Source organism: Candidatus Oscillochloris fontis, from assembly GCF_004138135.1.
In the GTDB taxonomy this organism is placed as follows: domain Bacteria; phylum Chloroflexota; class Chloroflexia; order Chloroflexales; family Chloroflexaceae; genus Oscillochloris; species Oscillochloris fontis.
In genome coordinates this window covers 1-115343 of sequence record NZ_RYFD01000002.1, presented here as the reverse complement: position 1 = coordinate 115343, position 115343 = coordinate 1, and the positions used below count along the sequence as shown (strand labels likewise).

Genomic DNA, 115343 nt, shown 5'->3' with positions numbered 1-115343 from the left:
CGCGTTACTGGTGGCAGGAATGGCAGCCCAGGCGATGGCGATGGTGACGATGAAGGCGATAGTGATGAGTGACCGTTTGGACATAGATTACCTCAGATGGTTGCGGTAGAGATTTCGTATTATACATCAGACTGAATATCCTACAACGCCCGCCAACCCGTTTATCGCCGGGGTTTCCCGCATCATCGCCGGGGTTTCCCCGGACATCCCGTTTATCGCCGGGGTTCCCGCATCATCGTCGGGTTCCCGAACATCGCGTAGGGGCGAAGCATCGCCTCCCAACATGGTTGGGGTTCCCCCGGTCATCTGGTGGGCGATGCTTCGCCCCTACAATTTATTGAATATCCTTCAACATCATGGTGCCACGCGGCGTGCCATCGCTGATCCACACTTCACCCCCGTTGACACCATCATCGGCGGCGAAGATGAGGCGTGTACCCAGGGTGGCGGCGGGTCGTTCCGCTTGCAGGCCGTCGGTCTGCCCGAAGAGGCGACCTTGGAGTGCCAGTACGGGTTGGGTGCCTGCCTCGGTGCCGTTGCTGACCCAGAGTTCGGCGCGTCCTTGGGTGCCGTTGACGGCGATGAAGAGCCGTCCGGCGGCGCTGACGGGCATGGCGTTGGCTTGGTAGAGGGTCGGGGCGATGGTGCTAACCACCGTCTCTTCCAGCATCCGGCTGATCGGGACGAGATCGAAGCCATACGGGCGACTCAGCGAGAGCAGGTAGGCGCGCCCGTCAATCGCGGCTACTGGCCCCGGCAAAAACTGGGAGATCTGGATCGTCCCCGCCGCTGTCCCGTCGCTCTGCTTGAGGGCCAGACCCTCAATGAAGTAGACCCGCCCTCCTATCGCCCGTAGCCCACTTACGGGTGGGTAGAGCCGCATGGCACCGCTATCGGTGGTGTAGCTGAGATCGCGGATCAGATAGGTTCCTTCTGCCGTACCATCCGAGCGGTAGAGGCCATAGTTGAGGCGTCCGGTACGCGCAATGAAGAGCAGCGTTGTTTCATTCAGGGCGGTCAGATCCCAGTATTCGGGCGAGGTGGTGGCGGTAGTGAGGCGCGAGACAAAGCGGGTGCCTGCGGCTGTGCCATCACTCACCCACAGGCTATAGCCGTGGCCAGGGGCTTCGGCGTGGAAGAAGAGGCGGTTGCCGACTCGCGTCAGCCCGAAGGGGAAGAAGCCCATCGGCATGTTCTGTTCGGGGTAGATGCCCTGTTCGCCGGGGTAGATCTCCGTGACCATGCGCGTACCAGTGCTGGTGCCATCGCTCATCCAGAGTTCTTGGCCGTGGATACCATCATCGGCGACGAAGAAGACCCGATTGCCGACAACCGTGAGTTGCACCGGGTCGGCCACCTGATTGACCGGGAGCAGTGGATAGGTACCCTCGGTGGTGCCGTCCGAGCGCCAGAGCGCGTCACGTTCAAACGCACTCGTTTGGGCGGAAAAGAGGAGTAGCCCATTCAGATCAACCATCCAGTGGGGGCTACCGCCATCTGGGCCGGGGATCAGATCCTTGACGAGCCGCGTTCCAGCGGGCGTCCCGTCGGTGATCCAAAGCTCGCGTCCGTGGGGGGTATCGTGGGCACTAAAGAAGACCGCGTTACCGACGCTGGTCATCTGATCAACCTCGGAGCCAGCAGATTGTGGTGCGGTAGGGGCATTGGCGCGGATCTCGTTACCGAGCAGACCGAGTAGAACATGGTAGGGCGGGGCATGTTCGGGGTGCAGTTCAAAGCGGGCGCGCTCGAACCACTGCACGGTATAGACCTGGCCCTCCAGCACCTCTAGCGTGGGCGAACTGAGCGGCACACCAAAGAGCGCCAGACTCTCGGCATAACTCGGCCCAGGGCGGCCATCAAACTCCAAGCCGTGGGCCTGCCACGCGCCCAGGATGGCCCCACACACAGCATGGCCAGTCTCGAAGCGCAGACAATCGCCACGCTGGGCATCCTGGGGGAAGTGCTGCCAATCGGGGCGACCCTGTTGGGCGAGGCGGTCGGCACCGATACGACCGAGGAGGACATCGTAGGGCGGCGCATTTTCAGGATGCAGTTCGAGGCGCGTGCGCTCGAACCACTGGGTCTGGAAGGGGCGACCTTCGACCATCGCCTCTTGTTGGGAACCAACCGGGTAGCCAAAGACGGGCAAGCCGCCATTCTGTTCCCAGAAGGTACGGATGCGCCCGTGGATACAGAAGCCGGTTTCCGGGAAACAGCGGCGATCATCCTGGGCCGCAGCGGGAAAGGCGGGAAGGAGGGTGACAAGGATGAGTAAGGGAAGAATCACGCGACGCATCGGAAAGCTCCTTTCAGATCACATGCTATGGTGAGGATAGCATGGCGCTGCGGTGCATGGCGATGACATGGATGTTGTGGGGGGCTGAGAGGTGGCTGTTAAGGAGCATGATGAGTCTTTGGATCAATTGCTAAGATAATGTCGCAAGCGGTTTTTCCAATATCCTGCTACTAACTAGGTGTCAGATGAGTGCCGAAGATTTCTGACTAGTTGCTGGACATAAAGGGACTGATGAACGAGTAACTAGACATAAAGTTTACCCTTGTTACTAAGGAGATGGATTGGTATGAGCAATGATAGTGATGCACGCTCGGTGGTTATCATCGAGGAGACATACACCTATGATATCGAGGTTGGCGATGTTACTATCATTACCTTCACCTCTGCAACTGGTCAGGTGACGGTCACGGTTCCGTATGATGGACGAATTCTTGCAAACGAAACCCCTGGTAATCCTGTTCCTCTCGGTGAAATTCGATTGAGCATTCCTCCTCATGATACTCATCAGAGTACGCAACGTATCGATCTACCTGTAGGTACTGATCTTACGAAGCGGCTTCGAAATAGTAGTGAGACGGTTTGGGAGTGGAACTATACGCCGCCCACCCCTCGCGATACATTACTTGCAACGGATGGTACGGTATTTGATGGTGCAGCTATTGACCCATCAGTTAATAGTGAATACCTCACTCACCTGCTCTTTGATAACAATGATGCTTTCATAAATGATCTGCGATTAAAACTCAGCCTATGGGTGCCACAATTAAATGAATCTCTGTTTATGTCTGCTCCCGGCGAAGAACTGCGACGCATGTTGCTTGAGCAGGAGAGTGATATACAAATATTTATAGATTCTGATCAGCACGAATCGCTCCTTGCAGAGAGTATGACTGCTCTTGCGAATGGAACTGGTGGGCGGATTCTTATTGGGGTGAACTCATCGGGTAGCGTCATAGGCTTGAAAGATGAAGATGAGCATAAAAGACTAGAACAGCTTCAATACCGACTGCTTCAAGCGGCACTTCGTTGTAATCCTCCGGTGGTATTTGCGCAACCTGATCTGCTAAAAAATGAGCAGGGAATCATTGTCGCTCGGGTTACCATACTTCCCTCGCAGGTCGGATCACATACAGTAGATGGTAAGTTTTTTGTTCGCCGGCGATCTACGACAGTCAATGAACCTTTACCAAAAAAGACGCCTTCTGCATTACCACTTCAGCCTATTGGAGATATTCGTGGTCTGATTACTATGGGCTCAACATCCGACGTCATCATATTAGGGAGTGAGAAGGGTGAGGTTACGAAAGATGATCTTGGCCGAGCTCTTGTGTCACTTGTAAATGCTGAGGTAGGTCAGGGTTTGATAGTTGTTCGTCATCTTGATTCACCTCAAAGTGGGTTATCGAAATTTGCTAATCAACATACAAATCAGAGCTTTGATGAACGACTTCGCCAAGCACTTACTGATGTTGTACCTCAAATCTTCAATCCCCAGCCGGAGTTTGCAACGGTTGATGGTGAGCGTATCGTTATCCTGCGCATAAAAGGCCATCCCTTGACGGTGGCAACCTATAAAAAAGTTGCGTATAAGTGGAATGGTACGCTGATGATCACGATGGATCAGTCTGAACTTTACCGACGGTACATGCTGAGATCTGGGCAATATGTGCATGACGGTATAAGTAGAGATCTGGTTGTATTGCTTTATGGTGATCTTCAGTGGGGTCGCCATCCTCTCAGTATGCCTAATAAACACTCCTTCCCTCTCTTTGATCATCAGACACGCGCTATGGTCTGGCGCAATGTACCTTTTATAAAACGTGAAGGTTCTGATGCTGATATCTGCGAACTAATAACACCCTTACGCCAAGCATTTGCTGAGGTTCATGATCCTAATACGAAAAACGATAATATACTCAGCGGGGTATTTCAGATTAAAATTAATAACATGTTGGCTTCTGGTCTACAATGTGAAGTAAAGCCTCAGCACCCGATCTTAGATAGAGTGCCAATCTATAAATCTACACGCATTATTGCTCGTATGAAGGTTCTTGCAGGTGAACTCTTTACTCGTCGTCGTCGGGCGTCACTGCTCCATTTTCAAGTCCCTGATGTTAGTCTTGGTTTTGAATTTCGTGAACGTATAGCAGATATTCAACAAGCGTGTGCTGATCTTGGTTTTCAGAAGATTAAGGTCATATCCTCGCTCTCGGAAATGGATGTATCACACTTGACAATAAATAAACCTGTATTTTTTCAGGGTATACGTAGCAACGATCATCAGGATATTTACCTCATTCTTGGCTTTCAGTACTTTACTCATAGTATTTCCCGTGAGTTGCAGTTTGAACGGCACACTGACACAAAGCAAATCAATGCAGGACATTTGGATGTACGCATTGTTATGTCGGGTATGAACCATGGGACAGGTAGTGAGATGGCACGTCTCCAGGTTGAACTTAGTCAGTTGATCCAGGAGCGACTACATTTTCTACGCACGGAGTAATAGCATATGACGATACAGTTTCCTGGTGATGAAATTCAGCCAAACATTCGGTTGCGACGCAATAATACGACTGCTGTTCGTAGCCATGAGAGTTATGTTGCTCCTGCTCATCGTATTTGCCATCATTCGGGTCAATACTTGACAATCGAGGAGACAAACCCGGATCGGATCGCCTTGTTGCGGGAGCAGCATGATTTTCCGGGCTTCAAAACCTTGGATGATCGTTTCAAGTCTGCGGCGCATGTGCGCGAGTTTCAGCACTTTATTTGGAGTAAGCCGTTGGTTCAAGCCATAGGTTTGCTTGGTGCTGTGTTTCTCCTCTGCGGTGGCATTTTCTTGATCTGGCCACGTATGAACCAGTGGAGTGGGTATATCGAGGGTGGGATTGTCTACCTGTCGCTTGCTACGGCGATCTTTGGGGCTGTTTTTATGCTCAGCGTCGCCTTTTGGAAGATTATCGAGCGGAATACCATTTACCACCGTGAAGCTAAGGGTCAGCGCCCAGCAATCAATGATTTCCCACTTTTTGGGGCTTACCAGATTGACATTGAGGAGCACTACAAGCTTGATTTGGCCAATAGTACCCCCACACCCACTCCAGGTACATTTGCTGGCACTGTAACCGTTCAAGTACTACCTGAGGAAGATGCGCTAAGTACCTACCGCACGTATTGTGATACGTATGCATCTTATCGTGGAGCCGGAGTCGGTGACTATCTTTTTGCAGGGGTTGTTGCACTTGAGGGGCGTAAATACCTTACGTTTAACCCTCCTATTGACTATGATTATAGGATTCTTCTGCGCCAACCGATTGATACTTCTTTTGTTGTTCAGGGCAAACCAACACGTACAATGCTTCGTTTTGATGCTCCGTATCAGATCAATCCGACAGTTCTTCAAACAGATACTGATCTGCGATGTATGCGTAATAAACTAGAGTGTACACCTCAAATTTCAAATTTTGACAGTTACACACTACATCTTACCTTTAAGCTAGAGGATGTGCAAGTACCATGCCTCCTTAACGAGTGTAGGCTGCTCATTCCAGTCGAACTCGGAAAGGTTCTCCATGTTGAGTTTGGTCGTTATTCACAGAATGGCAGTAACATTGAGGTTATGTGGCATAACCTCATGTTGAAAAATGGTTCAATAAGGTTGAGTGTGCGTTTTAGCGAACCCCTTCTTGGGAAGAATGCGCCTCCCTTCCTTCAAGGCTCATATCAAATCACCGTTGCAGCGGCCTTGTCTGGGATTCAAGTACCGCTTGATCATGTATGGGATCCTATGGGTCTTATGGCACTACCACGAACGCGGCCAAGTGTGAAAGCAAAGAGTGTGATTCAAGGCACACTAACGGCGAATATCGCGGTATTAGCTCAAGAGCATGAGCATGTCTCTGCTAAACGTATTGATACGGCTGCTGCACCTACAGGAGATCTTTTGGAGAAACTTATCCAGGTACTCACCGAGATAGGAGTCGATATCCAACGTATTGAGGAAGCAATGCCGCGCCGTGAGCCTCTCAGTAGTACACTGAATCACCAATTGCGCTATTGGGATGTTGTCGGACGTAAATACGAACATGTCTCATTGGAGGCAGTGGATATTCATATTGTAATCAGCGGTAGTACATACAACTTAAATCAACCGCAAATATCTACGAATATTGATATTCGTGCTCGCTGTTTGTATGATCCTCGAAGTCCTCAGATTGTAAACGACACAAATAATACCTGTGAATTGATTGTAGATAGGTTGAATAATATGTTGCCTCCGGCAAATTAAGATGATTTCCGTTGCTATTTCAGGTGAAGATAATCTATGAATGCAAAACAGACACTCAATCTAACCCTTGAATTTGCCTACAGTGGGTCGGATGCGCTTATTCGCTGGTTCAGTGAGCTAAATGATGGTATTAATACCGTATTTGTCTCGCCATACCCTGCTGATGATCTCCCCGTAGTGATCAAAGCTCTGGATTCGCTTCAAGCACCGCATTCTTTTAGTGCTGCGGAGATAGCGATCCTAAAGTACCACAGTCTTTGGAGTGAACAGTTTAATAATGTTGCTCCTCAGTCGGCACATATTATTGGTGCTGCACTCTATGAATCGCTGGGTGCTCAGGGGAAGGCACTTATTGAGCAAGCAATTGGATCTGCTCGCAACTCTGAGCGTGCGCTCAATTACCTCTTACGTTTTCCTCCTCAGTGTGTGGGATTTGCGGCCTTGCCATGGGAATTATTACGAAGTCAACATCATTTTTTGCTAATGACTCCTGGTGTTGAGATTTCATGTGAACGTAATATTGTATTTGGTCAGGCAATACCAAAAGAACTTGCAGTGAATGAAGTTCCTCATATATTAGTACTTTTGCCACATTTTGCAATGAAAGATTCGAATCGTTTATTGCAAATAAATCTATTTGAAAGATTAAAAAAACAGGGTGTATTGACTTATGATATCTTAAGTCCAGTTACACCAAATGGGCTTGATGCATATATGCGTTCTGCTGTCCGTAGACCACACATTGTCCACTATACAGGCCATGGAGTCTATCGTGATCAGGAGGGTTGGTTACTTCTCGATGGTGATCAGCAGGGAAAACAGCGACGAATCAGTGCTGAACAGTTTAGTCTATTGATTGGAACGGTTCATCTCGCAGTGATACAAGCATGTCAATCTGCAATGATAGTTGAAGGTGATCTACTCACGGGTGTTGCACCGGCCTTGAGCTATGCTGCTGGTGCTGTTGTAGCGATGCAATTACAAATTCGTTCGGAAATATCACATCAGTTTGTTGATATTTTTTATGATGAACTACTTTCCAAAGGTACATCAATACAATCCTCTCTTACTAAAGCGCGTCGCAGCCTCTTTGGTGTTGAGGCAGATCGGATGAGTTGGTTTGTACCGACTCTCTATTTGCGTGTGCCACCACAGTTTGGACGTAGTCCTCGTAATGATGGGGATATTGCGCCTGGACGTCATCTCGTGATTAAATCATTACCGGAGGTGATAGTACATTTGGCACGGGCAGGTGTTCTTGAATTGGAGTTTAACCAAGATACCCAGACTCGAAAATGGTCACTGGTTGCTTTCAATACGTCGTCATATGATGTTGAGTCAATTAATATGACGGCAAGACAGATGCCTCGAGGTGTACAACTAACGCCACATCAAATACGTATTCCTCGTGTTCATGCAGGTCAATATTCACTGCCAATCGAGGTATACCTAGTCTTTGGTAGTATTACATCTGGGACGACTTTCTCAGTTGATATACGATACTTGGTACGCCAGACAAATGTATGGGAACGCCATATCGCCACGTTTACGCTTCAGTGTGCCGATGAAGGATGAGATTATGCAATCCCCACAGAATGGTAAGAGCAACACACATCTCTGGGCTGGAACGTCGAACCTTTCGGCAAAGGATGATCCGTTTCCGTGGCGTGATTTTTTCTATTGGTTTCGCATTGGATTCATTGGCTTGGTGGTACTCTTTCTGATTTTCACTTGGTTGGAATGGCGAGCATCGAAACAGATTATCTATCTGACGGATGGTTCGCTAGGGGTTATCCGTGCCGACGGCACGGAACCACGACCATTACGCATATCAGGATTAAATGGAAGCTTTGGGCCACCACAATGGTCACCGCGTGGTGGGCGCTTTGCGACTATTGTTGAAAAGCCATCAGGTACAACGCTGCTGATCGCTAAGAGTAACGGTCAATCTGAATTCCAGGTTATGCTGCCACCTACATCCATCCTGCCAGATAGGGCATGGGCTCCAAGTGGAAATTATGTTGCTGTGATGAGTTCTAATAGTGGGGATTCTGAACTTCACATCGTTGATATTGCTCAGAATCGTGTCAATACGATCTCACTTGCCTTAGCCATTCCTCAGGTTATATGGCATCCGAAGCGCGATGAGGTGTTAGTAACGGAACGTTCCCCAGAAGATATTTGGTCACTCCAAATAGTCACTCCAGATGCGAAGATACGTGAGTTTGCACCAAATGATCAGTTTACCCACCGCAGCGAAGGAGTATGGTCGCCTGATGGGCAACGGATTGCCTACATTGGAACTTCGACTATTGATGACACAGTTCGAGTTTTGATGACTGCAAATATTGATGGAAGTACACTGATAAAGGTTCTTGTAACTGGGAATAACTTCTTCCCAATCTGGTCACCGCGTGGCGATTTGTTGCTGTTTACACAAGTTGATCCTAATACAAACGTGTCTACTCTCTATCGAGTGAAACCCAATGGTGAACAGTTGCAGATAATCGGACGAGGATTACCACGAGACATCATAGCTACGGATGTGAGTCATGCCGTCTCTTGGTCGCCTGATCGATCACGTATGTTCTTCCAGAGCTTTTCTTCTTCTACAGGCGAAGTGGCTCTCTCGATTGCCAACTATGATGGTAGTAATTCAAAGGTTCTGTTCTCTGATCGTGGTCGCTACGTTCCACTGACAGCGCTCTGGTCTCCGACGAGTCGCGGCATCCTGATAGTAGACGAGGGAACCATGCGTATGCGGTGGTTCAGTAACGAAACAGCACAAAAATTCACATGGGGCGAGTATCCCAGTTGGGAGCCATAGCTACTAGGAGAGATGCATGCGTCGTCCAATGATCATCACCTTGGTCGGTATTGGAATCTTCGCGCTGATTGTAACTATTGGAATGCTGATCCATGCACAAAGTGTTGTTGTAGTTGAAACCAATAATCAATCTCTTTTTGATATTGTAGATAATCCTACACATATAGCACTATCAACAAGTATAGTGGCAACAGTCACTACCCCAACGCCGTCTCCGTTTGTCTCATCAGTTGATTATGCTATCACGCCTACTGCTACTAATTCACCAGTTGCACCAGTCGTTGCTGCTCATACACCAGTCTACTATGATGATTTCTCATCACCTCAAAGTGGTTGGACGCCGCTCTATCTGGATCAGAATGGCAATGCAAATGGATATAGTGCTGAGGGCTATTTGTTCGATGTGTCATTACCTCAGCAAATTATCTATGATATTCATTCCGAAATAAATATTATACCGACACGTTTAATGGTTGATATTCGTTCGGTTCAAGGGAGTGGGCGTTTCGGTGTGATGTTTGATGTTCAAGGCGATCCAAATGATTATCGAAATCTTGCCTACTATGCAGTGACGGTGAACTTGGATGGCGAAGTAGCACTCTTACAGAAGGTTATGGGTGAGATGCAGCCATATGTCATACAGGCTGATTCTCGTTCATTTGATGTGCCACGTCCTGATCGTCCAATTACGTTAGCGATTGATCGATTAATAGATTCCCTTGTTGTATTGGTTGATGGCGACGTAATTCTTCGCGGGACAGTATTTCCTGAACGATATGGGCAGATTGGATTATTTGTCCAAGCAGAGAGTCAGATGCGTGTCAATTTTGATAACCTACTGCTGAGTTCAGCAACGGTTCAATCTGACTTAGCCTGTGCAGATCTACGTACACTTTTTCTGAATACACAAAATACTGATCGTCTGAGCGGTGATGATGTGCAGATTGTACAAACAAGGCTCACTCACCTTGGCTATCATCCTGGATTTGTTGATGGAATTTTTGGTCCGCAGACCAAAGCAGCAGTTAAAGAATTTCAGTTACAGAACGAACTTGAGATTGATGGAGTAGTTGGATCAAAAACATGGTGTAGTCTCCTCTCCAGTCAGGCGTTGCGCATGGATCGAATCAGTGAATATGCTGAGAACTCCGCACGTTTTCGCCCGATCAATTTCTCTTCCACCGAGTTTCTTCCCACACCACTCTTGATATCTGTGCGTGGAATCAACAAACAATGGCAACTCGCCATCGTTCTGCCTGGAATCCGTGAATTGCGCTATCTTGATACGGGCGGTGATGCGTTCGATCCGGCATGGCATCCAGGAACACAGAGACTCGCATTTACCTCAACTCGATCTGATAATGAGCTTGGTTCGATATGGGTTTTCGATACTCTCAATGGTGATATATATCAAGCTTCTTTACCGCAACTTGATAGTCAATTCCCTGCTTGGTCTCCTGATGGTAATTCATTGCTCTATACTGCTGAAACGAGCGAAGGTGGTTCGGCATCGGCAAGGAATTACCTCTATCATCTCTCAACTGGTCGGAACATGCAGTGGCGCACCGAACATGCTGGTTGGTCAGATTGGTCATCTACTGGAAAGGTTGCATTTACCCACTGGACAGGAAAAAATTTCGAGATTTTCGTGGCCAATGCGGATGGTAGTGGTGCAATCAATCTCACCAATACAGATGACTTTTACGAGGATATTCCCGCTTGGTCGCCAGATGGTCGTTTTATTGCGTTCGTTCGTAATTCTAAATCAAACACTGCTGATCGCCAGATTTGTATTATGCGCTCTGATGGGTCTGATCTACGCCAATTGACGTATCTTCCTGGACCAAATAGTAACCCTATCTGGTTGAATGAAACGACCCTTGTCTTCGCAAATCAGCCCAGCCAGGATGTGTGGCAACCATATCTTCTTAATATTTCAGGTGAGATGTTGCGACTCAGTGCGAATGAGGATCGCATCTGGTTTATGGGTCGCTTCGATTTTGAATAGAGATGTTATGTATAACTTCGCTTGAGCTACCGAGCAATGTAGGTTACCACCGCATACCTGTCAGCACCGCATCTACCACACGAGTAGCCCAATCAGGAGGGAAGGGGTAGCCTGCAGGTAATGGGCGTAGTAATTGCCCACCAGCATATTCTCGGCTAGTGCGACGTGGTGTGACGAGGTACTCGCGGAAATGAGCGAGCAGTTCGGGTGTCTCGTGCTCTTCGGCGAGGGCGGTGCCGAGCATTGCCATGGGGGCGGTCGAGGCCGTGGCGGAAGTTCTCCATTTGAGCAATCAGGTCATTGCGGGTGTCACCGTTATAGTTAGGGGGAGCCTGATCACAGTAGGAGGCGATGGCGGCTAGGGCGATCTGGATCTTACTGGGGTAGCGACGGTAGATGGTGGGCTTGGTGACTTGGGCCAGGGTTGCCACCTGATCCATCGTCATGCGTATATAGCCACTCTGAACCATGAGGTGGAGGGCAGCATCAAGGATGCGACGGTTCACCACAGGCTCCCGTGGGCGTCCGGGGACACGCTCGGTGTCCATCGCATCAGAATCGGTTGTGGTTCCCATCCGCGCTTACCTCTCGTGATCTGTCCACACCTGCGCCCGATATTGTACGCATGCAATCGTCGCAATCGCATTCATGACCGGATGACCAAACTGATTGGTGGTATCAATCACGAAGGTACCGTTGAGGGCAGCGGCGTGTTCCTGGGCAAAGGCAGCTACGGTATCACCGGGTAGCGAGAGGAGGACGACCTCAGTGCCAACGAGTGCTTCGGCAATGCTGGTGACAGTGGCATGGGGGCGAGCGGCGCTCAGGGCAGCGCGAGTCTTCGCGCTTTGGGGATCGCGTACCCCAAAGGAGATGGTGTGGCCTGCGTTGGCTCATTTGGCACCCAGAGTCGCGCCGATGTTGCCCGCACCGATGATCGCAATACGCATGGGATTGCTCCTTTATGATAGGCCGATCATGGTAATTAGAATACCATACGGTTTAGTATTATCAAGGCGGACGTAGGGGGGCGTCATGGTTATTCCCTCCCAGGCGCTTGTGTTGCGCTTCCGGCACGATTGGCGTTTTTTGGGGCTGGGAGTTGGTCTGGGCTTATGTCGCCCCGGCCCTTGGCCCTGGAATACTGACGGGCCTCTTGTATTAAGGCATTGCATTCAGAGGGTGAATATGGAGCGGGCTGCAAAGTAAGGGGCGGGTGGCACGTAGCCACCCGCCCGCGTTGGTTATACGCTGAGGAATAGGGCTAGGGATTGATATTATTCTCCTTCCCCCCGGCGATGGTGTAGTACTTGTCGGGGATGTTGGCAAAGTCGAAGAGGTAGTTCCCCGGCAAGAGTTGCATGTTGTTGTTGAAGGTACGCCACGTACCCGTATAGTAGCGCGTCGGAGTCGGAGTGATGGTTGTGTTGAAATTCACCTGCCCGGTCTGGAAGGTAACTGTTGCGTTGCTGCCCACGTGCTGCCACTTCTCCTGGCGCGCCCCGGCATAGCTCATGCGGAAGCTATAGTTGAGCGGCAGCAACTCCATCATCACTTGCCCATCATCCTCCAGCGTGTCGCCGGTTCCGAAGTCGTGCCACGTACCGGTGTAGTACTGCACCGTCTCGGTCGTGCCGGTGATCAGCTTGTTGCTACTATCACGCAGTTCCATCGTCACCAGAACCGTATTGAAGGTGACGACTGAACTCGTAGGTGTAACCGTGTGCCACTTCTCCTGGCGCGCCCCGGCATAGCTCATGCGGAAGCTGTACTGGAGCGGGAGCAACTCCATTGTCACCTGCCCATTCTCCATCGTGTCGTTGGCGGCCCCGAAGTCGTGCCACGTACCGGTGTAGTACTGCACCGGCCCGGTCGTGCCGATGATCAGCTTGTTGCTACTATCACGCAGTTCCATCGTCACGCTGACCGTCTGGAAGGTAACAACTGGACTCGTAGCCACGTTCTGCCACTTCTCCTGGCGCGCTCCGGCATAGCTCATGCGGAAGCTGTAGTTGAGCGGCAGCAACTCCATCTTCACCTGCCCATCCTCCAGCGTGTCGCCGGTTCCGAAGTCGCGCCACGTACCGGTGTAGTACTGTACCGTCTCGTTCGTGCCGGTGATCAGGTTCTTCTCCAGGCTACTATCACGCAGTTCCATCGTCACACGAACCGTATTGAAGGTGACGACTGAACTCGTAGGTGTAACCGTGTGCCACTTCTCCTGGCGCGCTCCGGCATAGCTCATGCGGAAGCTGTAGTTGAGCGGCAGCAACTCCATCGTCACCTGCCCATCCTCTAGCGTGTCGTTGTCCCCGAAGTCGAGCCACGTGCCAGTGTAATACTGTACCGGCCCGGCCGTGCCTTTGATCAGGCTCGTGCTACTATCGCGCAGTTCCATCGTCACATTGACGGTCTGGAAGATGACGATGGGATCTTTCGCCAGATTCTGCCACTTCTCCTGGCGCGCTCCGGCATAGTTCATGCGGAAGCTGTAGTTTGCGGGTGCGCCGGGGAGAGCAACGCTCAATACCCCATTCGTGGTTGTTCCCAGGGGCTTCCATGTACCACCGTAGTAATCCACAGGTGTAGCGGTCGCGATGAGTGTACCTTTGGAGTTGAGCAGTTTGACGATGGTGAGGGTATAGACCGACGTATCCTTGTTGAGGTCAACGGCATCGAGGACGTAGCTTTCGTTGCCGATCCTGACCAGCACATCGTAGGTACCCTTGAGCGCCGTAAAGGTAGCTTTATCCTTCTGGTAGGTACGTTCATCCACGGCGGCCCCGTAGGTGCCAGGGTTGCCATCGTTGAGCTTCAGGTAGACATGGACGCTGCTTTTACCGGGGAAGTGCAGGGTGAAGGTGGAGACGATCCCATTGATGGTGCAGATCCCTGTGCTACAGTCAACATCATACGTATTCTGCTGCGCCCCCTTGACAACCACGACCTTGTAGAGGCTCTTTTCGGGAGCTTGGGCCTTCAACACGGGGATCGTGGTCGAGCCAGTGTTCTGGTAGGTGCGCTCGTCTACCGCAGCACCGTTGGTTGTCTTGACGTAGGTATGCACCCCGGTGATGCCAGGGAACTCCACCTTCAGTTGGGCGACGATGTTCTCGACGACACAGGTGTCGCCAGAGCAGTCCACAGGCTTAATGATCTGCTGTGCCCCCTTGACGACCACGACATTGTAGGTTCCCTTGAGAACCGTGATGGGAACCTCGTCATTCTTCCAGGTACGCTCATCCACCGCAGCGCCATCGGTGGTTCTCACGTAGGTATGCACGCTGCTGATGCCAGGGAACTTCACTGTCAGGGTGGTCACGATATCATTCAGGACGGGATTTGTCCCCAAGACGATCACATTGTCAATGATCTTCGTCTGGGAACCCTTCACCAGCTTGACATCATAGAGACCGCTGGGGAGGTTGCCGAAAGAGGCCGTGTTATCCTTCCACGTTTGCTGCGCAACCTGTGGCCCGGTAATCAGATTGGGTTTGTTGTCGCTCTTGTAGATGTAGGCATGGACACTGTTGATGCCCGTGAAGTCAACAGTGAGCGTGCTATTACCGAGAACACACACCTCACCGAGACAATTTACGTCCTCCCAGCGATAATCTTTACCCGCTGCGGTGACAACCACATCGTAGGTTGCCTTGAGGACATTGTAGTGGCGCTCGGCCCCGTGTTGGTTGCCCACACTCCAGATGGAGATACCAGTACTATCGTAGAGGCTCGTAGTGACACTGCCGCCAAGGTTGAGGCGCAGGTCAAGGGGCAGATCGGCGACAACATCACCAGCACTACACGGCACGGCAGGTGTGCATTGAATGCTACTGACAGAGTGGGTCTGCGTCCCCTGGGTAAGTACAACATCGTATTTACCCTCAAGGACGTTGTACTCGCGGTTGGCCCCGTGCTGGTTGCCCACCGTCCAGAGCGTCTCACCGCCATCTCTATTCAACTGAACGCTAATATCCTTGTACCACGTGCCACTCAGATCCACATTCAGAATCGTGTGCGGCACATCCGCACTACAATTGGCGTTCTGGCAATCAATGCCGCCAATGGTGTTGTTCTGTACCCCCTGGGTCAGCACAACATCGTAGGTACCATCAAGAACGTTGTAGGTGCGAGTGGCTCCGTGCTGGTTGCCCACCGCCCAGAGTTTCTCACCACCAGCCATATTCAGTTGGACGCTAATATCCTTGTACCACGTGCCACTCAGATCCACCGTCAGGATCTTACGCGGCACTGTAGCGACACACGGATCAGCGCCGGGCGCCTCCGTCGTACAGACAACGTTCGGGATGGTATTGCTCTGCGATCCTTGGGTCAGCACAACATCGTAGGTACCATCAAGAACGTTGTAGGTGCGGGTAGCCCCGTGCTGGTTGCCGACAGTCCAGATCTCCCCACTACCAGTTATTTTCAGTTGGACACTAATGTCCTTGTACCATGTGCCACTCAGATCCACCGTCAGGATCGCGCTGGGAACCTTGGCGACACAGGTATCAGCGCCGGGTGCCTCCGTCGTACAGACGACGTTCGGGATGGTATTGCTCTGCAACCCCTGGATCAGCACAACATCGTAGGTACCCTCAAGGACGTTGTAGGTGCGAGTGGCTCCGTGCTGGTTGCCCACCGTCCAAAGCAACGTCTCGGCACTCGGATCGCTATTGTTGTCTTTGTACAAGGCAACGCTAATATCCTTGTACCACGTACCACTCAGATCCACCGTCAGGGTCTTACGCGGCACAGGTGGACTACAACTGGTGGCTTGGCAATCAATGCCAACGATGGTCTTGCTCTGCGGCCCTTGAGTAAGCACAACATCGTATTTACCCGCAAGGACGTTGTAGGTGCGAGTGGCCCCGTGCTGGTTGCCGACAGTCCAGATATTCGCACCACCAGCCATATTTAGTTGGACGCTAATGTCCTTGTACCACGTGCCACTCAGATCCAGCGTTAAGGTCTGTTTGAAGCCCGTGACTTCGCAGATACCAGGACCACACACGAGATCATCTTGAATCCAGGACTGACCGCCCTGAACCAAGCGCACATCATACGTACCCGGGTTGATACTGTAGGTGCGCGAAGCACCGTGCTGATTGCCTTTGGTCCACAGTTGATTACTAACGGTACCGTTTACTCCATCCGAGACATACAGCTCAACCGTAATATCCTTGTACCACGTACCATTCAGATCCACCTTCAGCGTACTCGTTCCCTCTTGGGCCTGGGCGGTTGGAGTGAGTGCGAGAACGGCGAGCAGCCCTACAACGACCGCCACCATGGTTGTGAAACGCCAATTCCTGTGATTAGACATCATCGTCTCCTCGTTTCTTCCGTGTCCCAACCTTGGGATGTACCAACGTAGCGCCAATATCACGCTATGCAGAAGACACATCAAGCCTAATTCCAGAGATAGGAATTAGGCACGATACAGTTTTGGCAATATGGTGTAATAAAAGAGTGAAGGATGTTGCTACGAGGAGGCAAGGATGCTACTGCGAGGAGGGAAGCATTGCTTAAAGCGGATTATATCTTGCTATAGATGTTAATGTCAAGTAAATATATGGTTACAAAATTCGTTAAAAAATACTTTTTTTGTGATATTTGATACAATGAAATAAGGATAATAAACAACACGAGATGATCACTACATCTCGCGCCGTTTGGGCTATTTCCGTATGTAAGGGAATTGATTACTGGGACGCCGCCATTAGCAACGAGGCGATCCTGACGCGGTTACTGGCGCTGAATATGGAGTGGGCTGAAAGGTAAGATGCCTGACCAACTGCTTGCGTATTGAGAAGAATCCCCTAGATAGGGTAGTGATCCCGTTGCCAGAAAGGCGTATGCAATAGCAACGATGTTGATCAAGACCGCTCCAATCACCACGACCGCTATGCGCCTGCGGGTCGCCTGTACATGTGATGGGTCGGCTTGACGGGCCGTGGCTTGTTCGATCTGCATGGCGAGGGTTTCGCCATCCCAGAGGTCTATCGGCTGATTACGGGCCTCGGCATAGCCCTGGGCAGTAAAACCGCTCGTTGTTACCAATAGTGCGCGATCCGCCTTCTGGATGTAGAGTGTGCCGATTAGATCACGGATGTGGGATGGTGGTATCTTCTTTCGATAGCGCTTACATTGAATGACATAGCGTTTTCCTTGGTAAGAACCAGTCAGATCAGTTCCACGATCTCCACTTCCTCCGTGATGTTGTAACTTTGTCCAGCCTAAGTCGGCGAGAAGTTGCTGGACCCGTAGCTCAAATTCGGTAGGCGTGAGTTGACTGAGGGCGATGCGGTTGAGTCGTCGGCGCTGTGCGTGGCGGATAAGATTGACGATTGCCCAGGCAACCAAGCAGAACGTTGAGAGTGCGAGGATAACCACCGCAACTCTCCACTCGTTCGATAGACCTTCAATCCAGCGGTAGGTGCTGAAGAGAGCGACACAGATCACCACCCCCAGTCCTGCGATGCTTGCATCAGAGCGAGTACGGCCTGATCTTCGACGTGCCATAGAGATGTTCTTGTCTCCTAATGTATGTAAGGTGGTGCGTTCATGCGATGCGATGGGTGGTGATGCTGCCACTCAGGCTCACCTCGCCAAGCGTAGCGAAGATCTGGCCCTCGGTGATGGAGAGACTCAATGCGCAGCGTCGTTCGAGGTGTGTGGCCAAGCCATCTATCAGGTGGCGATCCAGCGCGTAGACCGGGATACTCTCGGCGTGGTAGATCTTCTGCCCGGCAAGCTGGGTGCAGAGTTGAGTCGCATCGCGGTGAGTATAGATCACGGCCCGCCCACTCAACTTACTGCCCCGATGTAGCCGGGTGGCATCGGGCAAGCCTACCTCGATCCATGCCGTCACCTGACCAGTAGCGTCACGCACCCAGATCGCTGGCTCGTCACCGGCGGAAATGCCCTGGCTGAACGCGATGCCCTCGGTATACTCGCGGCAATAGGCCAGCACGCGGGTAACGAGGTAGGCGGTACTCTCGGAGGGATGGCGGGCCACGCGGAGATCCAGCGTCTCATAGACGCCGCGATCCATATCGGCGAGGTCAATGGCTAGGTTATAAATGGTGGCTCCTTGGGCCATCGGGGGGGTACTCCTTGCATCCATATTGTAGCATCGGCACCGCGTCTTACCACTAAAATCATCTACACATCATAAAGCCTAGTGCCGAAACGACACTAGGCTTCTGAGTTTGGTGAGCCGGGTGGGGGTCGAACCCACGACCCTCTGATTAAAAGTCAGGTGCTCTACCACTGAGCTACCGGCCCTTCCGCGCCCCATTATAGCCGAGGTGCTAGGCAGCGTCAAAAAAGCTGTGCTATGTAACTGTTCACACTTGGGGTAAAGGAAGCTTCTGATTGACGCAAAGGCGCAAAGACGCAAAGGTTTTGTTGCAGGCTTTGCGCCTCTGCGTCTTTGCGTCAAAAACTGGAAGCTAGGAGAAGTGTGAACAGTTACTGTGCTATACTGAAATTCGCAAACCCGCGATCTCTGTTCAATGAGGGGGCTCTATGCCGTCCGTTCCCATTCCAACGATTATCGAGCGTACCGCCCGTGGTGAGCGTAGTTGGGATATCTTCTCGCGCTTGCTTCAGGAGCGGGTGATTATGATCGGCACGCCGATTGATGATGATATGGCTGCGGTGGTCGTGGCGCAGTTGTTGGTGCTCCAGCATCAAGATCCTGAGCGCGATATTTGGCTCTATATCAATAGCCCCGGTGGGGTCGTGCGGGCTGGTTTGGCTATCTACGATACGATGCAACTGATCTCGCCTGATGTCTGTACGGTTTGTGTCGGGCGCGCTGCCAGTATGGCGACGGTCTTGCTGTGTGGTGGGGCCAAGGGTAAGCGCTTCGCGTTGCCTAATGCGACGATCCATTCCCACCCGGCGGGTGGTGGGGCTGAGGGTTATGCGCCTGATGTTGAGATTGCGGTGAATGAGATGCTGCGCCTGCAACGGATGTTGCGGGAGATTATGGCTGAACATTCTGGTCAGCCAGTTGAGCGGATTGAGCACGATTTTAGTCGTGATGCCTATCTCACTGCTCCGCAGGCGATTGAGTATGGTTTGATCGATTCGATTCTGGAGCCGAATGGCTCGCGTTAAAAGACCATGTATGTTTAGGGCTGTTGCCCTAAAACCCACGCTCTAGACCCGCTTTTTTCTCGTATGGTGGCGGCATTGCCGCCACCATACGAGAGAGTAGCATCTTCCCCAGCCATGCCCGACTTATCCCGATTGTCTGTGGCTCAAGTGGTAAGGTCAGGTGGCTGGCACGTGGCACCAGGTGGAATTCGCCCCATCCCGCACTCGCTCGTGCGACTTCTTGCTCGCTCCCTGGGTGTAGGACTGCGTCACGTCCGGCATAGACCAGCAGTAGTGGCGGGCGTTGTGGGTTGGCTTTGATGCGCTCTAAGCTCCCCACCAGATCCAGCGCGTCGAAGAGATCCCAGGTGCCGATTTGCGCCCGGATGCCGCTGGTCTGCCACGCCTTGAGGATGTGGTAGAACGTGCCGTCGCGGAAGAGGTGGATGAGTGGCGGGCGCGCTACTCGCAGCATCTCCGTGATCTGCATGCGCCGGTAGCCCGCTTTGTCCACTCGTAACCGGGGTGGACTCTCCCACACTACCAGGGCGTCGCAGGGTGCGCCGTTGGCAACCGCGCATGCGGTGACGGCTCCGCCCAGGCTCATGCCGAGCAGTCCTACCCACGCATAGCGCTCGCGTAACCAGCGCGCCGCCGCGCCCACGCTTTCGATGATCGCTGGGTAGCTCTGTGGTCGCGGACTCTCGCCATGGCCGTCGAGGTCAATCAGCAGGATGGCGAATCCTTCGGCTACCAATGCTTCACACAGCCGCCATGCGTAGAAGGTCTTGTCGGCCCCGGAGCCGTGGGCAACACAGATCGCTGCGCGTGCTTCCTTGGCGGGAATGATGTGCAGTGCTGGGATCGCGCCGTATTCGCCGGGGATGTCGAGGCGTTCGATTCTTCGATTGACATAATGTCCAGGAGTGAGTTGGTGTTTGGGGTTGAGGTGAGGGTTGGCGAGGCATGCCATGCCGATCTGGATCGGGAGTGCCAGGGGTAGGCTGGTGAGCAGATCGCGTAGCCTGGGACGCCCGGCCATGCCGAGCAGACTCAGTATGACTCCGCCAACCCCGCGCCCCCAGGATAACCCGTGTAGCCCGGTGTGGTGTGCGAGGCTGTCGAGTAGGCCGAGCCAGGTGATGAGTCCGCGTAGGATTGTGGGCGCTTGCTTCATATGTACTATAATCTACCACATGCATGACGACACTATTGCTGCGATTGCCACCCCGCCCGGTGAGGGCGGGCTAGGGGTTGTCCGCCTGAGTGGCCCCCATGCCCACGCGATTGCGCTGGCGGTCTTTCGGCCCCTCCATCCCGGCCCGCTGCGGCCCTACCGCTTACGTTATGGGGCGGTGGTTGATACTACCGGTGCGCCGATTGATGAGGCGCTGTGTGCCTATATGCGCGCACCGCGTAGCTTCACCCGCGAGGATGTGGTTGAGATCTCGTGTCACGGTGGCCCGCTGCCGGTGCAGATGACCCTCGCTCGCGTCTTGGCGGCGGGGGCACGTTTGGCGCGTCCGGGTGAGTTTACGTTGCGCGCGTTCCTCAATGGGCGGATCGATCTGACTCAGGCTGAGGCGTCGCTTGATGTGATCCGTGCGCAGACGAGTGCTGGCTTGGCACTTGCCCAGGCTCAGTTGGGGGGCTGGTTGGCTCAGGAGGTGCGCAGTTTGCGTCGCCAGTTGTTGGAGCCACTTGCCTACCTCACCGCGCTGATTGATTTTCCTGAGGATGAAGTGCCGCATCAAGAGTATCTCCCGGCGCTTCATGCCGGGTTGGCCGGGGTTGAACGGCTCTTGGTCGGGGCTTCACAGGGGATCGTCTACCGCCAGGGTGCCCGCGCTGCGCTGGTCGGGCGTCCCAATGTCGGCAAGTCCTCGCTGCTGAATGCGTTGCTGCGGGTTCAGCGGGCGATTGTTACGCCTATTCCTGGTACGACACGCGATACGCTTGAAGAGACGGCGAATCTGGACGGGATTCCGGTGGTGCTGATTGATACCGCTGGTATTCGCGAGAGCCACGATCCAGTCGAGCAGTTGGGGGTGGAACGTTCGCGCCGGGCGCTCGCCGGGGCCGATCTGGCGCTCTTGGTGCTTGATGCGACCGTGCCGCCCGGCCCGGCAGATCGCGTGATTGCTGAACTGACCTACGAAAAACCAACCATCCTGATCTGGAATAAGCAGGATGTCGTGCATAACCCCGATCTCGTCCCGCCCAGCCCCTTTGCGCATCCCCATCTGCTGGGGGTGGTGGCGACCACTGCCACGACCGGGGCGGGTATTGATCTGCTTAGCCGCACGGTTAGTCGCGCACTGTTGGGTGGAGCGCCGCTTGCCTCTGGGGCCGCGCACTTGGTGAGTAGCCCGCGCCACCGCGATGCTCTTCAACGTGCTGCGGATCACTTGCGGGTGGTGCTGGAGAGTTGTGAACAGGGGCTTCCCGCTGATTTGCTGGCCGGAGATCTCACCGTGGCGCTCAATGCGCTGGGCGAGATGACGGGGGAGACGGTGGGTGAGGATCTGCTCGATACGATCTTTGCCCGTTTTTGTATTGGGAAATAGAACTTATGGTCGCGATGACCTATACCCATGTCCCGTTTGGTACGATTGTGGCCGATCTCCGTCAGCATGCAGCCAGTTTGCCCTCGCCATTCGATTCGTTTCTTGAAGAGCATATTCTTGAGTCCAACTACTATCGGATTGAGGTAGATGGGGCGAAGGCGGGGTTTTGTGCTATTCATGCCGAAACCCTGATCACCCAGTTCGGGTTGGATCGCCCCTATCGGCGCTATGGCCAAGCGATCTTTTATGGTGTGCGCCGCCTGGAGAATGTGCATGCCGCCTTCGTGCCGACTTGCGATGAACTCTTTTTGGCCCATGCGCTCGATGAGAGTCGGCAGATTGATCGCCAAGCCTACTTCTTCCAGACCCTCGACGACTCGCCGCCGCTGCCGCCGGATACCCACCTGCGCATGGCGACCATGGCGGATGCCGAGGTTATCCGTGCTGGGGCGGGGGGCTTCTTTGATCGGCTGGAGGATAATTTGGCCCAGGGGAAGCTCTACCTCACCGAGCAGCAGGGCGAGTGTGTCGGTTTTGGGGTGATTGAACGCAGTATGCTGATGCCCCAGGTGGCGAGTGTGGGGATGTTCACCCTGCCTGCCTACCGGCGGCGCGGGATTGGTACCGCGACGATCTGTGGCTTGATCGCCGAGTGTCGTCGCATTGGTCGCCAGCCGATTGCGGGCTGTTGGTACCATAACCACCGCTCCAAGCAGACCTTGGAGGCGGCGGGGATGTATAGCCATACGCGGTTATTGCGGGTCAGCTACTGATGGGTAGTTATATTCTGCTGCTCCACCTGCTGGCTGGCCTGCCCGATCTTCAGGTGGGGCGTTTGGGGCGCTATGCCTTTGCTCCCGGCTATTATCTCTATGTGGGCAGCGCCTTTGGCCCCGGCGGGTTGCAGGCGCGGCTGCGCCACCATGAGCGCCGCGATAAGCCGCGTCTGCACTGGCATATTGACTACTTGCGCGTCCATACCGATCTGTTGGCGATCTGGGCGGTGACGAGCTCGCAGCGGCTTGAGTGCCACTGGTGCGCGGCATGCCGCCAGCACCCGCGCTTGAGCATTCCCGTGCTTGGCTTTGGGGCCAGCGACACCAGTTGCCGCTCGCATCTCTTCTACCTGCCCGATCCGCCCCCACCCGATCTGCTGGCCGAGATCATCTTGGCTCCGGTGATTGCATTGGGGGCGGGGGAAATCCGGTTGGATGTGTATACGTAGCGTCGCAATATGTTGCGTAGCGCCGCAATATGTTGCGTAGCGCCGCAATATGTTGCGTAGCGTCGCAATATGTTGCGTAGCGCCGCAATATGTTGCGGCGCTACAGAAACCGTTCGGCATCCGACCAGAGCAACTCTTGGTTCCCGATCACCACCGTATCGCCCTCTTGCAAACCGGCCTTCAGGAGCGCATCACTGATCTTCGTCGCATCAAGAACGCGCTGGACGCGATCTACCGATTCGGGCTGATCAAAGTTGGTCATGGCCACCAGCCGCTCGATCTTGCCTCCACGCACCCGCCAGCGCCCGCCCTCGCGCTCCACTGTAAACAGGTTCGGGTCAATTTCGGGCACGCCCCAATCCAGAACGGGGAGTTCGCTATCGCGTAGGGGTGCGGGTTCGACGGGGAGGCTGCGCAGCACTTCGGCTACGCGGCGGAGTAACGCATCTACCCCCTCGCGGGTGGCGGCGGCAATCGGTACGAGGTTCTCCGGCTCAACCGGCAACTCGCCTTGCAGCCGTGCGAGGTTCTCCGCCGCCTCCGGCAGATCCTGCTTGTTCAGCGCCACCACTTGGGGGCGCTCGGCCAACTCCGGGCGATATTGGCGCAACTCGGCATTGATCTGATGGTAGTCATCCAGCGGATCGCGCCCATCCACCCCGGCACAATCAACCACATGGATGATCACACGGGTGCGCTCGATGTGGCGCAGGAAGTCGTGGCCCAGACCCACCCCGGTATGTGCGCCCTCGATTAGGCCGGGGATGTCGGCGACCACAAAGCGGTCATAGTCGCCCACCGTGACCATGCCCAGGTTGGGTTGGAGGGTGGTGAAGGGGTAGTTGGCAATCTTGGGCTGGGCGGCACTGATCATCGAGAGCAGCGTACTTTTGCCCGCGTTGGGGAAGCCGACCAGACCCACATCGGCGATTAGTTTGAGTTCCAGATCGATCTGCAACTCCTGACCTGGTTCGCCATACTCAGCGATGCGCGGCGCTTGGCGGGTCGAGGTCGTGAAGTGGACATTGCCCAGGCCGCCCTTGCCGCCACGCGCCGCCAGGAGGCGTTGGCCGGGGAGCGCCAGATCTATCTCATACGGCACCCCATCAATCACCGTGCGCACTACCGTTCCGGGTGGCACACGCACCTCAAGATCGGTGCCCTGTGCCCCAAACATGCGGTTCTTATGCCCGTGGCCACCCTGTTCGGCGGCAAACTTACGCTGAAAACTGAAGTGGAGTAGCGTATTCAACTCCGGGTCTGCCACCAGATAGACATGGCCACCCCGACCACCATCGCCACCATTCGGGCCGCCACGCGGAACAAACTTCTCGCGGCGGAAGGTGGCTGCGCCGTTGCCACCATTACCCGCCCGTACCGTAATCGTTGCGCGGTCAAAAAAATCTTGTGCCATACCAGAACCTCAAGCCGTTTCGCATAAAAAAACGGGGGCGGTTGGCCACCCCCGACCACCCACCAACGGTGGGATACTAGACCTTCTTCTCATCCGCCTTTGGGGCGTCATCGTCGCGGACAGCCTTCTTAAACTCGCGGATGCTGCTGCCGAGTGCGCCGCCAATTCCAGCCAGACGACTTGCGCCGAAGACGGCGATGACAATGACGAGGATAATTAGTAATTCCCATGGTCCAGGAATAGGCATTATGGCTCTCCTTCACGCCAGTGGTATACCCGTCTTGACGGGAGATCTACGCGCATTATACCCTAGTAGGGGGGGGGTGTCAACACCGTTTGCTCATACGCCCGCAGCGTGCGCTCCGCCGTCGTGGCCCAAGTGAAGTGGGTTGCTCGGCGCAACCCACGTGTGCGCAGGTCGGCGTGAAGATCGGGATCGCCCAGGACGCGGCAGAGCGCAGCGGCGAGCGCATCGGCGCTGCGCGGATCAACCATGAGGCCCGCGTCGGCCACGACCTCTGGCAGACTGGAGGTATTCGAGGTGACAACTGGGGTGCCACAGGCCATCGCTTCCAGGGGCGGCATGCCAAAGCCCTCGTAGATCGAGGGGAAGGCGAAGACGGTTGCGGCTGCGTACCAGAGCGGCAACTCCTCCTCGTCCAGGTAGCCAACAAACTTGACCTGCTCGCGCAGACCGAGGTGTTCGAGGCGCTCAAAGATCGTGTCATAGAGCCAGCCCTTGCCCCCACCGACCAGCAGCGGCACATCTGGGAAGCGGCGCGTAACTTCGGCGTAGGCATCAAGCAGCGTGGTGAGGTTCTTGCGCGGCTCCAGCGTCCCCACATAGAGCACGAAGCGCTCTGGCAGCCCGTGGCGGGTACGGAACGCCTCCAGTTCGGCGGGTGGTGGCGGGCGAAAGTGGGACCGTGCGGCATTCGGCGTCACCACCACGCGCTCGGCGGGAACCCCCAGGATGCCCACTACTTCGCGCTTGGTATGCTCGGAGACCGCCAGGATGCGGGTGGCGCGGCGGGCGCTCAGGCGAGTGGCGAAATCGAGATAGGTGCGGTTGTAGGCGCGGAAGGTCTGTGGGAAGCGAATAAACGCCAGATCATGGATGGTCACTACGCTCGGCACCGGGCAGTTGAAGGGCACCACATTGAGTGCGCCGTGGTAGAGGCTGGCCTTGGTCATGCGCAGCAGGGTGGGGGCCAGGAACTGTTCCCAAGGAATCCGAATACGCGGGTTGATCGTTGGCAGGTGGCTAGGGCGCACATGAAAGTTGGCCGGTAGCCCCAGCGCGGCATTATCGAGGCCACGGGTGGTATAGATATCGTACTGGTTGTGCTGATCGATCTGCGCTAGATGCAGCAGCGTCTGTTCGATATAGTGGGAGACCCCGGCGCGGCGGAAGGAGCGGGTATGGGCCAACAGGTGGGCATTGACAGCAATACGCATAGCTTAATATTCGTGGTGAGGCACGAGACCCCACTGATTGATCGGGTAGTAAATCAGCCACGCTTGGCCCACGACCCGGTCGAGGGGTAGCGAATCCCATTCGCGTGAATCACTACTGTTGTTGCGATTATCACCCATTACAAAGATCGTCCCCTCAGGAACGACAAATGGCCCATTGCCACACACGCGGCTGCTCATACATGCGGTTGGACTATCGAGGTAGGGTTCGATCAGTTCGATCCCATTCAGAAAGACCTTGCCATCCCGGATCTCCAAGGTGTCCCCCGGTAGGCCGACCACGCGCTTGATATAGTCCTTGCTCACATCGCGGGGATACTCAAAGACCACCACATCGCCGCGTCGTGGCTGGTGAAAGGGGTAGATAATCTTTTGGGGAATCGCCTCTTGACCTGGAAAGAGGCGTAAAGGCGCATTGATATCGAAGTGAAAGTAGATCAGCTTATTCACTAGGATATATTCACCTGTGTGCATCGTTGGCTCCATACTGGTGCCTTCGATCTTAAAATTCTGCACGATCCCGCGCACAATAAAGAAGATGAGCAGAATAAAGATTGCTGTTTCCAGCAACTCGCGCACAAACGAACGAACCCGCACTTGTGGCTGATCTTCAGGTACCTGATCAGCTAGTTGTTCCCAGGTACTATTGACACTTGGTGGTTCTGGTGGGGGTGGAGCCGACGCATCAATCCCGATCCGGCGACGTAAAGGTGTCTGATCCATGGTATCCTTGGCGCAGCAGTACGATACTATGCTACACTATCTGCTACAGAGTGTGGTAATCCAGACTAATGATGAGGGGTCAAGTCGCCCAATTCGCCCGCATTATACCCCAAGGGTGGGCAAAGCGCTAGGGTCGCGTAACTGTTCACACTTGGAGTAAAGAGCATCGTCACTCTGAGCGCAGCGAAGGGTCTCGGTCGGGGACGCTTCGCTTCGCTCAGCGTGACAGCAAAGCGGGCTTCCGTAGGAGACGTGTGAACATTTACCACACGAGGAGCATAAACATACAGTATGGATACACCGCTTGCCGAACTTCTCACCCCCAATGACGATGGTGCCTTTCACTGTGCGGCATGTCAATGGCGTTGTGCCTTGCGGCCGGGTGAAACCGGGCGTTGTCAGGTGCGGGTTGCCACCGACGAGGGGATTAGCCTGTTAGGCTATGGCATGATCAGTGGGGCATCGATCTGCCCGATTGAAGATAATCGCTTGTGGCATTTCTTCCCCGATACCATGATGCTGGCCATCGGAAGTTGGGGCTATGCCTCGACAGTGGATCAGCAACGTGGTCCCTATGCGGCTATCCCCGAAGATCCGACCAAGCAGCGCCGCCTTGATGCTGAGCGTGCGGCCAATTTCGCCCTTGAACGGCTCTGCCGAGGAGTGGTGTGGGCCTATGGCGAACCTGCCGTAGCCCACGAGTATGTGCTGGCGTTGCTCCAACTCAGCCGCGCCTCTAGCCGCGTGACGGCACTGGTGACGACGGGCGTCCTTACGACCGAAGCGCTTGAGGAGCTTGGCCCCTACCTGGATGCGATCAGTTTTGATCTGCGTGGCTTTAGTGATGCGAGTTATACTCGCCTAGGTGGCCTCCCCAACTGGCGCGATGCACTCGCGATTATTGCTGAGGCGCACGACCGTTATCACTGCCATATCGAGGTGACGACTCGTATCCACCATGGGGTGAATGATAGCCCCGAAGAGTTGCGCGAGTTGGTCGAGTGGATCATGGCGACTCTTGGCCCCTATACCCCCTGGCATCTTCTTCCTGGCGATGCGGGAAGTGGTACAGCCTCGTCGGTGGTGCGGGCGCGCCGGATTGGCCACGAGAATGGCCTGCACTACATCTATACCACCGAAGCAAATCAGACCACCCGTTGCCCAGCGTGTCAGGCAACGCTAATTACGCGGGTTAATGGTATGGCGCGTGTAGTTGGGATGAAGGATGGGATGTGTGAGACGTGTGGCCACGATCCGCAATTGCAACTCTCGATCTTTAAGGCGCGTACATCGTCCTCGTAGGAGCGAAGCATCGCCCGCCAACCTCATTCGGGTTCCTCTGCTCCATGGCGGGCGAGGGATGATCGGGGAACCCGGTATGTGTAGGGGCGAAGCATCGCCCGCCAACCTCGTTCGGGTTCCCCTGCTCCATGGTGGGCGATGGATGATCGGGGAACCCGGCATGTGTAGGGGCGAAGCATCGCCCGCCAACCTCGTTCGGGTTCCCCTGCTCCATGGTGGGCGATGCTTCGCCCCTACGAGATGATCGGGGAACCCGGCATGGTGGGGGAACCCGGCATGTGTAGGGGCGAAGCATCGCCCGCCAACCTCGTTCGGGTTCCCCTGCTCCATGGTGGGCGATGCTTCGCCCCTACGGGATGGGGGTGAGAGCCATAAGGATTCTGTTTAGCCCCATGATGAAAGACGCGGATGTCGTCGCAACGGTGATGACGGCAGCATTGGCGGCGGTTGAGCCAGGAGCGGCGCTGCGGGCGCTTATGCAGGTTGATGCGGGGCAGCTCCGGGTTGGCCCGCAGCAGTATGATCTGGGCCAGATCGGGCGTATCTGGTTGGTGGCGGTGGGCAAGGCGGCGCGCCCGATGGCGGCGGCAGCGGCGTTGATGCTGGGGCAACGTCTGCATGCCGGGGTGGTGGTGGCGCCGGAGGTGGCTGAACCCATTGCGGGGATGCGCGTACTCGCCGCTGGGCATCCCATCCCCAATGCGGCCAGCATTGCCGCCGCGCAGCAGGTGGCGGCGCTCTTGGCTCAGACTCAGCCCGCTGATCTGGTGTTGGTGCTGCTCTCTGGGGGTGGCTCGGCCTTGCTGAGCCTGCCGGTGCCGGGGGTGGCGCTGGCCGATCTGCAAGCACTGACACGCCAGTTGCTGGCATGTGGCGCACCGATCCAGGCGATCAACTGTCTGCGGAAGCATCTTGATCAGATCAAAGGCGGCGGGTTGGCCCACATGGCGGCTCCGGCCCATCTGCTGACGCTGGTGCTCTCCGATGTGGTCGGCAACTCCCTCGATGTGATCGCCTCTGGCCCGACGGTGCCCGATCCGACCAGTTTTGCCGATGCTTGGGCGGTGATCGAGCGCTATGGCCTTGTGGCCTCGCTCCCACCTGCTATTCGCGAGCATCTTCAGCGTGGACTCGCCGGGCAGGTGGCCGATACGCCCGGCCCCGCTGCGGCCTGTTTTGCACGCGCCACGACGCTGTTAGTGGGGAGTAACCTGCATGCCGCGCAGGCAGCGCAGTGCGCAGCCCAGGCAGCCGGGTTCCAGAGCATGATCCTCACTACCTACCTACAAGGCGAGGCGCGAGCGGCGGGTCGCTTGCTGGCCGCGATTGGGCGTGAGTTGGCGCTGGGCCAGCATCCCCTGCCGCGCCCCGCCTGCATTATTGTGGGTGGGGAGACCACCGTGACGCTGCGTGGAGGTGGGCGCGGTGGGCGCAACCAGGAGTTGGCGCTGGCGGCAGTATCCGATCTGGCCGGGTTGCCCGACATTGCCCTGCTGACGCTGGCTACCGATGGGGTGGATGGGCCAACCGATGCGGCTGGGGCGCTGGTGACGGGAACGACCCTTCAGCGCGCCCAGGCGTTGGGGCTTGATCCGCAGGAGTACCTCGCCCGTAATGATGCCTATACCTTCTTTGCCGCTTTGGGCGATCTGATCCATACTGGCCCCACTGAGACCAATGTGAATGATCTGGCCTTTCTGTTTGCACTACCTCGAAATTCTTGTTTCTGACGCGAAGACGCAAAGGGTGCGATGATACACGCTCTTGAAGGCTTTGCGTCAATATCTGGGAGATTTGTATGCTCATCGCCGATACCTCAATGCTCGTATCCTCGGAGCAGCAAGTGCTCTTCGGGCGGCGCATTCTGATTACGGCCCCCCGCAACTATGCGCTGCGCTTTGCCCAGGCGGTGTTGCGGCATGGTGGCTTGCCCATCCTCATGCCGACGATTGAGACCGACCTGCTGTCCGACTATACCGAACTGGATGCGGCACTGCATCAGCGTGCGCATCTGGATTGGATTGCCTTTACCAGCCGCAATGGGATCGAAACCGTTCTACACCGTTGTGATGCCTTGCAGATACCCGTCAAGGAACTCAATCATTGCCACCTGGCGGCGATTGGCCGTGATGCGGAGCGACTGCGCGAGGTGGGGCTGCGGGTGAGCCTCTTGCCGAGTGAGCCAAGCCCGCGTGGGATTGTGGCGGAATTGGCGCAGCGCCCAGAGAGTCGCGGGCAGCGGATTCTTGTTCCCGCGCCCGCCGTCGAGGGGCTGGAGGAACCCGATGTCATCCCCAACTTTGTGGCGGGGTTGGAGGAGATTGCTATGATCCCGCTGCGTGTTCCGGCCTACCGCACCCGCGTCTTGGAGGCGCGACGCTACCAGCTTGAACTCGATCTGATCCGACGCGGCGCGGTAGATGCGATTGCCTTCAGCAGCGCCGGTGAGGTGGCCGGGTTTCTGGCGATGATCGATCCTCCAGCGGCGGGGCCAGCGATCTGCTGCTTTGGCCCATACACCGCCGCCAATGCGCGCCGTATGGGCCTTGAACCATCCGTCGTGGCCAGTGACTTCAGTTCTTTTGATGGTTTTGTGGAGGCGATTGCAGCGGGTTTGGGGTGATACTTGTAGGGGCGATGCTTTGCCCCTACAACATTACCCGCCGCACACCCTTTGTTCATTGCCTGTCAATAAATGATTCTGTGTTAGGATAGATAACCCCATAACGTGGTTTTAACCACGAGTTGTAGATGTTCGTTAAGGAGGTTTGGAAGCCCATGCGTACATTGCGCTATCTTGCCCTACTGGCTCTCGTGCTGATCATGGCTGGATGTGGTGCTGCCCCACAGGCGGCGACGACCCCTGTGGTTCAGCCAACCACCGCAGCGACTGAGGTTGCCGCTGCCACAAGCGCGGCGACGAGCGAAGCGACCGTTGAGGCCACGGTCGAGGCCACCACTGAACCGACCGAGGTTGCCACCGAGCCGGTGATGGGTGGCACGGTGACACGGGCGATCACGGCTGAGCCGACCAGTCTCGATCCCCACGCGGCGCCCGGTTCGGGGCAGAACATCATCCTGCCCTACATCTTCGAGACTCTGATCTTCCGCGACATGGATAATACCTACAAGCCCTATCTCGCCAAGAGTTGGGAGATCAGTGAGGACGGTCTGAGCGTCACCTTCGTTCTGCGTGATGATGTCATCTTCCATGATCGCACGCCACTGAATGCCGAGGCGGTCGTCTTCACCTTCAATCGCTTCAAGGATGCCAAGACCTCAGCCGGTGAGGGTCTGGCGATGATGACCGGGGTTGAGGCGGTGGATGAGTACACCGTGCGCTTCACCTTCAGCGCCCCCTCGGCGGTCTTCTTTAGCACCCTCGTCACCCCCTACGCGAGTATTGTCAGCCCAACTGCCGTTGCGGCTGCCGGCGATGCGTTCGGCCAGCAGCCGGTGGGTACCGGCCCCTTCAAGCTTGCCGAGTGGCAGCAGGGTACCGCCGTGGTGCTAGAGCGCAACTCCGACTACGCTTGGGCACCAGAGACGATCAGCAATGCGGGTGCGCCCTACATTGATAACGTGGTCTTTAAGGTCATCCCTGACGCTGCCACCCAATTGGCCGCGCTCCAGGCGGGTGAAGTTGACCTGATCTTCGTCAACTCGCCCAATCACATCAGCAAGCTCAAGGAAGACAGCAGCGTCCAGATGATCGAAACCCAGATGAACAGCATGATCTACCTGGGCTTCAATCTGGCCAAGACTCCGCTTGATGATGTGAAGGTGCGCCAGGCGCTTTCGCATGCGATCAACAAGGACGAGATCCAGATGGCGGCGCTGAATGGGATGGGCGAAGTGGCGTTTGCGCCGATGGCCCCCACCCTGCCGGGCTTCGATCCCAGCCTGAAGGATTTGGAACTGGGCTATGATCCAGCCAAGGCGACCGAGTTGCTGACCGAGGCGGGTTTTGCACCCGGCCCGGATGGCACGATGACCAAGGATGATCAGCCGCTCAACTTCGTGCTGCTCACCTTTGCGCGGGCACCCAATGAGGATGTTGCGACCCTGATCCAGAACCAACTCAAGGCGATTGGCGTCAATGTCGAGATCCAGCAGTTCGATACCGCAACTGCCGCCAAGGCCGCCACCGAGGGTCAGTTCCACCTCATCCTCTGGCGCTATGACCGCAACGATGCCGATGTGTTGAATGTTAACCTGCACTCGGATCGCATTGGTAGCTCGAACCGCTTTGGCTACAGCAACCCTGCGGTTGACGCCCTGCTCGATCAGGCGGCTCAGGAGTTGGACGAAGTCAAGCGTGCCGCGTTGTATGTCGAGGCGCAGAAGCTGATTATGCCCGATGCGCCGTGGCAGCCGCTCTACATCCCGGTGGATGTGCTGGCGATCAGCAAGCGCGTCGAGGGCTTCCATTTGGCTTCGATGGGGCGCATTCTGCTCCAAGACGCGCAAGTGGTTGCACCGTAAACCCCATTGTGTACGATCAGGCACAGCACTGTGCCTGATCGTACACCCACCCACTATGTTCGGCTATCTCCTCAAACGACTCATCAGTGCAGCCCTGGTTCTGGTCGCTGTCAGCATACTCGTCTTTGCGCTGCTCAATGTCATCCCCGGCGATGTCGCGCAGACGCTGGCGGGTGATTCGGCGTCTCAGGAACAGATCGCCGCGAAGCGCCGCGAATTGGGCCTGGATCGCCCACTGCCAGTGCGCTACCTGGAGTTTGCGCAGGGGGTGGTGCACGGCGATCTGGGCAAGTCGGCGATCTCTGGCCGCCCGGTGAGTACGTTGCTTATGGAGCGCTTCGGGGCGACGGTGAATCTGGCGCTGGCGGCATTGGCGTTGGCGGTCTTCTTTGGCTTATTGGCGGGAACGATAGCGGCGCTGCGTGCCGGGGGCTATGTTGATCTGCTGGTGATGATGTTCACCACCCTGGGCGAATCCTTACCCTCGTTCTGGTTCTCGCTCTTGTTGATCCAATTCTTTGCGCTACACCTGGGCTGGTTACCCGTCCTTGGTGCAGGCACCTTGGCGCATCTGGTGCTCCCGGCGATCTCGCTGGCGCTGCCCGCAATTGCGCTGATTGCGCGGATGGTACGTGGCTGCTTACTTGACGTAAAGAATGCCGACTTTGTGCGCACGGCGCATGCCAAAGGCTTGAGCCATTTTGCCGTTTGGCGCGAGCATATCTTTCGCAACGCCATCCTGCCGGTGATCACGATGCTCGGTCTCTACCTGGGGAATTTGCTAGGTGGAGCATTTATTATCGAGACGATCTTCGCCTGGCCGGGCTTAGGGCGCTTAGTGGTGCAGGCGATCTTCGACCGCGACTTCCCAGTGGTGATCGGGGCGGTCTTATTGATCGCACTCATCTATCAGGTCTTGAATATTCTGGTTGACCTCGCCCATGCATGGTTCGATCCGCGTGTGGGCACGGAGGCGATGTAACTCATGGCGTTTCAGGCAGAAGCGGCGGGTGCAGTCTCCGCTCTTCTTGATCGTCCGCGACGACCACGGCGACGGATCGTATTGCGGCCCAATCTGGTGATCGGCGGCATCTTGGTGTTGCTGCTGATCCTGGGGGCGACCTTTGCGTCACTGCTGAGTCCCTACCCACCCGACCAGATGAAACCGATGATTCGCTTGCAACCACCGAGCCTGGAACACCCCTTCGGCACCGACATCTTCGGGCGCGACATGTATAGCCGCGTCCTGCATGGTGCGCGGATCGCGTTACGCATGTCGATTCTTTCGGTCTTATTAGCGGCTATTCCCGGCGTATGGATGGGGATGCTCGCAGGCTACCACCGTGGCTGGGGCGAGCGGCTCCTCTCGCGGGTGATGGATGCGTGGCTCTCCTTCCCCGGCCTGCTCTTGGCGATTGTCTTTGTGGCACGCTTGGGGCCATCGCTCAACACAACCGTGATCGCCCTAGGGGTAGTGGGCATCCCCTCGTTCTACCGCATGGCACGCAGTGGTACGATCTCCACCAGCCACATGCTCTATGTGGAGGCTGCGCGGGCCTCTGGAGTGAGCAATACGCGCATCCTATTGCGCCACATTCTACCCAACCTCGCCTCGCCCTTAATCGTACTGCTTACCATGCGCATCGGCACGATGCTGCTGGCCGCAGGCGGACTCAGCTTTATTGGCCTGGGTGCCCAACCGCCCCTGCCGGAGTGGGGCGCACTGCTCGCGGCTGGCCGCGACCACCTCGATACGGCATGGTGGCTGGCGCTCGCACCGGGCATGGCCTTCACCCTGAGTGTGATGGGGTTCAACCTGTTGGGGGATGGATTACGCGATCTGCTCGCACGAGAGTAGAACTGCTACCTCGGTGGGGGTTCGGGGGCGGCGCAGCCGCCCCCGAATATTTGTATGTTGTGATGGTATGGCGGCGCAGCCGCCATACCATCACAACGATGATCCTAAATTAACTTCTCGTGGTGCCACTCATTCTCTAGCTCAACCGCATCGGCCGCACCATCACGGTGCAGGATGGCCACTGCTTCATCACGCTTATCGGCACTTGTCTGCACCATGAGGATCGTCTTGCCCTCGTGGAGCAGATTCTCATAGACATGCGCTTCGTCCTTGGTGATACCCGCCCAGGTCAGGCCACCGAGGATACCACCACCGACTGCACCCGCACCGGCACCGGCGATAGCGGCGGCAATTGGCCCAGCCACCAAGATTGGCCCAATACCGGGAATGCCGACAACGAGCATCCCCACCAAGGCACCGAGCACCCCGCCGACTAAACTGCCGCCCACGGCACCAATGGCAATATCCTCACCATGTTCAACCTCCGCGCCCTCGATCTTGACATGCTCGGCATGGTCGCTCTTGGGCGAAATAAGGCTGATCTTCTCGCGGAGAAAACCCTTCTCCAACAGATCGGCGAGTGCGTGCTCAGCATCGGCAGATGACTGAAAAACCCCTACAACTGCATGCGTCATCGGAAAACCTCCTTTGGTCGGTTGCCAGATAATCCCGGAACTGAGAAGTGGTGGATTATCCTTCTACACCGTTGTATACCGCCCGATAGAGACCCGTAGAGCTAGTCTATCATAATCCGGCAGGGTTTGCTTGAGGAACTTCTGGGATACCCCTACGACCCACGAATCCGCAACTTCTCAAAATGTGTTCGGCGCAATAGGCGGAGCACCACCCGCTGGTATGTGGGGAAGGCTGCCATGCCGGTTGCAGTCTCCACTCGTTCGATCTGGTCTATCACGTAGACCTGCCCACGGTGAAGGACGGTACACCCACCAGCAGCCACAATATTCTTATACCAATCCACGACTGGCCCGTAGGTTAGCTCGATCATAAACCCGTCGGGGATGGGCGCGAGCACCAAGGGGGTCTCATAACTCTTCCCGCTGTGCCGCCCGCTATGACGGATCAGGCTGAATGGCCCGATCCCAGATCGGGCCATTCGGCGAGTTAGGGGGTTGAGGGTGTACTTGATCAGGCGTAGCCATGCTCGCCGGATCGAGGCTGCGTGCTTCATCGCTGCTGCGCTCCATAGCTCACGACACGCTGAGCTAGGCGTGAATTTCTCACCCTAAGTATAGCCGTTGTCTGGAGGCTATGCTTGCGGTGTTATGTTCCTGCTCTTCCTCGTCCTCGTACTAGGCGATTGGGTTAAGCAGATCCCGATGACGGCACTCGTCGCCGTGATGATCATGGTCTCTATCGGCACGTTCAACTGGGCCTCGCTGACGAACCTGCGTACTAACCCCAAATCGGCAAGTGTGGTCACGTTTGCCACGGTGGGCGTCGTTGTTCTCACCCACGACTTCGCGCAGGGCGTGATAGTTGGGGTTGCGCTGAGTGCGCTCTTCTTCGCCCATAAGGTCTCGCGGCTGTTGGTCATTACCTCTAGGCATGCGGGCGATGAGTGCCACCGGCGTTATGTGGACGAGGTGCGGGGCAAGTTCGATGAGTGCGATGATCTGTTCGTGCTTGATCCCGGTGCTGTTGTTTCGGTGATCTTGCTGAACTTCAATACCCTACCACCGGCGGTACAGGGCATGTGCAAAGTTCTTGGGGCGGCGCAGTCGCCCCCGAACCCCCACCGGAGGTGACTTTGCACAGCCCTGACCGGCGGTATGCTGCGGTTGCGCCTGCATCTTATCATCTTTATAATGTCATAGGATAAAGCAGAGGATCATACCTATGTCATTATATGAAACTGTTACGTCGCAGCCGCCCGATCTGATTGCTACCCTGTGTGAAAGCTGGCCAGGGCTTGCTGAAGTCTTAGAAATGCTGATGGCCGAGCAGACGGTTGAGGGGCGGGTTGATCAATTACGCCATATCGCCGGGCTTTGGTATGCGCAGGGTGGTGTGGCGGAGGTGTTGGCCGAGTTGGGCCTGGTGCTGGCGGTTCGTCTCCAGATGCCCCAGGGCTTGGTGGTGAGTGAATTGATGCTCGCCTTTGGTGCAGCACAGGAGGAGCAGCGCACCCGCGAGTGGGAGGCGCGCCTCCTGGCGCGTGCCTCGGAGTTGGATGGTTTGCATCGCATTATCTCCGCTGCTAACTCGACCCTCGATCTGGATACCTCGCTCCAAACGGTGGTTGAGACGGTCGCTGAGGTGGTGCATGTGCAGGCATGTTCGGTCTACCTCTACGATAAGCATCGTGATGAACTGGTGCTGCGGGCGGCACGCGGCCTCAATTTTGCCGCCGTTGGCCAGGTGGTAACCAAGTTGGGTACTGGGGTGACGGGCTGGGCGGCGCAGTTGGGGCATCCGGTGGCGGTGCGCGATGTCTCGCAGGAGACGCGCTTTACCGTTGAGCCGCAGCTTGGTGATCAGATCTTCCACTCGGTCTTGGCGGTGCCGATTGTGCTCTTTAGCGCCGAGCGCTTCCAGTTTAGTGCTGATAAGCTCCAAGGGGTGATCAGTGTCCAGACGACTGGGCCACGCGATTTTACCCAGGAGGAGATCAGTTTTGTTGAGGTGGCCGCCGGGGAGTTGGCCTTCTTTATTGCCAATGCCCAGCTCTACCAGCAGACGGATGAGCGGCTGCATCAGAAGTTGCGCGAGTTGACCACCCTCCAGCAGGTGAGTAAGAGTATTGCCGAGCAGATCGGCTTGCGCGACGTGCTGAACCTGATCAGTGAGAAGGCGGTCGAACTGGCCCAGGCGGATCGCGCTGCGATCTTCCAGATGGATGATGGTAAACTCCAGTTGGTGTCGAGCCATGGTGGTGCGGGTGATGGGGTGCGCGATTTTATCATCCAGACGGTGCGTGACAGCCGCCCGATGGCGGTGATGAATGCCTACCAGGATGCGCGCTTTCCCGATTTGGCCCAGGTGGCTGTGCGCGAGAACTTCCACTCACTCTTCTGTATGCCGCTGCGGGCGCGTGAACGCACGATTGGTGGTATCTGCCTGTATAAGTCCGAGCCACATCTGTTTGATTACGAGCAGGTGCGCTTGCTCAGTACCTTCGCCGATGAGGCTGCGATTGCCATCGAGAATGCGCGTTTGTACGACGAGAGCCAGCGTGCCTTGATGATCAAGTCGGCGTTGCTCCAAGAGATGCACCACCGCGTGCGTAACAACCTCCAGACGATTTCGGCGCTGCTCGCTATGCAACTGCGCCGTGTCGAACCGAATAGCCAGGGCGCTAAGGCGCTGCGCGAAAGTGCCTCGCGCATTCAGTCTATTGCTGCCATCCATAACTTGCTCTCGCGGGAAGATCTGGGTGTTACCACCGTCAATGCGGTGGCGCGGCAGGTAGTGGACAGCACCAAGGCGACTCTGGTTGATAACGATTTTCCGATCAAATTTGCGATCACCGGCGATGCGGTACGGGTTGGCTCACGTGATGCAACTGTGTTGGCGCTGGTGATCAACGAACTGATCAGCAACTCGCTCACCCATGGCCTCGCCGCTGAGGGGGGCAAGGTCGAGATCTCGGCGCTGCTTGGCGATGAGATGGTGATTGTGAATGTGCGCGATGATGGCCCATCGCACCCGCCACCACCGATCAGCCATAGTAGTGGGCTGGGGTTGCAGATCATCGAGACCTTGGTTAATGAAGATTTAGGTGGCCGTTTCCAACTCTTCCGTGAAGAGGATGGCCCATGGATGTGTGCGCAGGTGCGCTTCCCGCAACGTTCGATTATTGAGGAAGAGTGAGGAACTGTGGATATCAGTATCTGGGCCTGGGTGGGCTTCCACGCTGTGGTCTTTTTTGTGCTTGCCCTCGATCTTGGTGTTTTTCACCGCAGTGCCCATGCGGTCTCGATCCGTGAAGCGGCGACCTGGACGGTGGTGTGGATTACGCTCGCGTTGCTCTTCAACCTGGGGCTGTACTTCTGGCTGGGATCAAAATCAGCACTAGATTTTCTTACTGGCTATCTGATCGAATATTCACTCAGCGTTGATAACATCTTCATCTTCGTTCTGCTCTTTTCGTTCTTCCGTGTACCAAGCGCCTACCAGCATCGGGTCCTCTTCTGGGGCATTTTGGGTGCGCTCTTGATGCGGGGCACGATGATCCTGCTGGGGGCTGCGCTGCTGGAGCGTTTTGAGTGGATTATCTATATTTTCGGGGCGTTTCTGCTCTTTACTGGCCTGCGCATGTTCTTGAGTAAGGAGGAAGAAGAGGAGATCCACCCCGAAGGTAACATCCTCGTGCGGATTGTGCGGCGTTTTATTCCCGTCACCAAGGAGATGCGCGGGCCGCACTTCTTTGTGCGCGAGCATGGTCAACTGATGGCCACGCCGCTCTTTTTGGTGCTGTTGATCGTGGAGAGTACCGATCTGATCTTTGCGATTGATTCGATCCCCGCCATCTTTGGGATTACCCAAGATCCCTTTATTGTCTACACCTCGAATATCTGCGCCATCCTCGGTCTGCGCTCACTCTACTTTTTGCTGGCTGGGGTGATGGGTATGTTCCACTACCTCAAGACGGGGCTTGCCTTCATTCTCTCGTTTGTGGGGGTGAAGATGCTCTGGCCGGAGATTACCTACTTGGTGGTGCATGAACACTACCACGTCTCGAATGTGCTCTCGCTCGGTATCATTGTCACCACCCTGGTGGTGGCGATTGTGGCCTCGATTATTCGTGCCCGTCGCCTTGAGGTTGCGGTGCCTGATGCGTAGAGACGCCTCGGTGGAGCTTCCTTCTGCTCTACTGCCTAATAACTATAGCCACCCTCAAGGCGCGCATTGTTCAGCACCACCCCGATGATGTGCGCCTTGACCTTCTCCAGGATCTGGCGTGCCTCGCGGGCGCGGTCGCGGCGGGTGTGGCCCGCCTGGAGTACCAGCAGCACCCCGTCGGTCTTGGGGGCCAATACTGCCGCGTCGGTGACAGCGACTACCGGGGGGGTATCAATCAGTACGATGTCGGCGTTGGCATGCAAGCGTTCGAGGAGCGTACTCATGCGCCGCGAACCGAGCAGGTCGGCGGGGCGGGGCGGCAGTGGCCCGCTGGCCAGTAGACTCAAGCCGGGGACAGCGGTGGCTTGAATGGGCAACTCGCTTGCCCTTTGCTCCAGAATCGCGCTGGTCAGCCCTGGCTCGTTGGGTAGCCCGAAGATCGTGTGCAGGCTGGGCCGTCGCAGATCGCAATCCACCATGAGGACGCGCTGCTCGGCTTGGGCCATCGTCACGGCCAGGTTGGCCAGGGTGATGCTCTTATTCTCGTCGGGGGCGGTGCTGGTGATCAGGAGCGTCCTGATCGGACGATCCAGGCTAGAGAACTGAATATTGGTGCGCAGCGTGCGGTAGGCTTCGGCGGCGGCTGAGGCCGGATCACGCAGCGTAATCAACGGTGAGGATGGGGTGGTCATAAAAACCTCTTATTTCTCAGGAATCGCGCCCAGCGTGGTCAGGCCAACAAAGCGCTCCACGTCGCTGCTACTCTTGAGCGTATCGTCAATATATTCGAGAATGAAGGCCAGCAACAGGCCCAACACAAGCCCCAGGATCGCACCCGCCAGCACATTGATCTTGGTATTGGGACTCATACTGAGCAGCCGCGCCTCTTGGATGCGAGTCACATTGATGCGTGCGGTTCCTTCCAGGGTGGAGTTGATGCGGTTAACATCCGCCACCATACGATCCCCGACCGCATTGGCCATAGCTTGCGACTGATCCAGGCGCGTGGCATCAACCTCGATCACAATCTTCTGTTCATCGGGGCGCGGCTGAATATTCACATCGCTCATCCACGTCTCGCCACTGATGTCCAGCCCTAGCCCCTGGCTGATCTGATCGAGCACACTTGGCTGCATCACCATTTCGCGATAGCTATTCATGGAGTTGCGCAGCACAATGTTCAGCCCGTTATCGGCCTGGTTAGCAAGTGCGAGGTAGACGGCTTGACTGCGGAAGGTGTGGGGCAGCAACTTACTCACCCCATAGGCCGTCACCGCAGCCACCATTGCGGTGAGCGCAATCACCCACCAGCGCTTCATCAAGACAGAGAGATAGTCACGCAACTGCATAGCTTACTCTTTCGGTAGTATCGCCAACAGACGTGCCCCCGTCCACGCCTCGGCCTGGTCAGGGGTATGTAAGCGATCATCGAGATAGGTCATCAACAAGGCGAGGCCCACCGCAACTGCGAGGGCCAGCACCGCTCGCAGGATCGCATCAACCAGCGCGGTGCGCTTGCCGCCCATGGTGGCAGTGATCTGGGGTGTATCGAGCAAGACGACTTGGAGGCCACCATCCGAGCGGCCCCAATAGCTCAGCCCCTTGCTGCGCAGCACCTCCACAGCGCTCTGGAGCGTCTGCGTCGCCTGTTCGGGGGTGTCAGCCACCATGGTGACATAGACCGAACGGTGCAGCACCTCGGCATGCAGACGTTTACGCAACACCCCGACAGGCAGATCGAGGCCAGTCGCAACTAGGGCAGCCTGAATATCATCGGCAAAGGCATCGCTCGCCACCACCATCGGCATATCATCAAGAATATACTCGGTCGTCAGCCAGACATAATTCTCATTAAAGTCGGGCAGACTAGCGGTATGGTTGCGATCCACGAGCGTGCGAACCACCATCAGACGCATGGTGGCCTGAACCTGTTTCGGACGATCCAGGCCACTAGCCAGGCTGACCGCGCCGGTCAGCAGGGGCAGCAGCAGGATCAGCATCCAGAAACGGCGAAGGAGCAAGAAATAGAGACGTAGCTGCATAAATCTGTTTCGGCGCTGGCCTTAACGCACCAACTTGGCCGTAACTGCGCGCTCAACCTGATCGCGGATGCGGCTCAAGAAGAGATCGAGACCAAAGCGTTCGGCATATTGGCGGATAACCACTGGATCATAGGTGTCGTTATGCACCGCGCTGACAGCAGCGGCAAGCGCAGCAGCGCTAGGCTCATAGAAAAAGCGCCCGGTGACGCCTTCCACCACCGTATCGAGGGCACCACCCGCACCATAGGCCACCACCGGGCGACCAGAGACCATAGACTCAAGCGGGGTGATCCCAAAATCCTCTTCGCCAGGGAAGATGAACGCGCGACAACGTGCAAAGAGGTCGTTACGGGTTGGTTCATCAACCCAACCCAAGAAATCAATATTTGGCCCGGCCATACGCTCCAGGCGTGCGCGGTCGCGGCCATCGCCAAAGATCTTGAGCGGTAGCCCTAGGTGGGTAAAGGCTTCCACGATCAGATCGACGCGCTTGTAGGGAATCAGCCGCCCTCCGGCCAAGTAGAAATCACCCGGTGGCGTCATGTTCGCCGGAGGCAGAACCACTGGTGGCGGAATAACCGTAGCCTCACGCCCGTAGTAGCGTTGGATGCGCTCGGCCACTGCCCGTGAATTGGCCACAAAAGCATCAACTCGTGCATTGGCAGAGGTATCCCAGAGGCGTAAGAAGGTGAGCAAGAAGGGCAGTATGGCACCTTGCGCCCCACTAATCTGCTCGCGGGCGACGTAGTCGCCGGTGCGCCACGCAAAGCGCATGGGGGTATGACAATAGCAGAGATGCACCGCACCAGGGCGTGGAATCACGCCCTTCGCATAGGCGCTACTACTACTGATGATCAGATCGTATTCATTCAGATCGAAGCTCTCGAACGCGCTTGGATAGAGCCAGAAGTAGCGGCGGAAATGCTTACGCCAGCCAGGTAGGCGCTGCATAAACGAGGTACGGATGTCCCATTCGCGGTAGTACGAAGGCATGACATCCGGGTCATAGATCGAGGTGTAGATAGGTGCCTCAGGAAAGAGGAGGTGCAATGCCTCCAGAACCCGTTCGGCACCACCATATTGATTCAGGTAATCATGGGCCAGAGCGACCCGCAGTGGCCTACCACGCCCCGCAGCCTTAGTTGGAGCTGAGGTGCCATTGCTTTCGGCAATTATTGGTAACGAAGTGAGCATAGCTGCCTAACGCTTCCCCTGAACCGATAATAGTAACGCTATAGCATAGCATATCTTCAGGGTTATGGTGTTGAAGATTGTTCCATCCCCCTATACACACCCAAACTCGCCGCATCATCCACATCCAGCCCCAGAGTTGGCGACGTAAGGATCTGGCAGCGCAGACCAAGCGCCGCCGCTGCTGCCTGATGCTGCGCCGCACTCTCCGACCCAAAGAGGAAGGGCAATCGGCATGGCAGGTGCATCGCGAGTGCATTGGTGCCTTGGCCGTGGCGGTCGGGAACTAGCACGACATCTGTTTGCGCGAGCAGATCCAACATTGCGGCCACATCCGCAGCGGAGAGCAGGGGCACATCGGCGGGGATGACGAGCATTGCAGGCGCACCGAGGTCTTCCAGGGTAGCGTGGGCCTGGGCGAGTGCCCCATTCAGATCCTCGGCTTGGTCATAGATGACGCGCGCCCCATGCAGCGTGGCCAGATTCTGCACCTCTGGGTCACGACTGATCACCCAGACCTCAGCCAGCAGGCTGCCGCGCAGCGGCACGAGGGTGCCCAACACGCGCAGAAACATGGAGCGCACCAGGGCTTGGCGCTCCTCCGGGGTGAGGAGATCAGCGAGGCGGCTCTTGGCACGGGCGAGTGGCTTGAGCGGGATAACCGCGTGACAGATCATAACGATCCACAACCCCGCGCCAATTCGAGGCTCACCCGCGCAAGATTGGCCTTCTCCTCTGGTCCGCGCATGATCGTATCGGTGATGGCGACCCGCATACCCAACGCTTCGATCAGATTGCGCAGATCGGCATCCACCTGATCGATCACCATCCCATCGAGCAGACCAGCATAGGCTTGAGCCACCCCAAAGGCCGAGATCTCCAGATCCAGCGCCCGCATCAAAGGCACCGCCGGCCCCTTGATCGCCGCACCACCCACAATCGGGCTGACCGTGACTACCGGGGCGGGGCTAGACTGCAGCGCCTCGCGCACCCCCGGCAGAGCCAGAATCGGCCCGACACTCACCACCGGGTTGCTCGGCGCAATCAGGATGGCCTCGGCAGTCGCGATGGCTTCCAACACCCCCGGTGCGGGGGTCGCCGCCTCCACCCCGACAAAGCGCACCCCGTGTACCTGTGGCACAGCGCGATGCTGCACCAGATACTCCTCAAAGTGCATTTCGCCTGCATCGGTAAGAATATGGGTCGGCACCAGATCATTACTCATGGGCAGAATGCGGATCGCCACCCCCAAAGCGCGCCGAAACTCCTCGGCCACCTGACTCAGCGTGTGGCCAGAGCGCAGCAGATCGGTACGCCGGATATGCAGCGCCAGATCGCGGTCGCCGAGCTTGAACCAACCCGGCCCGCCCAGCTTGATCAGCCAGGAGAGGCAGGCATCGGTATCGCCACGGATACCCCAGCCCTGGCCCTGATCAATCAGATCGGCCAGCGTACAGGTGACGATATCCAGATCAGGGGCGATGTGCAACCCATGAAACTGCATATCATCACCCGTATTGACCACCGCAGTGATAGATGCGGGTGGAACCACCTGCACCAAGCCCTCAAGGAAACGTGCCGCACCCACTCCACCAGCAAGGACGAGGATCATAACGCTTCCTTTAGGCAGTCAAGAAGTTGCACAACAGATCCTTACCCGCAGTCGTCATGATCGACTCGGGATGGAACTGCACCCCCTGAACCGGGTAGGTACGGTGGCGCAGACCCATAATCAGGCCATCCTCAGTCCAGGCGGTAATCTCCAACTCAGGTGGTAGATCCTCACGCCGCACGATCAGTGAGTGGTAGCGCGTGGCCGGGAAGCCAGCGGGCAGCCCGGCAAAGACGCCCTGGTTATTATGGTGGATGGGCGAGATCTTCCCGTGCATGACCTGGGGGGCACGGATCACCGCGCCGCCATAGGCGGCACCGAGCGACTGGTGGCCGAGGCAAACTCCCAAGATCGGGATGTGTGGGGCCAACTCGCGGATGAGATCAACACTGATCCCGGCCTCGTTGGGGGTACAGGGGCCGGGGCTAATCACGATCCGATCCGGTTGCAGCGCGGCAACCTCGACCACACTGAGGGCATCGTTGCGGTACACATCCACCTGGGCACCCAGTTCGCACAGGTACTGGTAGAGGTTGTAGGTGAAGGAATCATAGTTATCGAGCAACAGCACGCGCATGGGGCATCTCCATTGGTGTTGGGCTTTGTGTGCGCTTGTAGTATAGCGGGGGCGGGCTAGGCTGGCAAGCAAATGGCAAGATGGGGTACAATAGAGATCGCAACCCTGTTCTAGTTTGTATGGTACCTCATTATGACCCTCTTCTCAGTCGAAATGTGCGCGGGTGGTGGTGGACAAGCACTCGGCTTAGAGCAGGCTGGCTTTTCACACCAAGCTGCGATTGAGATTGATCCCCATTGTTGTGCGACTCTGCGCCTCAATCGCCCTGATTGGCATGTTGTTGAAGGTAATCTTGCAACCTTTCATGGAACACCTTATCGGGGAATAGACTTGCTTGCGGGAGGGTTACCTTGCCCACCCTTTTCTAAGGCTGGGAAGCAACTTGGAACCCTGGATGAACGCAATCTCTTTCCTGAAGCAGTACGATTGGCAGATGAAATTCGCCCGCGTGCTATTATGATTGAGAATGTACGGGGTATCCTAGACGCAATCTTTGAGGATTACCGGCGCTATATCGCTAATGAACTTCATAAACTGGGCTATCAGACCATCTGGCGGCTTCTGAATGCTTCAGATTTTGGGGTACCTCAGTTACGTCCACGAGTCGTATTTGTGGCGATCAAAAAGGAGTTATGCGAATATTTCTCATGGCCAGTAGGTATACAACGACCACCCACCGTTGGTGAGACACTCTACGACTTAATGGCGGCGCGAGGCTGGCTTGGTGTTGATGCTTGGCGTACACGAGCCAACGAAATTGCCCCAACAATCGTTGGTGGTTCTAAGAAACATGGTGGCCCTGATCTTGGCCCTACTCGTGCCCGTCGTGCATGGGCAGCACTAGGAGTTGATGGACTGGGGATCTGGGACGAGTCACCGGCACCTGATTTTGTTGGTCTGCCCCGCTTGACTGTACGTATGGTGGCGCGTTTGCAAGGATTTCCGGATCAGTGGCAGTTTGCCGGACGCAAAACAGCAGCCTATCGGCAAGTAGGGAATGCCTTCCCTCCACCTGTGGCACAGGCAGTCGCCTCACAGTTGTATCAAGTACTGAGTGTCCGACGGCTACATCAAGTAAAGATCAGCTTATGAGCAATGCAAGTACAACCTTCCTTTGCGAAGCCCGCCGCAGTTTTCATGCTGCACTACTGAGTGCGGTACTCCGTATTGATGCAGCGGGTATCCCCACAAATGCCGACAAAGATAGTCGAGTAAGTGTAGCCATTGCAAAAGGTATTATTGAGATCTTGGGGAAACGAGATCCTGGCACTCGTATGGCAGGCCAAATGGCAGGTAATCACTTCGAGATTATTTGTAAAGAATATCTCGATACTATCTTCCCTCATCTTCAGCATTTACGCCCCGGAACATGGACAATTAGTAAAGGAGTAGGTGCAGGTCGCCTCGCTATTGCACAGTTTGACCAGTATGCTCATTTGGCTGCGCTTGATAATGCGGCACGGAGCAATCCCGAACTAGCAGCAGCATTAGGAAGCGACTATCTGATCAAACCAGATGTGGTCATTATCCGGCATCCCGAAATGGATGCTACGATTAACTCTCAAGAAATACTGGTTGACGAAACATGCGCCCGCTTAACAAGCCTACGCAAGTGTAATAATACGCAACCTATTCTGCATGCAAGTATTTCATGTAAATGGACTTTGCGGAGTGACCGGGCGCAAAATGCACGTTCTGAGGGTTTAAATTTGGTACGTAACCGTAAAGGACGTTTACCACACATTGCGGTGATTACGGGCGAACCAACACCAAGCCGAATTGCCTCAATTGCTCTGGGAACAGGCGATATAGATTGTGTATACCACTTTGCGCTTACAGAATTGCTATCTACGGTGAATACATTAGGTTATGCTGATGCAGAGGATCTCCTACATACAATGATTGATGGCAAACGCTTGCGGGATATTGCTGATCTTCCATTAGATCTGATCATCTAACCTATCGTAGCAAGGACGCACTATGGTTACTATCGGCATCGCTGCCGCGCTCGAACAGTTCCACCCTACCGATCTGCTCGCTCATTGTCGCTTGGCCGAGGCCCACGGGTTCCGAGGGGTGATGGCCGCCGACCACTTTCAGCCCTGGGTGCCGCAACAGGGCCACAATGCCTTCGCATACTCCTGGATGGGCGCACTCGGCGCGACGACGGGCCACCGCTTCGGGCCGGGTGTCACCTGCCCCAGTTTCCGCTACCACCCCTCGGTGATTGCCCACGCCGCCGCGACACTGGCCGCGATGTACCCCGACCGCTTCTGGCTAGGCTTGGGCAGTGGCGAGGCGCTTAATGAGAACGTGGTCGCTGGCGTGTGGCCCGATGCGCTGGTGCGCTTTGAGATGCTGCAAGAGGCGGTCGAGATCATCCAGAAGTTGCTGACCGGCAAGGAGGTGCGCCACCGGGGCCAGCACTTCCAGATGAATAAGGTGCGTATGTGGACGCTGCCGGAGCGCCCGCTGCCGATCTATATTGCCGCTACTGGCCCCCAAACTCTGCGCTGGGCCGGGCGGGTCTGTGATGGCCTGATCACCCCCGCTGCGAACCACGAGAAGTTGCGCACGATTCTGGATCATTTTGCTCAGGGTGCCCGCGCCGCTGGGAAAGATCCCGATACCATGCCCAAGTTGCTCCAAGTGCATGTCTCATGGGCAGCGACCGATGCTGAGGCGCTTCAGAACGCGCTGACTGAGTGGCCCAATGGGGGCATGAATTTCCCCAAGCAGGATATTCGTTCCCCAGAGGATTTTGCCGCCATGGCGCGCCTCGTGCGTGCCGAGAACTTTGCAGGTCGGGTGCTGATTGCGTCCGATCTTGAGGCTCACCGCGCCCAGCTTCAGGGTTTTATTGATCTTGGCTTTACCGAGATCTACGTGCATAATGTAGGCCGCAACCAGGAGGAGTGGATTCGGGCCTATGGTGAGCATGTGCTGCCCAAATTGGAGATGTAGGGGCGCGTCGCGACACGCCCCTACGCACGCCCGAAGGGAGCACCGGCTTCCAGCCGGTCGGTGGCGCATCGTGACCGGCTGGAAGCCGGTGCTCCCTTCACGCTTAACCGAATGCCTATGAGGCAAAGCCTCCCCCGAAGAACTTTTTTTCGCATACGTTGGCGGCTTCGCCGCCAACGTATGCGAAAAAAGCAGGTTTGGGGCGCAGCCCCAAGAAGAAATCTTTTTAGATGGAGAGATCCATGACCTTCAAACGTATCTTGATCGCCAATCGTGGTGAAATTGCTGTACGAATTATTCGGGCCTGCCGCGAGTTGGGTATCAGTCCGGCGGTGGTCTACTCTGAGGCGGATGCGGGCGCACTGCATGTGCGGCTGGCCGATGTGGCGATGCAGATTGGCCCCCCCGCAGCGGCGCAGAGCTACCTGCGGGGCGAGAAGCTAATAGAAGCAGCCCAGGCGCTAGGGGCTGAGGCGATCCATCCGGGGTATGGCTTCCTCTCCGAGAATGCGGCCTTTGCGCGGATGTGCCGCGAGGCCGGGATTGTCTTTATTGGCCCGCCCGCCGAGGCGATTGAGGCGATGGGTGGCAAGATCGGCGCACGCCGGATTGCGGTCGCGGCCGGGGTGCCCGTCGCTCCCGGTTATGACGGGGCCGATCAGTCCGAAACGACCCTCGCCGCTGAGGCTGAGCGCATCGGCTTTCCGCTGCTGGTCAAGGCGAGTGCCGGTGGTGGCGGTAAGGGGATGCGCGTGGTGAATAGCCTCGCCGAGTTCCCCGCTGCGCTGGAGGGGGCGCGCCGTGAGGCTGGGGCCGCCTTTGGTGATGCGACAGTCTTTCTGGAGCGCCTGATCCTGCGCCCGCGCCACGTTGAGATCCAGATCCTCGCCGATAGCCACGGGAATGTGGTGCATCTGGGTGAGCGTGAGTGTTCGATCCAGCGCCGCCATCAGAAGATCCTCGAAGAATCACCCTCGCCCGCGCTCTCGCCCGCATTGCGCAGCGCAATGGGTGATGCCGCCGTGCGCGCTGCGCGTGCCGCTGGGTATGTCAATGCCGGGACGGTTGAGTTTGTGCTTGATCCCGATGGCAACTACTATTTCTTGGAGATGAATACCCGCCTCCAGGTTGAGCATCCCGTCACCGAGTTGGTGACCGGGCTGGATCTGGTGCGCTTGCAGATCGCGGTTGCGGCGGGTGAACCACTGCCCTTCACCCAGGAGCAGGTAACATTCCGGGGCCACGCGATTGAGGTGCGCCTCTATGCCGAAGACCCGGTCACGTTTTTGCCCGCGATTGGCAAGTTGGCGCTGCTCGATCCGCCCTTGGGTCCGGGGGTGCGCGTCGATTCGGGGCTGACCAGCGGCGATGAGGTGACGGTATATTATGACCCGATGATCGCTAAGCTGATTGTCTCTGGCGCGGATCGCCACGCGGCGATTGATCGCCTGCGCTGCGCTCTGGATGACTATGCGGTGCTGGGGCTGACCACCAATCTGCCGTTGTTGCGGGCGATTGTGACCAACCCGACCTTTATTGCCGGGGCGACCCATACCGGCTTCTTGGCTGAGCAGCAGATCCACGCTGCGCCGCCCAAGACACTGCCGCACCAGGTGCTTGCGGCGGCGGCGGTGTGGGAGTTGCAGGTGCAAACCCAGGTGGCTCCGCGTTCGCCCTTCGAGAACCGCTGGCGCGCCGATGGCATCGAGACCCCGCTGACGCTCACGTTTGGCCATGAGGAACACACGCTGCGCGTGAAGCGTGCACGAGCAACATGGCACATCTACGCGGCTGAGGGTGCAGTAACGACTCAGGTCGCATCGCTGCGCACCGATGAACTGATCCTTAGCTTCGAGAACGCCGAACGCGAACGCTTCCGCGTGGCTCGCGATGCGGCGGGCGATCTCCTGATTGCTTGGCGCGGCGATGCCTACCGGCTGACCCGGTCTGTACCACTCAGCGCCGACTCGGTGGGTCGGACGGGCCATGGCCACGATGGGGGCAGCCTGACTGCGCCGATGCCGGGGACGCTGGTGAAGGTGTTGGTGAGTGAGGGCGAGACGGTGGTCGAGGGCCAACCGCTGCTGGTGCTAGAGGCCATGAAGATGGAGCATACCGTTGTGGCCCCCTACGCCGGAATTGTACGCCGGATTCCGTTCAAAGCTGGTAGTAGTGTCACCGGCGGAGCCGATCTGATTGAAGTTGAGGCCCAAGAGGAGGCGTAATTCCCTTATTTGTTCGGTTTTGGCGGCGAAGCCGCCAAAACCGAACAAATAAGGATCTTCGAGGGTGACTAGTTAAAGATTGGTACTATCTACCCGCTAGACAGCGCTCAACCTCAAGATAGAATGTTTAGAGTAGAGGGGTTCTTGTGTGTCACAACCGGAAAGACCTTCCAAGATGGTTACAAGTAAAGACCTAGCCAAAGGGAATGTTGTTGTCAAACCTCGGCGTAAATCATCGGCACCCGCTGTCCTCATGCTCTTTTTTGTCTTAATTCTTGCTGGTTCCTTAACCCTGGCATGGCTGGGCTTCACGGCTCCGGCGAAGTTGGCGATTCCCCAGGAGCAGATTCTTGGCCTGTTGCATGGTGGCGTGGCGGATACCTATGAAGAGACATATGTAGATGCCTGTGTGCGGATCGAGGGTGCCGATGGCCCACGGGCAATTACGCGCAGTCGGCGGGTGATTACGTTTGGTGATGGCACTACGATTCAAGTGGTGTTTAGTGGTGTGCCAACCTTAACCAATGCCTGTCCATAACCCTCTATGAGCCTGCTCCTTCAGACTCTGCCCCAACTCATAACTCTTCCAGCGCGTAACGAATCACAGATTTGCTACGCGATGATCACGTTGGCGACCGATGCGGGCGGGGTGGGCGCATCGGTCAGTTGGGCGTTGGTGGCCGATGCTAGTCGCTCAATGCGCATCCCGATTGTGAGTGAGGAGCAATTTCGCGAGTTGGTGCGCGCCGGTGGGGCGCAGGAAGTTCTCGTTGATGGCGTGCCGGTTTGGCAGATTGCCGGGCCTGTCCCCGACGAGATCCGCGCCCACTCACCGAGTGCGCTCGACTATACCGCACGCGCATTGCATAGTGTCGTTGAGCGACTAGACCGCCAGGATCGCTTCAGTCTGGTGGCGTGTGCCGAGCAGGCGTTGACGCTGGTGCCCAGTATGGGCGGGGATCGGCGGGCGGAACTGGTCGCCGGTATTGCGCGGCTGCGCAGCGTGCGGCTCGGTGAAGAGACTGATCTGTCGAGTGGAATGCGGCTGGGCCTCGCGGAACTGGCCCACGCGGGCGCACCGGGGACGGTGCGGCGCTTGATCCTGCTCACCGATGGCTTTACCGAACATGCCGATGCGTGTATGGCGCTGGCGCGCCAAGCGGCAGAGGCGGGGGTGAGTATCAGTACACTGGGGCTGGGTGGTGAGTTTCAGGATGATCTGCTGACCGGGTTAGCCGACGTGAGTGGCGGGCGGGCCAGTTTTATGCGCCGCGCTGAGCAGATCCCGGCGGCGGTGGCAGCAGAACTCGATGCTGCCCGCAGTGTGGTTGCCCAGGCGCTCCAACTGGAACTCCAACTCCCGCAGGGGGTGGAGGTGCGCCGGGTGACGCGGATCAGCCCCACGCTGGCCCCGCTGGAGGCGCTGGGGGATGACCCACGGCGGCTCTTGATCCACCTGGGTGATCTGGAGCGCGGCACCCCGATACGCCTCTTGCTTGAACTGCTGGCCCCGCCCACGCCGCCGCGCCCCGCGCCCAATGGGGCGCGGCGGCGGCTGTGTGCGCTGCGGGCGAGTAGCGCTGATGTCGAAGTGAGCGCCGATCTGGTGGCCCACTACACCGCCACGCCCGCCCCTACCCCGCCCGCGCTGCTCTATGCGGCTGGGCGTGCTACGGCGATGCGCCTACAACGACGAGCGATAGATGCCGTTAACCGGGGCGATGCGACCAGCGCGATGAGCCTGCTGCGCGCCGCTGCTGCCCGTCTGCACGACCTCGGCGAAGCTGAGTTGGCCCAGGTGGCGCTCCACGAAGCGGCGAATCTTGAAGCCACCGGCACCACCAGCGGGGTGGGGCGGCGTGAACTGACCTACGCGACACGCCGTTTGGGAGAACAAGAGGTTCCATGAGTACAGTTCTGGCACTTCTTGATCTACCCGGTTTGCGCGTGGCACTACTGGCGGTCTCCGGCCCCATCGCGGCGGGTTTCCCCGACGCGCTGCCGCCGATTGAACCACTCGATCCCGCCAGTGATCACCCCATGCCGAGCTTCCTGCCCGCTGGCTTGACGCCCCACCGGATCGGTGAGGGCTACTGTGCGCTCGATGCCCAGGGGCAGTTGATGGTCTCGTGGATCGCGCTCGATCTGCCGCCCAATGAACCGCTGCCACTCGCCTGGAATCCCGCTGATGGCCCGACACCCAAGCTGCAAGCGCTCAACCTCGATGGGTGTGCTGCTGCCTTTCTCCCTGCCGCCTGGAGCGCCGTTAGCCCCGACCGCCTGCCCCTGATTGCCCTGCGCGCCAGCCCCACAACCTGCTGGTTGGTCGGCGGGCGGCTCGGTCATGTCGAGTTGGCGCGGGTCGCGGCGAGTTTGTTAAAGGAGTAAGATGACCACATGGAGTATCATCATCCCCGCCCTCAACGAGGCGGCGGGAATTGGCCAAAACATCACTACGCTGCGGGCGCTCAACGCGGAGGCTGAGATTATTGTGGTTGATGGCGGCAGTAGCGATGCAACTGCCGATCTTGCCCAGACAGCCGGAGCGCAGGTGGTGATGAGCGAACGTGGGCGCGGGCCACAGTGCAATGCCGGGGCAGCACAGGCACATGGTGAGGTGCTACTCTTCCTGCATGCCGATACCCGCCTACCCACTGATGCCTTCCCGCTCCTCGAATCCTGCTTCAGCGATCCAAATGTCCAGATCGCCAAATTCCGCCTCAGTTTTGATAGTAATGATCCCATCCTCGCCCTGGCTGCGCGCCTGATGTGGTGGGATTCGCTGCTCACCAGCTATGGCGATCAGGGGATCGTCATCCGGCGCTCCTTCTACCAGGAATTGGGCGGCTTTCCCGCATGGCCGCTCTTTGAAGATGTGCGTCTCTTCGAGTTGGCTCGCGCCCGGACATCGGTGCATGTCATCCCCGCCGAGGTGATCACCTCGGCACGCCGCTTCACCGCCAATGGCGCGATCCCCCAACTGCTCCACGACATGTGGCTCTGGCTACAGTATGTGCTGGGGGTTCCTCCAACGCAATTGGCGCAAAGCTATGCGCAGGGGCCAGCGTTTGGGTAGCTCCTAGCATTCCGCTATTGACGCAAAGACGCCAAGGCGCAACGTCTATAACAAAACCTTCGCGGCTTCGCGCCTTCGCGTGAACAATAAGGTTTGTGTGAACAATTACTAGTCAAGTCTTTCTAACATACAGAACCCGCAGGGAGTACAATAGAGCCATGTCCTACAGCGCTGTAAGGCAGTTATCGGAAAGGCCCGATCATGAAGACGATCCTCGTTCCCCTTGATGGTTCGCCCTTTGGTGAGCACGCCCTTCCAGCGGCTTTAGCTATAGCACGCCAGTGGTCGGCACAGATCAAGCTCCTCCATGTGCATGAGATGGTCGCCAATACCCTCTCACCGGCGGGAACTCCCTTCTTTGACCCCGATGTTGATCTGGCGCTGTGTGCCCACGAGCAGAACTACCTCGCGGAAGTTGCCGCCCGAATCGCACAGGTCTGGGGCGGCCCAGTGGAACATACCGTTCTACGCGGGGTCGTCGCGGATGCAATCTGTACCTACGCGCATGAGGTAGATACGGGGATGATCGTGCTCAGCACCCACGGACGGGGCGGATTAGCCCGTGCTTGGTTGGGCAGTGTGGCAGATCGGGTGATCCGTCAGTCACAGATCCCGACGCTCGCGATTCATCCCACCGATGCGCCGCTCCAACTTGATCAGTCCCCCCAGTTCGACCACATCCTCATTCCACTCGATGGTACCGAACTAGCCGAACAGGCAACCAACGTTGTTTTGCAGATGCGTGGATCGCATGCTGCCCATCTGGATCTGGTGCGCGTGGTCGAACCACTTGTCCACGGCTTTACCCTCAGTGGGGTGGAGCCAGTGATTGATGTGGAGGCGCAGGAGCAGGCATGGCAGCAGGCAACACTCTATGTAGAGGAAGTGGCGGTGCCACTGCGCGCAAAGGGCCATGTGGTGATGACCTACGCACCCATTGGGCACATCGCCAATGCGCTCCTCGAACGTGCCGAAAAGGATGGGGTGGCCCTGATTGCTATGACTACCCACGGGCGCAAAGGTATGGCACGTATGTTTATGGGTAGTGTGGCGGATAAGGTGTTGCGCAGCACGACCCTCCCGGTCTTGATCTATCGCCCGCCAGATGAATAGCGACGCAATATTTTGTGTCGCTACCTACCCCACCGCCTGCGCAATCAGATGCGCCATCACATCGGCCTGATTGAGCGCCACATCAACCCCCATCGCCGGGGTGAACATCCACGTATTGTGCGGGTTGTTCACTCTGGCAACGGCACGCGGCACGTTGAAGGCAAAACGAGCGAGGCTGGTGATCACCAGGTTGGTCTCGTCTGCGCCGGTGACCGCCGCGACAACATCGGCAACGCGCACCCCGGCTGATTCGAGGATCTGCGGATCGGTACCGTCGCCGAGGATGATGTGTGCGGACGGTGCTGAGCGCCGCAGCAGATCTTGGGCTTCTTCGCGGCGTTCAACAACGGTGACATGGTGTTTGTTGGCCAAAAGCAGGCTGGCGAGGTAAGAGCCAACTTGCCCGCCACCAATAATGAGCATGTTCATCGTGTACTTCCTTCGTAACCGTTCACGATAAGGGTAAACGGATTATCATTCCTACGCAAAACGACAGGTTGACGCCAAGGCGCAAAGACGCAAAGGTTTTGTTGAAGGCTTTGCGCCTTGGCGTCTTTGCGTCAAAATCGTGATGTTCGGGGCAGTGTGAACAGTTACACTTCCTTCAATGTCGCAACTGTGCTGCCACCCGCCCTAGCGCCGCGCTGATCACAACGAGGTGCAGGAGATCGCCCGCCTCGATCAGCGTTCCCGATTGGGGCAGGAAGGTCTTACCACTGCGGCTGATCGCCACCACCCGGCTCTCACCGGGGTGAGTCAATCGGCTGATCGGCTGCCCGACCAACAACGGTGGGGCGCTCGCAGCCACTATTTCTACCTGATCACCCACGTTGGCTATTGGTTCTAGTTCGGAGTAGCTGATCAGTTCGCTGATGCGGTTGATCGTCCATGCGGTGGTCGTGACGGTCTGGATGCCCAGGCGGTGGTAAATTTCGGCCTTGGGCGGATCATAGACCCGCGCTACTACCCGTGGCACGCGAAAGATCAGCCGTGCCAACCGTGCCACTACAATGTTCACGTCATCGCTGGTGGTAACGGCCACCAACGCGTCGCTGCGCTCGATCTGGGCTTCGAGCAGAACTTGGCGATCCAACACATCCCCGACGATCATGCGCCCGTGGAAGCCCGGCGCGAGGCGGGCGAAGCCGGAGGGATCGCTATCTACGATAGTGATCTCGTGGCCATGCAGGCTGAGGTGTTGCACCAACCCCGCACCAACTCGGCCACAGCCAAGGATGATGATACGCATGATATGTTCCTTCTCTCATTAGGGCTACCGCCCTAAAACCCACGCTTGGAGCTGCGCCCCAGACACGCTTTTTTCTCTGATTTTGGCGGCTTCGCCGCCAAAATCAGAGAAAAAAAGTTCTTCGGGGGAGGCTTCGCCTCCCCCGAACCCCCGCCGGGAGGCGTAACTATGCACGCACAATCGCCTTCCGTAGCTCATCAGCAATAAGCAGCACCGGCACACAGGCCAGCAGCAACAGCCAACTGCTCGCGGGTAGCGCCGCCGTCCCAAAGATCCATTGCAGCCATGGGACGTAGGAGATCGCTAGAATCAAGAGAATTTCGATCCCGATACCGATCCAGATCAGCCGGTTGGTGAAGGGATTGATCGCCAGGATCGAGGCATGGGTGGTGCGCTGGGCAAACAGGTTGCCGATCTGGGTGGCCACGATGGCCGCGAGGGTGGCGGTGGTCGCCACCTGGTAGATGTGGCCCTCAGCGGGGAGATCAAGCCACAGACCAGCATAACCCTGGCTCCAGTAGATAGCAAAGAAGGCCAGCATCGCTACTGCACCTTGGATCATGCCCAGGAAGAGTAGGGAACGCACGAGCAAGCCCCGACTGATAATGTGGTCGCTACGTCGCCGGGGTGGGCGCGCCATCAAGCCCGGTTCGGGGCGCTCGGCTCCGAGGCCCAGCGCAGGCACCATGTCCGTACCGAGGTCAATCGCCAAGATCTGCATCACCGTCAGCGCCAGCGGGATGCGCCCGCCCGTGAGCGCGAAGAGCACAAACGGCACCGCCTCCGGCACGTTGCTGGTGAAGATGTAGCTGACAAACTTACGGATGTTGGCGTAGACTGCCCGCCCCTCCTCAATCGCATGCACAATCGTGGCGAAATTATCGTCGGTGAGGATCATATCCGCCGACTCGCGTGCCACATCGGTGCCCGACTTGCCCATGGCCACCCCGATGTCGGCCTGCTTGAGTGCGGGCGCATCATTCACCCCGTCGCCCGTTACCGCCACCACCTTGCCGAGGTGTTGCAGGGCGCTGACGATACGCAACTTTTGCTCCGGGGCCACCCGCGCAAAGACCACCTCGCCCTGAAGGGCAGCGGCCAGGGCAGGTTCATCAAGCTGGGCCAACTCGCTGCCACTGATCATGCGCGGCTGGGGACTCGTGACGATCTGGAGGCGCTGGGCGATGGTGGTGGCAGTCAGGCCATCATCGCCGGTGATCATAATGATACGAATCCCGGCCTGGTGGCACTGCGTCACCGCTGCGGCCACTTCGGGGCGCGGCGGATCGTACATGGCGATCAGCCCCAGGAAGGTGAGATCGGTCTCGATGGTGGCGGCGCTACTCAGATCGCAGTTGGGGGCCAGATCGCGCATGGCCACGCCCAGCACACGCAGCCCACTACGGGCCAGCCCGTCCTTGATCGTGCTGATCTCGTCCAGCAGTGCGGCATCGAGTGGGCGCAGCGCGCCGTTCATCCGCAGCGCCACACAGCAGGCCAACACCTCGTTGGGGGCACCCTTCACATAGACCACGCGCTGGCCGGGTTGGTGGATACTACTCATCATTTTGCGGCGCGACTCGAAGGGAATCTCGTGGATGCGCGGGGCGTGTTGTAGCTCAGTCTCCAGATCCAGCCCCGCCTTGTGCGCCGCGACCAGCAATGCCGCCTCGGTCGGATCGCCCAGGATTGTCCAATCACCTTGCGGGTCAGGCGGCGCAATCAGACGCGCATCATTACACAGTGCAGCCGCACGCAGCAGTGTTTCGAGATCTGCATCATGCCCCACCGGCTGGCCATCAAGCACAATTGCGCCGACGGGGGTATAGCCGCCCCCCTGCACCTCAAACATACGTCCGGCGGCCCAGATCTGGCGCACCGTCATCGCATTCTGGGTGAGCGTACCGGTCTTATCGGTACAGATCACCTCGGTACACCCCAGCGTCTCCACCGCCGAGAGCCGCTTGACCAGCGCGTTGCGGCGGGCCATACGTTGGACACCAATCGCCAAGGCCAGCGTCACAGTAGGTAGCAAGCCCTCAGGCACAAACGCAACGATCATTCCCATGGCAAAGATGAGGCTCTCGGCCAGATTGACCCCGGCCACCCCCACCGCCAGCCCAAAGAAGATTCCCCCCATACTCACCGCGATCACACTCACCACCCGCGTGAGGCGGGCCAGTTCTTGTTGCAACGGGCTAGGCGCTTCCGCTATCGTCTCGGTGAGGTGCGCAATCTGGCCAAAGGCGCTATGCGCACCCGTAGCAAAGACCAGCGCCTTGGCCGTTCCGGCCACCACCGTGGTACCCGTAAAGACCAGATTGGGCAACCCGACCCGATCCGTCGTTGCTTCAGCATAGATTTCGCAGTGCTTGGGCACCGGGCGCGACTCGCCGGTCAGGGTGGCCTGATCCACCCGCAACTCCGCCGCCTCGATCAAGCGGCCATCAGCGGCGATCAGATCGCCCTCGGCCAACACCAGCAGATCGCCGGGAACCAGCGCCTCGCGGGGAACCTCCTGCACCACCCCAGCACGCAGCACCCGCGCCTGGGCGGGCAGTAGCGCCCGCAGGGCAGCAGCAGCCCGTTCAGCACGAAATTCCTGCCAGAAACTAAACAGGCCATTGATCAGGTTCACCGACCAGATCGCAATCGCCAACTGCGGCATCTGGGCAATGAAACCGATGATCCCACCCACCCAGAGCAAGAGCGCCATCAGGTGGGTAAAATTCTCCAGAAAGACCCGCAGCAACGGCTTGGCCGCCGGGGTAGGCAGCCGATTTGGGCCATACGCAACCAACCGTGCCTCGGCCGCATCCATCGCAAGGCCAGTTGGCCCGGTTCCCAACGCAATCAATGCGTCGGCTGTAGAGAGACGATACATCTCCCCCCAGTCGGCGGTGGCATGATCGGACGGGTTTGGAGTTGCCATAGAGGTATGTGATTAGGATTAATAGAAGCCTTCTTATTGACGCCAAGGCGCAAAGACGCAAAGATTTTAATCGAGGCATATCTTGAAATTTGCGCCTTGGCGTCTTGGCGTCAAAACCGGGAGGCATTATTCAGATCCACCCGTGCATCGGCCTGCGCCAACAGACTGCGCACCTCATCATCACTCACCTGATGGAAATCCTCATACCAGAAGCCGAGTGCCCCAAAGGCAACCGGCGCGATCACAAAGACCAGATCATCGGCAATGTCACCCAACTCTTGCACTGTACTGAGCGGAATGACCGGCGCAGCCACCACCACTCGCGCCGCCTGCTGCGCCCGCACCAGATCAATCGCCGCCCGCATCGTCGCCCCGGTGGCGATCCCATCATCCACGAGGATGACCGTGCGCCCCGCCACAGACGGGGGCGGACGGTCGCCTCGGTAGGCAGTCCGACGCCGGGCCAGCTCCTGGGCTTCGTAGGCGACAATCTGGGTGATGACAGATTGCGGAATATGAAGGGATACAATCACATCCTGGTTAAAGACCTGCACGCCACCCTCGCCGATGGCCCCCAGCGCTAACTCCTGTTGATGGGGTACCCCCAACTTACGCACCAGCGCCAGATCCAGCGGTGCGCGCAGCGCATAGGCAATCTCGACGGCCACCGGTACGCCACCACGCGGCAGCGCCAATACCAACGGATCTGCGTGACCAGCATAAGGCATCAAACATGTCGCTAGAGCACGTCCCGCAGCAGTACGGTTGAGAAAGCGTTGCTCGCTGCCACCTTGGGTCGGATGTGGTTGCTGCTTTTTCATCGCGCCACTCCTGGGGTAGACAGACCCGCAGATCACGCGAGGCTTTGAGTGGAGATGTTGTTGAGGAAGTCGGTAACTACTATCCAAGTATAACACCCCTATGCGTTAGCTTGCGGGAATATGTCGCTACGGAGAGTAGTTACATCTTCGCCTCTGATGCGGCTTTTTTCTCATATTTTGGCAGCTTCGCCGCCAAAATATGAGAAAAAGAGGATTTGGGGCTTCAGCCCCATAAAACCGACTTGAGTCAAGGACAACCACGCCCTCCGTGGGTATGCTAGAGCAAAGAGCATCTATACTCACGGGAGAACATTCCATGTCCAAAACCCTACGCCTCATTCACCGCTGGCTGGCTCCGGTCTTTATCGTCGTGATGATCGCCGTCATCAGTACCCAAGGCAACGCGGTGGGGCTGATCCTCCAACGCATCCAACAGGTCATGGTGGTCATCTTCGCCCTGACTGGCCTCTATCTCTTCACCTACCCCCTCTGGGTTAAGTCGCGGCGCGCCAAGCAGCGCGTGAATGCAGCGCGCCAGGCGCGTTCCTAACCTAGCTTCCGCGAAGCTTAGCCCTCATCAACCCGCGCTGCCAACCCGGTGGGATCAAGGATCTCGATGCGACGGCGGTTGACCGTGATCAACCCGGCATCCACCAGGTTGCGTAGCGCACGGTTGAGCACATCGGGCACGGTTCCGATCTGGGCCGCCAGTTCAGATTGGGTTGCCCAGCGCTGACGCTCGATACGCCCATCCTGCGCCTGGGCTAAGATCATACGTGCCAGCCGCGCCTCCACCGAGCGAAAAGCCAGATCCTCAACCAAGTTGGAGAGGTAGAGGATGCGCGTGGCGAGGCTACGGATCAGTGCCTGCGCCAATGCGGGATACTGGGCGCTCATTGACAGAATAACCGAGCCAGGAATACACCAGATCTGGCATGGTTCAAGCGCGATCAGACTCGCCTGCGTCGGTGCCCCAGCAAGGATCGCCACATCATTCAGCGTCGCACCTGGCCCAAAGGTCGCGACCGTCTGCTCGCGCCCATTCGCTGCACTCTTCACCGCCTTCAGCCAGCCCTTCTCCACCAGATACAACGCATCCAATGGCTCCCCAGCCAAAAAAACCACCTCGCGTGCTGCATAGTGGATTCGGCGTGCCGTCTGAGCAATGGCGGATTGAATATGTGGTTCAAGATCGGCAAAGAGCGGGGCGGCGGCGATAGTTGCCGTTGCCGAAGTGGTCGTGTTAGGCATACACCTACCGAAATTCCCAGAAGTTGAATTTCCCAAGGCTTGAATCTTATCACATGGAAGGTGGCGATGCGCCACAAGGGGTGTGTCGTCCTAGGGCATGGGCAACGTCGCCTCCGGTGGGAGGGCGGGGGCGGCGCAGCCGCCCCCCCAAAATGGAGTTTGGGGCACACAGCCCCAAGGACGTTGCCCATGCCCTAGCGGAAACGCGGCTTGGGATGGTGTACAATGAAATTCCATCAGATACTGTTACCGAGGGGTGTCTTGTGGAAGCACACAGCCTCATCTTAGTTGTGGATGACCAACCCCGAAGCCAGATGGCACTTGCCAGCCTGCTTGAACCGGAGGGATATCGTTTGGCGTTTGCGTCATCTGGGCCGGAGGCATTGGCGCAGATGCGCTTGATTGCGCCTGACCTGATTCTGCTCGATGTGATGATGCCGGATATGGATGGCTTTGAGGTGTGTGAGCGTATCCGTGCCGATCCGGCCTTTGCGACGATCCCGGTGGTGATGGTGACTGCGCTTGACGATCATGATTCGTTGTTGCGGGGTATTCAGTCGGGGGCGGATGATTTTGTCACCAAGCCCTTCAACCGCACCGAACTGCGGGCGCGAATTCGCACGATTACCCGGCTGAACCGCTTCCGCACCCTGCTTGACGAGCAACGAACCGTCAATAGTGAACGGGCGCAGTTCCTCTGGGCGATTGAACGTTCCGAGGATGGCTATCTATTGCTCGACCATGAGGGATGCCCACTCGATGGTAATCTTCAGGCGTGGCGCTACTTGGGATTTGATGAACGCCCAGAGTCGCGGTCGCATGAACCCTTCTTGCGCACCATACAGCGTCTCTATCAGTATGAACCGGCTGAACGTTGGGCCAACTGGCCCAACGCTACGAACCAACCCCGCTATCTAGTGCGCCCCGAAGGTCGCCACGCGGCGCTTTGGCTCCAGGTTGATCTGCTCGATCTTCCTGAGGGTATGACGGGAAGCCGCTTGGTTCATATGCGTGATGTGACCCTGAAGATCAATGTTCAGCGTCATATGTGGACCTTCCACAGCTTTGTTTCACACAAACTGCGTACTCCGCTTACCAGTTTGCTGGGTGGCATGTGGCTGATTCACCAGCGTCGTAATCAGTTTGAGCCAGAAATGGCAATGTTGGTTACCACGGCCTATGGTGGCATACAGCAACTCAAGGAAGTGGTAGATGATATTTTCCGCTACCTTGATCTGCCCATGATGGTAAGCCATGGCCAGGGGATGCCGTTGACCGAATTGCCGGGCGTTGTCATCCCGTTGGGGCAGGAGGTGGGTGTTGAGAATCTGCACCTCGTGACGGATCTGGGTTCGGGATCGGCCATGCTGCGGGTGAGTCGGAATACCATCGAGCTATTGCTGACCGAACTACTGGAGAATGCGCGTAAATTCCACCCCCACAAACAGCCAGTGGTTGATGTGCTCCTTCAGCGCCAGCATGATCGGCTGATGATCCGGGTGACGGATAATGGGGTCACGCTCTCAGCAAGTCAACTCCGTACCATCTGGCAGCCCTACCAGCAGATTGATGACGAATTTACTGGCCAGATCCCTGGTGTTGGTCTGGGGTTACCCACGATCAACCAGATCTGTCTTTCGGTGGGCGGCAGGTGCCGCATAAATAACCGTCCCGATGGGCCGGGTATCGCGGTCGAATTGGAATTACCGTTAGATGAGTAGGGGCGAAGCATCGCCCTCCATGTGGTAGGGGAACCCGAACGAGGTTGGCGGGCGATGCTTCGCCCCTACGGGATGATCGGGGAACCCGAACGAGGTTGGCGGGCGATGCTTCGCCCCTACGGGATGATCGGGGAACCCGAACGAGGTTGGCGGGCGATGCTTCGCTCCTACGGGATGATCGGGAAACTTGGCGATGATGGGGGACTCTTACCCCAAGTGTGAACAATTACCGTGGGTGTTGGTATTGATAATGATGAACGATCATGACCGAAGAGATGTGGTAGCGGTACCGCCACTTCTTGAACAACAGATGGCTACGCTGCTGCAAGACTACGCAGCGATCAGTGAGCGTGAACGCCTCTTGCGTTTGGTGATAGATGCGGCACCAGATGCCATGATGATCGCTGATGCCGATGAACATGTGTTGACATGGAATGCGGCGGCAGAGCGGATGTTTGGCTACTTGGCTGCGGAGGTGATGGGCCAGCCCTTGAATCGGCTGATCGCCACCCGCGATGCCTCCATTTACTTCAGCCTGATTGCGGATCAACGTCAAGGTCCGGCATTGGATGCGACGATAGAGGTGCATGCGCGTCGCCGTGATGGCAGTGAGTTTCCGGCCCAGTTTGTGTTGGCGACGTGGCGTTCGCTCCAGGGCGAATACTTCACCTGTGTGGTTCGTGATATCACTGAGCGGCAGCAAAATCAGGCTGCGCGGCGCGCCATGGAGCCTGGTACTGAGCTAGAACGAGTAGCCCAACTCAAAAATGAGTTCCTGGCCAATATGTCCCACGAACTACGCACCCCACTCAATACTATTCTGTCGCTCACCGAGGCGGTGAGTGAGGGGGTCTATGGTTTGCTCAATGATCGCCAACAGCAGGTGCTTGATGTGGTCACCGAGAGTGGCCAACATCTGTTGGGGATCGTGAATGATATTCTGGATATGATAAAGATCGAAGCTGGGAAGATCGAATTACAGATCGAACCAGTTGAAATTGACGAAATCTGTGCAGCGAGTATTCGCATGGTGCGCCAGATCGCGTATGCCAAACGTATTCAGATCAGGAGCGAGATCGATCCTCAAGTCGAATTGGTTGAGGCAGATCCACGCCGCCTGAAACAGATTCTGGTCAATCTACTCTCCAATGCGGTCAAGTTTACCCCTGAGGGTGGGCGAGTCATATTGGAGGTACGGGGAGATCCAGTGGCCCAGTTGCTCTATCTGCGGGTCGAAGATACTGGGATCGGGATCTCCCGTGCCGATCTACCTCGGCTCTTCCGCCCCTTTGTGCAACTCGATACCCGTTTAAGCCGCCGTCATGAGGGTGCCGGGCTGGGCTTGGCCTTGGTTGCTCATCTGACCGAACTGCACAATGGTGGAGTGCATATTCAGAGCACCCTTGGGGTGGGGAGTTGTTTTACCCTCATGCTGCCCTGGAACCTGCCAGCGGTAACTGACATTGAGCCGCTCTTCGCTCCCGATAGCCTGGAGCAGCCGCTTCTGTTGCTGGCTGAGGATCATGAGGTCATTCTCTATACCATGGTGAACTATCTGACGGCCTATGGCTACCGCGTACATGTGGCACGCAATGGCCTGGAAGCTGTGGATATGGTACGAAAGCTGCGCCCACAATGTATTCTGATGGATCTGCATATGCCGGTTATGGATGGGTGTGAGGCTATACGGAAGATTCGGGCTGAACGCAGTATCAGTACAACACCGATTATTGCCATGACGGCATTGTCTATCGAAGGCGATCTTGAACGCTGCCTCGAAGTGGGGGCTAATGGGTATGTGAGTAAACCAGTGACATTTCATCGTTTGGTCGCACAGATCGAACAAGTACGTCGTTAGTGTTATACTCATAGTTCCCACTCCTTTCCTTGGAGGGAACGAAGGAGGGCAGTGCATCTGATATGTGCATTGTGTCCCCATTACCCAATAATCATTTGGGGAGTCCAGTGATGCCCTTTCATGCCCATTCGATCTCACCACAAATAGCGGCTATTCGTATGCGCTATATTCAGCAACTCGAAGATCGCGCCCAGGCTATCTCAGCCCTGTGGCAGCATGGCATTGCTGATGGACTTTCATCCGATCAGATCACGTCGCTCTATGCGCAGGCGCATACCCTGGCTGGATCAGCCGGAAGTTTCAATCTGCCTGAAGTGAGTGAGGTTGCCACCCATCTTGAAAATCTGTTTGCCCATCTGAATGCCACGGGTGTCCAGAACATGCCGTCTGAGATGCAGGCGATGATCACTGTGGCGATTACGCAACTCATTGATGTGGCCCATCAGGTGGGTGATCTCCCGATTGAGGTACAAGATCCGTTGCCAATCGCCATTCCGGTACGCAAACAAGAACAGACGCCGGTGCTGATTGTCGAGGATGATGTGGTTGTCGGGGAGCATCTTGCTCTTCAGTTGGAGCATTTTGGCTACTGTGCGATGGTTGTTCAACAGCTTGATGATCTTGAGCAGGCGGTGCGCACCCACCATCCGGCGGCAATCATTCTGGATATCGTCTTTCCTGAAGGCGATCTGGCTGGCCCGCAACGGATAGCAACGCTGCTTGATCCTACGCTGAGTGTTCCGGTTGTCTTTGTCTCCCAGCGCAATGATTTTGAGGCCCGCCTGTGGGCCTTGCGTGCCGGGGGCCGCGCCTATCTCACCAAGCCCTCCGATGTGGATGCGCTTGTGATGGTGCTCGATGGCCTCACGGGAGCCTTTATTCCTGAACCCTACCGCGTGCTGATTCTGGATGATTCGCGCCTGATGAGTAGCCTCTATGCGGCGATGCTGGAGGAGGCGGGAATGCTCACCATGGTGCTGAATGATCCAGCCGAGGTGATGTTTGCCCTCCACGAGTTTCAGCCCGATCTACTGCTGTTGGATATGTATATGCCGATCTGTACTGGCCCGGAGGTTGCCGCAATTATTCGCCAGCAGACCGAGTTTGTGAGCTTGCCCATCGTCTTCTTGTCGGGCGAACAGGATCGCGATCATCAACTGGCCGCCCTTGATCAGGGCGGCGATGACTTCCTGACCAAGCCGATCACTGCACCGCAACTCGTCTCCGCCGTGACCAGCCGCGCCCGCCGTGGGCGGGCCATGCGCGCCCAACTCACCCGCGATGGCCTGACGGGACTCTTCACCCATGCCTCGATCAAGGAACAGTTGGTACGTGAAATCATGCGTGCCCAACGCTATGAACAGATCTTATCGGTGGCTATGATTGATATTGATCATTTTAAGCAGATTAATGATCACTATGGCCATGCGGCAGGAGATCGGGTGCTCAAAGGGTTGGCTCGCTTGCTCCACCAACGCCTCCGCATGAGTGATACGATTGGGCGCTATGGCGGCGAAGAGTTTCTACTCATCTTCCCGCAAACTGATGGCCCAACGGCGTTACGGGTGTTGGATGATGCGCGTGCTCGCTTTGCGATGATCGGTCATCAATTTGGTAAGAAAGAGGTTACGATCACGTTTAGTGGTGGCATCGCAGCATTGCGCCGGGGTGATGATCCGCGTACCCTGCTCGCAATCGCCGATGATGCACTCTATACCGCCAAACGGGCGGGCCGTAACCAGATTATTTGCGCACCACGCCACCCACGTTCAACCAGCAAAATGGTGGGTGATACGTAAGCACAAGGGTTGGTGGTGTTTTGCTGGTGTTGGAGATCTCGTTATGACTACTACAAACCATCGCATTCTGATCGTTGATGATACCCCCCTCAACCTGAAGATGGTCAGTGCGGCGTTGGCACCGGGGGGCTATCAGATCGAAACGGCGACAAGTGGCCAAATGGCGCTGGATCGTGCGGTCTCCTTTCGTCCCGATCTCTTCATCCTTGATGTGATGATGCCCGATATTGATGGCTATGAAGTGTGTCGTCGTCTACGTCGGATGTCTGCCTTTGCCCAGCATCCGATTCTGATGCTGACGGCCAATGATAGCCTGGAAGAGCGGGTGCGTGGCTTGGAGGCCGGGGCTGATGACTATATGAGCAAACCCTTCCAGCCAATTGAACTCCAAGCACGGGTGAAGGCGCTCTTGCGCCGTATGTCGGTGGCTACGGCTCCGCCACTAGCATTGGTTCGTAATGAGACGCTGGCCTTCTTCTCGTTGCGCGGTGGGGTGGGGATCTCGACCCTGGCAACCAACTTGGCAGTCGGTTTGGCCCAGATCTGGGGTGAGCCGGTGGCGCTGGTGGATCTGGCCTTTATTAGTGGCCAGAGTGCGTTGATGCTCAACTTGCCACTGCGTACCACTTGGGGTGATCTGGCGACGCCTCCGATCTATGAGATTGACTATGATCTCTTGCAGCAGGTGTTGATGCCCCACAGTAGTGGGGTGCATGTCTTGGCGTCCGCTGCTCGCCCGGAGCAGAGCGAACTGATCACGGCTGAGAAGGTAGCGCATGTCTTGAGTATCCTGCGCCAACACTACTCCTATGTGGTGCTTGATCTGCCACATGATTTTAGTGCGACGACCCTAACAGGTTTGGATAGTGCCAATACTGTATTGCTGGTACTCGCCCCGGAAATCGCTTCGGTGCGGGCTACCGCATGTGCCTTAGATGTCTTTGTAAAGCTTGATTATGCCCCGGATAAGCTGCTGCTGCTGCTCAATACGACCGTTGAGCAGGGTGGCTTAGTGCGCAAAGATATTGAACTGGCGCTCCATCACCCAATCGCCCAAGCCCTCCCCTATGCAGCCGAAGCCTATCTGAGTGCGCTCAATCGTGGTGTTCCGCCGGTGCTGGATCAGCCCAACAAACCGTTGGGGGCCATTCTCGAACGTTGGGCCTTCCATCTGAGTCGTGAGGCACAGCGGATGCAACGCCCCGCGACGCCGACTCCAGCATGGCAGCGGGTGGCTCAGTCCAATTATGCTCGTAAGACCCGCTAGATCTGCTGTGGCGCATCGAAGGAGTTCGCTATGCCAATATTACCTCCTCCTATCCCTAATGAGCCGGAGCGCCAAGCCGCGCTGGAGAGTTATCAGATCCTTGATACTCCCGCCGAGCATGCCTTTGATGAGATTGTGCATCTGGCTGCAGCAATCTGCGAAACACCGATGGCCTTAGTCTCGTTGGTTGATGCGCAACGGGTTTGGTTCAAGGCACGGGTGGGGATTGAAGACCCTGAGTGTATGCGTGAGATTGGCTTTTGCTCCTTCGCGATTACGCAGCCTGATATTCCGCTGGTGGTGTCCGATACGCAACAAGACCCGCGCTTTGCCGATAACCCCTTGGTTACTGAGACTCCCAATATTCGCTTCTATGCTGGTGTGCCCCTGGTCACACCTGAGGGTCTTCCGCTAGGAACGCTCTGTGTGCTCGATCATGTTCCACGCCAACTTACAGCGACGCAGTACCAGACCCTCGATGTGCTGGGGAATCAGGTGGTCATGCAATTGGAGCAGCGGCGTCAGATTCGCACCCTCCACGAGATGGTCGAGGCGCGAATTGCGAGTGAGGCGCGGGCGCAACATCTGGCTGCGGAGGCCCAACAACAGGCGCGGATGTTGGCTCTGCTCGATCATGTGCGGACTGCAGTGGCGCACGAGATGGATGTAAGTGCCGCCATTCGTACCATTGTTTCGGCTAGCTATGAAGCTTTTGATTATGACCATATTAGTATCTACTTGTGCCATGACGATCAACTGGTTCTAGAGTATCAAGCGGGTGAACCGCATCTCAATACGCATGTCTCGATTAGTGAGGGCGGAATGGGCCAGGTGGTGCGGGTTGGCTCACCGCTCTTTCTGCTCAATGACCAGGCACCGGATGCTGACCACACCAAAGCTCAGATCTGTGTGCCCATCCGCTCCCTTGATCAGGTTTTGGGTGTTATCAATATCGAGTGTACGAAACCCCATAAATTGGGTAATGCTGATTATGATCTCCTCAGTGCGCTTGCTGATCACCTTGCAGTGATGATGGAACGCACCCAACTCTATCAAGAACAACAACGTACCGTCAGTGAAACGCTCCTCCTCAACCGGGTCATTTCGGCTACTATGTCGAACGATGTCACCACCGTACTGAATGTGGTCTGCCGTGAGTTAGCGGGTGCCTTTAATGTGCCGCAGGTTGCATGTGCGTTGCTTGATGAAGATGAACTGAACTTGAAGGTGGTGAGTGAGTTCTGTGTCCCTGGGCGGCCCTCTGGAATGGGAGCGATCATTCCTAAGGTTGGCAATGCGTTGGTCGAGGAGGTCTTTCATACTCGTTCTCCCGTCCAGATTAATAATATCCATACTGATCCGCGTGCAATGGTGAGTGCAGATCTTTTTGAACGCCGTGGCACCGCTGCTATTCTGGTCTTGCCGGTACTCATTCGTGATACCGTGGTGGGGACGATAGGGATTGATGCGCTTGAGCCGCACACCTTTACGCCCGAAGAGATCGAGTTGGCTCAAGCAGTGATCTGGGCGGCAGGGCAGGCGCTGGCGAATGTGCAACTCACCAATGCGCTCCAGCAAGAATTGGCCGAACGCTCACGGACTGAGGCCGCGCTGCGTGAGAGTACAATCCAGATCTCACGGATCTTGGAGAGTATTACCGATGCCTTCTTTGCGGTGGATGCCAATTGGCGCTTTACCTATGTCAATCAGGAATCGGAACGCCTCCTTGGGAAGCCGCGTGACCAACTGATTGGTCACGATTTTTGGTCAATCTTCCCCAAACCGTTGGGCCTAGATATGGAACCTAACCATCGCTATGCGCTCAAGACCCAAACCACGCTCCAGTTTGAAACCTATACACCTCAGTATAAGCGCTGGTTTGAAGTCCGCGATTATCCCTCGCCCGATGGCTTGGCGATCTATCTGCGTGACATAACGGTACAGAAGCATACCCACCTGGAGTTGGTGGAGGCGAAGGAGGCGGCTGAAGCAGCGACTCGCGCTAAGTCCGATTTCCTCGCCACCATGAGCCACGAGATCCGTACCCCTATGAATGCCGTGATCGGCATGACCGGGCTGCTCCTCGATACGCCGCTCAATGCAGAACAGCGCGACTTTGTCGAGACGATTCGTAATAGCGGTGATGCACTCTTAACTATCATCAACGATATCCTCGACTTCTCGAAGATCGAGTCGGGTAAGTTTGAACTCGAACAGCAACCCTTCGATCTGCGTGACTGCCTCGAAGCTGCGCTCGATCTGGTCTCGGCGCGCGCCGCCGAAAAGCAGATTGATCTGGCCTACATGATTGCGCGCAGTGTGCCCCAGGCAATCGAGGGCGATGTGACCCGTGTGCGCCAGATCCTGGTCAACCTTCTGGCGAATGCGGTCAAGTTCACTCCGGCTGGTGAGGTGGTGGTGATGATCGAGGGTCGGCGTATCCGCGATCAACTCTTCGAGGTGCATATTGCGGTGCGCGATACCGGGATCGGTATTCCCGCCGACCGCCTAAATCGGCTCTTCAAAGCCTTTAGCCAGGTTGATGCTTCGACTACTCGCCAGTATGGTGGGACGGGTCTTGGTCTGGCGATCAGCCAACGCCTGTGTGCGCTGATGGGTGGCCGCATGTGGGTCGAGAGTAGTGTTGGGGTGGGCAGCACCTTCCACTTTACCCTCATTGCCCCCGCCGCCGAAGCCCCACCCCGCCTCGACCTGCGCGGTGCCGTCCCCGAACTTACTGGTAAGCACCTGCTGGTGGTTGATGATAACGAGACCAATCGCCGCATCCTGACGACCCAGGCTGAGTCGTGGGGGATGCGGGTGCATGTCTTTGCCTCTGGCCCCCAAGCCCTAGAGTGGTTGGCGATTCAGAACGAGGCGGTTGATATTGCGATTCTTGATATGCAGATGCCTGGAATGGATGGCTCGCAATTGGCCGAGATGATCCATTCCACTCCTGCTACCTCCGATATTCCTCTTATTTTGCTTACCTCGCTTGGACGCCGGATTGAGGATATCGCAAATGGTAACTTTGCCACCAGCATCACCAAGCCGATCAAGGCCGCCCAACTCTACCAGACCTTGCTGGCCATTTTAGGCAAACGGGTGACCGAACAACAGCCTACCTTGCCCTTAGTAACCGCATATGATACAACTATGGCAGAACGTCTGCCATTGCGCATTCTGCTGGCCGAAGATAATGTCGTCAATCAGAAGGTTGCCACCAAGACTTTAGCCAAACTCGGCTACCGTACCGATGTGGCTGCGAATGGTCTGGAGGTGCTCGATGCGCTTGCCCGTCAACGCTACGATGTGGTTCTGATGGATGTCCAGATGCCGGAGTTGGATGGGTTGGGTGCTTCGCGACGTATTCGCAACGAAGTGCCTACGGCACGCCAGCCGCGCATTATTGCCATGACGGCCAATGCCATGCAGAGTGATCGCGATCTCTGTATCGCCGCAGGAATGGACGACTATATCAGTAAACCAGTGCGGATCGAGGAGTTGGTGGCGGCACTTAGTCGCGGTCGGGTAATACTCAATCCGCAAGCCAATACACCAGATCAACCGGCGCGTGCGTCTACGGTTGATGTCCATGTGTTGGAAGAACTTCAGTCGAGTTTGGGCGATGGTAGCCCTACGATTGTGGTTGATCTGATCGATCTCTTTCTCGAAGATCTACCGCTCCAGATCCGAACGTTCCAGGATGGAATCCAGACAGGTGATGTGATGTCGGTCAAGCGGGCCGTGCATACAATCAAGGCGAGTGCCGCGACGGTTGGTGCCAACCAACTGGCCAATCTGAGTGCCGAACTTGAACATTTGACCCAACTGGGCGATCTGAACGAAGTTGCTACCCACAAAGCGCAACTCATCGCCGCATGTGAGCAGATGCGTGCAGACCTATTGACGCTGCGCTCACGTTTTACGGTTGATGAAATACCTACCTAGACCGGAGATTACGTGCTTTCATCTAATGATCTACCACCACCTGATGAAGGTGTGAGCCAGCGTGAATATACGCTGCTGCGCAACGAATTGAACGAGGCCCATGTCCAGAACCGCAGCCTGCGTCGCCAACTTGAGAAGGCGTTAGCTGCGGTTACCGAGGCGCAACGGGCACATGCCAAGATGGTCAACACCCTCTCGGAGACGATGCGCGAGAATATGGTACTCACCAACGACCGTGATATGTGGCGTCATCGTGCGCAACGTCTCGCGGCTGGCCTGACTGCCGAGCCTGAACATGATCCCCACCTTGATCTGACGCGGCTATCTGGCCATCTCAGCGAAGATGAGATCAATGCGATCCGTAAGGCGATGGCCCGCCTCCATCATCCAGATGTGGGCGGGAATCCTGATCGTATGAAGGCATGGAATGCCACGCTGGATCGCCTTATGCACTAGGCTGGCCTCACAACGTCTTTCCCCCTGCACCACGAACGGTAAGTCTACGAACCAACCGCCCGTTCCTTCAGCCCGCGATTACGGCTAGGCACAAAGCAGTTATGTGGTTCTTCAGCCGCCTCATGTGCCGACCAGAAATCCGAGGCGAGGTTGTTCAGCCGAGTAATCGGTGGGGCAGTACTGATCGTTGGTGCTTCTTCAGTACTGATGTGATAGTTCAATTGAAGTTCGCGCAGTAGTTCATGGATCAACTGAATTTGATCAACCGGGGGGAGTTGACGTACATCACGGCGGATCTCTTCAAGCGTTGCCATCACACACCTCCTCTTGATTCCTGGTGGTTTGTCAAGGTTCGATTCTATATACGCGCAGCCTACCCCTGGGTGTTGGGTTGCATGACGCTGTGTGTCAAAAACGTGGGTGATGGCAACGATGAGTAGCCGTGAACCGTATTATACGACGTGGATCTAAAAAAAGATAGGGGTGAAAAAACTCACCCCAAATGGGCTTGCCTCCCCCGAAGCTTTCTAGTGAAAAAGAGGATATCGAGCGCGGCTCAACCAGTACGTTGAGGGCTACCGCCCTCAACGTACTGGTTGGGCTCTACCAATCACCAGCATAATCGGGGAAATAGGGTGCGGCCTGATAGGCTTGGTAGGCCCACTGAAGTTCGGCCAACTGGCGTAGGTGGAGCAGATCGTGGCCGGCCCAGGCAGTCAGGAAATCTCCGGTGCGCAGATCATGCAGATGCGGGTCGCTACAGCGCAAGCCCCAGTCGGGCGTATTCAGGTTACGTAGCCACTCAATAGATTGGCGGCGTTCAGTCAGCCATGCTTCGAGTACCTCTTCCGGGTTACGATCCTGGTAGTGGCGGGCGGTTACCCACCCCAACGGATCAATCGGGGGGAATGCTTCACCCGGATGGTTCAGGGTGTAATCAATTCGCACCCGAAAATCCTCGCACTCCTCGTCGTACAGGTGGCAGAGCACCTCTAATGCCGACCAAGCATCAGGGCCGGGGCGCCAGCGTAGTTGCTCGGCGCTCATGTCTTGGATCATGGCGACAATTAAAGGCGCACTCAGTTCCATGCGGTTGATGTAGTAGTCGGTGTTCATGATCGTTCCTCCTGCTTGGCAGATCGCACGGTACGACAAGCGGACTTATCCTCCTCGGCGGCGTTTGGCGGCGAGGAGGCTCTCTATCGAATCGGCGGATGGCGGCGCAGGTGGCGCGGATGGCGGCGCTGCCTGCACAGGTGGCGGAGTTGCTACGACCGGCGGTATGGGTGGTGGCGGGCTGCTTGGACGGCGGGTGCGTGCCCGCGCTGCTTGGAGGCGGGCCATGCCGACATCATCGGCATGAACGGGGACTGGAACCGGGCGACGAATGATGTGTGGGAGATGTTCGCGCCGCAGGAAGAGCCGCCGCAGGGCGATGTCGAAGGGTAACAGGGCCAGTGCCAACCAGATCAGTGGCAAGGCGATCTCGCGCACCTGGCCAACCCGTTGGTCGGTGGGGCTAAAGAGGCTCTCAGCGGGTGGGTTGATTCGGCCTCCCGTGAGTGTGGCTAGATCATTGAGGAGGGCCGGATCACTGCGGCGTAGCCCATATTCTGGCGAGTAGCTCACCACTAACCCCCCGCTGGCAGATCCCAACGGTTGACCGTCGCCATCGAGCGCAACCACCCTGGCCAGATAGGCTCCGGGGATCTCTGCTGCCGTGACGGCGCGGTAGTGTCCGGGGCCAACCTGGGTGAAACTCAGGCTGGTTGATTCTCCGGCGGGATCAACCAACTGGCCCACAATCTCGGCCCCAGTCTGAGGCACGCGATCATTCCCACTGATGTAGAGGTTCAGAATCGCCTGTGGCCCATCGCTCATGCTCTCCAGGCTCAACACTTCATTGCTGATCGGCGGTAAGAGCGCATCAATCATCCCCGTGGCCAGCGTGGGGAACTCGCTCCAGGTGATCAGATCCTTGGCCCATTGCCCCTTCAGGTCACTTGTCCAAGCTAAGGTGCGCCCTAACCCATACTGCCAGACGGCCAGAATCGGTGAGCCATCGGGGGCAACCAGCAGGGTACGTGCCGAATCGCGGGGTGTCGTGGCGTTATAGCCATACAGTGCGGGCAACGCCGACAGATCGCGCACTGGCGGTGCGGCCAGCGCCACCGCCGGGGTAAAGGTCTCTTCCACCAGATCGCGCTTGGCTACCCGCACCGTCTCGGCGAGGAAGATCTGGGGTACATCGGCTGCGCCCGACACTCGGTAGTAGGCACCACCACCGCGTTGGGCAATCGCCTGCAAGAGCGGGTTGGTCTGATCGCCCACCGCCACAATCGTGATCGTTACCCCATCAGCACGCATCTGATCAATCAGATCGGCATAATTATCATCGGCCTGCCCGTCGGTGAGCAGAATGACATGGCGGATCTTGGCATCAACGCTACGCATCGCATCGGCAGCCAGCGCGATCCCACTGCGGATGTTCGTCCCGCCCCCTTCACTCACGCCACTCAGCACGGTCTCAATCTGAACAATATCGGGCAGCTTCTGCATCTCCAGCACGGTTTGGGCCTGCTCATCAAAGACAAAGACACCGAGTTGGTCGTTGGTATCCAGGCCCAGAGTCGCCTGATAGACCGCCTCTTTCGCCAGATCGAGGCGGGTACGGGTGCCACTCACAATATCCATCATGCTGCCACTACGATCAATCACCAGCGCGAGGCCCAAATCGGGGCGCTCGTCGCGGTTGGGGGGATCGAGTTCCACCGGCAGCGCCGGAGCGAGTGGGGAGCGTCGCCAGCCTCCCGCCCCAAACGACTCGCTGCCGCCGATCATCGCGAGGCTGCCCCCGTGGTCGCGCACATAGCTAAGCAGCGCACTTTGGACACTACTACTCACCTGCAACTCCGGTACATCCACCAGCACCACGGCGGCATAGTCACGCAAGCGCACCTGATCGGCGGGGATCTGGTTGGGAAGGATCGCGTCAACCCGCAACCCAGCCGCGAGTAGCACCGCTTGGAGCGGTGCTGCGCGTTCGGGCAGCGTAGCCACCAAGAGGATACGCGGTGGCCCTTCGACCAGCGTAAAGGCGGCGGCGCGATTGTTGAGCGGTTGGGTATCGGCGGGAGCCTCGATACGCGCCTCAAAGCGGCGGAATCCGGCGGCTCCAGATGGGACATCCAGCACGAAATCGCTGGAGCCAACAGGTAGATCGATCTCTTGTGTGGCAATGAGTTGCCCATCGCCAAAGACGGTGATCGTGGCGGGGCCAGCGACACTACTCTGGACGCGCAGGCGCAACGGGATGCGCTGGTTCTCCCGTGCCGAGGCGGGGGTCAGTAGGGTTGTCAGCATCACATCTGCGCCATCCGCACCGGTGAGCGGGACGACCTCAATCGGCACCCCGCGCAGCGCGGCGAGGCGTGCAGCATCGGCGGCGCGCCCCGTATTTTCACCGCCATCAGAGAGCAGCACGAGGCGTTTTTGAGCATCGGCAGGGAGCAGCGCCAACCCCAGTTGGATCGCGGCGGCAATATCGGTGCGCCCCCCCGGCACCAGCGAGGTGAAGCGCGTCAGTGGGGTGGCGGGGGCGGGGGCACGCTCCACCGCCGCTGTCCCGGCAAAGACTACCACCCCAGCTTGATCGTCGGGTTGGGCGCTGGCGTATGCGGTATTGAGATACTCCAGCGCTTGCTGGCGCAGCGCCGGAGCGAAAGAATCACTCCCATCAACCAGAAAGATGACGGCAGTCTCTTGCACTGCTCGCACGATCTGGGTACCCGCTAGAGCTAAGATCAGCGCCAGCAGCATCACACTGCGTAGCAGCAGGAGCAGGCCATAGCGCACTCGGCCCAAGCGGGCCAGATTCATCCGCCGGGTAAGCCATGCCAGCCCCCACAGAAGCGGAAGAAGTAGCAGCGCCCAGAGCGCTGATGGCGTGATGAATGAGAGCATCATGTCTCATACTGTAGCACTCAAAAGGGGTGTGCGCAAAGGGGTGTGCGCAAAATTGCGCCACCATGCTCGCTCCACACATTGTCGGGTTTCCCCATCGGCCCGTAGGGGCGAAGCATCGCCCTCCATGTAGTTCGGCGAACCCGAACGAGGTTGGCGGGCGATGCTTCGCCCCTACCTGATGCATGGGGGGCGATTGTGAAGAGAGGTTACGGCTGACTTACCAATTGTTCATTGGTCATCAAGATGGTGATCTCGTTCTTCTGCTCGGCATCGGTATAGATCTGATTGAGCCAGGACATAAAGGTCTCGGTAAATGCCTGCTGGCCGGCCATTGTGCCCAGCAGATCAGAGCTATCGAGCGGGCGCACTTCGGGCGGATCAATCACCTGGATGATATGCCAGCCGAAGTCGGTCTGGACGAGGCGGATCTCGTCTTTTTGCATACTAAAGACCGCAGCATCGAATGGCTCGACGAACATGCCGCGCCCAGCCCAACCAAGATCGCCACCATTCTCTTTCGAGCCGGGGTCTTCCGACTTTTCGGCAGCGATTTGGGCGAAGTCGGCACCGCCTTGGAGTTGGGTCAGCAAGGCTTCTGCTTCAGCCTTACGGGCCTCAACGGTCTCTTCGGTGGTACTGAGCAGGATGTGGCGCGCATGCACCTGCTCCATCGTGGTGTGGCTGAGTACCATCTTATCAATCAGCATGTTGCGCTCAATCACGACGCGCATCGCCTCTTCGGACTCGATCTGGTTGGCGGCGAGCATGGCAGCAAACTCTTCCTCGCTCGCGACACTGCCCTTAATCGCCGCGATTTCAGCATCAAGCTCGCTGGCATCCACCGTCACGCCTTCGATCTCGGCTTGGCGGAGCAACAGTTCTACTTGAATCAGTTGCTTCAGCACTGCGCTGGGATCATCACCGGGCTGGTAGGTGCGTACAAAGTCGCCACGAGTAATGGCGGTATCACCAATTTGAGCTACGGGTTCGGTACTGGTTACGTCACCGATGGCTTGCGGCAAGGGTAGGGCGGTGGGCAGGTTGGAGGTCGGCAAGCTAACAGCGGGGTTATTCACCGCTGGCGTGGCTGCCGCCGGTGGCATCACCGTGGCAACAACCCCACCACCAATAGCGAGTAAGAGCAGGAGTGAACCGATCAGAACCAGGAGGCGGCGGTTACCTGCACTCCCACTACGTAGCGGCTCATCCCGATAGTCTTCAGTGTCGGATAGTCTCTGGTCATCTGGCTCAGTCGAGTGCGTCTCGTGCGCATCGCTGGAGTGCGGGTCGGTCACCGTTCTCTCCTCGTGGGTATGGATGGATCCGTGCGGGTATCGTACCATATTCTGCGCGGGCATGGCCAATATTGCTCATCGCTTACGCTTGGACTACAATCAGCACCATGCACGCATCTTGAAGAAGGAGAACCTCTATGCCAGCCACCTGGAATCTTCCCGAATATTTGGAGCGCAAGCGCGAATTAGTGGATGCCTACCGCGAGCAACTGCGCGCCTCCGATGCTGGCCCGACGCCCCTGCGCGCCTCGGTGACGGTCGCGGCAGGCTCCGGGGTGCGCCCGATCCGCATCCGGGATCATATGGTGGTCACCGATGCCGGGGCGGTGTTGGGCGGGTATGGCCTGGGGCCGAGTGCGCCCGAATTGCTCCTGGGGGCGTTGGCGAGTTGTCTGGCTCATTCCGCAATGGTGATCGCCGCTGACCGAGGGGTGGTCTTTGAGCAGTTTGAGGTGGAAGTGACGGGCCAACTCGATTATCGAGGCACTCTCGATGTGACCCCGGAGGCGCTGGTGCCACCGAGCAATATCGGCTATACGCTGCGCTTCGTTGGGGCGGTGGATGATGCTGAGATGGCCTTTATCCAGAGCGAGATTGCCCGCCTCTGCCCGGTGTTGCTGGCGCTGACCACCCCGCTTCAGGTGGCGGGGCGGGTCGAACGAGTTGGCTAGGGGGTTGCATGCCTATCCACAATCCTGAGCGCCTCTTGTCACTGATCCTCGATCTCCACGCCCAGATTCGTGCCGCCGTGATCGATTCGTGCGAACGCAGCGCGGTGGACGATCTGGCCGATGTGGTCGAGGATGACCAGGCGGGTGATACCATCTACGCGATTGATCGGGTCAGCGAGGAGTTGTTGGTCGAGTTCTTCGCCCAACGGGTGGCTCCCACGTGGCCGCTGGTGCTGGTCGCCGAGGGTCTCCCCGGCGGCTACGTGGTGTTGCCCCACGGCAGCGACGCGGCGGCAGCCCAGATTCGGGTGCTAGTTGATCCGATTGATGGCACCCGTGGCCTCATGTACCAGAAGCGCAGCGCCTGGATTCTCACCGGCATCGCGCCCAATCGTGGCCCCGCGACGCGCCTCTCCGACATTGCCTTGGCGGTACAGACCGAGATCCCGCTGGTGAAGCAACATCTCAGCGACCAACTCTGGGCCTTTGCCGATGGCCCGCTGCATGCGGTACGCTTCAACCGCCTTACTGACACCCAGAGTCCGATTCGGCTCCGCCCCTCGCGGGCGAGCAGCATTGCCCACGGCTTCGCCATGATCAGCCGCTTCTTCCCCGGAGCACGCGAGGAACTGGCCGCGATTGACGAGGCACTCATCCGCGCCACGCTCGGCCCCCCGCAGCCGGGTAAGGCCCACTGCTTTGAGGATCAATACATCTCTAGCGCCGGTCAACTCTACGAACTGATCGCCGGTCATGATCGCTTTGTGGCCGACCTGCGCCCGCTGCTCGATCAGCACCTCGCCCAGCGCGGCGAAGCCTTGGGGATCTGCTGCCATCCCTACGATCTAGCGACGATCATGCTCGCCTATAAGGCCGGGGTCATCCTGACCGATGAGCGCGGGGCGACTCTGGATGCCCCGCTGGATACCGAGAGTGATGTGGGCTGGATCGGCTACGCCAACCCCAGTATCCAGGCCCAGATCGAGCCAGCGTTGCAGCAGGTGTTGATCGAGCGCGGGATAAGGGGTTGACGGTATTTTGACGCAAAGACGCCAAGGCGCAAAGCTTTCTGAATTTGTATTGCTTTGTGGCTCTCCGTCTTTGTGTCAAAATCTGTGCGCTCATCCCCCCTTGACACATCCTCTTTTCTCTTGTATCGTATATTCATTAAATGAGTAATCAAAAGGTGAATGTATGGCACGCAGCACCGCCTTCCGCCTCACCGCCCGCCCAACATGGCGGTTCAGCAATCTCGCGCCGCTCGGCCTGATGCTTGCCAGCCTGCCGATTCTGGCCTACCTGCTCTTCCCCATCCTGGCGATCATCTTCCGGGTGGATCTGCGTGTTATGCTTGAGCACCTCGTGGCCCGCGAGGTGAGCCAAGCGATCAGCCTGAGTCTATTCACATCGGCGTGGAGTACCGCGCTGAGTTTGCTCTTCGGAACCCCCCTGGCCTATCTGTTAGCGCGGTATCAGTTTCGCGGGCGCAGTCTCATTGACACGCTGATTGATTTACCGATGGTATTGCCGCCCTCGGTGGCGGGTATCGCCCTGCTCATGGCCTTTGGGCGGCGCGGCATGCTCGGTTCCTGGCTCAACGATATCGGGATTAGCCTCGCCTTCACCACCGTGGCGGTGGTCTTGGCGCAGGTCTTTGTGTCGGCCCCCTTCTATATCAAGACGGCGATCTCGGCCTTTGCGGGCGTCGAGCGCGAGCTTGAATATGCAGCCGAGATTGATGGCGCGAGTCCGTGGCAGGTCTTTCGCTATATGACCGTACCGCTGGCGTGGCCCGTTCTCTTGGGTGGATTGGTGATGAGCTGGGCGCGGGCGTTGGGTGAATTTGGGGCCACGATCATCTTTGCGGGCAACTTCCCCGGTCGCACCCAAACCATGCCGCTCGCCATCTACCTCGGCTTTGAACTCGATCTCAATCTTGCGCTGACCCTAGCCATGATCATGCTGGTGGTCTCCTTTGGGGTGCTCTGGCTGGTCAAGGCGATCTTGCGTCAGCGCGTGTAGTCCGTAGGTACCTGTTCACACTTGGGGTAAACCGAAGCATTTGGTTGACGCAAAGACGCAAAGGTTGTAATTAGAACTTCTAGTAAAAGCTCTGCGCCTTGGCGTCTTTGCGTCAAAACCGGGATGTGAGGAGAAGTGTGAACAATTACCGTAGCTCTAGCAAGGGAGGTTCGTATGTCCCAACGGCGCACCCTGTTCGTGCTCATGGCCCTGTTCGCGCTCCTGCTGAGTGCCTGTGGCCAGGCAACGCCCGCCGCCCCAAGCCCTAGTGCTGAAGCCAGCACCGCCCCCATCGTGGCGACCACAACCACCCTCAACGTCTTTGCGGCGGCCTCGCTCACCACAGCCTTTCAGGAGATCGCCACCGCATTTGAAGCCGCCAATCCTGGGGTAACGGTCGTCTATAACTTTGCTGGGTCGCAACAATTGGCGAACCAGATCAACGAAGGTGCCCCAGCGGATGTCTTTGCGTCGGCCAATCTCAAGCAGATGGATGTGGTCATCGCGAGTGGCATGGTCGCCAGTGGCCAGGAGCAGAACTTTGCCCAGAACCAGTTAGTGCTGATTCTGCCCAAGGAGAATCCGGCGGCAGTACAGACCTTGGCTGATCTGACCAAGCCGGGCCTCAAATTGGTCTTGGCCGATAAGGCCACTCCGATTGGTCAGTATACGCTCGATGTTCTGAGCAAGGCGAGCGAACTACCTGAATATGGCGCAACCTATGCTGAGGCCGTATTGGCCAATGTGGTCTCTTACGAGGATGATGTGCGCAGCGTGCTGACCAAGGTGCGGCTAGGGGAGGCCGACGCCGGGATTCTCTATACGACTGATGCGGCGTTGGCGGCGGATGAGTTGGTACAGATCAGCATCCCTGAGACGATCAATTCGATTGCGACCTATCCGATTGCCCCACTCGCCAAGAGCGCTGCTCCCGAAGTAGCGCAGGCGTTTGTGGATTTTGTCCGTTCGGCGGAAGGGCAGGCGATTTTGGTTACGTATGGGTTTCTCTCATATTGAATCTGCACATGTCTCCAACCAGGCCAGCATGGTTTCGATCTGGCTCTGCCGGAACTCATGGATGAGATCTGGCTCCGCACTGGCTGGCAGCGCCGCCAGCCAATCGCCACAGGTTGCCTGTTGTGTAGCGATAAGCCGTTGAGCCACCTCGCGCCCCGCCTGCTGGGCGAAGTAGAGCTTAATCGGGAACTCGCGCTGAAAGTTGCGCCCGTGCATTACGGGGCTATTGACCCATTCGGTATAGTGTTGCACACCATACGCGGTGAGTTGGAAGATCTTCCGTGGCGGGCGGGTTCCCTGTTCTTCGATGCTGCTGCTCAGGTAGCCTTCCTCCTCAAGGCGGATGAGTTCGGCATAGAGTTGGTTCTGCTTCAAGCCCCAAGCTAACCCCATCCCTTCGCTGGCTTGCATGCGCTGGTAGATTTCGTAGCCATGCAACGGCTCTTGGCGCATAAAACCGAGTATGCCCAGTTCAAAGGTGAGTGGTTGTTTCTGCATTGGCATTAGCTATAATCCTTTCGGTAAACTCCTTGGGGCTGCGCCCCAAACCTCTTTTTTTGTTGGTGTTGGGCGACGAAGCCGCCCCCAAATCCCCACCGGAGGAACGCAACCATGAGTCCACGGCGGCAATCTCCACTCACTATCGAACATGCCATTTTAGGCTTTCTGCATGAACGCCCACTGCATGCCTATGCGCTGCATCAACAACTGAGTGCGCCCGATGCGTTGGGCAAGATCTGGCATGTGAAGCTCAGCCACTTCTATGCCCTCGTCACCAAATTGATCCAGGCGGGCTATGTGGTGAGTGAGGAGGAACTGCATGAAACACCGCCGCGTAAGTTGCTGATCCTCACCGAGGCTGGGCGGGTGGCCTTTGCCGAGTGGTTGCGTGGCCCGGTGACTGATCCCGATCATCTGCGTATGGATCTACTTGCGCGGCTCTACTTTGCCCAACGCGCCGGGCCAGAGGTGGTGCAGCGTCTGCTGACCAACCAGCGTGTCGTCGTGCGTGCGTGGCGCGATCATCTGCGCCGCCAACTCATCCAACGCGCCACGCAACCCGATGCTGGTCTCTTCCTGCAATTGCAGGTGCGCCAGATGGAGAGTCTGTTGCGCTGGCTCGATCATCCCTTTGCTCCGCTGCGTGAACCGGCACCGGTGACCTGTAGTATTGCGGTGGTTGCCGATAGCCAACAGCCCGATCTCGTGGCTGCTTTTGTGGATTTTGTGCGTTCGCCCTTGGGGCAAGCGCGCCTGATCAATGCCGGGTTTGCCACGGTTCCGGCGTTGCCGAGCGAGGCACCCGCACTTCTTCCTCCTGAGGCAACCGCAACTTCGCCGCGCACCCTACACATCTTCGCCGCCGCTTCGTTGGCCAACGCCTTTCACACCATCGCCGCCGACTTCTCCGCGCATTATGCCGGGGTGGCGCTGCGCTTCACGTTTGGTGGCTCCTACATCCTTAGTGCCCAACTCAACTGTGGGGCTACGGCGGATATCTTTGCGCCCGCCCATCGTCAAGCCATGGATCTGGTTGTGCATTCTGGGCGCGTCTGGCCAGAGAGTGTCTACCCCTTCGCCTCGAACCAGTTGGTGTTGCTCAGTTCGCCACGCGCTCCGGTTCAGTTGCGTCAGCCTGAAGATCTGACCCGACCGGGCCTGCGGCTCGCCCTGGGTTCGGAGCAGACCGCTGTGGGCCAGTATACCCGCGATCTGCTGCACCAACTTGCCGAACGGGGCATGTTGGGAAGCGCTGGAGAAGCCGCCGTCTTGCGCAACGTGGTCTATTATGGGGCCAGTGTCACCGAGGTGGTGACGTGTATTACCCGTGGCGATGCCGATGCCGGGATTGTCTTTGCTTCGGATGGCAAGCAGGCAGGCGCATTGATTCAGACACCTATTTTGTGAACAATTGGGCTAGGGCGCACCTCGTCGGGGCAATGTTGACATGGGTAGTTGGGATTGCCCATCTCCAACTGGATTGTCACATGTTCAATGCCAAATGTGTCGTGCAGGTGGGTGCGTACCTGTGCCAGCAACGCATCGCCCTCGATGTGTTGCTCCACCACGAGGTGAACCGTCAGCGCAGGTTCGGTGGTGCTGAGCGCCCAGATATGTAGATCATGCACCTCGCGCACCCCTGGTAGCTTATTCAGGTAGTTGCGTACTGCCACGGGATCAACCGAGGCTGGCACCCCATCCAGCGCCAGATCGACCGAATCGCGGGCCAGACCCCAGGTGCCCCAACCAATCACCAGGACGATGACCAGACTCACCAGCGGGTCGAGCCATGTCCAACCCGTAAACATCAGCAGCAAGCCCGCTACGACCACACCGAGTGAGATGAGCGCATCGGCGACCATATGCAGGAAGGCACCGCGAATGTTGAGGTCTTCGTGGCTACCGCGTGCAAAGAGCCACGCGGTGAGTCCATTGATCAGGATACCGATCCCGGCTACGATCACCAGGGTCAGGCCGGGCACATCATCGGGGTTGAAGAGGCGCTGGATGGCCTCCCAGGCAATCCCACCGATGGCGATCAGGAGCAGGGCCGCGTTGGCTAAGGCGGCCAGAATCGTAGATCGGCGCAAGCCGTAGGTGTGGTGGATCGTGGGTAAGCGGCGCGAGAGTGCCAGTGCGCCCCAGGCCAGCAAGAGACCGAGCACATCACTCAGGTTGTGCCATGCATCACTCAGCAGCGCCAACGATCCCGCCGCAATACCGAAGCCAAATTCGATCACCACAAAGACGAGGTTGAGGCCCACCCCAATCGCAAAGGCGCGATCAAAGTGGGTTGGTGCGTGGTGGTGGTGATGACCGTGGCTGTGACTGTGGTGGTGCCCCATCAATAGTATCCTTTCGTTGCCTCCGGTATAGATACTACCACAAAGAGCGAATCGTCCAGCGACTGAAGTCGCGGGCTATACCGTAACTGTTCACGCTGCCCCGAACATCAAGATTTTGACGCAAAGGCGCAAAGGCGCAAAGCCTGCAACAAAACCTTTGCGTCTTCGCGCCTTTGCGTCAACCTGTCGTTTTGGGTAGGAGTGGCAATCCGTTTACCTCCATCGTGAACGGATACGGCTATACCTACGGGCTGCGCCCCAAACCATCATTTTTGTTGTGTTTTGGCGGCGCAGCCGCCCTCAACCCCCCACTGGAGGTGACGTTACCCATGTCCTGATCCAGACCCCAGATCGCTTGACGAAACCCTCCATGCTCGTTATTCTTAGTCGTACTAGACGTATTCGTTATACCCCGCTGCACTAACTGAAAGTTGACCGCTATGGCTTCTGGCTTCGCCGATCTAGAAATTGGCCTCTATCGGCGTGATGCAGAGAGCTTTACGGTTGAACTGCGTTTTACGCGCCCCGATGACGCCGCCGACATTCGCCTCAGTACGGATCGCCCTGTACTTGCGAGTTTCGATCTTCCTGCACTTATCGCGTTACAGATGGATCATGAGGCGTATGGCCGGGCGTTGAGTGGTATGCTCTTCGCCCAACCCGACGTGCTAACCGCCTTCGCCGAGGCTCGCGCCGCTACTGCCGCCCAAGATGGGGTGTTGCGCATCCGCCTCTTTCTTGATCCGAGTGCCCCGGAACTTCAGACTATTCGCTGGGAGACATTGCGTGACCCCAAGGATGGCTCATTGCTGCTCACTGGCGAGCGCGTGCTCTTCTCACGCTTCCTGAGTAGTAACGACTGGGGGCCGGTGCGCTTGCGGCCCCAGAGCGAGTTGCGCGCCTTGGTTGTGGTGGCTAACCCAACCGATCTGGAGAGTAAGTTCCGCCTCCACCCGGTTGATGTGGCGGGTGAGGTGGCCCGTGCTCGTGCCGGTATGGGCGAGACGATCAGTGTGACGGCGCTGGCGAGTGATGGTACGACCCGCGCAAGTTTGGACGCCATGATCACCGCCCTGCGCGATAACTATGACATCCTCTACATTGTGGCCCATGGGGTGCTGACTCCCAAGGGCAAGCCGATGCTCTTTTTGGAAGGTGCGGATGCTCAGACGGCCCCGATTGATGGGATCGATCTGGTGTCTCGGATCAGTGAATTGCGCGAACGTCCACGGCTGATTGTCCTGGCTTCGTGCGAGAGTGCCGCGATACCAAATTTCAGTGAAGGTGGGCCACTGAACGCGCTTGGCCCGCGCTTGGCCCGTGCTGGCATCCCGGCGGTGATTGCGATGCAGGGCAAGATCGCGATGCAGACCATCGAGCGCTTTATGCCGGTCTTCTTTCGCGAGTTGCGCAAGGATGGCATGATTGATCGTGCCATGGCGGTGGCGCGTGGCACTGTGCGCGATGCCGCTGATCATTGGATGCCGGTGCTCTATATGCGCCTGCGTAATGGCCAGATCTGGTATGTGCCTAGTTTTAGTGGTGATAGTAACCTAGAGAAGTGGCCCGCGCTGATCGGCAATATCCGCGATGGGCTGTGTACCCCCATCCTTGGCCCACAGATGAACGAGTCGCTGGTGGGGCCGCCGCGCCATGCGGCTGAGGCACTCGCTGAAAAGTACCGCTTCCCCATGGCTCCTGATCAACGCGACCAAATCCCCCAGGTGGCTGAGTTCCTCACCGTCAATCAGGATGCGCAGTTGCCACGCCGTGAACTCAATACCTATATGCGCAATGAGTTGCTCAAGCGCTTTGGCGATCAGTTGCCCGACCTTAAGCCCGATGCGAGCCTGGAGGATACCTTCGCTGCGGTTGGCAAGTTGCGCCGCAGCCAGAATCCGGCTGATCCGTATAAGGTGCTGGCTGAACTGCCCTTCCGCATCTATATTAGCGCCGGTACCGATAATCTCTTGGTTGAAGCGCTGCGCGCCGCTGGCAAAGATCCGAAGGTCGAGATCTGTCGCTGGAATGAGCGCCTGATGCGTTTCCCCTCAGTGCTCGATAACCCCAACTATACCCCTAGCCCTGAACAACCACTCATCTTCTACCTCTTTGGGGTCACCAAGGTGCCTGACTCGCTCGTCCTCACTGAGGATGATTACTTCGATTATCTGATCGGGGTGACTCGCAATAAGAAGTGGATTCCTCCGGTGGTGAGCGATGCCCTCGCCGATAGTGGCCTGCTCTTCCTCGGCTTCCGGCTCGAAGATTGGAGTTTTCGCGTCCTCTTCCGTAGTGTGATCAGCCCCGAAGGTCGCCAACGTCGCTCGCGCTACGCCAATATTGCGGGTCAGATTCTGCCTGAAGAGGGTCTCTTCCTCGACCCCGAACGCGCCCGTCGCTATATGGAGAGCTATCTGCGTGGGGCCGAGATCAGTCTCTTCTGGGGCAGTATTGATGATTTTATGCAAGAACTCCATCGCAAATGGTCCGCAGCCGAGCCAGCCCCAGTTGCCACCGTAGATGAAAATCCCTTCTTCTGAGATTGATTATGCACACCTCTGCCGATCACGTTGTACCGCCGCCCTATATCGGTGCGCGGCCCTTTCGCCGCAACGAGACTATCTATGGCCGTGCGCGTGAATCACGCGATCTGCTCAGCCTTCTGGTTGGTGACCGCATTGTGTTGCTCAATTCGCCCTCCGGAGCGGGTAAGACCTCGCTGATCCAAGCCGCGCTCGTTCCGCGTCTCGAACAGCGCCGCTTTTTGGTGCGCCCGACGATCCGCGTGGGGGCACCCGCACCGATTGCCGGGGCGAATCGCTACCTGCTCAGTGTTATGCAGAGTTTGGAGGAGGGTCGCCCAACCAGTGAGCAACTGTCTACTTCTGAGTTGGCTAACCTGACCCTCGATGCCTACCTGAACCAACGCACGCCTCCTGATGCGACCAATGGCCAGGTGCTCATCTTCGATCAGTTTGAGGAGGTCTTAACCCTCGATCCGAGTGGTGAGGAGGAGCGGCTGCAATTCTTCACCCAGCTCGGTGATGCACTGGCCGATCCATGGCGCTGGGCGCTCTTCGCCATCCGCGAGGAGTATGTGGCGGCGCTGCTCGAACAGTATGCGCATCTCGTGCCGACCCGCTTTGCGAATAGTTTTCGCCTCAGCCTCTTGGGGGTTGAGGCAGCCGTGGAGGCAATCTGTGGCCCGGCAGCGACCCAGGGGGTGGCGTTTGAACCTGGGGTGGCCGAGGCTTTAGCGCGCGATCTGGCCAAGGTGGTGGTGCAGGATAGTAGCGGGCAGGCCGTCGAACGAGTCGGACTGAACGTTGAACCCGTGCAGTTGCAGGTGGTCTGCTACCGCCTCTGGGAGCGCCGTTTCCCCACTCCGGCGACGGCGGGCCAGATGATCAGTGCGGGTGATGTGGCGGCGATGGGGAGCATTGATAACGCGCTGGAGGAGTATTATGCCAGCGGGGTGGCGCGAGCGGCAGCGGCGGGCCAGGTGCGTGAACGGGCGGTGCGTTCGTGGGTAGACACCCAGTTGATCACCCGCCAGGGCTTCCGCAGCCAGGTCTTGGCCGGGAATGAGGCCAGCTTTGGGCTGAATGAGACCACGGTTGATACGCTCACCAACGCCTATGTGGTGCGCGAAGAGCGCCGCCGGGGGGTGTCGTGGCTCGAACTCGCCCATGATCGCCTGATTGCCCCGGTTCGCGCCAATAATGCGCGTTGGTTTGCTGAGCACCTCAGCCCGTTGCAGCGCCAAGCCGAGATCTGGACGGCTCAGGGTCAACCCGACAGCCTACTCTTCCGCGAGGCCGAACTGGCTGACGCTGAGACGTGGGCCGCCGCCTATCAGGACGAACTGACCAGCCAAGAGCGGCTCTTCCTTGAGAATTGTCGCGAAGAACAGCGTCGCCTTGAGGAGCGCGCCCGCACTGCGCGCCGGATGCGCAACCTTGCGATTGGAGCCTCAGTTGCCGCCGGGTTGGCGCTGGTGGCCTTTATCGTCGCCTTCAACTTTTATACCCAGGCCAATACCAACTACCAGCACGCCGAAATGGCGCGTATGACCGCCGAAAGCTCCTCGCGGATGAGCCGCGCCCGCGAACTCGCTGCTGGTGCCCATACGCAGATCCAGAGTAACCCTCAGCGTGCCCTCTTGCTCGCCCTGCGCGCCGTCAATACCACCGCTGCGGGTGATCCTGACCTACCTGAGATCCGCCAGATCCTCCAACAAGCCGTGCAGGAATCGCGGTTGCGTTGGGTGCTGGAAACCCCCAATCTCTCTGCCATGGCGCTTAGCCCCGATGGGCAGAATATTGTGGGGACGACCTTTGATGGTGAGGTCTTGCGTTGGCCAAACGATGGAAGTTTGGAGGAAGCGCAACGCTACCCGGCGCATGAGGGCGGTACCTACGGCATTGCCTTCAGCCCCGATGGGCGTCTTGTGGCCACCAGTGGGGCCGATGGGGCCATCCGGCTGTGGAACTTCCCGGAGATGGCGTTACTGCGCACGACCATGATCTATAGCCCGACCCTGCCCGCCCAGATCCAGTTTAGCCCCGATGGGCAACTGCTGAGTGCCAATAGCTATGATGGTACGACGCTCTACCTCCTCAAGACCGACGATTTCAGCCCGGCTACGCCGCCGCTCGTGCATCCCGATCTGGTCAATGCGCTCGATTTTAGCCCCGATGGGCGCTGGTTAGCCACAGCGGGCAACGATGGGGTGGCGCGGATTTGGGATGTCAGGAGCGGGGATCTGGTGGTGGCGTTGGATCAGCGCCGCAATGCGGAGGATGCGAGCTACCCGCTCTACACGCTGGCCTTTCATCCGCTCCAAAGCAACCAGTTGGTTACTAGTGGCCAAGATAAGCTCATTCACGTCTGGAATATAGCCAGCCAACGTGAAGAGCGCACCCTCTTTGGGCATGGCGATTCGATCTTTCAGCTCGCCTTTGCGCCCAACGGAGCCTTCCTGGCCTCTGCCAGCAACGATACAACCATTCGGCTTTGGGATGTTGCCGCAGGCCAGGAATTGATCAGCCTGCGCGATCATAGCGGAGCCGTCTTTCGGATCGCCTTCGCGCCCGATAGCGCAACGTTGATCAGCGCGGGGTATGATCGTAGCATCCGTAGTTGGGATCTGCACCTTGTGCATGGGCAAGCGGTCTACGGGGTGGCGTATAGCCCCGATGGGCGTATGATCGTCAGTACGGGCAACGGCAATCAGGTCAGACTGTGGGATGCTACCAGCCAAGCCCTGCTCGACACCCTCACCACCGATGAATACTACCTGATCAACCCCAGCTTTAGCCCCGATGGCCAGACCTTGGCCGCCGCTGGTGCGAGTGGCACAGCCTATCTCTGGTCGCTGGCGAACCTGAATGCGCCACGGACGATCATGGCGCACCCCGGTGGGTGCTACGATCTTGCATGGAGCCCGGATGGCCGCATGTTGGCCACGAGTGGTGCCGAGGATAATGTACGCATCTGGTCCGTTGATGATCTGAGCCTTGAACGTGCATTTCCCACCGAGACCAGCTATATCCCTAGCCTCAGTTGGAGTGCCGATGGGCAATTCTTGGCTGCCGCCAGCCAGAATGATCTCCTGATCTGGAATGTGACTGCGGGACTACTCATTCCCAAACTCGATACCTTCAACAACACCAGGGCGGTTGCATGGAGTCCTCATGGGCTACGGCTTGCGGTTGTGTGGCAGAATCAGCCCCCAACTGTGTACAATATAGAAGATGGAACCAAGTTGGTATTGGAGCAGAACCCGAGCGGCGCAGAACGGGTACGCTTTAATGCCGATGGTAGCCAAGTTGTATTCCCAAATGTAGATGGAAGTGTGCGCGTGTGGGAGAGCCAGACGGGGCAACTCGTGCTCAATAGTATGGGCAGCCGCAGCCCCAATGATGTGCGCTTCAGCCCCGATGGGAGCCAAGCGATCATAGCTGATGCAAGTGGTTTTGTGCGTCTCGCACTGCTCAATGCCAACCAACTGATTGAACGTGCCAGCCAGCGTACCATCCGTGATCTGACCAGTGATGAGTGTGCTACCTATGCCATTGATCCATGTACCTGGAATCCTGAACCAAACCTTCGGAATCCATCAGGTCGGGAGTGATTCCCATGAAATCTCTAATGCTACTCACAAACCAGTCGCGCTGGATGCGGATGATCGGCCTCTTTGCTCTAATGAGCATTGTTCTTACCCTGATTCCTGCACTGGTGACGCCAACCGCCCAGGCTGCGAGTGATACATTTTCTTTGGTGTGGATGGGAGCGACCTCGCAACCCGGACGGGCAGTAGCCTGGGGCGATGTGGATGGCGATGGCGATCTTGATCTCGCCGTAGCTAACTATAATCAACCCAGCCGGGTCTATCGCAACTGTAGCATCCGCACGGGCAGGCCGGATGACCCATGCAGTACGAGTAGTACGATGAGTAACAGCCTGATCTGGGAGGCTCCGGCTCCCGCACTGAGTGTGGGGGTTGCCCTGGTTGATGTGGATGGCGATGGTGATCTTGACCTGAGCCTTGCCAACCAAGGGCAGGCTAGTCAGATCTACCGCAATTGTAGTGTGAAGAGCGGCGAACCCGGTGATCCATGCGGAATGTCCATCGGCATCAGCCTCAGCAACTCAACCATCTGGCAGACCAGCGATACCCCTAACACCACCAGCATGGCCTGGGGTGATGTGGATGGCGATGGTGACCTCGATCTCGTGCTCGGCAATCAAGGAGAGGCCAGCCAGATCTATCGTAATGATGGCACGGGGAATATGGGAAGCCCAGCTACGTGGCAAACCAACCCCTTCCCCAGCACGCAGAGCCTCGCCTTGGCCGATGTGGATGGCGATGGCGACCTCGATCTGGTGTTGGGCTATGTAAATGCCCCCGCCCAACTCTACCTCAATACCTGTAACCCCAACGCTGGGGTGTGTAGCACACCTTTTGGCCTGACCCTGAATGGATGGGAACCAACCAGCAATGCTTCCAATGCCTCAGCCTTCGCCTGGGGCGATGTGGATGGCGATGCTGATCTTGATCTTGCCGTGGGTAACAACGGTGATGGTAATGCGATCTTCTTGAATACCTGTAACCCCGTCAATGGAATATGTAGTGGTACTATCGGTTTAGCCAATCTGCCCGATCAGAGTATGGGGAGCAATGCTACCACGAGCATAGCCTGGGGTGATCTGGATGGCGATGGCGATCTTGATCTGGCTGTGGGCAATTTAAACCAGAGGAGCCAACTCTACCGTAACAATAGCGGAACTCTGGAGCCTGAACCAACGTGGCAACCCTCAGCCTCGCTCAAGACTAAAGGCATCGCCTGGGGCGATCTCGATAATGATGGCAGCCTCGATCTGGTACTCGTCAACGAAAATCAACCACTCCTGATCTATCGCAATACCCTGAGTAGCGGCTTCAATCTTGCAACTGGTTGGAATCTGCCCTCTTTGGCCAGCCGTGCGCTGGCCTGGGGCGATGTGGATGGCGATGGTGACCTCGATCTGGCGCTTGCGTCCCAGACCAATAGCCAGGTCTTGCTCAATACCTGTAACCCGACCGCTGCCGATGTGTGTAGCCAAGCTCCCAGCTTTGCCCCTGCACCATTCTGGCAAGACACAAGTAGCCTGAATGCCAATGCGCTCGCCTGGGGCGATCTGAACCATGATGGTCGGCTCGATCTGGCGATTGGTGGCGCAAGCCGTGTGATACTCCTGCAACACAATGGTAGCGGTTTCAATACCCCAAGCACCATTACCATCAGTAGTGGCACTGTGCGCAGCCTTGCCTGGGGCGATGTGGATGGCGATAGCGATCTCGATCTGGCGGTTGGGGTTGATCAGGGCAGCGTACTCTATCGCAATAACTGCAATCCGAATACGACGGGGGTCTGTAGCGGGAGCGGCTTCAGCGCTACCACTGATCTGGAACCTAGCGCAACAGCAGATACCTACGCAGTTGCCTGGGGCGATATGGATGGCGATGGTGACCTCGATCTGGCGCTTGCCAATTCAAGCGAAGCTGGTCAGTTCTATCGCAATACCAATGGTCAATTGAGTCTTGATTCGACTGCATGGCAAACCTCTAGCAGCAGCCAAGCTCGTGCGCTTGCCTGGGGCGATGTGGATGCGGATGGCGACCTCGATCTGGCCATTGGGGCACTGAACCAACCGAACCAACTCTACCGCAATATGAGCGGAAAACTGCTTCTCGATCCTAGTTGGATGCCCGAACTAGATGCCACGACTGGACTTGCTTGGGCTGATGTGGATTATGATGGTGATCTCGATCTTGTGGTGGCTAATAATGGGCAAGCGAACCAACTCTACCGCAATAGTAGCGGAAATCTTAGCCTTGATACCAATTGGCAACCAACGGTACAAGCAAGCCGAGGTATTGCTCTCGGTGATGCTGATCTTGATGGTGATCTCGATCTGGCAGTCGCCGTCTTTAATGCCTCTGGTCAGATCTACCTCAATGGCCTAGCTGGTATTGCAACCCCACATGATACCCCTCCGCAGGTGCATATTCGTGCCCCCGATACCCCGTCTGCCAATCTGCTGGCTACGGCTCGCTATATCGAGACCACCACGATCAGTCTGCCGGTGAGCCTCGCTGATCCCCAATCCAACCATGTGGGGGCGTTGCGCGCTTTCTACTCACTTGATGGCGGGGGAACGTGGCAACCTGCGGTGATCAGTGCGGCAGCGTTGCAAGGCATTGCGGCACCAGCTAGCGGCAATAGCTTCGACCTGAGTTGGGACACCTTCGCCAGCGGTTTCTTTGGCAGTTCAGATACGGTCATGATCCGCCTCCAAGCCGCTGTAACGCCTGGCCCCGGTACTGGTGCCTCCGGCATTTACCGCTACCCTAGTCAGACCGCCGGGAGTGTTCCACGCGCTATGGGGGTGAGTAGCAGCATGCTCTTCCGCGTGCGTGGCACGCAGATTCGGGTAATGCTTGATGGTGCTCCTGCCACCAACGCGCTGGTCTATCGGCTCACTGCAAGCCAGAATCGCGGCGGTACGGCGCTGAGTGATAGCACTGGCACCACGCTCACCACTAACACACAGGGCTACCTGATGGGGCGTGGGGTGGTTGCCGAAGGTGACTACCTCGCGGCATTGGCACCAGCCCCTTCCCAACCCAGTGATCTGCGCGATGTGCGCCTCTTCTATACTAGCCCGATTGCTGCCGATACGGGGCGCCCAACTATTCAAGTGACACGCCAACTCAATAGTGTCCAGACCCTTGAAGCCAGCACGGATCGCCCGCTCTACCTGTTTGATCTGCCGATCTATCTGGAGTGGGATGCCCGCAACGATCCGGCCTTCCTCCTGCGCTTGCAGAATGATCTCGAACGTGCCAGTGAGCTGCTCTACGACTGGACTGATGGTCAAGCGGCGCTCGGCACCTTGCGCGTCATCGCCGATGGGAGTAACCCACCTGAAGCGGGCGTGCATGTCTATGCCACCAACCGCCTGCGGCCCTATGCCGATCTAGGTGGGATCGCCCGAACATCTATTGTTGATGCCCCGATCACCAGCCGCACCTACACCCCCGGCAGTGTCTCGATGGGCAGTATCTGGAGCCGTTATGGCGGCCAGACTGGAACGGTGGGCGAAGATTGGGCGCGCGCACTGGCCCACGAGATCGGCCACTATGCCTTCTTCCTGGATGATAACTATATTGGCCGCAATACCGAGGGTAAAGTGATTAGTATCAGCACCTGCCCCGGTGCGATGAGCGACCCCTACCGCGATGATTATAGCGAGTTCCACCCGCGTACCGCCGCGTGGGATGCCAACTGTAGCCGTACTTTCTCGCAACTCGAACTGCAACGGGCTGACTGGGAGACGATCAAGCGCTTCTATACCCCGCTGAATGTCCCGGCTAGTTTTAATGCGGTGCCCGGCCCTTCGGGGTTGCGTCTTGCGCTCACGAGTGTTGCGATCCAGGGTGATCGCCCGCAGATGGCCCTGACCACGCCGATCATTGCGTTACAGTATGAGAGTGGCAGCCGCTACACCTACACACCCGGTTCGCGTACACGCGCCTTCCTCTTCAAACAGGATGGCAGTAAGGCCATTGATCTGGGCGCACCGACCCGTGATCAGGTGATTGCTTACGGCGCGGCGGCGGGCGATACGCTGTGTGTCTATGATCCGCTCCTCGATCTGGTTGGCTGTACGATCATGAGTGACAGCACCAGTACGCTGATCCTGAATAGCCGCCCCAACTGGCAACCCGATGTGATCATGACCCCGGTGGGGAATGATTCCCTCACCATTACGATCCCGGCAGCCGGGGTGACCAATGCGCGCCCGAACCTGACATTGCAGGCGCGGATCTTCCCCTTGGTGGGTGATCCGGTGGAGGCTACGCTCATTCTCAGCCCCGATAAGACGGCCTATGCGGCAACGCTTGAGCTTGAGAATGTACAATATGCTAAGGTGCTGGTGCAAGAACCACCTAGCCCAGATCAAGCCCCAGATCTGATGGTTGTAGCCGACTATGTGCGGGTGGGGAGTGTGCCCGCTGCGGGGGTTGCTGGGCCACCCAATACCCCACCATGTACCCCACCCAATTGTCGTCCGGCACCGGTAGCCATATCCAGCGACGGTCAGTTGATGATCTATAGCAATCCATTGAAGGATTACACCTACTACTCGATCCAGAGTGCAGCCCAGATTCCCACCCCGCCACCATGGATGGTCGTGGTCGGCCAACCCTATCGGGTCATCTCAAACCTGAATGCCACCCAGATGGCAGATAATCAGATGGCAGTCACGATTGCCTATCTGGAACAAGAAATGCCCGCCGGTACGGAAGGTGGACTTGCGCTCTACTATTGGAGTGCCGGAACAGGTTGGCGTCAACTCACTACCACCCATAACGATACAGATCGCAATGAGATCGCCGCGATGGCGGTTGGCCCAGGTATTTATGCCCTGATGACCCAACTGGATGTGCGCGAAGGCTGGAATCTCATCTCGTACCCTTGGTCAAAAATCGAGAGCATCAGTGCCGCTACGGCGCGCCTGAATGCCCAAGCCGGAGTTCACTACACCACCATCCATAGTCATACTCCCACCGATAGCGCCAACCCTTGGAAGATCTATGACTACGCGGTGCCGAATTGGGTGAATGATCTCGATAGCCTAGAGTATGGCAATGGCTACTGGTTTATCGTGCCGCCCAATGGGGCACCACCGCAGCTTAACGCCAGCCTCGCGACGGTACCGCAGCCTCCGGCTACCTTCTATGCCACGCTGGTTCATCCGGTGAGTGTGGGCCAAGTGGTTGAGGCTCGGAGTGGTACGACGGTGTGTGCGAGCAGCCAGATTCAACATGCTACCCAGATGAAGATCAAGGTGCCCGCAGCCAGCCTGACCACCCCAGCCGGGTGTGGCATACCTGGCCAAACGCTCACCTTCTTTGTGGCGGGTCAGGAAGTTGGTACAGCGATCTGGGAGAATAGCCGCCCGATTGAAATCATGCAGTATGGGGTCTATTTGCCGTTGGTGAGTCGATAAGGTATTTCTATGCACCACCCCACACCAATCAGCCTCGTGATCTTCGGCGCATCAGGCGATCTGACCCAGCGCAAGTTGATCCCGGCGCTCTTCCAACTCTGCCGCGAGGGGTTGTTACCGGGCAATCTGCGCGTCATCGGCTATGCACGCCGTGCCAAGAGCGATGCCCAGTTCCGCGCCGAGCAGCGGGCGGGGGTGGTGGCGCATGGGCGTGTGCAGCCCCTTGATGCGGAGAATTGGGAGCGATTCGCCACGCAACTCTTCTACCACGCCGCCAACTTTGATGACCCGCAGGGCTTTGTCAGCCTGCGCGAGCGCATCGAGCACCTCGAAGTGGAAGCCGGGGTGGTGGCGGGGCATGGCCACCGCCTCTTCTACCTCGCCACGCCCCCCGAAGCCTACCCCGGTATCATCAGCCACCTGGGGGCGGCGGGGCTCCAGGGGGCGGCGCTGGCCCAACCGGGCAGCCACGGCTGGACGCGGATTGTGATCGAGAAGCCCTTCGGCCATGACCTGGCCAGTGCTGAGGCGCTCAATGCCCATGTGCTCAGTATCTTCCACGAGCGCCAGGTCTACCGTATTGATCACTACCTCGGCAAGGAGACGGTGCAGAACATCCTCGCCTTCCGCTTGGGCAATAGTATCTTCGAGCCGCTCTGGAACCATAACTATATTGACCATGTGCAGATCACGGTTGCCGAGGAGATTGGAGTTGAGGGACGCGGTGGTTATTATGATAGCGCCGGAGCCATCCGCGATATGCTCCAGAACCATATCTTGCAGGTCTTGGCACTGATCGCCATGGAACCACCCGCGACCTTCAATGCTGAGGCGGTACGCAACGAGAAGGTGAAGGTGCTCCAAGCCATCCGCACCCTGGCCCACGAGTCTATTGATCATCTCGCGGTACGTGGCCAGTATGCGGGCTACCACGATGAATCCGGCGTGGCTCCGACATCTACCACCGAGACCTTTGTGGCGCTGCGGCTCCAGATTGATAACTGGCGCTGGGCGGGGGTGCCCTTCTACCTGCGCACCGGCAAGGCGTTGCAGCAACGCCTCACCGAGGTGGTCATTCAGTTTCGCCAACCGCCGCTCTCGCTCTTCAGCCACGCCGAGCATGAGGATCACGTTGGCCCTGCCGATGAGATGGAACCCAATTTGCTGGTGCTGCGTATCCAACCCGACGAGGCGATCACACTTCAGATCGGGCTGAAGCCACCCGGCCCGGAGATGGCGTTACGCCCGGTGGCGCTCGACTTCCGCTATGCGGCGGGGTTTACCGATTCTACTCCCGAAGCCTACGAGCGTTTGCTGCTCGATGTGCTCTTGGGTGACGCCACGCTCTTCATCCGCCGCGATGAGGTCGAGGCCGCATGGGCCTTGATCACGCCCGTTCTTGAGCATTGGGACAGCCCGCACGCCCCTGTACCCGCCACCTACCCACGCGGGAGTTGGGGGCCGGACGCGGCGATGGAGTTGCTTGCGCGTGAGAAGCGCCGCTGGCGGCGGATGTAGGTAGTGCTTACCGCCGCTCAACTCACCGACCAGCAGCGTCGTGGTGCCGTTGCGAAGGGCATCGAAGATTTCCTCATATGCCCCACTGCTCTGAACCGTATATGCACGGGCTAACAATGATTATGCAGCTACAATTTGCAACTCGCGGGGCATTTGGGTCAGGCTGCGCGCCCCATCGGGGGTAATCAGCATATCATCCTCAATCCGCACGCCCAGTTTCCCCGGCAGGTAGATCCCCGGTTCAATCGTGAAGGTCGTACCGGGTGCCAGGGGCATATCATTACCAGCGAGAATATTGGGCCACTCGTGAACCTCGATCCCAATCCCGTGGCCAGTGCGGTGGATGAAGGCATCGCCATAGCCAGCGGCGGCGATCACCTGACGGGTCGCGGCATCAATCTGGCTTGGCGTGGCCCCTGGGCGCGCCGCAGCGCGGCCCGCCGCATTGGCCTCGCGCACCAACTCGTAGATCTGGCGTGCTTCAGTGTCGGGTTCGCCCAAGGCCACCGTGCGGGTGGTGTCGGAGATGTAGCCCTGGTAGCGCGCCCCACAATCAATGATGATCAGATCCCCCGGCTGCAAGGTGCGCTCACTGTTACTATGGTGCGGGTTGGCTCCGTTTGGCCCTGAGGCGATAATATTCTCAAAGCTCTCACCCTCAGCGCCAGCAGCGAGAATTTCGGCGCTCACGATGCGTGAGAGTTGGCGCTCGCTCATCCCCACCTGGATCTGGCGGATCGCCTGGGCCAACCCGGCCTCAACGATCTGGGCGGCGCGCTCCATGATCGCCACTTCATCTGCGTCCTTCACCATCCGCAATTCGGCCATGAGGTTGGTCGCATCAACCACCTGCACTTCCGGCCATGCCGCCTCCAGCGCCCGTAGTTCCATCATCCGCAGCGCGGTATACTCCACCCCCAGCACCAGATTGCGCGGCTGCGCACCGAAGGCTGCATTCAGCGCCAGGGTTGTCGCCTGCATCGGCCCCTCGGTATCGGCCCAGGGAAAGAGGCGCAATGGAACCCGGCTGCTCGCAGCCACCCGGCTCGCCTCCAGCGCCGGGATGATCATGCAGGCTGGCCCCTGGGCAGGAATGATCGCTAAGGTCAGCCGCTTCCCGTGGTGGAAGGTCAGGCCACTCAGGTAGGTCAGGTTGGCATCGGGCATCAACGCCAAGCCAGCGAGGCCAGAGCGCTGAATCGCGATGGTCAGACGATCAAGGCGGGAAGGATTCATTGCGCTTCCTCCAAAGGGTCTGCACTAAACTGATCATGAACTTCTTGCAACTGCACATCGCGGTAGGCCGCATAGTAACTGCGGGTGACTTCGACACTATGGTGGCGCAAGATCTGGGAGACTTCGGCCAAGGCAACGCCCTCGTTGAGCAGGTGGTAGCCCACAAAATGGCGGAAGGTGTGCGGGGAGGTGGTGAGCAGAAGATCGGCCTCATCCACCTTGCCCTCTAGCCGCAACTGCGTGGCGAGCACCTCGGCGGCGGCGTGGACGACACGCCAGCCGGTGGTGCGGCTCAGGCGGCTGCCAGCGGTACGGCGATCCAGCGACTCGAAGAGTGCGGTGTTGGCTGGGGGCCATTTGCGCGCCTCCAAGTAGCGCAGTAGCGCACGTTCAGCCGCCCGGCGGATGAAGAGTCGCCCCTCTTTACGCCCCTTGCCATAGATACTGGCCTGCTGCAAGATCTTGCGATCCCGGCACACATCACCCACATCCAAACCCAAACATTCGGAGATGCGAGCGCCTGAGGAGAAGAGCAGATGCAAGAGCGCCGCATTGCGCAGCCGAATGAGCAGCAAGCGCTCGGTGCGGTCGTCATCGTCGCTACGCGGGCGATCATAGTAGGTGACGAGGCGGCGCAGATCGGGCGGGGTGGGTGCCACTGGCTCTGGGAGACGCGGCAGCACGCGCTTGATCTCGTCCTGGATTGCGGCGACGCGAAAGTTGAGCGCACCGGCTGAGTCGGCCAGGGCCAGAAAGCCGACCAGTGGGCGCACATAGCCATGAATAGTGCGTGCCGAGAGCCGTTCGATGGGTTCCCCGGCTGCTTGCGCCTGTTGCGCACGCTGGGAGAGATCATAGTTGCGGCGGCGCAGACTACGCGCATAACTGGTCAGATCATCAAGCCGCAGATCCCCGATGCGGCTGCGCCCTTGGCGCTCCGCCCAACGCAAAAAGAGATTGAGCGCTACCATATAGGTCTCGATGGTGCGGCGGGCTAAGTGGCGCTGCTCGTCACGCATGCGCAACTCGTCGGCATCAAGATCGGCCTCGTCTTCATCGGGATCGAGGCCAGCACTCTTGAGCCGCGTAACCCAATACTGGGCCGCAGTGTCGAGAGTATCATCAGGGCTGAGCGTTTGGTCTAGCATAGAAACTATTGTACCATTCTCTTCGATGACGTGGTGGTGAGCGAGTAGGTCAGAGCCTACTCATGGCGCAGTGCCTCGATGGGGTCGAGTTGAGCCGCTCGGCGGGCGGGGTAGATTCCGAAGAAGAGTCCTACGGCGAGCGAGAAGGTGAGGGCGATTGCGACGGCGGTGGGTTGAATAGTTGCGGTAAGTAGCCCAGTGAGCGTTACGCCAAGCGCAATGAGTGACCCGATCAGGAGCCCGATCAGGCCGCCTACGAGGCTGAGCATTAAGGCTTCGGCGACGAATTGGAGCATAATGTCCCGTTCACGCGCACCGACAGCTTTACGTAATCCGATCTCGCGGGTGCGTTCGGTGACACTTACGAGCATGATGTTCATAATCCCGATCCCGCCGACGAGGAGCGAGATCCCGGCAACCGAGGCTAAAAACATGGTCAATAGGGTTGTTACGGTCGAGAGGGTGCCCAGAACCTCGGATTGGTTGATGAAGCTGAAGTCGTCCTCTGCACCATCGGTGGCAAGTTGATGCCGATCCCGTAGGATGATGGCGATGCGGGTCTCGATGGCCGTGAGGTCGGCGATGTCTTTGGCAACGATGGCGATGGAGGTGACTCGATAGCCATTTCCGTCGGGGGTTTGCGCACCGAAGAGGCGCTGTTGGGCGAGGCCGATGGGTACGAGGGCTTGATCATCAACCGATCCGAGGGGACTGCCGCCTTCTTCGGCGAGCACTCCGATGACGCGCAGGTTTTGGCCTTTGATGCGCACGGTTTCACCAACTGCGCTGCCGTTGCCAAATAGTTCCTCGGCGAGTGTCGAACCGAGGACGACAACTGTGGCATGGCTTTCGATCTGGCGCGCATCGAAGAAGGTGCCACTGGTTATGCTCAGGGTGTTGGCTTCTGCGTAGTCGGTTGTGACGCCCACGACGGTGGCTGATGTATCGGCAGCGGGGGCAATGATCTGGGTGGTTGTATTGAGGCTCGGTGCGACTGCGGTGAGTGGCAGGTTCAGTGCGGCAATCGCCTCGGCGTCACCAATGGTGAGCGTCTGGGCCGCGCCGATCCGGCTGCCTGGGCCGGAGTTGTTCGGTGATCCGGGGATGATAGTAACGACGTTGGTGCCCATCGCTTCGATCTCGCCGGTGATGGCTGCGCTTGCTCCATGACCAATGGCGAGCAGTGCGATCACGGAGGCAACCCCGATGATCACCCCTAGCATGGTCAGGATCGAGCGCAGTTTATTCGCCAGTAGGCTATCGCGAGCGATCCGCACGACTTCCCATGGATCGGTCGCTTGGTGTGCATGACTCAGTGGTGGTAGCAGGCTCAACTTCTCGCCAGAGGTTGCGGACATTGGTAGGGCGATGGGGATATGGTCACTATGGGTGTTCATGCGGCGACGCTCCTTGCCTCGTTACGCCGATCCTCGCGTAATTGCCCGTCACGTAAGGTGATGATCCGCTGGGTGTGTGCTGCTATCTCTGGCTCGTGTGTGACGAGGACGATGGTTAATCCCTGGCGCTGGTTGAGTTGTTGGAGGATCTGCATGATCTCGGCACCGGTGCGTGTATCTAATGCACCGGTTGGCTCGTCGGCGAGGAGCACTGCCGGGCTACCGACGAGTGCGCGGGCAATTGCCACCCGCTGTTGTTGGCCGCCACTCAGTTCTTTGGGGCGATGCTGCATGCGTTCCCCCATCCCGACAATGCGTAACGCGGTTTCGGCGCGCTGCCGCCGCTCCTCGGTTGCTACCCCCCGGTAGATGAGCGGCATTTCGACGTTGCGCAGGGCGGTTTGGCGGGCGAGTAGGTTGTATTGCTGGAAGACGAAGCCGAGCTTTTGTGCTCGCACGAGTGCCAGCGCATCACCCGCAAGGTCGGCTACCGCGACGCCATCGAGGTCGTAACGCCCAGCGGTAGGCCGGTCGAGGCAGCCAATCACATTCATGAGGGTACTCTTGCCGCTGCCACTTGGCCCCATAATCGCGACAAATTCGCCCTGTTCAATGGTGATAGTGACCCCGGCTAGTGCGTGTACGATAACATCGCCCATCTGGTAGGTCTTGCGTAGATCTTGAAGCGTGATAATCGGGGCAGTCATGGGGGTTCCTTCTGCTCAGTTACGGTAACGCCTGGAGTCGCGGGATATTCGTCTCAAGGCTCGGTAGCGTCACAACCTCGTCGCCGGGCTGTAGGCCACTGATAATTTCGACATACTGCCCGTCACTTAGGCCGGTCTGCACGATAACTTCGCGTACTTCGTTGGCCACGACAACCTGTACGACTTGGTTCGCACCACTGGGCAGGAGGGCGGTGGCGGGTACCAGGACGGCTCGATCCACTCGCGCTGTTTCGATCTCGACATCAATGCTCATACCTACCCGTACTCGCTCTTCAACTGTGGGTAATTCCACATAGACATCGTAGGTAACGACCCCTGAGTTGTCTTTACCCGCCGGGGCGATATAGGTAACGCTCCCCTGACTCGTCCAGTCGGCTAGGGCGTTGATGGTCAGCGTCACTGGCTGGCCCAGTTCGACTTGGGCCACGTCATGCTCGTTCAGGGTCAATTCGACACGCAGAGTGGTGCGATCAACCAGCCCAATGACTGCCGCGTTACCAGCGACAACACTGCCGGGTACGATAGTGACGCTGGTGATCACCCCGGCAAAGGGCGCAGTGAGGGTCGCATAGCTCAGTTGAAGTTCGGCCTGCGCCAGTGATTGTTCGGCCTGCGCCACACTCATTTCGCGAATGCGTAGGTCGTTCGGTGTGGCAGGCTCGGTCAACTGGTCGAGTTGGGCTTGTTTCTGATCTGCGGTAGCTTGGGCCGCAGCAATGTCGGCTGCGCTACCTCCAGCCAGGAGCTTATCCAGTTCGGCTTGGCGTTGGGCCACCACTGCGCGAGCCTGGGTTAGCGCATAATCGCTCGCCCCAGCCAGCAGGTCATCGAGTTGGGCCTGGGCACTGGCGAGATCGGCCTCGGCTTGGGCCAGTCCACTGATCTCGCTCTGTACCGCTTGTTCGTAGGCGATCTGGGCCTGCATCAGTGACTCTTCGGCGCTATTGACGCTACGCAAGGCGGCGGCTTCTTGGTCAATCTCGGCTTGGGTCAGATCACGCGGTGAATCTTCGATCTCACGATTATTCCAGTAGATCCGGCTGTACTCGTCTTGGGCATTCCGCACATCGTTGGCGGCTTGGGTCATCTGTGACTCGGCGCGCGTCTTGGCGACCGAGAGGCTGGTGCGTTGGGCGTCGAGGCTGGCCTGGGCCTGTTCCACCTTAGCTTGAGCGGAGACGACTTCAGTATGCTCGGCTCCGGCCAGTAACTCGTCGAGTTGAGACTGGGCCGAGACGAGGGCGGCCTTGGCTTGAGCAATATCTTCTGTGGTCACATTGTTGTTGACGCTGCGGGCAAGTTGGGCTTGGGCGTTGGCCAGCGCAGCTTCGGCAGCCACAATATCGGATTGAGTCGCATTGCCGTCACGGGCCTGATCAAGCTGGACGCGCGCCGTCTCTAGCGTCGCCTGCGCCTGCGCCACATTCAATTCCAGTTCGCGGGTATCGAGTTGCGCCAGCACTTGGCCCGCCACCACCAGATCGCCCTCGCTGACGAAGACCTTCGTGACGGTGCCGCTGGTCTGGAAGGTGACATCAAGCGACTGCGCGGCCACGACGGCACCGCTGCCACTCACCGTGGCCACGAGAGCGCCGCTGGTGGCGGGAGTGGTGTTATGAAGGGCGGGTTGCTCGGCGGTGCGCACGAGGTTAAAGGCTACCGCCGCCAGCATCGCAACGATAATGATACCGATACCGATTCCCATCCAACGCGAATGCTCGCGGCGCTGGCGGCGTGGTAACGTGGTTGCACTCATCAGCTTGCTCCGTATGGCATATCAAGGTTCGCTATCCCTAGACTAGCGTGAAGCGGCGCGCAGAGCACCATGCGAGCAGGTGATCTTTTGCTCACCCATGTGGGTGATCTCTTGCTCACCCAGCAGGGCATGGGCAAAGTCACCTCCGGTGGAGGTTCGGGGGCGGCTTCGCCGCCCCCGAAAATCTTTTTTTGTTGTTTTTTGGCGGCGTAGCCGCCAAAAAACAACAAAAATTGGGGTTTGGGGCGCAGCCCCAAGGACTTTGCCCATGCCCTGGATCACCCAGAGGGAGCGCAGTGGTACAATTCAAGCCATGGAATCACCATCCGACTCGCACAACCCGCTGATTGAGGAGGAGACATACCGCCGCAGCCGCTTGGTGTTACATACCCTACCCCTGCTACTCTTTCCATTTCTGTCGGCACTTATCACCGGCTTCTTCGCCCGGCTCCTCCTCGCCGACCAGTTACCCCAAGCGATTCATCAGGGTGGGCTGAGTTTCTTTGCATTGGTGCTGATCCTGCTGATCTTTAGTGCTGCTACGATTGTGCTGGTGCGCCTGCAACGCCCGACGCTCTCGGCTCTGCTGTTGATCGGGCTTTGGACCTTCCTGACAACATTTGCCGCATTCCAGCAGGGTGTGACGACCTACCTCCCGGCGCTGATGATGATCCCGATCTGTGCTGCGGGCCTCCTTCTTGATCGCATCGCCAGCGTGATCCTGGCCTTTCTGGCAACGGTCATGGTCATTGCGGCGACGATCCTCGAAGTCAATAACTGGCATCTCCTCCCACAGCGGCTGCCCGATCTGGTGGCCCATACGCCCCTCATATCGCTCGGCTTCTGGGTTATTCTCTTCTGGACGATTGCGATTCTGACTGCATTACTGGCTGGTGGGCTGCAACAGGCGCTCAGCCAGAGTCGTGCTCGTGCCGCCCAACTGGCCGAACTGAGTACCCAACTCGAAGCGCGGGTTGCCCAGCAGACCGATGCGTTATTGAAGCAGGCTCAGGAGACCGCCGCGCTGGAAGAACGGACACGTTTAGCGCGCGAGATTCACGATACGTTGGCCCAGGGACTCACGGGGGTAACGGTACAACTGGGCGCGGCGCGGCGGGCGGCGACGGCTTTGATGCTTGACAGCGACAATCCGAAGATTGCGGCGATTGAGACCAACTTGGATCTCGCCTATCGCACTGCCCGCGAGACACTCGACGAGGCCCGCCGTTCGGTCTGGAATCTGCGCCGCCCAGCCGATGACCAGGGGATTCTGTCCGACGCATTGCGCAGCCTCTCGGCTAAACCGGTCAATCAGGCATTGATCGTGATCTTCAGTGAGCATGGGTCGGCACGCCCCGTACCGATACGGATCGAGGCCGAGGTGCTGCGGATCGCCCAGGAGGCATTGGCGAATGTGCGCAAGCACGCGCAGGCGACGCAGGCGACAATACGCCTGATCTACGAGGAAGAGAGCATTACCCTGCATGTTAGTGACGATGGGATCGGCTGGCCACCGACCATGTTGGTGGCTACTCCAGCGCCTACTGGCAGCCCTTGGGGTGGGTTCGGGATTACTGGGATGCGCGAACGGATCGCGGCACTGGGAGGACGACTGCGGCTGTGGAATGATCGCGGTGCCCAGATCGAGGTTCGTGTCCCATTGCACGCGGCACACGAGACGAAGGAACAGACATGATTCGGGTGTTGGTTGTTGATGACCACCCAGTGGTGCGCCATGGATTGAGTGCTATGTTGCGCTGGGAAACCGATATCGAAGTTGTGGGTGAAGCAGGCGATGGCGGCGAGGCGGTTGCATTGATCGATCAGATCCGGCCCGATGTCGTGCTGCTTGATTTACGCATGCCCGTATTGAGCGGGATCGAGGTGATGCGCCAGATCCGCCCGAAACTTCCCAACGTGCGGTTTCTGGTACTCACCACTTACGACACCGACGAATACTTAGCACCGGCACTGGCAGCAGGCGCACAGGGGTATCTGCTCAAAGATGCGATACCAGAAGATCTGGCCCAGGCTGTTCGCTCGATTGCCCGTGGTGGCGCGGCGCTTGAACCCGGTATTGCAGCACGAGTGCTCCAGCGCATGCACCATGGCGAGGAGAGCGATGCTCTTTCCACCCGTGAGACGGAAGTGCTACGTCTGTTAGTCGCCGGAGCGAGCAATAAACAGATTGCCCTGCAACTGGGTCTGTCGGAAAATACGATCAAAACCCATGTCAGTAATATTTTTGCCAAACTTGATGTCCAGAGTCGCACCGAGGCAGTGGCTGTAGCCTTGCAACGTGGGCTGATCAGTTGAGTATACACAAATCATGCATAAAACTACACACCATCTGAACCTGCACCAGTTACGCTTCCCCTGTGTTTATCGCCGCGAATCGTTCGCGCATACTGCCTAAGGAGGCACGCTTGTGAAGCGTATTGTGACTGCGTCCCCGGTTCTGTTCCTGGCCATGTTGGTTCTCCTGAGTCTGAGTGCTTGTAGTGGCGCTCCTGCCACGTCTCAGCCCGTGCCGACGGCGATCCAAGCCGTGGCGACGCCTGATGTTCCCGTTAGCCCAACGACCGAACCATCACCTGTAACGGCTGCGCCAACCAGCACTACAACCCCGGATTCCTCTGCCGCCGCCCTCACCTTCAATAATACGGCCTGGCATTACGATGCCGACAACGATGTCTATTGGCAGATTGGGGTGCAGTATGCGGCGACTCCAGAGACTCTCGATTATGAGACTCTGGGCATCTATGTTCCCGGTGTCTATATGACAGCGACGGCGAATGCTGATGGTACCTACACCGCCGAACTGAATGCACAGGGCAGTATCAATGGCTTTACCGCCCAGACGGCACCGATTGTGCTGCCGATCAATACGGCTGGCTATGCGGCCCAGAAGGCACCAACCGAGTATAGTTATGCTGGTCTCTCTAGCTACCTGAATGCTGGTTTTATCTACGTCTATGCCGGGGCACGCGGGCGAGCAAACGGCTATGATGCCAGTGGTCAACTGACCTATAGCGGTGGTGCGCCTTGGGGCGTCACCGATTTCAAGGCCGCGATTCGCTTCCTGCGCTATAACCAGGCGGCGTTGCCGGGGAATACCGATAGCATCTTCGTCTTTGGTATGAGTGGTGGTGGTGCCCAGAGTACCCTGATTGGGACAACTGGGGATAGCGAGCTGTATCTTCCCTATCTTGAGTCGATAGGCGCAGCCATGTACGACACCGAGGGGCAACCCATGAGTGATGCGGTTGCGGGCGTTATGGCGTGGTGCCCAATCACGAGCCTGGATTATGCCAACGAGGCGTATGAGTGGAATATGGGCCAGTATGCCGCGACTGAAACCCGCGCTGAGAGCACATGGACTTCGGCGCTCTCAAAAGATCTGGCAGCGGCCTATGCAGACTATATCAATACACTGGGGATCAAAGACGAGCAAGGCAATGTCCTGACGCTTGAGCCGACCGATAGCGGCATCTATACCGCAGGCAGTTACTACGACTATCTGCTCGCGACAGTCGAAGAGTCGCTGAACAATTTCCTGGCCGATACGACCTTTCCGTATACCGCAACAGCGGGTGGGTTCCGCCCCGACGGTGGGTTTGGTGGTGGAGCGGGGCAGGGCGGGCCACCTGCGGGCGAGATGCCGCAGGGTACCCCACCTGCGGGCATGATGCCGGGAGGCGCATCGGAGGCGAGTTCCACAACCTATCAGACGGTGCAGGAATATATTGACGCACTGAACAAGGATGGCGAGTGGGTTGTTTATGATGCCACGACCAATACGGCGCAGATCACCAGCCTTGCGGGCTTTGTGATGAGCCAGAAGAACCCCTCGAAGAGTGTGGGTGCATTCGATAGCCTTGATCGCAGCCAGGCCGAGAATGATGTCTTCGGCAACGACACGAGCGACGCGCTACACTTCGACTCGGTGCTGGCGCAACTCCTTGCGAGCAATCAGGCGCGGTATGCCACCTATGCTGACTGGGACGCCGCCTATGTGGATGCGTATGCAACGGATATACAGGCGCTCGACAAGCTTGGCAACAGCATCGCGTACCGTATGAATGCCTACAACCCGATGTACTATCTGTTGCCCGCCTACGATGGCTACCAGACCGCGACGATTGCACCGCACTGGCGCATCCGCACCGGTATCAAGCAGGGCGATACGGCTACCACCGTGGAGATGAATCTCGCACTCGCACTGAAGGACTATACCGGCGTTGAAGACGTTGACTTTACCACCGTCTGGGGGCAGGGCCACACCCTTGCCGAACGGACGGGTGATGCCACCGAGAACTTCATCACCTGGGTGGTTGGTGTGACGCAGGAGTAGGAAGAGGCGCAGCGAGTGCGCCCATTGACATGAATGTAAGCCTCCTGGCGGGGGTTCGGGGGAGGCTTCGCCTCCCCCGAAGAACTTTTTTTCTCGAATGGTGGCGGCTTTGCCGCCACCATTCGAGAAAAAAGCGGGTCTGGGGCGCAGCCCCAAGCGTGGATTTTAGGGCGGGGTAGCCCTAAATTTCATGTCGATGCTTAACCGTCTGGCCCGCGCAGCATGAGCAGGGGCCGCTCGCGCTCGATATAGGCCAGTTCCCACTCGCTGGTGAAGAGCAGGATCGGACGCTCGTGCGCATCACGCACGTGGCGTACCGTGGGCGGCAGCCGGGTCTGATCGAGTACCTCTGGTGTGCAGCCGAGCCAGCGAGCGGCGACGTAGGACAATGGCTCAATGTCGGTCTCGACGTTGTACTCGGTGGACATGCGTGCCCGCACCACGTCGAACTGCAAATCGCCCACCGCAGCCAAGATCGGCTCGCGGCGCTGACCTTCTGCATCGTACAACAGTTGCACCACCCCTTCCTCGACCAACTGCCCCAGCCCTTTATGGAACTGCTTATGCTTGGAGAGGCTGCGGTTGTGCAGCACAGCGAAGCGTTCGGGGGCGAAGCGCGGGATGGCGGCGTACTGAAGTGGCGTACCGGCACAGAGCGTATCGCCGATAGCGAAGGCACCGGGGTTGGTTACACCGATCACATCACCGGGGAAAGCTTCGGCCACCGTCTCGCGTTCGCGTGCGAACATCCGGCTGGGGCGGGTGAGGCGGATACTCTTGTTGAGGCGTGGGTTAAAGACCTGCATATCCTTGGCGAAGCGGCCCGAACAGACGCGGATAAAGGCCGTGCGATCCCGGTGTAGCGGGTCCATGTTGGCCTGAATCTTAAACACGAAGCCGGAGAAGGGCTCGCTGATCGGGTTGATCGGCCCCCGGTCGCTATCACGCGGGCCAGGCGGTGGCGCGAGGTCAGTCAGGGCTTGCAGAAACGGCTCAACGCCGAAGTTATTCAGGGCGCTCCCAAAAAAGACCGGCGTCACCTCACCGCGCAGGAACGTCTCGCGCTCGAACGTGGCACCGGCACCATCGAGGAGGGCGACATCATCGCGAAGATGCTGGGCGGCGGCGGAACCGATCACCGTATCGAGTGCCGCATCATTGAGCGAGGCAACCTGCACGGGGGCGCGGTACGCACCGTGGGCTGTGCGCTCGAAGCGGAGCACTTGGCCACCTTGGAGGTCGTACACCCCCTGAAAACTACTCCCGGAGCCAATCGGCCAGTTCAGTGGCACCGCATGAATGTGTAGCACCCGCTCGATCTCATCGAGCAGATCAAGCGGCTCACGGCTGGGCTGGTCGAGCTTATTGATGAACGTGAGGATGGGCACACCACGGCGGCGGCAGACCTCGAACAACTTGCGGGTCTGCGCCTCAATCCCCTTAGCGGCGTCGAGCACCATCACCGCGCTGTCCACCGCCATCAGCGTGCGGTAGGTATCCTCGCTGAAGTCCTGGTGACCAGGCGTATCGAGAAGATTGATTCGGCAGTCGGCATAATCAACCGCAAGAACCGTGGATGTGATCGAGATACCGCGCTCGCGCTCCATCGCCATCCAATCGGAGGTTGCGTGGCGCTGGTTCTTACGGGTACGCACCGAACCGGCGAGGTCAATCGCACCAGAGTAGAGCAGCAACTTCTCAGTCAGCGTTGTCTTACCGGCATCTGGGTGGGAGATGATCGCGAACGTGCGACGGCGGGCGGTCTCAACGGCGAGTTGCTGATAGGCGGCATCGCGCTCAGTGGGTAATTCGGTAATTGTCATCAGGCGATATTTCAGTATGTTTCATAGTACTTTGCATTCCAAGAAGCATAGTATAGCATTCCTACGGACATTCGCCCACCACCACCCATACCGGCATCATCCCCTTGCCCTTGATCTCGATCCGCCCACGTGGTTCGCAGATAAACTGCTGTTTGATCATGTGGTAGGTGGCTTCGGTCACTTGGATCATGTTGGATTGCCCATGGGATTCCATGCGGCTGGCGACATTGACGGTATCACCCCACAGATCATAAATGAACTTCTGGCGCCCCAATACTCCTGCCACAACCGGCCCGGAGTTAATTCCAATCCGGATCTTAAAGGTAAAGTTGGTTGCTTGACTTGCATGAATCTTTAACTGCTCATTGGTGATAACTCGTATCATGTCTATGGCCAAGCTTGTGATCTTGACGGCATGATCTTTGCATGCCTTGGGGACGCCTGCCGCAACCATGTATGAGTCACCAATCGTCTTGATCTTTTCTAGGCCATAACTATTCACCAAGTCATCAAATTGCGAGAAGAGCTTATCGAGGATTCCAACCAGTTCTTTCGGTTGAAGTTGCGCAGTGAAGCTCGTAAAGTCTACCAGATCCGCAAATAAAATACTGACACTAGGCATATAATCAGCAATCGGTTCCTCTACCGAATTGCGTAGTTTGAGCCGTTGGGCGATTTCTGCTGGAAGGACATTTAATAATAGTGCTTCTGCGCGTGCATGTTCTTCATTGGCGAGCATCTGTAAATTTCTAATCTCGGTAATATCTTCTTTCACCGCTACATAATGGGTGACTTTACCATTGTCATCCTGAATGGGTGCGATGGTTGCTCGTTCCCAGAAGAGGGTGCCATCTTTACGCCGATTATGAAAATCTCCTCGCCAGATATGTCCTGATAGGATTGTTTGCCATAGTTCTTGATAGGATTTCGGGTCTTGTTCACCAGATTTCATGATGCGCGTGTTCTGGCCTAATGCCTCTTCTACCGTGTACCCCGTTGATGCAACAAAATGGGGATTTACATATTCAATGTCACCGTGGATATCCGTAATAACAATGGTATTCCCACTCTGCTCAAGTGCGCGGTAGTATTTGCGCAAATCAGCATTCTTCTGTAACAACTCTTGTTGAGTGGTGGAGAGTTGTACGGTGCGCTCTCTGACCCGTTGTTCGAGCATGTCGCGCTCTTGTTCGAGCAGATGCCGTATTTGGGTCTCGGTCTGCCACGATTGGTTGAGGCTGCGCAATAAGGTGTAAATGGCAAAGGTAACGGCGGAAGTTACGGCGAGAAATGTTACTGTACTTGTGATACCATATTCAAAGGTACTCGGAGTAATACTTTCTCGTTGTTCTTTTGGAATATATACGCCTTTTCCTATCAACCAAGAGAATATTCCTAATGTTACAAAGCTGATGAACAAAGAAATGACACCTGCACGATGTATGAGTAACGTAGATACAATGATAAAACCAAATAGATAAATAAATGATTCCAGAGAAAAACCGTAATTAACTATCTCGATTAATGATAATCCATAAATGATTATTACAAACAAGTGTGTTCGCCAACGAAAGTCAATGCCACGTATAATACCCAATAGTCCTATGGTACAGACAATCGCAAGATTGACCAGATAAACGACGGGTGTAAATACGAACATCGTGGTTTGAGCCATGAATAGGGCAATAAAACCCAGAAGCGAGGTTAAACGCATCATTGATGTAAAGATGCGCTCCTGAGTTTGAATCCATACATGGTTGGTATTTGGATGGACTGGAAGATCCTCCTTGGCTTCCACTAAGACGAAGCCGAGCAACCAATTCCAGAAGGTTACTCTAGGTTTGGGGCTATGAACGGGGATATTGGGCTGAGAAGCAGGTGCAGATCGCGGTGCCGAGGCAACCGATGGTACATCGTGGAGCAAGCGGCGCAAGGTCATCACCTGACCAATCGTGCGCTGCTGGTGATCAATCAGCGGATCAAGTTCAATCGCATAGCGGATTGTTGCTTCAGCTTGGCCAATCGCAATCTCACTCGTGAGGCAGTGATCAGATGTCGTGGTGGTAAGGGCTTGCTGCAAGAGATCGATCAGGTGCGGCCAAGGCGTTAAGGCATCGGCATAGGGTGCTCCTAAGACCATATGGGGCGGTAATCCGATGATGGTACTCGCCGCTGAATTGAGATCAACAATCCGGCCCTGTTTATTGATAACGATCACCCCTTCGCGTAGACCATCAATGATCAGGTCGCGCGCAATGGGGGTAATATCAATCAGCCGGTAGCCCCAGATGCCCCAGGTGAGAGCGGTGACACTGATGCTAAACGCAAATGGAGTCAGATCGAGGTGAGGGATGGGACTGGCCCCGGAGAGGTAGAGAATGTTCCCCAGCCATGGTGCCGCGACGCCAATGATCAAGGCAATCAGTTGGCCACGATAGAGTCCTTGACTCCGGCGCAAAGACTGCAGCATCAGTACGGTACCGATCAACAAGATGAGGTAGGAATAGGCCGAGTGAATCCAGAACCATGGCCCATAGGTCACTGAGAGGCTGGGGATATTGGCGTTCTCCGCGAGGTGCATGGTTTTCCAGATGAGGCCATGTTGTTCGGTGGTGAGTGCCAGCAGCATAGTGATGCTGGGCAGGGTGAAGAGTGCGACGAGGTAGTGCGGGGCGATCCGCCGTCCTGGTTGGGTGTGGACAAAACAGAAGATGAACCATGTGACCGGGATAAGAGCGATGCCAATGTATTGCGACTTGCCCCATGCGATCTTGCCCGCAAGGCTGGCACTGCTCAGTTCCATTACGTAGCCTACTAACCATTCGGTAATGGCAAAGGCGGTGGAGCTCAGGGCCATGGCGTTGGCGGTACTCCGACGTTGCCATGTATAGAACATTACCCCAGTTGAAAGAAGGGCAGCCCCGATCAGGGGAAGGATGTAGGGTGTCATGTTCATGTCGTTAGAATCTGGTTAACACGTTCTCTTACTGTGGTCTCTATTCTAACACTACCTGCCGATAGAACGTATCGAATGTAACTCCATTTCATACTTCCCCTACGGGTCTTGTTGGGATGAAGCATCGCCCCGCATGTGGCATGGCAAAAACGGGCTATATGGGCGGGCGATGCTTCCAGGGCATGGGCAAAGTCACCTCCGGTGGGGGTGCGGGGGCGGCTGCGCCGCCCCCGCAGATATTTTTTGGTATGTTTTGGCGGCGAAGCCGCCAAAACATACCAAAAATGGGGTTTGGGGCGTAGCCCCAAGAACTTTGCCCATGCCCTGGCGATGCTTCGCCCCTACTTGCATCCCCGCGCTTCCGGCACTACAATACGCCTACGATACAACATAATTTGCTTGGAAACCCACCATGGATCGTCAACAGATCATTGAGCGTCTCTTTGACCACTACGAACACCCACGTCATTCAGGGAGGCTGGAGGATGCTGATCTGGTGCATTCGGGGGGCAATCCCGATTGTGGTGATCTTCTTACCTTCTACCTGAAGATTGATCCGGCGACTGAGCGGATCATTGGCCTCTCGTTTGAGGGCCGTGGATGTACGATTAGTCAGGCTGGGGCTTCGATTCTGTGTGAGTATCTCCAAGACGAGTTCCTCATCACAATTGAGTCTATGGATGATGAGGACGTATTTGAGATGTTGGGGCGTGAGGTAGTACGCTCGCGTCAGCGCTGTTCCACCTTGGCACTCAATACGCTCAAAGTGGCAATAATGCGCTATCGAGCCGGGCGATGATCGTTCTGGCTCCACAGCTTGCTGATAGGATTGCCCACTATGCCGAGGCAGCCTACCCAGAGGAGTGTGTCGGCTGGTTGTTGGGGCAGATTGATGGCACCACTAAGATGGTGCAGGCGGTGGTGGCGGTGCCCAATCGTAGTCAGGATGATCGGCGTCGCCACTTCTACCTCGATCCGCACGATTACCTCCTGGTGGATCGGCAGGCCCGCGCCTTAGGCTTGGATGTGGTGGGGTGTTACCACTCCCACCCCGACGCCCCCGCCCAGCCCTCGCCCTACGACCGCCACGGGGCTGCGGGGGCGGGGCCGAGCTTTTCGTTCTTGATCCAGGCGGTTTGGGGCGGGTGCGCCGCTACTTTGCAGGCGTGGTGGCTGCCCGATCTGGATGCCGATTTTGTCGCGGAGGATCTCGCTTGAGTACCACTTTCTCGCGTGATGAGATCAGTCGCTATGCGCGCCACCTCGTTCTGCCCGAACTGGGTATGGAGGGCCAACGCCGCCTCAAAGAGTCCCAGGTGGCGCTGGTGGGCCTGGGTGGCTTGGGTTCGCCGCTGGCGCTCTATCTCGCGGCGGCTGGGGTTGGCCATCTGGCGCTGATTGATCACGATACGGTTGATCTGACTAACCTGCAACGTCAGGTGCTCTATGGTACCGCCGCGCTCGGTGACGCGAAGACCGCAGCAGCTCAGCGCCGCCTTGCCGATCTTAATCCTCAGATTGAACTGAGCCTTCATCCGACCCGCCTGAGTGCTGCGAATGCGCTCGATCTGTTGCGCCCCTACGACATTGTTGTTGATGGGAGTGACAACTTCCCCACCCGTTATCTGGTCAATGATGCGGCGGTGCTGCTGGGCAAACCGAATGTCTATGCCAGTATCTTCCGCTTCGAGGGCCAAGTGACGGTCTTTGCGCCGCCCCAAGGCCCGTGTTACCGCTGCCTCTACCCGACCCCGCCCCCGGCTGGTTTGGTACCGGGTTGTACCGAAGGCGGGGTGTTGGGGGTGCTCCCCGGCGTGATCGGTAGCCTCCAGGCGACCGAGGTGATTAAGCTGATTACGGGGATCGGCGAACCGCTGATCGGACGTTTGCTGCTCTATGATGCTCTCTCGATGCGTTTTAGCGAACTGCGTTTGCGGCGTAACCCGGCGTGTCCGGTGTGCGGGACGCAACCGCACATTCTTACCCTAAGCGATGAGGCTACCATGTGCGCTCCAATGCTGCCTACGATAAGCCAGCTCACCAGCGACGATGAGATTACTCCGCACGAATTGGCTGAACAACTCCAACACACGACCCGCCCCTTCCTCCTTGATGTACGTAACCCCTATGAGGTTGCGATTGCGAGCATCCCCGGCACCAGCCAGGTGATCCCGGTCGGTCAGTTGTCTGCTCGGCTGAATGAACTCGACCCCAATCAGGAGATCGTGGTCTATTGTCGCAGTGGGGTGCGGAGTGAACGTGCAGTCGAACTTCTGCACTATGCTGGGTTTCGCCGGGTGAAGAATCTGGTGGGTGGGGTGTTGCGCTGGGCCGACGAGATTGATCCGAGTCTGCCGAAGTATTAGGAAGGAGTAACACTATGCCAGGAATCGGTATTATCGGCACTGGCTGGGGCGCACGCATCCAGGTTCCGGCCTTCCGCAGTGCGGGCTTGGATGTGGTGGCCTTGGTGGGGAGCCATGCCGCCAAGACGGCGCAGATCGCGGGGGAGTTGGGTGTGCCTTGGCATGGTGAGAATTGGCGCGACCTGATCGTTCACCCGCAGGTGGATGTGGTCAGTATTGTCACGCCGCCCGCGCTGCACTGTGAGATGACGCTGGCTGCACTGGAGGCGGGTAAGCACGTTCTGTGCGAGAAGCCGACCGCGCTCGATGCGGGTGAGGCGGATATGATGCTCAAGGCGGCGCTGGCGCACCCAGAACTGTTCACCCTGATTGACCACGAACTGCGCTTTTTGCCCGCCATCCGCTACGCTCGCGATCTGATCGCTCAGGGGCGGATCGGTACGGTGCGCCACGCGGAGGTGCGTGCGATCAACGCTTCACGCAGCAATCTTCAGCGCTCCTGGAATTGGTGGAGCGATGCGCTCCAGGGCGGGGGTGTCCTGGGCGCGATTGGCTCGCATCAGATTGATCTGCTGCGCTACTTGATCGGGGATGAGGTGAGCGCCGCGAGTGGTACCACCCACACCTTTGTGGCTGAGCGCAGCGACGCGACTGGCCAGGTACGCCCCGTCACTGCCGATGACTATATGGCGGCCACATTGCGCTTCATCAATGGGGCGAGCGCGGTGATCATGGCGACGACGGTGGCCACCCACGATGAGCCGAACAGTGTGACGATCTACGGCTCGGCGGGGGCGCTGCGTTTCTTCGACGGCAAGCTCTGGCACAACCCCGGCACTGGCTTTGTGGACATCACGCCCCCGCATAGCCTGAGTTTCCCCGACGCGATTGTCGGCGACTTCCCGCAGGGGACGGTCTACCTGGGGGTGGCGTTGAAGGCCGCGCTGGAGGGGCAGCCCCATGCCCTCGCGTCGGCTGCGACCTTTGCGGATGGATTGGCGATCCAGCGGGTGTTGGATGCGATCCGTGCCGGGGCGGGGTGAGCCGCAGAGGACGAGGTTTGTCCGCAGATTACGCAGATTACGCAGATTATTTTTCTATAATAATAATTAGTCCGTAAATTAAGTTTCCAGGTCTTTTTGCGACATAGCACTACCCACCCGCTCACCTTGAACGCCCGCAACGGG

The 115343-nt window shown here is 57.6% G+C and carries 89 protein-coding genes, 1 tRNA gene and 1 pseudogene (1 of these 91 running past the window's edge); 51 read left to right on the top strand and 40 right to left on the bottom strand.

Annotation, left to right across the window (positions count from 1 at the left end; translation table 11 throughout):
- Nucleotides 1-84, bottom strand: the 5' end (the start) of a protein-coding gene (locus tag EKD03_RS01560; RefSeq protein ID WP_129626609.1) for a lamin tail domain-containing protein. It extends 900 nt beyond the left edge of the window; 84 of the gene's 984 nt are visible here — the first part of the coding sequence; it begins with the start codon at nucleotides 82-84; its stop codon lies beyond the left edge, outside the window.
- 250 nt (nucleotides 85-334) lie between these two features.
- A complete protein-coding gene (locus tag EKD03_RS01555) occupies nucleotides 335-2299 on the bottom strand; it encodes an ELWxxDGT repeat protein (protein WP_129626607.1) in 1965 nt (654 codons plus the stop codon).
- A 286-nt stretch (nucleotides 2300-2585) separates the two neighbouring features.
- On the opposite strand from EKD03_RS01555, the gene EKD03_RS01550 reads away from it, so the two are divergent.
- The 5 genes from EKD03_RS01550 to EKD03_RS01530 are packed head-to-tail and all read left to right on the top strand — an operon-like array spanning nucleotide 2586 to nucleotide 11425.
- Entirely contained in the window at nucleotides 2586-4805 is a 2220-nt protein-coding gene (locus EKD03_RS01550; protein ID WP_129626605.1) for an AlbA family DNA-binding domain-containing protein, read from the top strand.
- A 6-nt stretch (nucleotides 4806-4811) separates the two neighbouring features.
- Nucleotides 4812-6590: a hypothetical protein gene (locus tag EKD03_RS01545; RefSeq protein ID WP_129626603.1), complete on the top strand. Its 1779-nt coding sequence runs from the start codon at nucleotides 4812-4814 to the stop codon at nucleotides 6588-6590.
- A 36-nt stretch (nucleotides 6591-6626) separates the two neighbouring features.
- Nucleotides 6627-8165: a CHAT domain-containing protein gene (locus tag EKD03_RS01540; protein ID WP_129626601.1), complete on the top strand. Its 1539-nt coding sequence runs from the start codon at nucleotides 6627-6629 to the stop codon at nucleotides 8163-8165.
- 4 nt (nucleotides 8166-8169) lie between these two features.
- Entirely contained in the window at nucleotides 8170-9417 is a 1248-nt protein-coding gene (locus tag EKD03_RS01535; protein ID WP_161569155.1) for a TolB family protein, read from the top strand.
- A gap of 16 nt (nucleotides 9418-9433) precedes the next feature.
- Nucleotides 9434-11425, top strand: a complete 1992-nt coding sequence (locus tag EKD03_RS01530) for a peptidoglycan-binding protein (protein ID WP_129626597.1) — start codon at nucleotides 9434-9436, stop codon at nucleotides 11423-11425.
- 155 nt (nucleotides 11426-11580) lie between these two features.
- On the opposite strand, the gene EKD03_RS01525 is transcribed toward EKD03_RS01530, so the two are convergent.
- The 6 genes and pseudogenes from EKD03_RS01525 to EKD03_RS01500 form a co-directional block, all read right to left on the bottom strand.
- Complete coding sequence (locus tag EKD03_RS01525) at nucleotides 11581-12000, bottom strand: TetR/AcrR family transcriptional regulator (RefSeq protein WP_129626595.1); 420 nt, start codon at nucleotides 11998-12000, stop codon at nucleotides 11581-11583.
- A gap of 6 nt (nucleotides 12001-12006) precedes the next feature.
- Nucleotides 12007-12303: pseudogene (locus EKD03_RS19010) on the bottom strand (NAD(P)-binding domain-containing protein); the annotation flags it as partial.
- A gap of 386 nt (nucleotides 12304-12689) precedes the next feature.
- Complete coding sequence (locus EKD03_RS01515; protein WP_161569154.1) at nucleotides 12690-16754, bottom strand: hypothetical protein; 4065 nt, start codon at nucleotides 16752-16754, stop codon at nucleotides 12690-12692.
- A gap of 419 nt (nucleotides 16755-17173) precedes the next feature.
- Nucleotides 17174-17950, bottom strand: a complete 777-nt coding sequence (locus EKD03_RS01510; protein WP_129626591.1) for a restriction endonuclease — start codon at nucleotides 17948-17950, stop codon at nucleotides 17174-17176.
- A gap of 40 nt (nucleotides 17951-17990) precedes the next feature.
- Entirely contained in the window at nucleotides 17991-18530 is a 540-nt protein-coding gene (locus EKD03_RS01505) for a YaeQ family protein (protein WP_129626589.1), read from the bottom strand.
- A gap of 110 nt (nucleotides 18531-18640) precedes the next feature.
- Nucleotides 18641-18715, bottom strand: a tRNA-Lys gene (locus EKD03_RS01500).
- A gap of 243 nt (nucleotides 18716-18958) precedes the next feature.
- Here EKD03_RS01500 and EKD03_RS01495 point away from each other — a divergent pair.
- Nucleotides 18959-19555 carry an ATP-dependent Clp protease proteolytic subunit gene (locus EKD03_RS01495; RefSeq protein ID WP_129626587.1) on the top strand — a complete coding sequence of 199 codons (597 nt, stop codon included), beginning with the start codon at nucleotides 18959-18961 and terminating at the stop codon, nucleotides 19553-19555.
- Nucleotides 19556-19583: 28 nt separating this feature from the next.
- On the opposite strand, the gene EKD03_RS01490 is transcribed toward EKD03_RS01495, so the two are convergent.
- Nucleotides 19584-20711, bottom strand: coding sequence for an alpha/beta hydrolase (locus EKD03_RS01490; RefSeq protein WP_129626585.1), 1128 nt, complete (start codon nucleotides 20709-20711; stop codon nucleotides 19584-19586).
- A gap of 19 nt (nucleotides 20712-20730) precedes the next feature.
- Here EKD03_RS01490 and mnmE point away from each other — a divergent pair, with 19 nt between their 5' ends.
- From mnmE to EKD03_RS01475, 3 genes are read left to right on the top strand one after another with little or no spacing between them, the layout of a single operon-like run.
- Nucleotides 20731-22101: a tRNA uridine-5-carboxymethylaminomethyl(34) synthesis GTPase MnmE gene (gene mnmE, locus EKD03_RS01485; protein ID WP_129626583.1), complete on the top strand. Its 1371-nt coding sequence runs from the start codon at nucleotides 20731-20733 to the stop codon at nucleotides 22099-22101.
- Nucleotides 22102-22106: 5 nt separating this feature from the next.
- Nucleotides 22107-22874, top strand: a complete 768-nt coding sequence (locus EKD03_RS01480) for a GNAT family N-acetyltransferase (protein ID WP_129626581.1) — start codon at nucleotides 22107-22109, stop codon at nucleotides 22872-22874.
- Complete coding sequence (locus tag EKD03_RS01475; protein ID WP_129626579.1) at nucleotides 22874-23326, top strand: GIY-YIG nuclease family protein; 453 nt, start codon at nucleotides 22874-22876, stop codon at nucleotides 23324-23326. The genes EKD03_RS01480 and EKD03_RS01475 overlap by 1 nt, the downstream gene beginning before the upstream one ends.
- Before the next feature lie 100 nt (nucleotides 23327-23426).
- Here EKD03_RS01475 and obgE read toward each other — a convergent pair whose 3' ends face one another.
- The 4 genes from obgE to lepB form a co-directional block, all read right to left on the bottom strand.
- The gene (obgE, locus tag EKD03_RS01470) at nucleotides 23427-24740 is read right to left on the bottom strand and encodes a GTPase ObgE (RefSeq protein WP_129626576.1); all 1314 of its coding nucleotides are present in this window, start codon (nucleotides 24738-24740) and stop codon (nucleotides 23427-23429) included.
- A gap of 76 nt (nucleotides 24741-24816) precedes the next feature.
- Entirely contained in the window at nucleotides 24817-24987 is a 171-nt protein-coding gene (gene tatA / locus EKD03_RS01465; RefSeq protein ID WP_129626574.1) for a twin-arginine translocase TatA/TatE family subunit, read from the bottom strand.
- A 62-nt stretch (nucleotides 24988-25049) separates the two neighbouring features.
- Nucleotides 25050-26198 carry a glycosyltransferase family 4 protein gene (locus tag EKD03_RS01460; RefSeq protein ID WP_129626572.1) on the bottom strand — a complete coding sequence of 383 codons (1149 nt, stop codon included), beginning with the start codon at nucleotides 26196-26198 and terminating at the stop codon, nucleotides 25050-25052.
- 3 nt (nucleotides 26199-26201) lie between these two features.
- Nucleotides 26202-26939, bottom strand: a complete 738-nt coding sequence (gene lepB, locus EKD03_RS01455; RefSeq protein ID WP_129626570.1) for a signal peptidase I — start codon at nucleotides 26937-26939, stop codon at nucleotides 26202-26204.
- A 291-nt stretch (nucleotides 26940-27230) separates the two neighbouring features.
- Here lepB and EKD03_RS01450 point away from each other — a divergent pair, with 291 nt between their 5' ends.
- The 6 genes from EKD03_RS01450 to EKD03_RS01425 all read left to right on the top strand — a co-directional run bounded on the left by EKD03_RS01450 (nucleotide 27231) and on the right by EKD03_RS01425 (nucleotide 34584).
- On the top strand, nucleotides 27231-28241 hold the full coding sequence (locus EKD03_RS01450) for a radical SAM protein (RefSeq protein ID WP_129626568.1): 1011 nt from the start codon (nucleotides 27231-27233) through the stop codon (nucleotides 28239-28241).
- 392 nt (nucleotides 28242-28633) lie between these two features.
- Complete coding sequence (locus EKD03_RS01445; protein ID WP_129626566.1) at nucleotides 28634-29971, top strand: glycerate kinase type-2 family protein; 1338 nt, start codon at nucleotides 28634-28636, stop codon at nucleotides 29969-29971.
- Nucleotides 29972-30039: 68 nt separating this feature from the next.
- On the top strand, nucleotides 30040-30864 hold the full coding sequence (locus EKD03_RS01440) for a uroporphyrinogen-III synthase (RefSeq protein WP_129626564.1): 825 nt from the start codon (nucleotides 30040-30042) through the stop codon (nucleotides 30862-30864).
- Nucleotides 30865-31019: 155 nt separating this feature from the next.
- On the top strand, nucleotides 31020-32726 hold the full coding sequence (locus EKD03_RS01435) for an ABC transporter substrate-binding protein (protein ID WP_161569153.1): 1707 nt from the start codon (nucleotides 31020-31022) through the stop codon (nucleotides 32724-32726).
- A gap of 55 nt (nucleotides 32727-32781) precedes the next feature.
- Entirely contained in the window at nucleotides 32782-33708 is a 927-nt protein-coding gene (locus EKD03_RS01430; protein WP_129626560.1) for an ABC transporter permease, read from the top strand.
- Nucleotides 33709-33711: 3 nt separating this feature from the next.
- A complete protein-coding gene (locus EKD03_RS01425; protein WP_129626558.1) occupies nucleotides 33712-34584 on the top strand; it encodes an ABC transporter permease in 873 nt (290 codons plus the stop codon).
- A gap of 104 nt (nucleotides 34585-34688) precedes the next feature.
- Here the strand turns inward: EKD03_RS01425 and EKD03_RS01420 are convergent, their stop codons facing one another.
- A complete protein-coding gene (locus EKD03_RS01420) occupies nucleotides 34689-35219 on the bottom strand; it encodes a general stress protein (RefSeq protein WP_129626556.1) in 531 nt (176 codons plus the stop codon).
- A 152-nt stretch (nucleotides 35220-35371) separates the two neighbouring features.
- Complete coding sequence (locus tag EKD03_RS01415; RefSeq protein ID WP_129626554.1) at nucleotides 35372-35773, bottom strand: nitroreductase family deazaflavin-dependent oxidoreductase; 402 nt, start codon at nucleotides 35771-35773, stop codon at nucleotides 35372-35374.
- Nucleotides 35774-35867: 94 nt separating this feature from the next.
- On the opposite strand from EKD03_RS01415, the gene EKD03_RS19150 reads away from it, so the two are divergent.
- From EKD03_RS19150 to EKD03_RS01400, 3 genes are all read left to right on the top strand, one after another.
- Nucleotides 35868-36350: a SulP family inorganic anion transporter gene (locus EKD03_RS19150; protein WP_174842788.1), complete on the top strand. Its 483-nt coding sequence runs from the start codon at nucleotides 35868-35870 to the stop codon at nucleotides 36348-36350.
- A 181-nt stretch (nucleotides 36351-36531) separates the two neighbouring features.
- Nucleotides 36532-38415 carry a GAF domain-containing protein gene (locus tag EKD03_RS01405; RefSeq protein ID WP_420808786.1) on the top strand — a complete coding sequence of 628 codons (1884 nt, stop codon included), beginning with the start codon at nucleotides 36532-36534 and terminating at the stop codon, nucleotides 38413-38415.
- Between the two features lie 6 nt (nucleotides 38416-38421).
- Complete coding sequence (locus EKD03_RS01400; RefSeq protein ID WP_129626550.1) at nucleotides 38422-39387, top strand: TerC family protein; 966 nt, start codon at nucleotides 38422-38424, stop codon at nucleotides 39385-39387.
- Between the two features lie 35 nt (nucleotides 39388-39422).
- Here EKD03_RS01400 and EKD03_RS01395 read toward each other — a convergent pair whose 3' ends face one another.
- The 7 genes from EKD03_RS01395 to EKD03_RS01365 form a co-directional block, all read right to left on the bottom strand.
- Nucleotides 39423-40079 (bottom strand): CpsD/CapB family tyrosine-protein kinase, encoded by a 657-nt coding sequence (locus EKD03_RS01395; RefSeq protein ID WP_129626548.1) that lies wholly within the window; start codon nucleotides 40077-40079, stop codon nucleotides 39423-39425.
- A gap of 9 nt (nucleotides 40080-40088) precedes the next feature.
- On the bottom strand, nucleotides 40089-40736 hold the full coding sequence (locus EKD03_RS01390) for a YveK family protein (protein WP_129626546.1): 648 nt from the start codon (nucleotides 40734-40736) through the stop codon (nucleotides 40089-40091).
- A 3-nt stretch (nucleotides 40737-40739) separates the two neighbouring features.
- Nucleotides 40740-41429, bottom strand: a complete 690-nt coding sequence (locus EKD03_RS01385; RefSeq protein WP_129626544.1) for a YveK family protein — start codon at nucleotides 41427-41429, stop codon at nucleotides 40740-40742.
- A 21-nt stretch (nucleotides 41430-41450) separates the two neighbouring features.
- A complete protein-coding gene (locus tag EKD03_RS01380; protein WP_238613289.1) occupies nucleotides 41451-42623 on the bottom strand; it encodes a glycosyltransferase in 1173 nt (390 codons plus the stop codon).
- Between the two features lie 62 nt (nucleotides 42624-42685).
- Nucleotides 42686-43297 (bottom strand): 2-phospho-L-lactate guanylyltransferase, encoded by a 612-nt coding sequence (cofC, locus tag EKD03_RS01375; RefSeq protein ID WP_129626542.1) that lies wholly within the window; start codon nucleotides 43295-43297, stop codon nucleotides 42686-42688.
- Nucleotides 43294-44232, bottom strand: coding sequence for a 2-phospho-L-lactate transferase (cofD, locus tag EKD03_RS01370; RefSeq protein WP_129626540.1), 939 nt, complete (start codon nucleotides 44230-44232; stop codon nucleotides 43294-43296). The genes cofC and cofD overlap by 4 nt, the downstream gene beginning before the upstream one ends.
- A gap of 10 nt (nucleotides 44233-44242) precedes the next feature.
- Nucleotides 44243-44809, bottom strand: coding sequence for an anthranilate synthase component II (locus EKD03_RS01365; protein ID WP_129626538.1), 567 nt, complete (start codon nucleotides 44807-44809; stop codon nucleotides 44243-44245).
- Nucleotides 44810-44941: 132 nt separating this feature from the next.
- On the opposite strand from EKD03_RS01365, the gene EKD03_RS18730 reads away from it, so the two are divergent.
- From EKD03_RS18730 to EKD03_RS01320, 9 genes are all read left to right on the top strand, one after another.
- On the top strand, nucleotides 44942-45901 hold the full coding sequence (locus tag EKD03_RS18730; protein ID WP_129626536.1) for a DNA cytosine methyltransferase: 960 nt from the start codon (nucleotides 44942-44944) through the stop codon (nucleotides 45899-45901).
- Nucleotides 45898-46767 carry an NgoMIV family type II restriction endonuclease gene (locus tag EKD03_RS01355; protein WP_129626534.1) on the top strand — a complete coding sequence of 290 codons (870 nt, stop codon included), beginning with the start codon at nucleotides 45898-45900 and terminating at the stop codon, nucleotides 46765-46767. Before EKD03_RS18730 ends, EKD03_RS01355 begins: the two co-directional genes overlap by 4 nt.
- A gap of 22 nt (nucleotides 46768-46789) precedes the next feature.
- Nucleotides 46790-47773, top strand: a complete 984-nt coding sequence (locus EKD03_RS01350; RefSeq protein WP_129626532.1) for a TIGR03557 family F420-dependent LLM class oxidoreductase — start codon at nucleotides 46790-46792, stop codon at nucleotides 47771-47773.
- Between the two features lie 242 nt (nucleotides 47774-48015).
- The gene (locus tag EKD03_RS01345; protein ID WP_129626530.1) at nucleotides 48016-49998 is read left to right on the top strand and encodes an acetyl/propionyl/methylcrotonyl-CoA carboxylase subunit alpha; all 1983 of its coding nucleotides are present in this window, start codon (nucleotides 48016-48018) and stop codon (nucleotides 49996-49998) included.
- 175 nt (nucleotides 49999-50173) lie between these two features.
- Nucleotides 50174-50536, top strand: coding sequence for a hypothetical protein (locus EKD03_RS01340; protein ID WP_129626528.1), 363 nt, complete (start codon nucleotides 50174-50176; stop codon nucleotides 50534-50536).
- Nucleotides 50537-50542: 6 nt separating this feature from the next.
- Nucleotides 50543-51907: a vWA domain-containing protein gene (locus EKD03_RS01335; protein ID WP_129626526.1), complete on the top strand. Its 1365-nt coding sequence runs from the start codon at nucleotides 50543-50545 to the stop codon at nucleotides 51905-51907.
- Nucleotides 51904-52386, top strand: a complete 483-nt coding sequence (locus EKD03_RS01330) for a hypothetical protein (RefSeq protein WP_129626524.1) — start codon at nucleotides 51904-51906, stop codon at nucleotides 52384-52386. The genes EKD03_RS01335 and EKD03_RS01330 overlap by 4 nt, the downstream gene beginning before the upstream one ends.
- A gap of 1 nt (nucleotide 52387) precedes the next feature.
- Entirely contained in the window at nucleotides 52388-53074 is a 687-nt protein-coding gene (locus EKD03_RS01325; RefSeq protein WP_129626522.1) for a TIGR04283 family arsenosugar biosynthesis glycosyltransferase, read from the top strand.
- Nucleotides 53075-53275: 201 nt separating this feature from the next.
- A complete protein-coding gene (locus EKD03_RS01320; RefSeq protein WP_129626520.1) occupies nucleotides 53276-54187 on the top strand; it encodes a universal stress protein in 912 nt (303 codons plus the stop codon).
- A 24-nt stretch (nucleotides 54188-54211) separates the two neighbouring features.
- Here the strand turns inward: EKD03_RS01320 and EKD03_RS01315 are convergent, their stop codons facing one another.
- The 4 genes from EKD03_RS01315 to EKD03_RS01300 form a co-directional block, all read right to left on the bottom strand.
- A complete protein-coding gene (locus EKD03_RS01315; protein ID WP_129626518.1) occupies nucleotides 54212-54616 on the bottom strand; it encodes a potassium channel family protein in 405 nt (134 codons plus the stop codon).
- Between the two features lie 175 nt (nucleotides 54617-54791).
- Nucleotides 54792-55436: a potassium channel family protein gene (locus EKD03_RS01310; RefSeq protein ID WP_129626516.1), complete on the bottom strand. Its 645-nt coding sequence runs from the start codon at nucleotides 55434-55436 to the stop codon at nucleotides 54792-54794.
- A 166-nt stretch (nucleotides 55437-55602) separates the two neighbouring features.
- Nucleotides 55603-58368 carry a cation-translocating P-type ATPase gene (locus EKD03_RS01305; RefSeq protein ID WP_238613288.1) on the bottom strand — a complete coding sequence of 922 codons (2766 nt, stop codon included), beginning with the start codon at nucleotides 58366-58368 and terminating at the stop codon, nucleotides 55603-55605.
- A 110-nt stretch (nucleotides 58369-58478) separates the two neighbouring features.
- On the bottom strand, nucleotides 58479-59189 hold the full coding sequence (locus EKD03_RS01300; RefSeq protein WP_129626514.1) for a phosphoribosyltransferase: 711 nt from the start codon (nucleotides 59187-59189) through the stop codon (nucleotides 58479-58481).
- Between the two features lie 316 nt (nucleotides 59190-59505).
- Here EKD03_RS01300 and EKD03_RS01295 point away from each other — a divergent pair, with 316 nt between their 5' ends.
- Nucleotides 59506-59739, top strand: a complete 234-nt coding sequence (locus tag EKD03_RS01295; RefSeq protein ID WP_129626512.1) for a hypothetical protein — start codon at nucleotides 59506-59508, stop codon at nucleotides 59737-59739.
- 17 nt (nucleotides 59740-59756) lie between these two features.
- On the opposite strand, the gene EKD03_RS01290 is transcribed toward EKD03_RS01295, so the two are convergent.
- The gene (locus EKD03_RS01290; RefSeq protein WP_129626510.1) at nucleotides 59757-60440 is read right to left on the bottom strand and encodes a Crp/Fnr family transcriptional regulator; all 684 of its coding nucleotides are present in this window, start codon (nucleotides 60438-60440) and stop codon (nucleotides 59757-59759) included.
- Between the two features lie 263 nt (nucleotides 60441-60703).
- On the opposite strand from EKD03_RS01290, the gene EKD03_RS01285 reads away from it, so the two are divergent.
- From EKD03_RS01285 to EKD03_RS01260, 7 genes are all read left to right on the top strand, one after another.
- Entirely contained in the window at nucleotides 60704-62161 is a 1458-nt protein-coding gene (locus EKD03_RS01285; RefSeq protein WP_161569152.1) for a response regulator, read from the top strand.
- A gap of 54 nt (nucleotides 62162-62215) precedes the next feature.
- Complete coding sequence (locus tag EKD03_RS18330; protein WP_161569151.1) at nucleotides 62216-62383, top strand: hypothetical protein; 168 nt, start codon at nucleotides 62216-62218, stop codon at nucleotides 62381-62383.
- A 28-nt stretch (nucleotides 62384-62411) separates the two neighbouring features.
- Nucleotides 62412-64019 carry an ATP-binding response regulator gene (locus tag EKD03_RS01280; protein WP_161569150.1) on the top strand — a complete coding sequence of 536 codons (1608 nt, stop codon included), beginning with the start codon at nucleotides 62412-62414 and terminating at the stop codon, nucleotides 64017-64019.
- Between the two features lie 110 nt (nucleotides 64020-64129).
- Complete coding sequence (locus tag EKD03_RS01275) at nucleotides 64130-65818, top strand: diguanylate cyclase (RefSeq protein WP_161569149.1); 1689 nt, start codon at nucleotides 64130-64132, stop codon at nucleotides 65816-65818.
- Between the two features lie 43 nt (nucleotides 65819-65861).
- Nucleotides 65862-67085, top strand: coding sequence for a CpaE/TadZ family protein (locus EKD03_RS01270; protein ID WP_129626502.1), 1224 nt, complete (start codon nucleotides 65862-65864; stop codon nucleotides 67083-67085).
- 30 nt (nucleotides 67086-67115) lie between these two features.
- Complete coding sequence (locus EKD03_RS18665) at nucleotides 67116-71036, top strand: response regulator (protein ID WP_129626500.1); 3921 nt, start codon at nucleotides 67116-67118, stop codon at nucleotides 71034-71036.
- Nucleotides 71037-71048: 12 nt separating this feature from the next.
- Complete coding sequence (locus EKD03_RS01260; protein WP_129626498.1) at nucleotides 71049-71492, top strand: hypothetical protein; 444 nt, start codon at nucleotides 71049-71051, stop codon at nucleotides 71490-71492.
- A gap of 44 nt (nucleotides 71493-71536) precedes the next feature.
- On the opposite strand, the gene EKD03_RS01255 is transcribed toward EKD03_RS01260, so the two are convergent.
- The 4 genes from EKD03_RS01255 to EKD03_RS01240 form a co-directional block, all read right to left on the bottom strand.
- Nucleotides 71537-71806 (bottom strand): hypothetical protein, encoded by a 270-nt coding sequence (locus EKD03_RS01255; RefSeq protein ID WP_129626496.1) that lies wholly within the window; start codon nucleotides 71804-71806, stop codon nucleotides 71537-71539.
- Nucleotides 71807-72095: 289 nt separating this feature from the next.
- Entirely contained in the window at nucleotides 72096-72608 is a 513-nt protein-coding gene (locus EKD03_RS01250) for a DinB family protein (protein WP_129626494.1), read from the bottom strand.
- A gap of 45 nt (nucleotides 72609-72653) precedes the next feature.
- Entirely contained in the window at nucleotides 72654-75458 is a 2805-nt protein-coding gene (locus tag EKD03_RS01245; RefSeq protein WP_129626492.1) for a VWA domain-containing protein, read from the bottom strand.
- Between the two features lie 206 nt (nucleotides 75459-75664).
- Nucleotides 75665-76753, bottom strand: coding sequence for a peptidylprolyl isomerase (locus tag EKD03_RS01240; protein WP_161569148.1), 1089 nt, complete (start codon nucleotides 76751-76753; stop codon nucleotides 75665-75667).
- Nucleotides 76754-76890: 137 nt separating this feature from the next.
- Between EKD03_RS01240 and EKD03_RS01235 the strand changes: the two genes are divergently transcribed.
- From EKD03_RS01235 to modA (EKD03_RS01220), 4 genes are all read left to right on the top strand, one after another.
- Nucleotides 76891-77424 (top strand): OsmC family protein, encoded by a 534-nt coding sequence (locus EKD03_RS01235; protein ID WP_238613286.1) that lies wholly within the window; start codon nucleotides 76891-76893, stop codon nucleotides 77422-77424.
- 8 nt (nucleotides 77425-77432) lie between these two features.
- Nucleotides 77433-78455 carry an inositol monophosphatase gene (locus EKD03_RS01230; RefSeq protein ID WP_129626488.1) on the top strand — a complete coding sequence of 341 codons (1023 nt, stop codon included), beginning with the start codon at nucleotides 77433-77435 and terminating at the stop codon, nucleotides 78453-78455.
- 163 nt (nucleotides 78456-78618) lie between these two features.
- Entirely contained in the window at nucleotides 78619-79446 is an 828-nt protein-coding gene (locus EKD03_RS01225) for an ABC transporter permease (protein ID WP_129626486.1), read from the top strand.
- Nucleotides 79447-79620: 174 nt separating this feature from the next.
- Nucleotides 79621-80463 (top strand): molybdate ABC transporter substrate-binding protein, encoded by an 843-nt coding sequence (gene modA / locus EKD03_RS01220; protein WP_129626484.1) that lies wholly within the window; start codon nucleotides 79621-79623, stop codon nucleotides 80461-80463.
- On the opposite strand, the gene EKD03_RS01215 is transcribed toward modA (EKD03_RS01220), so the two are convergent.
- A complete protein-coding gene (locus EKD03_RS01215; protein WP_129626482.1) occupies nucleotides 80455-80967 on the bottom strand; it encodes a PadR family transcriptional regulator in 513 nt (170 codons plus the stop codon). The two genes, modA (EKD03_RS01220) and EKD03_RS01215, sit on opposite strands and share 9 nt — an antisense overlap.
- Nucleotides 80968-81075: 108 nt before the next feature.
- On the opposite strand from EKD03_RS01215, the gene modA (EKD03_RS01210) reads away from it, so the two are divergent.
- Entirely contained in the window at nucleotides 81076-82371 is a 1296-nt protein-coding gene (gene modA / locus EKD03_RS01210) for a molybdate ABC transporter substrate-binding protein (protein WP_129626480.1), read from the top strand.
- Here modA (EKD03_RS01210) and EKD03_RS01205 read toward each other — a convergent pair.
- Complete coding sequence (locus EKD03_RS01205) at nucleotides 82353-83309, bottom strand: cation diffusion facilitator family transporter (protein ID WP_129626478.1); 957 nt, start codon at nucleotides 83307-83309, stop codon at nucleotides 82353-82355. The genes modA (EKD03_RS01210) and EKD03_RS01205 overlap by 19 nt on opposite strands.
- 440 nt (nucleotides 83310-83749) lie before the next feature.
- On the opposite strand from EKD03_RS01205, the gene EKD03_RS01200 reads away from it, so the two are divergent.
- From EKD03_RS01200 to zwf, 4 genes are read left to right on the top strand one after another with little or no spacing between them, the layout of a single operon-like run.
- A complete protein-coding gene (locus tag EKD03_RS01200; RefSeq protein WP_129626476.1) occupies nucleotides 83750-85852 on the top strand; it encodes a CHAT domain-containing protein in 2103 nt (700 codons plus the stop codon).
- Between the two features lie 8 nt (nucleotides 85853-85860).
- Nucleotides 85861-89448, top strand: coding sequence for a WD40 repeat domain-containing protein (locus tag EKD03_RS01195; RefSeq protein WP_129626474.1), 3588 nt, complete (start codon nucleotides 85861-85863; stop codon nucleotides 89446-89448).
- A gap of 17 nt (nucleotides 89449-89465) precedes the next feature.
- Entirely contained in the window at nucleotides 89466-94874 is a 5409-nt protein-coding gene (locus EKD03_RS01190; RefSeq protein ID WP_161569147.1) for an FG-GAP repeat domain-containing protein, read from the top strand.
- Nucleotides 94875-94883: 9 nt separating this feature from the next.
- Nucleotides 94884-96392: a glucose-6-phosphate dehydrogenase gene (gene zwf, locus EKD03_RS01185; protein ID WP_129626470.1), complete on the top strand. Its 1509-nt coding sequence runs from the start codon at nucleotides 94884-94886 to the stop codon at nucleotides 96390-96392.
- A 120-nt stretch (nucleotides 96393-96512) separates the two neighbouring features.
- On the opposite strand, the gene EKD03_RS01180 is transcribed toward zwf, so the two are convergent.
- The 5 genes from EKD03_RS01180 to EKD03_RS01160 are packed head-to-tail and all read right to left on the bottom strand — an operon-like array spanning nucleotide 96513 to nucleotide 102657.
- A complete protein-coding gene (locus tag EKD03_RS01180; RefSeq protein ID WP_129626468.1) occupies nucleotides 96513-97628 on the bottom strand; it encodes a M24 family metallopeptidase in 1116 nt (371 codons plus the stop codon).
- Entirely contained in the window at nucleotides 97625-98776 is a 1152-nt protein-coding gene (locus EKD03_RS01175; RefSeq protein ID WP_129626466.1) for a tyrosine-type recombinase/integrase, read from the bottom strand. Before EKD03_RS01175 ends, EKD03_RS01180 begins: the two co-directional genes overlap by 4 nt.
- A 56-nt stretch (nucleotides 98777-98832) precedes the next feature.
- Nucleotides 98833-100173: an ABC transporter permease gene (locus tag EKD03_RS01170; RefSeq protein ID WP_129626464.1), complete on the bottom strand. Its 1341-nt coding sequence runs from the start codon at nucleotides 100171-100173 to the stop codon at nucleotides 98833-98835.
- The gene (locus EKD03_RS01165; RefSeq protein WP_129626462.1) at nucleotides 100170-100880 is read right to left on the bottom strand and encodes an ABC transporter ATP-binding protein; all 711 of its coding nucleotides are present in this window, start codon (nucleotides 100878-100880) and stop codon (nucleotides 100170-100172) included. The genes EKD03_RS01170 and EKD03_RS01165 overlap by 4 nt, the downstream gene beginning before the upstream one ends.
- A 19-nt stretch (nucleotides 100881-100899) precedes the next feature.
- Nucleotides 100900-102657: an efflux RND transporter periplasmic adaptor subunit gene (locus EKD03_RS01160; RefSeq protein WP_129626460.1), complete on the bottom strand. Its 1758-nt coding sequence runs from the start codon at nucleotides 102655-102657 to the stop codon at nucleotides 100900-100902.
- Nucleotides 102658-102925: 268 nt separating this feature from the next.
- Between EKD03_RS01160 and EKD03_RS01155 the strand changes: the two genes are divergently transcribed.
- The 3 genes from EKD03_RS01155 (at nucleotide 102926) to EKD03_RS01145 (ending at nucleotide 107011) form a co-directional block, all read left to right on the top strand.
- Nucleotides 102926-104353 carry a sensor histidine kinase gene (locus EKD03_RS01155; protein ID WP_129626458.1) on the top strand — a complete coding sequence of 476 codons (1428 nt, stop codon included), beginning with the start codon at nucleotides 102926-102928 and terminating at the stop codon, nucleotides 104351-104353.
- The gene (locus tag EKD03_RS01150) at nucleotides 104350-104973 is read left to right on the top strand and encodes a response regulator (protein ID WP_129626456.1); all 624 of its coding nucleotides are present in this window, start codon (nucleotides 104350-104352) and stop codon (nucleotides 104971-104973) included. Before EKD03_RS01155 ends, EKD03_RS01150 begins: the two co-directional genes overlap by 4 nt.
- A gap of 112 nt (nucleotides 104974-105085) precedes the next feature.
- Nucleotides 105086-107011, top strand: coding sequence for a subtype A tannase (locus EKD03_RS01145; RefSeq protein WP_238613284.1), 1926 nt, complete (start codon nucleotides 105086-105088; stop codon nucleotides 107009-107011).
- Between the two features lie 200 nt (nucleotides 107012-107211).
- On the opposite strand, the gene EKD03_RS01140 is transcribed toward EKD03_RS01145, so the two are convergent.
- Both EKD03_RS01140 and EKD03_RS01135 read right to left on the bottom strand, forming a co-directional pair.
- On the bottom strand, nucleotides 107212-108834 hold the full coding sequence (locus EKD03_RS01140; RefSeq protein WP_129626454.1) for a peptide chain release factor 3: 1623 nt from the start codon (nucleotides 108832-108834) through the stop codon (nucleotides 107212-107214).
- Nucleotides 108835-108895: 61 nt separating this feature from the next.
- Nucleotides 108896-111784 carry a histidine kinase N-terminal 7TM domain-containing protein gene (locus EKD03_RS01135; protein ID WP_161569146.1) on the bottom strand — a complete coding sequence of 963 codons (2889 nt, stop codon included), beginning with the start codon at nucleotides 111782-111784 and terminating at the stop codon, nucleotides 108896-108898.
- A gap of 418 nt (nucleotides 111785-112202) precedes the next feature.
- Here EKD03_RS01135 and EKD03_RS01130 point away from each other — a divergent pair, with 418 nt between their 5' ends.
- Genes EKD03_RS01130 through EKD03_RS01115 form a run of 4 tightly spaced genes read left to right on the top strand, consistent with a single transcriptional unit; the run spans nucleotide 112203 to nucleotide 115199 of the window.
- Nucleotides 112203-112589: an iron-sulfur cluster assembly scaffold protein gene (locus tag EKD03_RS01130; RefSeq protein ID WP_129626450.1), complete on the top strand. Its 387-nt coding sequence runs from the start codon at nucleotides 112203-112205 to the stop codon at nucleotides 112587-112589.
- Entirely contained in the window at nucleotides 112586-113008 is a 423-nt protein-coding gene (locus tag EKD03_RS01125) for a M67 family metallopeptidase (RefSeq protein WP_129626448.1), read from the top strand. Before EKD03_RS01130 ends, EKD03_RS01125 begins: the two co-directional genes overlap by 4 nt.
- The gene (moeB, locus tag EKD03_RS01120) at nucleotides 113005-114156 is read left to right on the top strand and encodes a molybdopterin-synthase adenylyltransferase MoeB (RefSeq protein WP_129626446.1); all 1152 of its coding nucleotides are present in this window, start codon (nucleotides 113005-113007) and stop codon (nucleotides 114154-114156) included. The genes EKD03_RS01125 and moeB overlap by 4 nt, the downstream gene beginning before the upstream one ends.
- A 14-nt stretch (nucleotides 114157-114170) precedes the next feature.
- Complete coding sequence (locus EKD03_RS01115; RefSeq protein ID WP_129626444.1) at nucleotides 114171-115199, top strand: Gfo/Idh/MocA family protein; 1029 nt, start codon at nucleotides 114171-114173, stop codon at nucleotides 115197-115199.
- Nucleotides 115200-115343 lie beyond the last annotated feature (144 nt).

Bases quoted from the DNA above. Each gene is read 5' to 3' on its own strand.
- EKD03_RS01395 (WP_129626548.1), bottom strand. From the start codon at position 40,079: ATGACCACCCCATCCTCACCGTTGATTACGCTGCGTGATCCGGCCTCA.
- EKD03_RS01495 (WP_129626587.1), top strand. From the start codon at position 18,959: ATGCCGTCCGTTCCCATTCCAACGATTATCGAGCGTACCGCCCGTGGT.
- EKD03_RS01315 (WP_129626518.1), bottom strand. From the start codon at position 54,616: ATGAACATGCTCATTATTGGTGGCGGGCAAGTTGGCTCTTACCTCGCC.
- EKD03_RS01270 (WP_129626502.1), top strand. From the start codon at position 65,862: ATGACTACTACAAACCATCGCATTCTGATCGTTGATGATACCCCCCTC.
- EKD03_RS01490 (WP_129626585.1), bottom strand. From the start codon at position 20,711: ATGAAGCAAGCGCCCACAATCCTACGCGGACTCATCACCTGGCTCGGC.
- EKD03_RS01540 (WP_129626601.1), top strand. From the start codon at position 6,627: ATGAATGCAAAACAGACACTCAATCTAACCCTTGAATTTGCCTACAGT.
- EKD03_RS01480 (WP_129626581.1), top strand. From the start codon at position 22,107: ATGGTCGCGATGACCTATACCCATGTCCCGTTTGGTACGATTGTGGCC.
- EKD03_RS01295 (WP_129626512.1), top strand. From the start codon at position 59,506: ATGTCCAAAACCCTACGCCTCATTCACCGCTGGCTGGCTCCGGTCTTT.
- cofC (WP_129626542.1), bottom strand. From the start codon at position 43,297: ATGATCTGTCACGCGGTTATCCCGCTCAAGCCACTCGCCCGTGCCAAG.
- EKD03_RS01165 (WP_129626462.1), bottom strand. From the start codon at position 100,880: ATGACTGCCCCGATTATCACGCTTCAAGATCTACGCAAGACCTACCAG.
- EKD03_RS01245 (WP_129626492.1), bottom strand. From the start codon at position 75,458: ATGATGCTCTCATTCATCACGCCATCAGCGCTCTGGGCGCTGCTACTT.
- EKD03_RS01290 (WP_129626510.1), bottom strand. From the start codon at position 60,440: ATGCCTAACACGACCACTTCGGCAACGGCAACTATCGCCGCCGCCCCG.
- EKD03_RS01225 (WP_129626486.1), top strand. From the start codon at position 78,619: ATGGCACGCAGCACCGCCTTCCGCCTCACCGCCCGCCCAACATGGCGG.
- EKD03_RS01510 (WP_129626591.1), bottom strand. From the start codon at position 17,950: ATGGCACGTCGAAGATCAGGCCGTACTCGCTCTGATGCAAGCATCGCA.
- EKD03_RS01300 (WP_129626514.1), bottom strand. From the start codon at position 59,189: ATGAAAAAGCAGCAACCACATCCGACCCAAGGTGGCAGCGAGCAACGC.
- EKD03_RS01420 (WP_129626556.1), bottom strand. From the start codon at position 35,219: ATGACGCATGCAGTTGTAGGGGTTTTTCAGTCATCTGCCGATGCTGAG.
- EKD03_RS01310 (WP_129626516.1), bottom strand. From the start codon at position 55,436: ATGCGTATCATCATCCTTGGCTGTGGCCGAGTTGGTGCGGGGTTGGTG.
- EKD03_RS01350 (WP_129626532.1), top strand. From the start codon at position 46,790: ATGGTTACTATCGGCATCGCTGCCGCGCTCGAACAGTTCCACCCTACC.
- EKD03_RS01140 (WP_129626454.1), bottom strand. From the start codon at position 108,834: ATGACAATTACCGAATTACCCACTGAGCGCGATGCCGCCTATCAGCAA.
- cofD (WP_129626540.1), bottom strand. From the start codon at position 44,232: ATGATCCTCGTCCTTGCTGGTGGAGTGGGTGCGGCACGTTTCCTTGAG.
- EKD03_RS18730 (WP_129626536.1), top strand. From the start codon at position 44,942: ATGACCCTCTTCTCAGTCGAAATGTGCGCGGGTGGTGGTGGACAAGCA.
- EKD03_RS01385 (WP_129626544.1), bottom strand. From the start codon at position 41,429: ATGCAGCTACGTCTCTATTTCTTGCTCCTTCGCCGTTTCTGGATGCTG.
- EKD03_RS01405 (WP_420808786.1), top strand. From the start codon at position 36,532: ATGCTGATGGCCGAGCAGACGGTTGAGGGGCGGGTTGATCAATTACGC.
- EKD03_RS01555 (WP_129626607.1), bottom strand. From the start codon at position 2,299: ATGCGTCGCGTGATTCTTCCCTTACTCATCCTTGTCACCCTCCTTCCC.
- EKD03_RS01255 (WP_129626496.1), bottom strand. From the start codon at position 71,806: ATGGCAACGCTTGAAGAGATCCGCCGTGATGTACGTCAACTCCCCCCG.
- EKD03_RS01215 (WP_129626482.1), bottom strand. From the start codon at position 80,967: ATGCCAATGCAGAAACAACCACTCACCTTTGAACTGGGCATACTCGGT.
- EKD03_RS01180 (WP_129626468.1), bottom strand. From the start codon at position 97,628: ATGAATCCTTCCCGCCTTGATCGTCTGACCATCGCGATTCAGCGCTCT.
- lepB (WP_129626570.1), bottom strand. From the start codon at position 26,939: ATGGATCAGACACCTTTACGTCGCCGGATCGGGATTGATGCGTCGGCT.
- EKD03_RS01205 (WP_129626478.1), bottom strand. From the start codon at position 83,309: ATGGGGCACCACCACAGTCACAGCCACGGTCATCACCACCACCACGCA.
- EKD03_RS01125 (WP_129626448.1), top strand. From the start codon at position 112,586: ATGATCGTTCTGGCTCCACAGCTTGCTGATAGGATTGCCCACTATGCC.
- EKD03_RS18665 (WP_129626500.1), top strand. From the start codon at position 67,116: ATGCCAATATTACCTCCTCCTATCCCTAATGAGCCGGAGCGCCAAGCC.
- EKD03_RS01200 (WP_129626476.1), top strand. From the start codon at position 83,750: ATGGCTTCTGGCTTCGCCGATCTAGAAATTGGCCTCTATCGGCGTGAT.
- EKD03_RS01530 (WP_129626597.1), top strand. From the start codon at position 9,434: ATGCGTCGTCCAATGATCATCACCTTGGTCGGTATTGGAATCTTCGCG.
- EKD03_RS01170 (WP_129626464.1), bottom strand. From the start codon at position 100,173: ATGAACACCCATAGTGACCATATCCCCATCGCCCTACCAATGTCCGCA.
- EKD03_RS01365 (WP_129626538.1), bottom strand. From the start codon at position 44,809: ATGCGCGTGCTGTTGCTCGATAACTATGATTCCTTCACCTACAACCTC.
- EKD03_RS18330 (WP_161569151.1), top strand. From the start codon at position 62,216: ATGCTTCGCCCCTACGGGATGATCGGGGAACCCGAACGAGGTTGGCGG.
- mnmE (WP_129626583.1), top strand. From the start codon at position 20,731: ATGCATGACGACACTATTGCTGCGATTGCCACCCCGCCCGGTGAGGGC.
- EKD03_RS01235 (WP_238613286.1), top strand. From the start codon at position 76,891: ATGCCAGCCACCTGGAATCTTCCCGAATATTTGGAGCGCAAGCGCGAA.
- EKD03_RS01275 (WP_161569149.1), top strand. From the start codon at position 64,130: ATGCCCTTTCATGCCCATTCGATCTCACCACAAATAGCGGCTATTCGT.
- modA (WP_129626480.1), top strand. From the start codon at position 81,076: ATGAGTCCACGGCGGCAATCTCCACTCACTATCGAACATGCCATTTTA.
- EKD03_RS19150 (WP_174842788.1), top strand. From the start codon at position 35,868: ATGTTCCTGCTCTTCCTCGTCCTCGTACTAGGCGATTGGGTTAAGCAG.
- EKD03_RS01325 (WP_129626522.1), top strand. From the start codon at position 52,388: ATGACCACATGGAGTATCATCATCCCCGCCCTCAACGAGGCGGCGGGA.
- EKD03_RS01175 (WP_129626466.1), bottom strand. From the start codon at position 98,776: ATGCTAGACCAAACGCTCAGCCCTGATGATACTCTCGACACTGCGGCC.
- EKD03_RS01435 (WP_161569153.1), top strand. From the start codon at position 31,020: ATGCGTACATTGCGCTATCTTGCCCTACTGGCTCTCGTGCTGATCATG.
- modA (WP_129626484.1), top strand. From the start codon at position 79,621: ATGTCCCAACGGCGCACCCTGTTCGTGCTCATGGCCCTGTTCGCGCTC.
- EKD03_RS01505 (WP_129626589.1), bottom strand. From the start codon at position 18,530: ATGGCCCAAGGAGCCACCATTTATAACCTAGCCATTGACCTCGCCGAT.
- EKD03_RS01355 (WP_129626534.1), top strand. From the start codon at position 45,898: ATGAGCAATGCAAGTACAACCTTCCTTTGCGAAGCCCGCCGCAGTTTT.
- EKD03_RS01160 (WP_129626460.1), bottom strand. From the start codon at position 102,657: ATGAGTGCAACCACGTTACCACGCCGCCAGCGCCGCGAGCATTCGCGT.
- EKD03_RS01340 (WP_129626528.1), top strand. From the start codon at position 50,174: ATGGTTACAAGTAAAGACCTAGCCAAAGGGAATGTTGTTGTCAAACCT.
- EKD03_RS01230 (WP_129626488.1), top strand. From the start codon at position 77,433: ATGCCTATCCACAATCCTGAGCGCCTCTTGTCACTGATCCTCGATCTC.
- EKD03_RS01440 (WP_129626564.1), top strand. From the start codon at position 30,040: ATGCTCATCGCCGATACCTCAATGCTCGTATCCTCGGAGCAGCAAGTG.
- EKD03_RS01430 (WP_129626560.1), top strand. From the start codon at position 32,782: ATGTTCGGCTATCTCCTCAAACGACTCATCAGTGCAGCCCTGGTTCTG.
- EKD03_RS01415 (WP_129626554.1), bottom strand. From the start codon at position 35,773: ATGAAGCACGCAGCCTCGATCCGGCGAGCATGGCTACGCCTGATCAAG.
- EKD03_RS01320 (WP_129626520.1), top strand. From the start codon at position 53,276: ATGAAGACGATCCTCGTTCCCCTTGATGGTTCGCCCTTTGGTGAGCAC.
- EKD03_RS01150 (WP_129626456.1), top strand. From the start codon at position 104,350: ATGATTCGGGTGTTGGTTGTTGATGACCACCCAGTGGTGCGCCATGGA.
- EKD03_RS01250 (WP_129626494.1), bottom strand. From the start codon at position 72,608: ATGAACACCGACTACTACATCAACCGCATGGAACTGAGTGCGCCTTTA.
- EKD03_RS01380 (WP_238613289.1), bottom strand. From the start codon at position 42,623: ATGCTCACTTCGTTACCAATAATTGCCGAAAGCAATGGCACCTCAGCT.
- EKD03_RS01515 (WP_161569154.1), bottom strand. From the start codon at position 16,754: ATGATGTCTAATCACAGGAATTGGCGTTTCACAACCATGGTGGCGGTC.
- EKD03_RS01280 (WP_161569150.1), top strand. From the start codon at position 62,412: ATGATGAACGATCATGACCGAAGAGATGTGGTAGCGGTACCGCCACTT.
- EKD03_RS01330 (WP_129626524.1), top strand. From the start codon at position 51,904: ATGAGTACAGTTCTGGCACTTCTTGATCTACCCGGTTTGCGCGTGGCA.
- EKD03_RS01445 (WP_129626566.1), top strand. From the start codon at position 28,634: ATGATGAAAGACGCGGATGTCGTCGCAACGGTGATGACGGCAGCATTG.
- EKD03_RS01535 (WP_161569155.1), top strand. From the start codon at position 8,170: ATGCAATCCCCACAGAATGGTAAGAGCAACACACATCTCTGGGCTGGA.
- EKD03_RS01345 (WP_129626530.1), top strand. From the start codon at position 48,016: ATGACCTTCAAACGTATCTTGATCGCCAATCGTGGTGAAATTGCTGTA.
- EKD03_RS01135 (WP_161569146.1), bottom strand. From the start codon at position 111,784: ATGACACCCTACATCCTTCCCCTGATCGGGGCTGCCCTTCTTTCAACT.
- EKD03_RS01195 (WP_129626474.1), top strand. From the start codon at position 85,861: ATGCACACCTCTGCCGATCACGTTGTACCGCCGCCCTATATCGGTGCG.
- EKD03_RS01425 (WP_129626558.1), top strand. From the start codon at position 33,712: ATGGCGTTTCAGGCAGAAGCGGCGGGTGCAGTCTCCGCTCTTCTTGAT.
- zwf (WP_129626470.1), top strand. From the start codon at position 94,884: ATGCACCACCCCACACCAATCAGCCTCGTGATCTTCGGCGCATCAGGC.
- EKD03_RS01475 (WP_129626579.1), top strand. From the start codon at position 22,874: ATGGGTAGTTATATTCTGCTGCTCCACCTGCTGGCTGGCCTGCCCGAT.
- EKD03_RS01130 (WP_129626450.1), top strand. From the start codon at position 112,203: ATGGATCGTCAACAGATCATTGAGCGTCTCTTTGACCACTACGAACAC.
- EKD03_RS01525 (WP_129626595.1), bottom strand. From the start codon at position 12,000: ATGGGAACCACAACCGATTCTGATGCGATGGACACCGAGCGTGTCCCC.
- EKD03_RS01550 (WP_129626605.1), top strand. From the start codon at position 2,586: ATGAGCAATGATAGTGATGCACGCTCGGTGGTTATCATCGAGGAGACA.
- EKD03_RS01335 (WP_129626526.1), top strand. From the start codon at position 50,543: ATGAGCCTGCTCCTTCAGACTCTGCCCCAACTCATAACTCTTCCAGCG.
- EKD03_RS01155 (WP_129626458.1), top strand. From the start codon at position 102,926: ATGCCCTGGATCACCCAGAGGGAGCGCAGTGGTACAATTCAAGCCATG.
- EKD03_RS01390 (WP_129626546.1), bottom strand. From the start codon at position 40,736: ATGCAGTTGCGTGACTATCTCTCTGTCTTGATGAAGCGCTGGTGGGTG.
- tatA (WP_129626574.1), bottom strand. From the start codon at position 24,987: ATGCCTATTCCTGGACCATGGGAATTACTAATTATCCTCGTCATTGTC.
- EKD03_RS01460 (WP_129626572.1), bottom strand. From the start codon at position 26,198: ATGCGTATTGCTGTCAATGCCCACCTGTTGGCCCATACCCGCTCCTTC.
- EKD03_RS01545 (WP_129626603.1), top strand. From the start codon at position 4,812: ATGACGATACAGTTTCCTGGTGATGAAATTCAGCCAAACATTCGGTTG.
- EKD03_RS01305 (WP_238613288.1), bottom strand. From the start codon at position 58,368: ATGGCAACTCCAAACCCGTCCGATCATGCCACCGCCGACTGGGGGGAG.
- EKD03_RS01190 (WP_161569147.1), top strand. From the start codon at position 89,466: ATGCTACTCACAAACCAGTCGCGCTGGATGCGGATGATCGGCCTCTTT.
- obgE (WP_129626576.1), bottom strand. From the start codon at position 24,740: ATGGCACAAGATTTTTTTGACCGCGCAACGATTACGGTACGGGCGGGT.
- EKD03_RS01450 (WP_129626568.1), top strand. From the start codon at position 27,231: ATGGATACACCGCTTGCCGAACTTCTCACCCCCAATGACGATGGTGCC.
- EKD03_RS01115 (WP_129626444.1), top strand. From the start codon at position 114,171: ATGCCAGGAATCGGTATTATCGGCACTGGCTGGGGCGCACGCATCCAG.